This is a genomic window from Streptomyces endophytica, from assembly GCF_026153355.1.
Lineage (GTDB): Bacteria > Actinomycetota > Actinomycetes > Streptomycetales > Streptomycetaceae > Streptomyces > Streptomyces endophytica.
This window is the reverse complement of sequence record NZ_CP110636.1, coordinates 4,140,850-4,253,173: the sequence shown is the minus strand read 5'-3', so window position 1 is coordinate 4,253,173 and position 112,324 is coordinate 4,140,850. Positions and strand designations below refer to the sequence as shown.

Below are 112,324 nucleotides of genomic sequence, written 5' to 3'. Positions count from 1 at the left end.
CACAACGGGCACTGCCCGCCCCCGAGGCCACCACGCGCACTGCCCGCCCCGGTGACCGGGACGGGCAGTGCGGAGTACGGCGTGCGTACGGCGTACGGAGGCGGGGGCCGTCAGGCACCCATCATGTGGACGCCGCCGTCGACGTGCACGATCTCGCCGGTCGTGCGGGGGAAGAAGTCGGACAGCAGGCCGACCACGCCGCGGCCGGCCGGCTCCGGGTCGGCCAGGTCCCAGCCGATCGGGGCGCGGTGGTTCCACACGTCCGCCAGCTCCTCGAAGCCGGGGATGGACTTGGCGGCCATCGACTTGATCGGGCCGGCCGAGACCAGGTTGCAGCGGATGCCCTTCGGGCCGAGGTCGCGCGCCAGGTAGCGGTTGGTGCTCTCCAGCGCCGCCTTGGCCACGCCCATCCAGTCGTACTTCGGCCAGGCGATCTGCGCGTCGAAGGTGAGGCCGACGACCGCGCCGCCGTGCTCCATGAGCGGCAGGCACGCCATGGTCAGCGACTTGTAGGAGTACGCCGAGACCTGGACCGCGGTGCTGACGTCCTCCCAGCCGGCCTCCAGGAAGTTGAAGGCGCCCTGGGGGCCGAAGGCGATGGAGTGCACGATGCCGTCGAGGCGGGCGCCGTCGCCCTGGTGCTCGCGGATCTTGTCGGCCAGGCCGTCCAGGTGCTCCTGGTTGGTGACGTCCAGCTCGATGACCGGGGCCTCCTTGGGGAGGCGCTTGGCGATCCGCTCCACCAGGGAGAGCCGGCCGAAGCCGGTGAGGATGACCTCGGCGCCCTCGTTCTGGGCGACCTTGGCCGCCTGGAACGCGATCGACGACTCGGTCAGAACGCCCGTCACGAGGATGCGCTTGCCTGCGAGGATTCCACTCATGCTGATCAGTGACCCATGCCCAATCCGCCGTCGACGGGAATGACGGCTCCGGTGATGTAAGCGGCCTCGTCGGAGGCCAGGAAGCGGACCGAGGAGGCGACCTCCTCGGGCTGCGCGTAGCGCGCGAGCGGTACCTGCTTGACGATGTTCTCCCGCTGCTCGTCGGTGAGCACCCGGGTCATGTCGGTGTCGACGAAGCCCGGCGCGACGACGTTGACGGTGATGTTGCGGCTGCCCAGCTCGCGCGCGAGCGAGCGGGCGAAACCGACCAGACCGGCCTTGGAGGCGGCGTAGTTCGCCTGGCCCGCGCCGCCCATCAGACCCACCACGGACGAGATCAGCACGATCCGTCCCTTGCGGGCCCGCAGCATCGCGCGGTTGGCGCGCTTGACCACCCGGAACGTGCCGGTGAGGTTGGTCTCCAGGACCGAGGTGAAGTCCTCCTCGGACATCCGCATCAGCAGCTGGTCACGGGTGACGCCGGCGTTCGCCACCAGCACCTCGACCGGACCGTGCTTCTCCTCGATCTCCTTGTATGCCTGCTCGACCTGCTCGCTGTCCGTGATGTCGCACTTCACGGCCAAAAATCCCGCGGGCGGCTCGCCCGAGCGGTAGGTGATGGCGACCTTGTCGCCTGCCTCGGCGAAGGACCGGGCAATGGCGAGACCGATGCCGCGGTTACCTCCGGTGACCAGAACCGAGCGGCTCAAGAGATCACCCTTTCCGTTTCCTGTCCGTCCTGCGTTCGATACGAAACTATCGGTCACGGGGCCCTTCCGGGGAATCGAGCACGGACAGGCGCGCGCGCCGCGCTCTGTCGGGTCCCCACAGAACCACCACCGAACCACCACCCACGGTGGCCGACGCGCCGTGCCACACCCCCGGGTCCTCTGGGCCGCGCGCCCGCCACAAGGCATGATGCAGGCGCCGACTACGGGAGGACGCCTTGGCCGCTGCACCCCATGCCCTCGACGCATCGTTCCTGGCGCTGCCGCTGCGCGCGCTGGCCGACGCCGCGCTGGCCCGGGCCCGCGCCCTGGGCGCCACACACGCGGACTTCCGCCTGGAACGGATCCGCGAGGCGTCCTGGCGACTCCGGGACGCCCGGACGGCCGGGACCTCCGACACCACCGACCTGGGGTACGCGGTCCGGGTGGTGCACGACGGGGCCTGGGGGTTCGCCTCCGGGGTGGACCTGACCATGGACGCCGCGGCGCGGGTGGCCGCGCAGGCGGTGGCGATGGCGAAGCTCTCGGCGAAGGTCATCAAGGCGGCGGGACCGGAAGGGGCAGCGCGAGGCGCTTCCGGCGACGGGCAGTGGTGGGAGACGGGCGGCCGTGTGGAGCTGGCGGAGGAGCCCGCGTATCCGGACCGTACGTGGGTGTCCTCGTACGAGATCAACCCGTTCGACGTGCCGGACGCCGACAAGACGGAGCTGCTGGCGGAGTGGAGCTCCCGGCTGCTGGCCGCCGACGGCGTGGCCCACGCGGACGCCTCGCTGATGACCGTCCAGGAGAACAAGTTCTACGCGGACACCGCGGGCACCAGCACCACCCAGCAGCGGGTCCGGCTGCACCCGCAGCTGACCGCGGTCGCGGTGGACCCCGACAGCGGTGACTTCGACTCGATGCGCACCCTGGCCCCGCCGGTGGGCCGCGGCTGGGAGTACCTGACCGGCGGCCACTGGGACTGGGACGAGGAGCTCGCCCGGATGCCGGAGCACCTCGCCCAGAAGATGTGCGCGCCCAGCGTCGAGCCCGGCCGCTACGACCTGGTGGTGGATCCGTCCAACCTGTGGCTGACGATCCACGAGTCGGTCGGGCACGCGACCGAGCTGGACCGGGCGCTGGGCTACGAGGCGGCGTACGCCGGCACCTCGTTCGCCACCTTCGACCAGCTCGGGAAGCTGGCGTACGGCTCGCCGCTGATGAACGTGACCGGTGACCGCACCGCCGAGCACGGCCTCGCCACGATCGGCTACGACGACGAGGGGGTGGCCGCGCAGTCCTGGGACCTGGTCCGGGACGGCACCCTGGTCGGCTACCAACTCGACCGCAGGATCGCCAAGTTGACCGGTTTCGCGCGTTCCAACGGGTGCGCCTACGCGGACTCGCCGGGCCACGTCCCGGTGCAGCGGATGGCGAACGTGTCCCTGCAGCCGGCACCCGGCGGACCGTCCACCGAGGAGCTGATCGCCGGCGTGGAGCGTGGCATCTACGTGGTGGGCGACCGCTCGTGGTCGATCGACATGCAGCGGTACAACTTCCAATTCACCCAGCAGAGGGCATACGCGATCCGGGACGGGCGCCTTTGCGGGCAGCTCCGGGACGTCGCCTACCAGGGAATCACCCCGGAGTTCTGGGGGTCCATGGCGGCGATCGGAGGGCCTCAGACGTACGTCCTGGGAGGGGCCTTCAATTGCGGAAAGGCCCAGCCGGGACAGGTCGCGGCGGTGTCGCACGGGTGCCCGTCCGCGCTGTTCCGGAACGTGAACATCCTGAACACGTCGAGCGAGGCGGGCCGCGCCTGACGGGTGCCGTCAGTCAGGTGAATTCGTGCCCGGCGCCAGGGCGTCCGCGCCACCGGTGGTAGATGAGCCACGTGAACTCCCCACCACCGACCGGCCCGCCCGCGGGACCTCCGAGCGGCCCGCTGCCCGGGCACACCCCGGCGCCCGGCACCCCGCCCCCTCGACGCCCCTGGTGGCGCACTCCGCCCGTGCTCATCGGCACCGCCATCGCCGTCGTCGCGATCGGGGTCGCGATCGCCTTCGCTTCCACCGCCGGCAACGGGGGTGGAAATCCTTCGGGCAGTACTCCCGCTCCCGGCGCGAATTCCGGAGAACCCTCCAGCATTCCGAGCGTCGATTCACCCGCTGCCGCCGGCGCCGTCGTCAAACGCGTGACGCTGAAGCCCGCGGACTGGGGCAGCGGGTATGTGGCGGATTCCCCCTATGAGAACAGCGATCTGACCCAAAATGTCGTCGACCAGAACTGCAACTGGTCGATCCAGCCGATCAAGGACGCGTTCGCCACCCTGACGCGCTGGTCCAAAACGTCGGGCAAGACGGTCAGCGCCGTCTCGTGGACCACCGTCTACAAGGCCCCGGAGCCGGCCCAGTACAGCGCTTCCGAGCAGCGCGAGGCCCTGCAGCGATGCCCCACGCAAAGCTCGGGGAAATCACGGATCGAGGGTATCCACGAGATCAAGATTCCAGGCCTGAACGGCTTTGATGAAGTGGTGGCCGAGGAAGGCCACCAGGTCTCGGATGAAAATGGGAACAAGATCGACGATTATTACACGTACCTCACCGGCCGTAAGGGCAAATTCGTCCTGCACACCGAGGTGGACCGAGGGGAATCGGGGACACAGGAGCAGAACCGCACCGACGCGAGCAGCGCCCTTTCGCTCATGCTGAGCCGTCTTGAGAGTGGCGCGTCGTACTGAGCGGGGTGCCTCCCCCACGCTGAAGTCCGTGACGCGACTCCCCCGGTCACTGCCCCCTGGCAGCGCGCGGACCGGTCGATAAGCTCGGGTGTGCGTCGGCCCTCTTCGAGGGCGTCAGCGTCGTGACCACCATTCAGGAGGCCGGTCGATGAGCCGTCGTACCACTGCGCCGCACGAGATCGTCGAGCAGGCCCTGGAGTTGTCCCGCGCCGACGGGTGCGTGGTCATCGCCGACGAGCACTCGGACGCCAATCTGCGCTGGGCGCGCAACGCGCTCACCACCAACGGCGTCGCCCGGGGGCGGACCCTGACGGTGGTGGCCACCGTGAACGGCGCGGAGGGCACCGCCTCCGGGGTCGTCTCGCGCTCGGCGGTGACCGCGGACGAGCTGGAGCCGCTGGTGCGGGCGGCGGAGGCGGCGGCGCGGGACGCCGGTCCGGCCGAGGACGCCCAGCCGCTGGTCGGCGGCGAGAAGGCGTCGGCGGACTTCACCGACGCGCCGGCCGAGACCTCCTCGGAGGTGTTCGCGGCGTTCGCCCCGGCGCTGGGTGAGGCCTTCCAGCAGGCCCGGGCGGCCGGGCGCGAACTGTACGGCTTCGCGCAGCACGGCGTGGTCTCGTCGTACCTGGGCACCTCGGCCGGGCTGCGGCTGCGGCACGACCAGCCGACCGGGACGCTGGAGCTGAACGCCAAGGCGGCGGACCCCGGTGCGGCGGCCTCCCCCCGTTCGGCCTGGGCCGGGCGGGCGACCCGCGACTTCACCGACGTCGACCCGCGGGAGCTGGACGCCGAGCTGGGCCGGCGGCTGGCCTGGGCGGAGCGGCGGGTGGAGCTGCCCGCCGGGCGGTACGAGACGCTGCTGCCGCCGACCGCCGTGGCCGACCTGCTGATCTACCAGATGTGGTCCGCCGGGGCCCGGGACGCCGCGGAGGGCCGTACGGTCTTCTCCCGGCCGGCCGAGGGCGAGGGCGGGCCGGCGGACCGGCCGGCGGACCGCACCCGGATCGGTGAGCGGCTGAGCGAGCTGCCGCTGACCCTGCGCAGCGACCCGCGGGCGCCCGGCCTGGAGTGCGCGCCGTTCGTGCTGGCGCACTCCTCGGGGGACGACGCGTCGGTCTTCGACAACGGGCTGCCGCTCGCGGCGACCGAGTGGGTGCGGGAGGGCGTGCTGAACCGGCTGGTCAGCACCCGGCACAGCGCCGGGCTGACCGGCCTTCCGGTGGCGCCCGGTGTCGACAACCTCCTTCTGGAGGGCGGTGGTTCGCGCTCGCTGGAGGAGATGGTGGCGTCCGCCGGGCACGACGGGCCGGCGCTGCTGCTGACCTGCCTGTGGTACATCCGCGAGGTGGACCCGGCGACGCTGCTGCTGACCGGGCTGACCCGGGACGGCGTCTATCTGGTCGAGAACGGCGAGGTGACCGGGGAGGTCAACAACTTCCGGTTCAACGAGTCGCCGGTGGACCTGCTGTCCCGGGCGGTGGAGGCGGGCCGTACGGAGCGGACCCTGCCGCGGGAGTGGAGCGACTACTTCACCCGGGCGGCGATGCCGGCGCTGCGCGTCCCCGACTTCAACATGAGCTCGGTGAGCCGGGGGGTGTGAGGCGGGCCGGAAGGTCTGCCGCGAGCGGGGGTGTGGGCGGGCGACCGGGCGGGCGCGCGGGCGCAGCAGCGGGAGTGTCACAGGGGGCGAATAGACTGTGCCCCTGTCCTCCCGTTTCGGGAACCACGATCGATCAGGGACGCCATGACACGCCTCGGCGAATCCGTCGCCCGCGCCAGCACGCTGCTCTCCACCGACCTCTCCTCGGACGCCACGGTCCGGGAGCTGCTCCAGGAGACGGGCGCGCGGCGCTATCTCGACCTGACGGACCTGCCCGCCAAGGAGCAGGCCGAGCTGATTGCGGCCCGTACGGTCGAGGTGCTGCCGGGTGTGGAGCAGCTGGCCGAGCGGATCGAGGAGCGCCGGGCGGCCGGCGAGGGGCTGCACATCAAGCTGGGCATCGACCCGACGGCGACCGATGTGCACCTGGGGCATGCGGTGCCGCTGATCGTGCTGAGCCGGTTCCAGCGGCTGGGCCATGACGTCACGCTGATCATCGGTGACTTCACCGCCAAGATCGGTGACCCGTCGGGCCGTACGGCCGAGCGGCCGCCGCTGACCGACGAGGACATCGCGCACAACCTCGCGACGTACCGCGAACAGGTCCGCCCGTTCTTCGACTTCGAGAAGGTCAGCTTCCGGCAGAACAGCGAGTGGCTGGCGCCGTACACCTTCCCCGAGCTGCTGTCGCTGCTCGCGCAGGTGCCGGCCTCGCAGCTGCTGCAGCGCGAGGACTTCCGCAACCGGCTCGCGGCCGGCTCGGGTCTGACCATGACCGAGCTGCTGTACCCGATCGCGCAGGGCCTGGACTCGGTGGCGCTGGAGTGCGACGTGGAGCTGGGCGGTTCGGACCAGCTGCTCAATCTGCAGATGGGCCGGAAGCTGATGGAGCTGCGCGGGCAGCGGCCGCAGCTGGTGGTGACCATGCCGCTGATCGAGGGCACGGACGGCACGGGCGCCAAGATGTCCAAGTCCAAGGGCAATTACGTCGGGCTGAGCGCGCCCGCCGACGACGTCTTCGGCAAGATCATGTCGGTGCCGGACCGGCTGATGGAGCCGTACCTGAAGGCCTGGACGGAGTGGACGGACGAGGAGATCGCGCTCGCCCTGGGCCGGGTCTCGGACCGCTCGCTGCACCCGATGGACCTGAAGAAGATCCTCGCGGGTGAGGTCGTGACGGCGCTGTACGGCCTGGACGCGGCGATGGCGGCGCGGGCCGGGTTCGTCGCGCAGTTCTCCAAGAAGTCGTTCTCCGACGTGGAGTCGCTGCCGGTCGTCGAGGTCGGCGAGCACGGCGCGGAGACGGTGGCGACGGTGCTGAGCAAGGTGCTGGAGTTCACGCCGAGCGCCTCGGCGGCCCGGCGGCTGGCCAAGCAGAACGCGCTGCGGCTGGTCGTGGAGGGCGAGGACGGTCAGCAGACGGTGGTGCTGGCGGAGGCCGACGCGATCCGTCCGCTGGGCGAGGTGCTGGCCGAGAAGCTCGCGGACGCGACCGGGGACGCGTACCTCAAGGCGGGGCGGAAGCTGGCCCACCTCCAGGGCCGCTGAGGAAGCCGTACGACGGGGCGGCCGGTGCGCATGGTGCGCGCCGGCCGCCCCGGTGTTTCCGTCGTTCCTCTCGGGTTCTTCTCAGGTCGCGTGTCTGCGATGGCCGCGCAGGGAGACCCACAGCCGGTCACCGATGGCGACGATGATGACCGCGCCCGCCAGTTGCAGCAGGTGGCGGACCCAGTCGATGCCCTTGGTCTCGTTGACCCCGAGACCGGTGGCCGCCCAGTTCCCGAGGACGCTGCCCAGCATGCCGAAGATGATGGTCAGCCACAGCGGGATCTGCTGCTTGCCCGGGATGATGGCCTTGGCGATGAGGCCCAGGACCAAGCCCACGATGATGGCCCACAACCACGTCATGTCGCCTCCTCTGACGGCGCGGTGCACATGGGGTCGCACGTGCGGGTCGCCCCGCCAGTGTCGCTCCGCCCCGGCCGCCGCGCACGCCGGAGCCGGGCCGCGCGGGCGGGACCCGGTCTCGAATGCGGCGCAGCCTGGGCGTACCGTGGAATCCGACCGGAAACCGGGGTGAATTCCGGCGGAACCGAGCAGGTGGTGGAAACGTGGTGCGGAAGCAGAGCAGCGGCCAGACCTTCCGGATCACCGGGGCCCGGCAGGGGCTGACCGAGGACGTGCGCGGCCGGCAGCGCCGGTACGTGATCTCGATGGGCGTGCGGACCGTGGCGGTGCTGCTGACCGTCGTGCTGTGGAACGTCGAGCGGCCGGTCGCCATCGCGACGCTGGTGCTGGGCATGGCGCTGCCGTACATCGCGGTGGTGATCGCCAACGCGGGCCGGGAGAACGTCCCTTCGCTGCCGAAGACGTTCGTGGCGGGGCCGAGCCGGCCGATGCTGACGCCGGGGCCGACCGACGGTACGTCGGATTCCGTTCCGGAACGGCCCGCGGCGGGCACGTCGGCATCCGACTCCGACCTCGGCTGATCACTTACCGGTCTGCAAAGCTCAAGAAAAGCTCAGATCAATCATGGAGTTCCGGTGCACTGCGCACCATTCCCCGTGACATACTGCGTACGCGCTCCGCATCCCCCGTCGGAGCGACGGACCGACGCCGGGCGGCTCCCCCCGTGGCTGCCCGGCGTCGTCATGTCCGCGGCCGGGTCCGGGGCCGCCGCGGGCGGACGTAGGGTTGAGGCGTGAACTCCCCGAACTCCGCCGAGAATGTCACCATCTGTTCGGCCAAGGGCTGCCGGGCCGACGCCGTGTGGGTGCTGGCGTGGAACAACCCGAAGCTGCACACTCCGGACCGTCGCAAGACCTGGCTGGCGTGCGAGGAGCACCGGGAGCATCTGTCGCAGTTCCTCGGCGTGCGCGGGTTCCTCAAAGACGTGGTGGCGCTGGAGGAGTGGGAGGCCTCGGCGGGCGGGCGCTGACGGCCCGGGCGCCGCTTCCGGATCAGCCGCCGCGGATCAGCCGCCGATCGCGGACATCGGGCGGTCGGGCTGGAGGAAGGACGGGTCGTCCAGGCCGGAGCCCGCCTTCTTGCCCCACATCGCGAGCTTCCATATCCGGGCTATCTCGTCGTCCGGCGCCCCGGAGCGCAGCGCGCCGCGCAGGTCGGTCTCCTCGGTGGCGAACAGGCAGGTCCGGATCTGGCCGTCGGCGGTGAGCCGGGTGCGGTCGCAGGCGCGGCAGAACGGGCGGGTGACGGAGGCGATGACGCCGACGCGGTGCGGTCCGCCGTCGACGAGCCAGCGCTCGGCGGGTGCGGCGCCGCGGGCCTCCTGGCCCTCGGCGGTGAGCTCGAAGCGGGTGCGCAGCGAGGCGAGGATGTCACCGGCGGTGATCATTCCGTCACGCTTCCAGCCGTGCTGGGCGTCGAGCGGCATCTGCTCGATGAAGCGGAGTTCGTAGTCCTGGGCGATGGCCCAGGCGAGCAGGTCGGGGGCCTCGTCGTCGTTGAGCCCGGGCATCAGGACGGTGTTGACCTTCACCGGGGTGAGCCCGGCTTCGCGGGCCGCGGCCAGGCCGTCCAGCACGTCGTCGTGCCGCTTGCGGCGGGTGAGGGCCTGGAAGACGTCCGGGCGGAGGGTGTCCAGGGAGACGTTGACGCGGTCCAGGCCGGCGTCGCGCAGGGCCCGGGCGGTGCGCTGCAGGCCGATGCCGTTGGTGGTCAGCGACATCTGGGGGCGCGGGGTGAGGGCGGCGACCCGCTCGACGATGCCGACCAGGCCGGGGCGGAGCAGGGGTTCGCCGCCGGTGAAGCGGACCTCTTCGATGCCCAGGTCGCGGACCGCGATCGTGATCAGCCGGACGATTTCGTCGTCGGTGAGCAGGTCCGGCTTGGCGAGCCACTGCAGCCCCTCTTCCGGCATGCAGTACGTACATCGCAGATTGCACCGGTCGGTGAGCGAAACCCGCAGATCGGTGGCCACACGGCCGTAAGTGTCGATGAGCACAGGGCCCCCTCCCCGAGAGCGACGGACCGGTACGTCGTCCGCTGGTGGATCAGTACGTCTTCGAGCCTACGCGATGGGTCCGACAGTGAGCAGAGATGAGAAGCACGAGGTGGGCGGGGCGGCATCGTAGATCCCTACGACGCCGCCCCGCCCGGGTCCTGTACGGATGGCTCAGGGGCGCTCAGTGCGCTCCGGTGCCGGTCAGGGAGCGGACCTCCAGTTCGGCGTACTTCTCGGCGTCCGGTTCCTCCTTGGAGAGCAGGGAGCCGAGCCAGCCGAGCAGGAAGCCCAGCGGGATGGAGATCAAGCCGGGGTTCTCCAGCGGGAAGACGGCGAAGTGGGCGCCGGGGAACATCGAGGTCTCCTTGCCGGAGACGACGGGCGAGAAGAGCACCAGCAGAACGGAGGAGGCCAGGCCGCCGTAGATGGACCACAGCGCGCCCTGGGTGGTGAAGCGCTTCCAGAACAGGCTGTAGAGGAGCGTGGGGAGGTTGGCGGAGGCGGCGACCGCGAAGGCCAGCGCGACCAGGCCGGCGACGTTCAGTCCGCGGGCGAAGACGCCCAGCACGATGGCGACCGCGCCGATCCCGACGGTCGCCCAGCGGGCCGCGCCGACCTCCTCCTTCTCGGTGGCCTCGCCCTTGCGCAGGACGTTGACGTAGATGTCGTGGGCGAAGGACGAGGAGGAGGCGAGGGTGAGGCCGGCGACGACGGCGAGGATGGTGGCGAAGGCGACCGCGGAGATGAGGGCGAGCAGGACGGCGCCGCCGGTGGAGCCGGCGCCGCCGCCGATGACCTCGGCGAGCTGCGGGGCGGCGGTGTTGCCCGGCTTCTCGATGTCCGCGGGCTTGATCAGGGCCGCGGCGCCGAAGCCGAGCGCGATGGTCATCAGGTAGAAGACGCCGATGATGCCGATCGCCCAGTTCACGGATTTCCGGGCGGCCTTGGCGGTGGGGACCGTGTAGAAGCGGATGAGGATGTGCGGCAGTCCGGCGGTGCCCAGGACGAGCGCCAGGCCCAGCGAGATGAAGTCGATCTTCGAGGTGGCGGTGGCGCCGTATTTGAGGCCGGGTTCCAGGAAGGCGGCGCCCTTGCCGCTGTTCTCCGCCGCGGCGCCGAGCAGCGACGAGATGTTGAAGTGGAACTTCAGCGCCACCAGGAACGTGATCAGCAGGGTGCCGGCGATCAGCAGCACCGCCTTGATCATCTGGACCCAGGTGGTGCCCTTCATCCCGCCGATGGTGACGTAGAGGATCATCACGATGCCGACGAGGACGACGACCAGGACCTTGCCGGCCTCGCTGGTGATCCCCAGCAGCAGGGTGACCAGCGCCCCGGCGCCCGCCATCTGGGCGAGCAGGTAGAAGATCGAGACGACGATGGTCGAGGTGCCCGCGGCGGTGCGGACCGGGCGCTGGCGCATCCGGTAGGCGAGGACGTCGCCCATGGTGAACCGGCCGGAGTTGCGCAGCGGTTCGGCCACCAGGAGCAGCGCGACGAGCCAGGCGACGAGGAAGCCGATGGAGTACAGGAAGCCGTCGTAGCCGAAGAGGGCGATGGCGCCGGCGATGCCGAGGAAGGACGCGGCGGACATGTAGTCGCCGGAGATGGCCAGGCCGTTCTGGAAGCCGCTGAACTGGCGGCCGCCGGCGTAGAAGTCCTCCGTGCCCTTGGTCTGCCGGCCGGCCCAGACGGTGAGGCCGAGGGTGGCGGCGACGAAGACGGCGAAGAGGGTGATGATCAGGGGGCGGTGCTCGCCCGCGCCGCCGGCCGCGAGCGGGACGGCGGACAGCTGCTGATGGAGGATCATGCGCCGGCCTCCAGGCGGGACTTGATGGCCTCGGCCCTGGGGTCGAGCTTGCGGGCGGCGTGCCGGGAGTACCACCAGGCGATGAGGAAGGTGGTGACGAACTGGGCCAGGCCGAGGACGAAGGCGACGTTGAGGTGGCCGGCGACCCTGGTGGCCATGAAGCCGCCGGCGTAGCTCGACAGCACGACGTACACCAGGTACCAGAGGACGAAGGCGACGGTGAGCGGGAAGGCGAACGAGCGGTGGGCGCGCCGGAGTTCGTCGAATTCCGCGCTCGACTGCACCTGTTGGTAGTCGGGCGGCTCGTGCGTCCCCGGGTCGATGGTCGGTGCGGCGCTCACGGAATCTCCTGACGCGAGGGGGCGGGTGTTCCGGGCCGGTCCGGTGGCTGTGCGGGGGCCAGCCCAGGCCGACGATAAAGCTCACGTAAGTGACGTGGATCACGCATGGTAGAGCCGTGGCACCCGATCCGACAGAGGGCCGTTGGTTGAAACCCCGAGGAAAAATCCGGCGGATGGCCGCACCGGCCGCCACCGCGCGCGGGGCGCTTCGTTGAGCCCGGTGTGAACCCGCCGCCCCAGCAGGCCCCGCAGCCCTCCGCTCCCCGTCGGCGCCCTTACGGCAGCGTCCGGCTGCCGGCGCCGCTCGTCGCCGTCCCGTCGGAGCCGCGGCCGGGTGCGGCCCCCGCCGTGCGCCGCTGGTACGGCCGGCGGATCCCGCTGCCCCTGCTGAGCATCGCCACCCTGCGCCGCACCGACTGACCGCCCGGCGCGGGTGACGGTACGTCAAACCCCCGTCCACGCAAGGACGTACCGCTTTTGCCGTCGTACGGTTTTCGCCCGGTTTTTTCGCCGGATTCCATTGCTGCACCCGAGTGATCGCCGATAGCTTCACGTCTCACTGCACCCGCCCGTGCGCAAACCCGCGCGCGGGCGGTCTCACGGATGATGTGGAGTACCCATGGCTCATCCCCGATCCAGACGCATGCGGGCGCTGGCCGTACCGCTCGGGCTGGCTCTGACGGCGTCCCTCGGCTTCCTCTCCCCCGCGGCCACCGCCGCGCCGCAGGACGCCACGGCCGCCGCGGCTTCGGCCGACGGCCCGCTGCTGTCGTACGTCGTCAACACCACGCCCGACCATGCGACGGTCGGCAAGGTCGAGAAGGCGATAGCCCGGGCCGGCGGGAAGGTGATCGTCGCCCACGAGAACATCGGCGTGATCGTCGTCCACTCGGCCAATCCGCAGTTCGCCGCCTCCCTGCGCGCCGTGCCGGGCGTGGCGTCGGCGGGTGCGACCCGTACCGCGCCGCTGAAGGCGTCGGGCACCACCGACGTCGGCAAGCCGCAGAAGGTGCACCTCTCCGCGTCGCAGCTCGCGGCGGCCGGCCGGACCGCGAAGGCGAAGGGCGAAGAGCCGCTCGAACCGCTGCAGTGGGACCTCCCCGCCATCAAGGCCGACCGGGCCGCGAAGGTGAACCCGGGCAGCCGGAAGGTCACCGTCGCCGTCATCGACACCGGTGTGGACGACACCCACCCGGACCTGAAGCCCAACTTCTCCGCCAAGCAGTCCGCCAACTGCGTGGGCGGCGTGGCCGATACGTCCAAGGGCGCCTGGCGGCCCTGGGACCCGGCCAGCGACTACCACGGCACGCACGTCGCGGGCACGATCGCCGCGGCCCGCAACGGCGTCGGGGTGGCCGGCGTCGCCCCGGGCGTGAAGGTCTCCGCCATCAAGGTCAGCGAGCCGGAGACCAGCCTGTTCTACGCCGAGAGCGTGGTGTGCGCCTTCGTCTTCGCGGCCGACCACGGCGTCCAGGTCACCAACAACAGCTACTACGTCGACCCGTGGATGTTCAACTGCAAGGATGACGCCGACCAGGCCGCCATCGTTGACGCGGTCGGCCGGGCGGCGAGCTACGCGCAGCGCAAGGGCGTGCTCAACGTCGCCGCGGCAGGCAACTCCGACCTCGACCTGGCGGCGCCGAAGCTGCCCGACGCGTCCAGCCCGAACGACTCCACCCCCGTCGAGCGCACCATCAACCCGAAGACGTGCTGGGACGTGCCCACCCAGCTGCCGGGCACGGTGACGGTCGCGGCGACCGGAGTGCAGAAGCTCAAGTCGGGCTACTCCAACTACGGCCTGGGCCAGATCGACGTGGCCGCGCCGGGCGGCGACTCCCGGCAGGTGCCCGACCTGCCGGCCAAGAACGGCAACATCCTCTCCACGATGCCGGGCGGCGACTGGGCCTATCTGGCGGGTACGTCCATGGCCACCCCGCACGTGGCGGGCGTCGCGGCGCTCCTGAAGAGCGCCCACCCCAAGTCCAGCCCGCAGGAGATCCAGTGGCTCCTCAAGGAGCAGGCGGACAACCCCGGCTGCCCCACGGGTGACACCACCTGCACCGGCACGCAGCACATCAACAGCCACTTCGGTTACGGGATCGTCGACGCGCTCGACGCGGTGAAGAAGTAACCGGGACGGCGTCGCCGAAGCGCCCCCGGAGGACATGGCCGGGAGGCGGCTTCAGGCGGTGACCGGCTGTGGGGGCCGGGTGCTTCGGCGCCCGGCCCCTCGCCGTTCCGCGGCCGCCCGGAACACGCCCTCGGCCAGGGCGAACTGCGCCACCGTATAAGTGAGCATGATCCAGAACTGCGGGGCCGGCAGCTGCGGCCAGTGGGCGATGCCGGAGGCGATCAGGGTGTCGGAGAGCAGGAAGAGCAGCCCGCCGGCCGCCGCCCACGGGCCCGCCCGCAGCGCCCCGAAGGCCATCGCGCTGAGCAGCAGGCTGTATCCGGCCACCGGGATCCGCAGGTCGGCCGGGAGGTCGGTCCACAGCAGGGCGACGGTGGCGATCAGTGCGAGGGCGTAGCCGCCGGCGAACGCGCCCGTACGGGCCCGGCCGCCCGGCGGGGAGCCGTGGCGCCCGCACAGCAGCAGGTAGCAGACGTGCCCGGCGGCGAACGAGCCCATCCCCACCAGGAAGACCACTCCCCCGCCGTGCCCGCCGAGCTGGAGGAAGGTGTCGCCGCCGCAGCCGAACAGCAGCGCCCCGGCGAGCAGTACGGGACCGCCGCGGGCGAGGACGTACGCGGCGAGCACCGGCATCAGGGCGGGCTTGGTGAGGTGGTCGACGAGGCTCGCGCCCGCGAGCAGCGCGCCGAGGTGGACGACCGCGAGCACGGCGAACACGGCCAGCAGGGGCCGGACCGCCCCCGGCCACCGGGGCGTCACGCGACGGTCTCCTCGACGGAGGGGGCGGCGGAGGTCGCGGTGGGGGCCGGGGAGGGGGACGGGGCGGGGGCGGCGTCCGTCCCGGACCGCCCGGCGGCCGGCGACCAGCCCGGGCCGCGGAAGATCCGCCCGGCACGCTCGGCCCAGCTGTCCGCGGCCCGCACGTCGCGTGCGATGGCGGCGTACTCATGGGTGGCCACCCGCAGCGGGTTGTAGGTCCCGATGTTCTTGGTCAGGCCGTAGACGGGCCGCTCGGTCTCGGGGACGAACGAGCCGAACATCCGGTCCCAGATAATCAGGATCCCGCCGAAGTTGCGGTCCAGGTAGCCGCCTTGGGAGGCGTGGTGGACCCGGTGGTGGGAGGGGGTGTTGAGGACGAACTCGAAGGGGCGGGGCAGTTTGCCGACGCGTTCGGTGTGCACCCAGAACTGGTAGACGAGGTTGGCGCCGGAGGTGAAGGCGACCACGGCCGGATGCACGCCGAGCGCGACCATCGGGACGTAGAACGGCCAGACGGTCCAGGTCGTCCAGGGCTGGCGCAGGGCGGTGGTGAGGTTGAACTTCTCGCTGGAGTGGTGCACCACGTGGCAGGCCCACAGGACCCGGATGACGTGGTGGCCGCGGTGCGACCAGTAGTAGAAGAAGTCCTGGACGAGCAGCATCAGCGGCAGCGTCCACCACAGCACGGGGATGCGCAGCGGGGTGAGTTCGTAGATCGCGGCGTAGATCGCCACGATGGGTATCTTCCACAGCGCGTCGAAGACCAGGCTCCCCAGCCCCATGCCGACGCTGGTGGCCGCGTCCTTGGCCTCATAGCCCGCCGCGTCCTCGTCGGGATGCAGGCGGTAGCTCACCATCTCCACGACGGTGAGCAGGACGAAGGCCGGTACGGACCACAACACGACATCGGGCAGGTGCGGCATGTCCCGCACCATAAAGGCGTGGACGGGGGTGCCGCTAGGGGTTGTTACTCAGAAGTATGTGAGACGTGATGTCAGCTGACCACGATCGCTGTGAGGCCCCATGACGACCGCACCCACCCTCGCCGTCCTCGGCGGCGGTTTCTCCGACGACCCCGACACCCTGCTCGACGACTTCGTCCTGGCCGCCACCGGGCGGCCGCGGCCGAAGGTCTGCTTCCTGCCCACCGCCAGCGGTGACGCCCCCGGCTACGTCGAGAAGTTCCACACGGCGTTCGCCGCCCGGGACTGCGAGACCAGCCACCTGGAGCTGTTCCGCCGCACCGTGGCCGATCTGCGGGCGTTCGTCCTCGCGCAGGACGTCGTCTACGTCGGCGGCGGCAACACCGCCAACATGCTCGCCGTCTGGCGGCTGCACGGCCTGGACGCGGTGCTGCGCGAGGCGTACGCGGCCGGCGTCCTGCTGTGCGGCATCAGCGCGGGCGCCTGCTGCTGGTTCGAGAGCGCCTTCTCCGACTCGTTCGGCCCGCCGGCCCCGCTCACCGACGGCCTGGGCCTGCTGCCGGGCAGCCTGTGCCCGCACTACGACACCGAGCGGCAACGCCGTCCCGGCTACCTGGCGGCCGTCAAGGACCGCTCCCTGCCCGCGGGTTGGGCCGTCGACGACGGCGCGGCGGGCCTCTTCTCCGCCGGCCGCCTGGTGGACGTCGTGACCCGCACCCCGGGCGCCACCCTGCACCGGGTGACCCCCGGCCCGGACGGCACGGCACACGAGACGGCGGAGGAGGCGCGGCTGCTGGGCGGGTGACGGCGGGGCGACGGCCGGATACCGAACGGCGGGACCTCAGGGCCCGATCATGTGTGTCGGCTGGCCGCTCACCGCGGCGATGACCTCGAAGTCCCGGTCGCAGTGCACCAGGGTCAGCCCGAGGAGCTCCGCGGTGGCGGCGACCACGAGGTCCACCGGGCCGGCACTGCGATGCTGTCCGCTGCGGGTGAGCTCGTGCTGGACCTCACGGGCCCTGCGATGTGCGCCGTCCGGGACGGCACACCAGGCGTAGTAGCCGGACAGCGCCCCCAGCAGGGCCTCGCGATCCGCGCTCGACCTGGCACTGAAGCCGATCTCCAGCTCCGTCAGATCGCACAGCCCGACAACGCCGGACTGGAGCAGCTCGGTCCACCCGTAGCGGTCCGCTCCCCTGGTCAGAAAACGGGCGACGGCCGAGGTATCGGCGAGGTACTTGGCTGCGATCACTGCCCCGGCCTGGGACGGTAGTGACGCTTGTCCATGAGCAGATCGAGATCGATCGCACCGTCCTGCGCGAGCCGGCGCGACTCGGCGAGGGCCTGGGCGCGCCGTATGCGAGCGACTCCCTCGGTCAGCGCGGTATTGACGGTGTCCTTCTTCGTGTGGGTACCGAAGGCCTCCTGGGCGGCAGCCAGGGCCTCCTCGTCGATGTCGATGAGCATCTTGGTCATGACTGCCTCCTCAGGTTGTATATACGAAAGGCTAGCAGGTATATACGTCGGGCGGAGGCTGATCCTTTCCCAGAGCCACCGCCCCGCCCCTCACCACACCCGTACCGACCCGCCCGGGGCGAAGGCCGGGCTGGTGGCGGTCGGGGGGATCTTGTCCAGGGGGTGGGAGAGTTCGGAGATCGTGGGGCCCACGCGGGCGGCTATGGGGGCCAGGTGGGCGAGGTCGAAGCCGTAGACGTGGGCGGCGTTGGTGGCGAGCAGGGCGGCGGTCTCGTCGGGGGGCAGGTCCGCGTAGGCGAGGCGGAGGGCCTCGCGGGTGTAGGGGTGGGTGCCCTCGTCGTGCGGGTAGTCGCTGCCCCACATGATCTTGTCGAGGCCGATGCGGTGGCGCAGCGGGACCTCGTGCGGGCGCATGAAGCTGGCGCCGACGTAGCAGTGGTCGCGCCAGACGGCGGCCGGGGTGTCGTCCATGGTGGCGGCGAGGCCCGCGCCGAACCGGGACTCCGCCGTGGTGCCGGTCCGGGACGCCGCGGCGACCAGGCGGCCGTGGTAGTAGTCCAGCATGTCCAGGACGCCGGGGATCCAGCCGGAGCCCTGTTCCGTCAGGACGAGCCGGAGGCCGGGGTGGCGGCGGAAGGCGCCGCCGAAGATCAGGTGCCACAGGGCGCGGTGCGAGAACCAGGTCGTCTCGACCATGAAGACCGCGCGGGCGGCCGGTTCGTCGCCGAGCGGCGGGGAGGCCGAGCCGCCGTGGTGGTTGACCGGGACCTGGAGCTCGTCGCAGACCGCCCAGAGGGGGTCGTACGCCGCGGAGTGGAGTTCGGGGAGGCCGGAGCCGGGCGGGGTGCCGGGGAGCATGATGCCGCCGGTGAGCCCCGCCTCCTTGGTGCGGCGGACCTCCCGTACGGCCAGCTCGACGTCGTTGAGGAGGATCTGGGCGACGCCGGCCCGGCGGCCCGGGGCCTCGGCGCAGAAGTCGGCCAGCCAGCGGTTGTGGGCCCGCAGGCCGGCCCAGCGCAGCTCGAACTCGGTCCCGGTGGGCGGCGGCGCCATCAGGGAGGCGCTGGGGAAGAACGGCGGGATGGTGTTGGGGAAGACGACCTCGGCGACGATGCCGTCGGCCTCCAGTTCGGCGAGCCGGCGGGCGGAGTTCCAGTTGCGGTCGGCGGTGTCGGCGAGCAGGTCCTCGTGCGGATTGACGTAGGTCGCCGCCCAGGCGTCGAAGGCGTCGTGGTGGCGGGACTCCAGGTACGGCTTGTAGTCGAGCAGGTCGGCGCCGGCGTGGCAGTCGGCGGAGATGACGGTGTAGCGCTCCTCGGTCGTCGCCTCGGTCGTCGCCTCGGCCCGCGTGCCGGTGGTCGTCGTGGTGGGCGTGGTGTTCGTCGTCATGGTTGTCACTCCGTTCCCAGGAGCGGGAAGTCGTGGCCGGTGAGCCAGTGGCGGCCCACGTCGCGGGAGCGGGCCCAGGCCGCCTCGACCGCCGACTGGTCGTCGGACTGGCCGAGTTCGGCGGGCGTCGGGCCGATGCGGCGGGCCAGCGGGGCGAGCGCGTCCGGGTCGAAGCCGAAGACCTCGGCCGCGGCCAGGCCGAGCATCCGGCGGGTCTCCGCGACCGGGATGTCGTGGAAGGTGTCGCGCAGCCAGCGCCGGGTGTCCGGCCAGGTGCCCTCGGGGTGCGGGAAGTCGCTGCCCCAGAGGATGTTGTCGACGCCGATCTCGTAGCGCTGGGCGAGTTCGCGGCGCTTGGTGTTGGTGGCGCAGACGAACACCTGGCGGTCGAGGTATTCGTGGGGCGCCCGCCGCAACTCGGCAAAGGGGGACAGTTTTTTGCCGCCGTGTGCGCCCAGGTAGAGGCGGTCCATGAACCACAGCAGGTTCGGCAGCCACCAGCAGCCGGACTCGGCGACGCCGAACTTCAGGCCGGGATGGCGTTCGAAGACGCCGGACCAGAGGAGGAACCACAGCGGCCGGGCCGGCCACCAGGTCACCTCGGAGACGTAGATGCCCAGGTGGTCGCCGTATTCGTGGCGGGGCGCGGACCCGGAGTGGGTCACCACCGGCATCGCGCACTCGGCGGCGGCCGCCCACACGGGGTCGTAACGCCGGTCGTGGTAGGGCGCCTTGTCCGCCCACATGGCGGGGATCATCAGCGCGCCGAGCCCGGCCTCCTTGGCGCGGTGGACCTCCGCGACGACCTCGCCGGGGTCCGCCGTCACCGGCAACAGGGCGACGCCGCAGTGCCGTTCGGGGTGCGCGGAGACGAACTCGGCGAGCCAGCGGTTGTGGGCCCGGGCCCCCGCCATGCCCAGTTCGGGGTCCTGGTCGCCGGAGAGCCCGAGTCCCACGCCGAAGGGCGCGGCGGTCCGGCTGTCCACCGCGTCCGCGTCCGGGAAGACGACCTCCGCCGCGACGCCGTCGCCGTCGAGCTCCTTGAGGCGCTGTGCGGGGTCCCAGCCGCCGCGCAGGCCCTCCTCGTTGTCGGCGAACCACCGGTCGGCGAACGCCTCGTTGCGGATGCCGAGGCGGGTGGCCTCCGCCCGGCGTGCGCCGCGCTCCCCGAGGAACTCCTCGAAGGCCCGGTGGAACCGGCGCTCCAGATAGGGCCGGTACTCCTCGGTGGGCAGCCCGGCGTGGCAGTCGGAGGAGATGATCAGGTACGGGTCCTGGTCGGTCATCACACACCCCTCAGTCCAGGATGAAGCGTTCGAGGTACGACGGGGCGGACCGGTCCAGCATCGACCGCGCCCGGGCCCTGATCTGCCGGTCGGTGTGCTCGGCGGGCGGCAGCATCCAGAACCGGTCCGCCCGGATCCCGTCCACCACGGCGTCGGCGACCTCCTCGACCGGGGTGAACGCGATCTCCTGCCCGGCCTCCTGCATCGCGGCCTCCCACTGGCCGAGACTGCGGTAGGGCGTCCGGCGGGGCTTCTCCTTGGCGTACCGCGCGGGCCGGTTGCGGTGCGACTCCCACAGGCCGGTGCGCAGCATGTGCGGGCCGGGGAAGAGCACCGACGCCCCGACGGGCGCGCCCTCCGCCGTCAGATGGGCGTGCAGCGATTCCGTCATGGTCACCACGGCGGCCTTGGTGACGGCGTAGACGGACGCGGTGGGCAGCGGGGCGATGCCGCCGTCGGTGGAGGAGGTGTTGACGACGCGGCCCGGTGCGCCGCCCGCGAGCATGCGGGGCACGAACGCCTGGATGCCGTGGAAGACGCCCCACACGTTGACCGCGAAGGCCCACTTCCAGTCGTTGACCTCGTGTTCCCACATGCGGCCCTCGGCGCCGGAGCCGACGCCCGCGTTGTTGCAGAGCACGTGGACCGCGCCGAAGGCGTCGTACGCCGCGTCGGCGAGGCCCCGCACCTCGTCGCGCACGCCCACGTCGACGGTGCGCGCGAGGACCTCCGCGCCGCCGGCCGTCAGCGCGTCCGCGGCGGCCCGCAGCGGCGCCTCCTCGACGTCCGCGAGGACGACCTTGAGCCCCTCGGCGGCGAAGCGCCGCGCCAGGGCGAGGCCGATGCCGCTCGCGGCGCCGGTGACGACCGCGACCTGTCCCGCCCGCAGGTCCATCAGACGCTCCCCTCGGGCGGCCCGTCGAGGATCTGCTGCGGGTCGTCGTAGCGCTGGTGGACGTAGGGCAGCAGGGCCTCGGGGTCCACCCGCGCGACGACCCGGCCGCGCTGGTCGCTGGTCTTCTCGCCGAGGGTGATCCCGACGAGGGTGCGGACGGGGAGGTCGGCGACCGGGTCGTACATCGACTCCCGGAGGACGACGTCGCCGGTGACCCGCTCCAGGGTGCGGTGTTTCTCCCGCCGCACGCAGTGCACCAGCACCGGGTCCCCGTCGAAGCCCGAACCGTCCACCGCGGGAAGGAACTTGAAGTAGAAGTCCGTCTTCTCGGCCGGTTCCGGGACCGGCAGGCCGCCGCTCACCGCGCCGCGCACCTCCACGAAGGCGATGCCGTGCCGGGCCAGCGCGGCGCGTACGGTCAGGCCGTCGCGCTCGACGGTCACCTCGCCGAGCTTCTTCGGCTCCCCGAAGACCTCCCGCCCGCCGGTCAGGGCCCGCTCGTGGGTCATCGGCATGACGAGCGGATACCAGCCCGGTACGCCGTCGTGCTCGGCGGCGACCGCGACCGAGCCGGCGCCGAGCGGATAGCCGGGCAGCGAGACGGTGCTGACGGTGGCCCGGACCAGCGGGCGTCCGGAGGGTTTCAGCGGCGGTGGGAGCACGGCCGCGACCGCGTCCGGATCGCTCTCCCAGAGCGCCACCACACCGGTGGACCAGATGTCGGGGAGCCGGGAGCCGGTGGCGCGCGCCGCGGCGATCTCCGCCTCGGTGCGGGCTCCGTAGCGTGTGCGTGCCATGTCGTACCGCCCTTCGCAGGTCGTGACCTTCCGGGGGTTCCATCGGCGCCTGTAACACTGTTACACCGAGCGGGACGAAGGGTAAAGAGCCTTGCGTGCACGGGAGTTGACGGGATAGGTGGGAGCCATGACACGTACCGCGCTGACCGGCGAAGAGGTGCTGGCGGCCGCCGCCCGCCTGGTGCGGGAGCACGGCCCGGCCGCCCTGACCATGCGCCGGCTCGCCACGGAACTGGGCACCGCCGTCACCTCCATCTACTGGCACGTCGGCAACCGCGAGTCCCTGCTGGACGCGCTGGTCGAGCGCACCGTCCGGGAGATGGGCGAGATCCGGCCCGCCGGGCGCACCCCGCACGCCCGGGTCGTCTCGGTCGCCCGGGCGCTGTACGCGGCGCTGCGCGAACGGCCGCAGCTGATCGCGATGGTGCACGAACGCGGCCTGACGGAGCGGATGTTCCTGCCCGCCCAGCAGGCGCTGGTCCACGAGCTGCACGCCGCCGGGCTGCGCGGCCGGCCGGCCGCCGAGGCGGTGCGCGCGGTGCAGTTCCAGGTCGTCGGCTTCGTGCTGGTCGAGCGGGCCCGCGAGCGGTCGCCGGCGCAGCACCCGAGCGAGGGCGAGCTGTGGGACTCCCCCACCGCGGAGCACGATCCGGCGCTGGCCCGCGCCCTGGCCGCGCCGGCCGACCCCGAGCGGCTGTTCACGGTCGCGCTGGAGGCGCTGGTGGCGTCCCTGCTGCCGGCCTGAGGGGGGATCGGGCGGCGGGGGCGTCAAACCCACGGCGGTGGGCCGGATTTGCCGGTTTGCGGACCGTCCGGGCGGGTTGCGGCGGCGGTCCGGGTTCGGCCGGTGTCGGTGGGGGCCCGTATCCTCAGGGACCATGCTCGAAGACCGCATGGCAGCAGCCGACCCGATCGCGCCGAAGATCGGGCAGCAGCCGGGACCGTCCACGCCGCCGACGCCGCCGGCCCCCTGGCCGTCCGGGTACCCCGAGGGGTATGCGGTGGTCGACGTGGAGACGACGGGCCTGGCGCGGGACGACCGGATCATCTCCGCGGCCGTGTACCAACTCGACGCCCGCGGCGAGGTCCAGGACCACTGGTACACCCTGGTCAACCCGCAGCGGGACCCGGGCCCGGTGTGGATCCACGGCCTCACCAGCGCGGTGCTGGCCGATGCCCCGCTCTTCCCGGACGTCGTCCCGGAGCTGTCCCGGCGGCTCGACGGCCGGGTGCTGGTGGCGCACAACGCCATGTTCGACTGGTCGATGATCGCCCGTGAGTACGCCCGCGCCGCGGCGGTCGCCCCGGTGAGCCAGCGGCTGTGCACGATCGCGCTGTCGAAGGAGCTCGGGCTGCCGCTGCCCAACCACAAACTGGAGTCGCTGGCCGCCCATTACGGCGTCGTCCAGGAGCGCGCCCACCACGCGCTGGACGACGCCCGCGTGTTGGCCGAGGCATTTCGTCCCAGTTTGCGGCGGGCCGCCCGGGAGAACCTTCGGCTGCCGCTGCTGAGCTGCCAGCCGCTCACGGAGTGGTCGGACAGCCCCGCGCCCCGCCGGACCGACGCCGCACCGTCCTACCGCCCGTCCACCTGGCGGCCGTCCCGCAAGCGGCCGGCCTGCCCGTACCCCAATCCGGGGCGCTACGAGGAGGGCGGCCGGCTCGTCCAGGGGATGCGGGTCGCCTTCTCCGGTGACACCTCGGTGGACCGCGAGCTGCTGGAGGACCGGGCGACCGAGGCCGGACTGCACGTCGCCACGAGCCTTTCCCGGGTGACCAGCCTGCTGGTCACCAACGACCCGGACGCCCGCACCTCCAAGACCGTCAAGGCCGCCGCGTACGGCACGGTCGTGATCGACGAGGCGGCCTTCATGCAGCTGCTCCAGGACGTCGCGCCGGCCGGGTCCGCGCCTGCGTCCGGGTGAAGCCCGGCCAACACGCCCTCCGGCGCCTCGCCCCGCACCGGCCCCGCCCGCACGCTGTGGCGCATGGCACGTTGTGAGGTCTGCGGAAACGACTACGGGATGACGTTCGAGGTGCACGCGCAGGGCGCGGTGCACGTCTTCGACTGCTTCTCCTGCGCCATCCACCGCATGGCGCCGATCTGTGAGCACTGCCGGGTCCAGATCATCGGCCAGGGCGTCGAGGCCGACGGCAAGTGGTACTGCGGGGCGCACTGCGCCCGGTCGGACGGGCGGGTGGGCATCGTCGACCGGGTGTGAGGGCGGGGCGGCGGCCGGCGCTCCCGGACCCGGCGCCGGGCGGCCGGACCGCCCCAGGTACCGTCGAAGCCGTGTACCGCTTCCTGTTGTCCCGGCAGTGGGTGATCCTCACCCTCGTGGGTCTCGTGCTGATCCCCGTCATGATCAAGCTGGGCTTCTGGCAGCTGCACCGCCATGAGCACAAGGTGGCGCAGAACCAGCTCATCGCGTCCAGCCTCGCCGCGAAGCCGGTCCCGGTCACCGACCTGGCCGCCCCCGGACGGGACCTGCCGCACCGCGACATGTGGCGCCCGGTGACCGCCACCGGCCGCTACGACACCGCCCACGAGGTCGTGGTCCGGCAGCGCACCGCCGCCGACGAACAGTCCATCGGCTACTACGTCCTCACCCCGCTGATCCTCGGCGACGGCGACGACGTGCTGGTCAACCGCGGCTGGATCTCGGCGGGCGACGACCTCACCAAGTTCCCGGACGTCCCGCCCGCCCCCAAGGGCACGGTCACCGTCACCGGCCGGATGATGGCCGACGAGACCACCGCGGTCAGCGGCATCAAGGACACCAAGGGCCTGCCGCCCCGCCAGGTCATGCTGATCAACAGCACGGAGCAGGCGAAGCGGACCGGCCGGCCGATGCTCGGCGGCTACATCGAGCAGAGCGCGCCCGAGCCGCCGGGCGGCACGCCGGAGCTGGTCCCCGAGCCGGACCACGACTCCATCGGCCCGCACATGGCGTACGCCATCCAGTGGTGGCTGTTCGCCGCGGCGGTACCGTTCGGCTGGGTGGTGCTGGTGCGCCGGGAGCGCCGCGACCGGGCGAAGGCGGCCGAGGAGGCCGCGGCGGGCGCGGACGGTACGGCCGACGCGGACGGAGCGGACGACGCGGCCGGAGGCGCCGAAGTGGCCGGAACGGGGCGGGAGAACGGCGGCTCCGCCGAGGTAGCCCGGTCGGCGGTCAGCACCGAGTAGGGCGCCCGCACCGCGGGAAGGCGAGCTGCGTGCACCCACATATCGAGGACTACGCGCTCATCGGGGACCTGCAGAGCGCCGCGCTCGTCAGCCGCAACGGCTCGATCGACTGGCTGTGCCTGCCCCGCTTCGACTCGCCCGCCTGCTTCGCGGCCCTCCTCGGCAGCCAGGACAACGGCCACTGGCGACTGGCGCCGCAGTCACCGAAGGCCCGCGCCCACCGCTCGTACCGCGGCGAGTCACTGATCCTCGACACCGTCTGGGAGACCCCGACCGGCCGCGTGAAGGTCACCGACTTCATGCCGCAGCGCGACGTCCAGCCCGATGTCGTACGGGTCGTGGAGGGCCTTGAGGGCCGGGTCGAGATGCACGGGGTGCTGCGGCTGCGGTTCGACTACGGACGGGTGGTGCCCTGGGTGCGGGCCGCCGAGGGCTCCCGGGTCGCGATCGCCGGCCCGGACTCCGTATGGCTGCGGACCCCGGATCAGGGCCGCACCTACGGCAAGGACCTCAGCACCCGCTCGGACTTCACCGTCGCCGAGGGCGAGCGCACCGCGTTCGTCCTGACCTGGCACCCCTCGCACGAGCCGCGGCCGGACCAGATCGAGCCGTTCCAGGCGCTGGAGGACACGCTGGAGGACTGGCAGGCCTGGTCGGCGCGGTGCCGCTACGACGGGCCGTACCGCGAGGCGGTGGTCCGCTCGCTGATCACCCTCAAGGCCCTCACCTACGCGCCCACCGGCGGCATCGTCGCCGCGCCCACCACCTCGCTGCCCGAGGAGCTCGGCGGGGTGCGCAACTGGGACTACCGCTACTGCTGGCTGCGCGACGCCAGCCTCACCCTGAACTCCCTGCTGTCCGCCGGGTATCTGGACGAGGCCGGCGCCTGGCGGGACTGGCTGCTGCGGGCGGTGGCCGGCGCCCCGGACGACCTGCAGATCATGTACGGGCTGGCCGGCGAGCGGCGACTGCCGGAGTACGAGGTGCCGTGGCTGACCGGCTACTGCGACTCCGCGCCGGTGCGGATCGGCAACGGCGCCGTCGACCAGCGCCAGCTGGACGTCTACGGCGAGGTACTGGACTCCTTCCACCTCGCCCGCACCGCGGGCCTGCCGGCCGAACCGCACGCCTGGAGCATCCAGCGGTCGCTGATGGAGTACCTGGAGTCCAACTGGCGCGACCCCGACGAGGGGCTGTGGGAGATCCGCGGGCCGCGCCGGCACTTCGTGCACTCCAAGGTCATGGCGTGGGTGGCGGCCGACCGGGCGGTGCGGGCCCTGGAGGCGAACCCGAAGCTGGGCGGCGGCATCGACCGCTGGCGGGCGATGCGGGACGAGGTCCACCGCGAGGTGTGCGAGCGGGGGTATGACGACGAGCGCGGCACCTTCACCCAGTCCTACGAGACCCGGGACCTGGACGCGGCGACCCTGCTGATCCCCCGGGTGGGCTTCCTGCCCGGTGACGACCCGCGGGTGCGCGGCACCATCGAGGCGGTGCGCCGGGATCTGACCCACGAGGGCCTGGTGCGCCGGTACACCACCGAGGGGGGCTCGGTCGACGGGCTTCCGGGCGGTGAGGGCACCTTCCTGGTCTGCTCGTTCTGGCTCGCCGACGCGCTGCGGATGAGCGGCCGGCGGGACGAGGCGGCGCAGCTCTTCGAGCGGCTGCTGTCGCTGCGCAACGACGTGGGGCTGCTCGCGGAGGAGTACGACCCGGCGGCCGGCCGCCAGCTGGGGAACTGTCCGCAGGCGTTCAGCCACATCGGGCTGGTGGGGACCGCCTTCGGGCTGCTGGACGGGTCGGAGGCAGACTAGGGCCATGGATCTTGGACTCACCGACCGGACGTACCTCGTCACCGGGGCGACCCGTGGCCTGGGTTTCGCCACCGCCCGTGCACTCGTCGCCGACGGCGCGAACGTCGTGATCACCGGCCGCACCGAGGAGAGCGCCGCCCGGGCCGCCGCCTCGCTGGGCGAACGCGCCCTGGGCGTGGCGGCCGACAACGCCGCCGCGGACACCCCGGCCCGCCTGGTGGCGGCCGCCCGCGAGCGCTTCGGCCGGCTGGACGGCGTGCTGATCAGCGTGGGCGGCCCGCCGCCGGGGACGGCGGCCGACAACACCGACGAGCAGTGGCAGGCGGCCTTCGAGTCGGTCTTCCTCGGCGCGGTACGGCTGGCCCGGACGGCCGCCGCCGAGCTGGACGAGGGCGGCGTGATCGGGTTCGTGCTGTCCGGTTCGGTGTACGAGCCGATCGCCGGCCTGACCGTCTCCAACGGGCTGCGGCCCGGTCTGGCCGGTTTCGCGAAGTCGCTCGCCAATGAGGTGGGGCCGCGCGGCATCCGGGTCCTGGGGGTGCTGCCGGGCCGGATCGGCACCGACCGGATGACCCAGCTCGACGCGCTCTCCGGCGACCCGGAGGGCAGCCGGGCCCGTAACTCCGCGGCGATCCCGCTGGGCCGGTACGGCACGCCCGCGGAGTTCGGCCGGGTCGCGGCGTTCCTGCTGTCGCCGGCCGCGTCGTACGTGACCGGGGTGATGGTGCCGGTCGACGGCGGCGCCCGGCACGGCTTCTGAGGGGGCCGCGGGGCGGGCGGCGGCCCGCCCCGTCCGTCAAGTGACGCGTTCGGGGCGGTGCTTGACCTCGCGGAGCCGGATCTCGGCCGGCAGCCGGTCGAGCCCCGCCGAGCGCCGGGCGTGCGTCATCGACTCGCCGGACAGCCGGCCGAGGACGTTGCCGGGGTCGGCGTGCGGGGCCAGCGCGAGGACCGCCCGGACGCGGGGTTCGGTGCGGCGGCCGGTGAGCCGTACGGCAGCCCGGTCGACGCCGTCCAGCGCCTCCGTCTCGGCGGTGAGCACCGCCTCCAGCGCCCGCCCGCGCAGTTCCGCGCCCTCGCCGTCGCCGCTGTCGACGAGGATCTCGCCGAGCCGGTGGCGCCGGAACTGCGCCAGCAGCCACCAGAGCAGGAGCAGCACGAGGACGGCCAGGGCGGCGATGACCACCGGCCACCACCAGCCCTGGCCGGTCCAGCGGGTGCGCTGGTACGCGGAGAGCAGGACGTCGCCGGGGCGGGACCAGGGCCAGCCGGCCGGCAGCCCGAGGTGCCAGGCCGCGGGCAGGTCCAGCCCGCCCAGCAGCACCAGTCCGCCGGTGCCGAACAGCACCACGCCGATCAGGCCGAGCAGCACCCGGTTGGCCGTTCTGCGGGTCCGGCGCATCGCATTCACCCCTTCTTCGGACGCCGGACGTGCACGGTCAGCCGCAGCCGGCGGGCCAGGCCCAGCTGGTCGAGGCCGGCGCCGAGCGCGGCGTCGAGGTCGGCTCGCACCTCGTCGAGCTCGCGGAAGTGGGAGACCGCCCGCGCCTTGGCCCGGTGCCGGCCGACGGTCATCCGTACGGACTGCACACCGGCGACCTCCATGGCACGGTCGCGCAGGATCAGCGCGGCGGCCGGGCGGTCGAGGCCCGCCCGGACGTCCGGGGCGACCGGCCGCATCGGCAGCACCCGGCGCAGGCCGGGGGTGACGGCGAGCACGATCAGCCAGAGGCCCACCGCCGCGGCCAGCGCCGCGCCGGCCAGCACCCAGGTGTCGTCGAGGTGACGGGTGGCCAGTTCGCCGGCCAGCCACCGGCGCCAGGCCATCGCGGGGCGGTGCGCGCGCACCGCGGCCACGTCGTAGAGCAGCAGTCCCGCGGCGGCCAGCAGCACCAGCGCGACCAGGCCGGCCGGGACCCGGCGGGACGACCAGAAGCGGCCGCGGCCGTGGTCCGCGGCGCCGCTGGCGGTGGCACCGGTGGCGGAACGGGGCGATCCGCCGGGCGGTTTCTCCAGGGTGGGCAGCCGCCGGGTCTCTTCCGGCTCCGCGTCGTCGTCGCTCATCGCACCCTCTCCCGGCCCCTGCCCTCCAGCAGCGGGGAGTGCAGCCGCTCGACCTCCACCGTGACCTCGGGAACCGTCATGTTCGCCAACTCCCCCACGCGCTCGGTCACTCGCCGCCGCACCGCTCCGCACTGCGCGCCGATGTCCGAGGGGTAGCCCAGTTCCACCGCGATCCGTACCCGCGCCTCGCCGAAGTGGGCCAGGTCCTCACGCCGGTGGACGCTCACCGTGGCGTGCGCGTCCGTGCGGTCCTGCGGGGACTGCGCGCGCAGTGACTCGCGGGCGGCCCGGGCGGCGATCTTCGCGACCACCCGGTCCGCGACCCGGGTCGCGCCCCGCTCGCCCGCCGGCACGTCAGCGGCAGCGGTGGGCGGGGACGCCGTCGCCACCCCGGCTCACCGCCGCCGTTCGTCGCGGTCCCCGGTGCGGGCGCGGAAGAACTCGCGGGCCTCCACGTCCCCGTCGAGGATCCGGCCCGCGACGAACCCGACCGCGCCCAGCGCCGCCACCAGTACGAACGCGCCGAATCCGCCGAAGTATCCGGCGAAGCCCAGCGCCATTCCGGCCAGAAGACCGGCCATGGCCATGCTCATCGTGCGCTCCTTCGCTGCCACTCCGGACGGGCCCCGCTCACTGGAGCCGCGGCTCCGCTTCCTCTTCTTCGTCCGCTTCGTCGGGGAGCTTGACGTCGCTGACCGCGATGTTGACCTCGACGACCTCCAGGCCCGTCATCCGCTCCACCGCCGCGATGACGTTCTCCCGCACGCTGCGCGCGACGTCGGCGATGGCGACGCCGTAGTCGACCACGATCTCCAGGTCCAGCGCGGTCTGCACCTCGCCGACCTCGGCCTTCACCCCGCGGCTCGCGGTCGCCGCCCGGCCGCCGCCGGGCACCCGCTCGCGTACCGCGCCGAGCGTGCGGGCCAGGCCACTGCCCATGGCGTGCACGCCGACGACGTCCCGGGCCGCGAGACCGGCGATCTTCTCCACGACGCCGTCGGCGATGGTGGTCCGCCCACGGGTCGCGGGGTCACCGCCGCCGCGCTTGACCGGCGTCCTGGGCCCGTCCTCTTGCTGGCTCTCGGTCATCACCGTACGTCCCTTTCCGGGAAGAAGGGGATTTCTTCAGCTCTGTCGCTCTCATCCCGTTTCGTGGTGTTTTCGCTCCCACAGTAGGTGGGGTCGTCCCCGCGCGCTTACGGGATGCGGCAGCAGAGTGCTCCCGCTGGCGCCGTTCGCCTCACCGCCCTGCCGTACGGGCCGGTCTGCGGCAGGCTGGGGGCGGGGGTCCGAAAGGGGTGACGCGGTGGCCGCTGAACAGGTGGCGCAGACGGTACGGCAGCAGCTCGGCATCGGTCGGGTGCTGCCGCTGGGCGGGCCCGCGAACGGGTCCTGGATCACCGAGCAGGCCGCCGCCGGGGCGCTGTCGGCGGCGCTCGGCGCGCGGGCCGGGGTGCGGCTCGGCACCCTGCGGCTGTCCGTCGTCGACCCGGCGCACGCCCCTCACCCGGCGGTGCCGGCGCCGCCGAGCGCCCTGCCGCCGGGCCCGCTGCGGATCACCGCGGAGTTCGCCGCGGTCGGCGACCGGCCGCTGCCCGCCGTCGCCGACGAGGTGCGGGCGGCGCTGCTGGAGGCGTCGGTGCAGGGGCTGGGGCTGGTGGTGGCCGCGGTGGACCTGCGGGTGACGGACCTGCTGGAGGAGCCCGGGGCGGGCCGCGCCGGGCCGGCGCTCACCACCGTCCGCCCGGAGAAGCCGCCCGTGACGGCCGAGCCGGCCGGTGCGGCCTCGGAGGGCCCGGAGGGGATCGCCGCCGCGGCGCTGGCGGTGTCCGGGGTGGCCCGGCTGGCGCCGGTGCTCGGGGGGCGGACCCGGGCGGTGCGGCGCACCGACGGGCATGCGCTGGTCCAGCTGGCCGTGGCGGCCGGCTACCGCCCGCTGGACGTCGCCGTCGCGGTACGGCAGGCGGTGGCGGCCCGGCCGGACGCGCCGGAGACGGTCGCGGTGCTGGTCACGGCGGTGGAGCGGGACTGACACGGGACGGAAGCGGAGACGGACGTGGTCTGGCCGGGTGCCGTACGGCCCCCGGCCAGACCACGTCAGGAAGAGCGCGTCGGCTTCGGCGCGGCTAGTCGCCGACGCCGGCGAGGTCGCGCAGCCGGCGGGCCTGGGCGGCACGCTCGGCGCGGCGCTGCTCCTCGTAGGTGCGGCCCGCGGCGCCGGCCAGCAGGGCCTTGGTCTCGATGACGGCGTCGCGCGGCGGGGCGACCAGCGCGGCCGCCAGGTCGGACACGGCGGCGTCGAGTTCGTCGCCGGGCACGACGAGGTTGGCCAGGCCGATCCGGGCGGCCTCGTCGGCGTGCACGAACCGACCGGTGGCGCAGATCTCCAACGCCCGGGCATAGCCGACCAGTCCGACCAGGGGGTGGGTGCCGGTCAGGTCCGGGACCAGCCCGAGGCTGGTCTCCCGCATGGCGAACTGGGCGTCCTGGGCGACGACTCGCAGATCGCAGGCGAGCGCCAGCTGGAAGCCGGCGCCGATGGCGTGCCCCTGGACGGCGGCGATGGACACCAGGTCGTTCCGGCGCCACCAGGTGAACGCTTCCTGGTACTCGGCGATCGTGCCGTCCAGGGCGTCGTCCGAACCGCGCGCCAGATCGATGAACGACGGCTCGCCGTCGAAGCCTTCGGGCGTGAACGCCTGCCGGTCGAGGCCCGCGGAGAAGGACTTGCCCGCACCGCGCAGCACCGCGATCCGGACGTTCCCCGGCAGCAGCGAGCCCGCCTCGGCCAGCGCCCGCCACATGGCCGGCGACTGCGCATTGCGCTTGGCCGCGTTGGCGAGGGTCACCGTGGCGATGTCGCCGTCCACGGTGAGCTGCACACCGTCCTTGTCGAGCAGAGTCATGAGCGCCTCCGAGTCAGCCAGCCGCACGTACGTGCGTAAGTGACTGAACGGTAACCTCCCGGCCGACTGATCGGCCGACCGGGGGGAGACCGCTGCTCCGGAGACGCGGCCGTCAGACCGTGGCGGCCTTCTTGCCCCTTGTGGCTCCGCCGCGACCGCGCAGCACCACGCCGGATTCGGTGAGCATCCGGTGCACGAATCCGTAGGAGCGACCGGTTTCCTCGGCCAGCGCCCGGATGCTCGCACCGGAGTCGTACTTCTTCTTCAGGTCTGCCGCGAGCTTCTCGCGCGCGGCGCCGGTCACCCGGCTGCCCTTCTTCAGAGTCTCGGCCACCCGTGCCTCCTCGTGGGAAGTGCGCTCTGGACTCTCATGATCACCCCTCCCCGGCTTCCTGGCCACCCATTCCGCAAGGTCTCTCCGACATCCTTTGCCGCCACGGGCCCGTTCCGAGCGGTCGGAATGCGTCATTCCGCTCGTCCCGTGGGCCGAGCGGCCGCCGATCGGGACGAGAAGTGGCAGGTCAGGTGGCGTACGGCCGAAAAGGTGCGCTCCGGGCCGGAGCGGACGGGACGCCGCGCGCAGGCACGCCGGTGTACGAGCCGTTCTCACTCAGATGATGGATCACACGTCGGCCGAATGATCCATACGGCATGATCCCCGCGCCCGTGAGGGCACCGCGGGACGCCGCCGCGCACCGGCCCGGGGCCCCGGGCCGGGCGCCCGGCTCAGGCCAGCGCGACCAGATCCGCGTAGTCCTGGCCCCACAGGTCCTCGACGCCGTCGGGCAGCAGGATGATCCGCTCCGGCTGGAGCGCGTCCACCGCGCCCTCGTCGTGCGTCACCAGGACCACCGCGCCCGCGTAGGTGTGCAGCGCGCCGAGGATCTCCTCGCGGCTGGCCGGGTCGAGGTTGTTGGTGGGCTCGTCGAGCAGCAGCACGTTGGCGGACGAGACCACCAGCGTGGCCAGCGCCAGCCGGGTCTTCTCACCGCCGGAGAGCACCCCGGCGGGCTTGTCGACGTCGTCGCCGGAGAAGAGGAAGGAGCCCAGCGTCTTGCGGATGGCGACCAGGTCCATGTCCGGGGCGGCCGAGCGCATGTTCTCCAGGACCGTGCGGTCCGGGTCCAGGGTCTCGTGCTCCTGGGCGTAGTAGCCGAGCTTGAGGCCGTGGCCCGGGCGGACCTCGCCGGTGTCCGGCCGCTCGACGCCCGCCAGCAGCCGCAGCAGGGTGGTCTTGCCCGCGCCGTTGAGGCCCAGGATGACGACCCGGGAACCCTTGTCGATGGCGAGGTCGACGTCGGTGAAGATCTCCAGGGAGCCGTAGGACTTCGACAGGCCCTCGGCGGTGAGCGGGGTCTTGCCGCACGGCGCCGGGTCCGGGAAGCGCAGCTTGGCGACCTTGTCGGAGACCCGCACCTCGTCCAGGCCCGAGAGCAGCTTCTCGGCGCGCCGGGCCATGTTCTGCGCGGCGACCGTCTTGGTGGCCTTGGCCCGCATCTTGTCGGCCTGGGAGTTGAGCGCGGCGGCCTTCTTCTCGGCGTTCGCCCGCTCGCGCTTGCGGCGCTTCTCGTCGGCCTCGCGCTGCTGCTGGTAGAGCTTCCAGCCCATGTTGTAGATGTCGATCTCGGACCGGTTGGCGTCCAGGTAGAACACCTTGTTCACCACGGTCTCGACCAGGTCGACGTCGTGCGAGATGACGATGAAGCCGCCGCGGTAGGTCTTGAGGTAGTCGCGCAGCCAGACGATCGAGTCGGCGTCGAGGTGGTTGGTCGGCTCGTCGAGGAGCAGGGTGTCGGAGTCGGAGAAGAGGATCCGGGCCAGCTCGACGCGGCGCCGCTGGCCGCCGGAGAGAGTGTGCAGCGGCTGGGCGAGGATGCGGTCGGGCAGGCCCAGGCTGGCCGCGATGGTCGCGGCCTCCGCCTCGGCGGCGTACCCGCCCTTGGTCAGGAACTCGGTCTCCAGGCGCTCGTACTTCTTCATCGCCTTGTCGCGGGTGGCGCCCTTGCCGTTGGCCATCCGGTCCTCGTTCTCGCGCATCTTGCGCAGCACGGTGTCCAGATCGCGGGCGGACAGGATGCGGTCGCGGGCGAGGACGTCCAGGTCGCCGGTGCGCGGGTCCTGCGGCAGATAGCCCACCTGTCCCGAGCGGGTGACCGTGCCGGCGGCGGGGATGCCCTCCCCCGCCAGCACCTTGGTGAGGGTGGTCTTGCCGGCGCCGTTGCGGCCGACCAGGCCGATCCGGTCGCCCTTGGCGACGCGGAAGGAGGCGGAATCGATGAGGACGCGGGCGCCGGCGCGCAGCTCGATGCCGGAAGCGGTGATCACGGGAAAACTCCAGGGCAGGAAGACGGCGGATTGGACGGACGGTCCGAGAGCGGGCTGCGCCGTCTAATGAACCCAGAGGAGAACTGCCATGGGAGGCAGTCTAACGGGCCGGTGCAAGTAGTTTTTCCGGTCGCCGGGCGGGGGCGTACGGGCCGTCCGCCGGTCCGGGGCGCGGGCGACGCCGTGTGCTGCGACACCGCGCGCGGAGCGCGAGCGGGCGTTGTCGGCCCCCGGTGCAAGACTGTGATCCGGGACACATGAAGCCGCCACGGAAAGGACCGTGATCACGATGCCAGGGACGCCGACGATGTACCCGACGGTGCTCTATCAGGACGCCCAGGCCGCCATCGCCCAGCTGACGGAGGCGTTCGGCTTCACCGTCGGCGCGAAGTACGAGACCGAGGACGGCCTGGTGCTGCACGCCGAACTCTCCTACGGCAACGGCACGGTGATGCTGGGTTCGAAGGGGCGCGGCGGGGTCTTCGCCGAGGCGATGGAGGAGGCCGGGCCGGTCGGCGTCTACGTCCGCGTGGAGGACACCGACGCCCACCACCGGCGGGCCGAGCGGGCGGGCGTGGAGATCCTGCTGCCGCCCACCGACATGGAGTACGGCTCGCGGGAGTACCTCGCGCGGGACGCCGAGGGAAACGTCTGGAGCTTCGGCACCTACACCCCGGCCGTGGCCGCCGGCGGTGCCGGGCCCTGACCACCTGGTCCGGGCCCGGCACCGGCCGAAGGCGGTCAGGCCCCGCCGGTGTGCACCTGGAACGCCGCCCGGCGCACGGCCTTGGCGAGGGCCGGGTCGGGGTGGGCCGCGGCCAGCGCGACGAGCACCTGGACGGTGCGGGGGTGGCCGACGGCGCGTACCTCCTCGAGGAGGCGGGGCACCGAGCCCTGGACCGCCGAGTCGAGATGGCGCACCAGCAGCTGGGTCTCCCCGTGGTCGGCGACCGCCGCCGCGGTGTCCACCCACAGCCAGGTCGACTCCTCGCGGGTGAGCACGTCCGGCGCGGTCTCCGGGTCGCCGCCCTCGTGCTCGACGAGCCACAGCAGGGCGTACGGACGCAGCACGGGCTCCTCTGCGGCGGTGCGTACGGCCTGCTCCGCGGGGGCGCCGACGGCCCGCAGCGCCTCGAAGGCCAGGCCGCGCAGCAGCGCGTCCTCACCGCGGGCCACGGTCAGCAGTTCCTCGACGGCCGCGCCGACGGAGCGGGCGGCGAGCCAGGCGCGGTACTCGGCGCGGGCCGGCCCCGGGGTCAGCCGGGCGCAGCCGCGCAGCATCGCCTCCGCGGACTGCTCGATGTTGCCGGCCGGGCTCTGCGCGGCCACGCAGATCTGCTCCAGCTTGACCCACACCGACCAGTTGCCCAACGGGGTGAGTTGTGCCTCGGCCGCGTCGTCCGCACTGTGGCAGGCCCCGTCCCGGGCGCCGTGCGGAGGGACCAGCGCGCCGACGGTCAGCAGGGCCTCCAGCGCCCAGCCCAGGAGTTCGGCCAGCGACGCCCCCGCGGAGTCGTCGGCCGGGTCGGGCGCCGGGTGCGGGGCGCCGGGCGCGGGCGCGGCGTCCGGGGTGTCCGGGGCGTCCTGTCCGTAGGGGACCTCGCAGCGTTCCGTGCGGAGTTCGGTGACCCGCTGTTCGAGCATGTCCAGCAGGACCGGCAGGCGTACCGGCCCGGCGGACAGGTGCAGCAGGGAGAGCAGCTGCGGCAGCGCCTCGACGACCTCGGCGACGATCGCGGGGCGGCGCCGGCCGGGGCGGGGCGGGCCAGCGACCAGGCGTCGAAGAGGGCGACCCAGCCGCGCAGCACGGCGGTGTCGTCGCGGTCCCAGGCGCGCAGCCGCCAGCCGGGGCGGACCAGGCCGTCGTGCAGCTCGATGAGTCCGGCGAGCCGGGCCAGGTCCCAGTCGGTGCGCACCTGCCGCGGCGTCAGGGCCAGCGCGTCCGCGGCGCGTTCCACCGCCGCGGCCGGCAGCGCGCCGTCCGGGCCGGCCCGCAGACCGCCGCCGGTGCCCCCGGCCGCGCCGGAGCCGTCGGCCCAGCGGGCGAGCCGGGCCGCGCCGGCCAGCACGGCGCGGGCCTGGCGGGCCAGTTCCGCGGGCGGCGGGGTGCCCTCGGGCGGGCGGGGCGCCGGCCGCTTGGCCCGGGTTGTCACCGCCCGGCGGGCGGCCGCAACCGGTTGACGGGGGACGAGTCGGAGCCGGGAGTCGCGCGGAGTACGGGACGTCACAGGAGCAGTCTTGCCGCTGACGGCCCGAAAGCCCAATCGGAACCCGGCTTGCGATCTGGTGGGGCGCCGTCATCGCGCCGACCCATCCCGGATGGGGGGAGTTGTCCTTGGGTATGCCGGGACGTCACCGCGCCGGCCGGGCCGGGGCCGGGGGCCGGGGCGCGCCCGGCGGCACACGACCCGATACCCGGGCCGCCGCGCGGGGCGTCACATGAGGGGGGTGAGGAAGCGGCGCAGCGCCTCCTCGTAGCCGGCCGGGTCGGCGTTCCACATCGCGGCGTGCGGGGCGTGCGGGACGGCGTGCAGGGTGACCATGTCGGGGCGGCGGGCGGCGAAGGCGCGGGAGGCCGCCCAGGGGGCGATCCGGTCGTCGGGGCCGTGGAAGATCAGCGTGGGCGCGTTGAGGGCGGCCGGGTCCGCGGCGTCGGCGGGGCGGTGGACGGGCATCCCGGTGACGCCCTCGGCGGCCCGGACGACGAGCGGCAGCAGGGCGCGCGGGACCCCCGGGCGGCGGCCAGCGCGCGGACTGTGGTGTGCCGGTCCAGGACCGGCGAGTCCAGGATCAGTCCGCTGATCCGGTCGCGCAGCGCGGAGTGGGTGGCGGCGCGCAGCGCCATGGTGGCGCCGACGCCCCAGCCGTGGAGGACGACGTCGCGGGCGCCGTAGCGGACGGCGTAGCGGATCGCCGCGTCCAGGTCGCGCCATTCGCTGTCGCCGAGGTGGTTGATGCCGTCGGTGGTGCGCGGGGCGCCCGGGTCGTTGCGGTAGGCCAGGTCGAGGACGGGCAGCCGGTGGCGGTGCAGGAACGGCATGACCACCATGGGGTGTTCGCGGGTGGTGCCCAGGCCGTGCGCGGTGATCACCCAGGTGTCGCGTACGCCGGGGACGAACCAGGCCGGCAGCGGCCCGAGTTCGCCGGGGACGTCGACGTCGGCGCAGTCGAGGCCGAGGGCGTCACGGGGGTTGCCGCTGTGCACCTGGGGGGTGAGCCGCATCCGCATGCCGGGCCGCAGGGTGCCATGGGTGACCCGCTCCAGGCGGCGGACGACGGCGTCGGCGGGGTGCGGGGCGCCGTGCACGACGGAGCCGACCTCCGCGTGGCAGCCGGCGCCGGTCAGGCCGTAGGTGCCGGGCCGCAGGGACGCCAGGCTGCGGGTGAGGGCGATCCGCTGCCCGCCGGCGGAGTGCACGGTGAGCCGGGAGTCCCCCGGAAGAGGGTGGTCGGGCGATGGTTTCAGGGCAATGTCGCCGGCGTACCGGCCGACCGCCACGGCAGCCGCCCCGGCACCGGCCACGGTGAGGACGGCCACAGCCGCCGCGGTAACCGGACGCACCCCCTCAGTGTGGGCGGCGGCGCCGGGTGCGGCCACTTGGCGCAGTCGTCGGGGTGACCGCGGGCCGGCGGCCGCCCGGCTGGGCGGGCCGCCGTCCCGGGTGCGTCCGGGCTCCGGCCGCGGTCAGCCGCGGGCGCCGTTGGGCTGGCCGTAGCCGCCCAGGCGGGTGCCGGCCGCGTCGAGCTGGGCGGGGGACAGCACGGCCGGCGTGCGGCCGGGCACGGAGTGGGCGAGCAGCCAGACCCGGGACATCCACTCCAGCTGGGCGGTGCGGTCCAGGGCCTGGTCGAGGCTGTCGCCGTAGGTGAGGGTGCCGTGGTTCTGCAGCAGGCAGCCGGTGCGGTCGCGGAGCGCCTCCAGCATGTGGCCGGCGAGCTCGTCGCTGCCGTAGAGCGCGTAGGGGGCGACGCGGACGGGGCCGCCGAGTGCCGCGGCCATGTAGTGGACCGGGGGGAGTTCGGTGACGAGGGTGGAGACGGCGGTGGCGTGCGGGGCGTGGGTGTGGACGACCGCGCCGGCGGGGGTGCTGCGGTAGACCGCCAGGTGCATCGGGAGCTCGCTGGTCGGCCGGAGGTGGCCGATGATCTGGCGCCCTTCGAGGTCGACGGCGGTGGTGTCGTGGGGGCCGAGCCGGTCGTAGGGGACGCCGCTGGGGGTGACCAGGATCAGGTCCTTCAGGCGGCACGAGACGTTCCCCGAGGTGCCGACGACCAGGCCGTCGGCGACGGTTCTGCGGGCGGTTTCGACCAGGTCGCTCCAGGCGGCGGCGAGCTGGTCGGGACGGTCCTTCATGGGGTCCTCCGGCGCGGTGCGGCGAGTGCGGATGCAGTGCGCGCCACCGTACGAGCAGGCCGGGGAAGGGTACGCCGGGGGCCCGCCGGACCGGTATCCGCCATATGGGGACAAATGCGGGGCTGGGGCGGATTGGCCGGGAATCGACCACCTTGGGCGACTGGCCCGTTACCTTCACATTGTCATGCACGTCACGACCGGCTACGGACCGGCGTAGCCCAGCGAGTTCACCGACGGGTGAGACGAAAGTGACAGCGGAGGCGCCTCCGCGTGAACACTGCGGGGGCGTCATCATCGCGCCCGGCCCAGTTCACCTTCCGTTCACCCGCCCTCCGTACGTTCCGAGCGACACTGACCTTCGAACTGATTGCCTGGGTGAATGGAACACATCACGCTTCTCATCGGGATCGTGATCGTCACGGCCTTGGTGTTCGACTTTACGAACGGCTTCCACGACACGGCCAACGCAATGGCCACCACCATCTCCACCGGGGCATTGCGACCCAAGACCGCGGTGGCGATGTCGGCAGTCCTCAATCTTGTCGGCGCGTTCCTCTCCGTCGAGGTGGCCAAGACCATCTCCGGCGGCATCATCGACGAAGCCTCCGGCATCAGACCGGAGGTGATCTTCGCCGGCCTGGTCGGCGCGATCGTCTGGAACCTGGTCACCTGGCTCGCGGGCCTGCCCTCCAGTTCCTCCCACGCACTCTTCGGCGGCCTGATCGGCGCCACCCTGGTGTCCGTCGGCACCCACGGCGTGCACGGCGAGGCCGTGGTGATGAAGGTCCTGATCCCGGCGGTGGCCGCCCCGTTCGTCGCGGGCCTGGCCTCGATGGCGGCGACCCGGCTCACCTACCGCCTGACCCGCGGCCGCGACGAGGCCGACACCGCCAAGGGCTACCGCGCCGGGCAGATCGCCTCGGCCGCCCTGGTCTCCCTCGCCCACGGCACGAACGACGCCCAGAAGACGATGGGCGTGATCACCCTCGCGCTGATCACCGGCGGGGTCGTCGCCCCGCACGCCGACCCGCCGCTGTGGGTCATCGCCTCGGCCGGCCTGGCCATCGCGCTCGGCACGTACCTGGGCGGCTGGCGGATCATCCGCACGATGGGCAAGGGCATCACCGACATCCAGCCGCCGCAGGGCTTCGCCGCCCAGACCGGCGCCGCGGCCACCATCCTGGCCTCCTCCCACCTCGGCTTCGCGCTCTCCACCACCCAGGTCTGCTCCGGCTCCGTGATGGGCTCGGGCCTCGGCCGCAAGGGCGGCGTGGTGCGCTGGTCCACGGCCGGCCGGATGGTCGGCGCCTGGGCCCTGACGCTGCCGGCCGCCGGTGCGGTCGCCGCGGGCGCCGCGTTCCTGGCCGGTCAGGGCACCTGGGGCGTGGCCGCGGTGGCGGTCCTCGCGCTGGGCGTCTGCGGTGCGATCTGGGCCGCTTCCCGGCGCAAGCCGATCGACCACACCAACGTCAACGAGGGTCCGGCCGCCGAACCGGTGGGCGTGGTGACCGCCGCGCTACGCGCCGTCTCCCCTCCCCCGGCCGGCCACCCGGCCCCGGCCGTCGACACCCCGGCCGACGCCACGGTGCCGGCCCAGGCCGCCGCCACCGACACCCCGACCACCACCGCCCCGCGCGCCCAGGCCGCGACGGTCACCCGCTAGCGGCTCTCACCTAAGGAACCCCATGACCATCGACTGGGCGGCCCTCGGCCAGGTCTTCGGCGTCACCCTCGTGGTGACGGTCGGGCTGGTGGGCCTCTTCACCGTCGGCATCGTCGGCACCTCCCGCAAGCCGGTCCGGGAGGGCGAGGCGGCTGCCGCGACCGCGCCCGGGGCGGGCGCGCGGGCCGGTGCGCTGGCCGCCTTCGCCCTGTGCGCGGCGGCCGTGGCCTACGGCATCTACCTGATCGTCGCCGCCTGACCCCGCCGACGGCGGACAGCGGCACCCGACGACGGGACCGACGGCGCGAGGCGCCCGGCGGAACACGGCATCAGCCGTCCTCCGCCGGGCGCCTCGCCCGTTGTGCGCCCCGGCCGCTGAGCGCCTCGTCGGCCTCGCGGGCCAGCTCGTCGGCGATGGCCGTACCGCCGCGGCTGCCCAGGTACTCCGAGACCAGGATCTGCACGACCTTGCTGAACGTCTGGTAGTGGGCGCTGCGCGGGCGCGGTTCGGCCGCCAGCAGCGCCGCGTACAACGTCCTGGTGTACGGCGGCTCCTGGCCGGGCCAGGGCTGCCCGGTGGCGCCGTGCTCGCTCCGCTCGGGCGGCAGCGGGCAGACCGGCGCCTTGCCCGCCGCCCGGTACGCCGAGTCGCGGGTGGCCGCGAACCCCCGTTCCAGCAGACAGCGTTCACTGGCAGGGCTGGTGAGCGCCTCGATCAGTGCGCGGGCCCCCGCCGGCCGCTTGCTGCCGGCGGAGACCGCCAGGTTCTGCCCGCCCAGGACGGAGATCCGCTTGCCGTCGGCGGCCCGGGCCGGCAGCTCGGCGACGTCGAACTGCGTGCCGGGGGTGAGCTTCTCGGCGACCGAGGCGTACTCCACCGGCCAGTTCCGCATGAACAGCGCCCGGCCGTCGGCGAACCAGCGGCGGCTCTCCGTCTCGTCCATCGTCATGGCCGCGTGCGGCATGATCGTGTCCAGCCGGTCCTTGAGGTCCGCGACGCCCATCTGGAGGGCGCCGACCTGCTCGCCCTTGGTGAAGCTGGTGGCGTCCGGGTCGCCGCCGGTGGCCCAGGCGGATTCCAGGGTGTTGACGGTCAGGCCCTCGTAGGGCCGCAGCTGGGCGACCATGCCGTACATCCGCCGGTTTTCGGGGACCTTGCCGTCCTCGGCCTTGCGGGCGAGTGCGCGGTTGTACGCGCCGGTGACCGTGAGGGCCAGGTCCTTCAGCTTCCCCCAGTTGTCGGGCGGTGGGGAGCCGTGGCCGTATTTGGCGAGGATGTCCTTGCGGTAGTAGAGCAGGCCGGCGTCGGTGTTGAAGGGGACGGCCCAGATCTTGTCGTCGTAGTCGACGGTCTTGACCACGCTGTCGAGGAAGTCGCCGTCCAGGCTCGTGCCCCAGGGGCGGATGACGCCCGCCTCGGCGAACTCCGCGGTCCAGGCCACGTCGAGGTTGAGCACGTCGTAGGCGCCGCTGCCGGACTGGCCGGCGGCGAGCAGCTGGCTGCGCTGGCCGTCGGCGGTGTCCGGCAGCTCGACGATCCGCACCGAACGGCCGGTGCGCTTCTCGAAGGCCCGGATGAGGGCCTGGCGGACGCCGGTGCTGCTGAGGTCGCTGCCGGTGGCCAGGACGATCGAGCCCTTCTCGGGGCCGGGCCCGGGGCCGGAGGTGCAGCCGGAGACCGCCGCGGTCAGCGTCAGGGCCAGCGCGGCGGCCTGCCAGGTGGCGCGGGGGTTCCTCACCGGTCCTCCTTGCCCGCGGTGCCGATGGACGCGATCAGGCCGGCCAGCAGATCGGGCGCCTGGGGGCCGCCGGGTACGCACTGCCCCCGGGACGCGCCGGCCAGCCCCTGGAGGGCGAAGGTGTCACAGCCGGCCTTGTCCAGCACCAGCGTCAGCACCGGCACCGCGGGCTTCTCCTTCAGCAGCGCGGTCAGCCGCTGCTCGACGCCCGCCGCGCGCCGCAGCCTGCCGTCGTCCTCGTCCATGATCAGCACGATGGCCTGGTTGCTGCCGGAGGACTTCTTCATCTCCCGTACGGCGGCGGTCAGCGCCTCCTCCATCGCGGCGCCGTGGTCGACGAGGTCGCCCTTGGCGATCCCGTCCAGGGCGGCCTTGCCGCGCGCCGGGTCGACCGTGCCCAGGGGGACGGCCCGGCGCACCGCGTCCGGATCGCCGGGGTGGGCGCGGTCGGGGAAGGTCCACAGGCCGTAGGTGTGGCGGTTGCCGACCATCTCCAGGGCGCGGGACGCGGCGCCGAGGGCGACCGGGAGCTTGCCGCCGTCGGCCATCGAGGTGGAGGTGTCCATGAGGAGCAGCAGCCGGCTGGGCTTCTGCGCCTTGTCGTAGCCGTCGAGCACCCGGGCGACCTGGTCGGTGCCGGCCGTGAACGGGATGACCGGGGCGTCGAGGTCGGCGTTGGCGCGGCTGCTGCGCAGCGGGGAGCCGGGCGCGGGCGCGGGGTCCGTGCCGTCCTTGCCGGGGACCGGGCGGTAGCCCTGCGCGGTGAGCACCGGCCGGCCGCCGTCCGGGGCCCGCAGCCAGTCGGCGAAGTGGTCGACCGCGGCCTGCCGTGCGGTGGCGTCCGTGGTGCCGCGCCAGTCGACGCGGATCAGCGGGTGGTCGAGCGCCGGGACGTTCCTGGGGTAGTACGCGACGTAGCGGTCGCGCGGGGCGAGCGGGCCGTTCAGGGCGGGGCAACTGCCGATCGCCCGGCCGAGGTTGAAGTCGGCCAGGGACTTCTCGGAGACCAGTGGCGCCGAGCGGTCGCCCCGGGCGGCGCCGGCGGGGGCCCGGCCGGTGGCGGCGGCGTCGGTGTCGGCGCCGGTGGCCGGGCGCAGTGAGCACAGCAGCTCGGTGCTGTCCGCGTACTGGCTGCCCGGGGCGGAGAGCCGCTGCTCGGCGCCCTCGGCGAGGGCCGGGTCCGGGGCGCCGGAGGAGCCGATGTGCGAGCCGTCGTTGGCGAGGTAGAGGCCGATGGTGTGCAGCAGGCCGGTGCCGGACAGCACCGGGCTGGGGCGCAGCAGTTTGAGGTCCTGGTGGCCGCTGTCGGTGCCGGTGAGCAGGTCCTGCCAGGAGGCGCCCACCGTCTCGACGTCGTCCAGCCGCTTGCCGGCGGGGATGCCGACGACCAGCGGGCTGTAGGCGACCGGTCCGGTGTCGTGCAGGGTGGCCGGGGAGCCCGTGGCGGGCATGCCGCGGCGGGCCTCCTCGTAGTCGGCGGTGGACTCGGGGATCCACAGGTCGGGTTGCGGGCCGGGCCGGTAGAGCGGATCGGTGCCCTTGCCGTCCTGCTGCCCCTGGCCGGTGCCCCGGGCCTCGCCCTGCCAGCGGGCGGCGGCGGCGAAGCCCTGGTCGATCTGGTCCTTGGCGGCCGAGTACACGGTGATCTGGGCGCGCCGGCAGCCCGCCGGGAGGTCGCCCTCGCCCTGCAGCGGGCGGGTGTTGGCCTCGGACATCTCGTAGTCGAACGCGGCCTGGCGCAGGGTCGGTTCGGCCTCCGGCGCGGTGAGCAGCCGCAGTTCGAGGGCGGGCGGGCAGTCCGGCAGCGGCTGCATCAACTGCCGTACGACGAGCCCGGCGGCGATCAGCACCAGGGCGGTGACGAGCGCGAGCAACAGCTTCAGGCGGGGCCGGACGTGCTGGTTGAACCAGCGGCGTAAGCGGACCCGCGGCGGGGTCGGCAGCCGCGCCTCGGGGGTGGCGAAGGACAGCACGACGTCGTCGACGGTGTTCTGCTTCGCCGACCGGGGCTCCCACACGTCGTCCATCGGCGTCCGCTCCCCGGCGAGCCGGACCCGCAGTTCCCGTACGAGGTCCTCGAAGGTGACGAACCGTCGGCCGGGGATGCCGCTTCGGAGGATCTGCACCAGGGCGCGGGTGAAGACGGTGCCGCCGGCCGGTTCCTCGCCGCTGAAGATCCGGCGGTTGGGCTGGGCGGCCATCAGCAGCGACATGGGCTTGCGGTGGGAGTGGAAGGCGCCGCCGGCGTTGCCCGCGTAGCAGCACTCCAGGACGATCACGATGCGTTCGGCGCGGGCGCTGTCGAGGCAGGAGAGCACCACGTCGTGCCAGGAGACGGTGGTGTGGCTCTGCCGGGGCACCGAGGCGCCGACCATCAGCTGCAGGTCGCCGCCGTCGCTGCCGACCCAGCCGTGCCCGGAGAAGTACACCAGCAGCAGTCCGCGGGCCTCGTCGGCGGCGGTCTTGAGCGCCTGGCTCAGCTCCCACGGCTCGGCCGGCCGGCAGAGGGTGACCTCGTCGGCGGTGAACAGGTCGGTGGCGGTCAGGGCGCGGGACAGCTCGGCGGGGTTGTCCTCCACCGCGGGCAGGCCGCTCAGCGTGGCGTAGTCGTGGACACCGATCAGCAGCGCCCGGTTGATCTTCCCCCGCGCGTCGTATTCGGACATCCGGCTCAGTCCTCGCCGGTGCTGCCGCTCTCGTGCGCCGGGTTGCCGGGATCCGGGCGTCCGGGGCCGCCGTCGCCGATGACCTCGACGGCGGGTCGCTCGCCGGCGGCGCGCTCCTCCTTGCGGCGGCGCAGCCATTCCCGCACGGCGATGCTCATCCCCTTGGTGACCTCGGTGACGATCGCGCCGACGATGACCAGGATCAGGTCGTCCACGCCCACGGCCATGTCGGCGGGGCCCGGTTCGTCCCCGTCGTCCGCGTTGGCCGCGTTGTCCGCGGTGGGGGTGGGCTGTGGCCGGAGTTCCCAGGTGTGGTCCCGGCGGCTCAGCCAGGGTTCGCGCTCCAGCCAGGCCCGGAGGTCGTCGAGGTCCTGCTGCGGATTGTCCGTCCCGGTGACCCTGAGGCGGATCTCCTGACGGTCCTCATGATGGTCGGCGTGCTCCGGCATCCCCCAGCCCCCTTCCGGCGGCCCCTTCGCCGCCGTGCACCAGATAGTGACGTGGGATCAGGGACCAGGGCAACCGTCCGTGACGCCACCAGCACCCTGTGGCGTGCGCCACAGGGCCTGCCACGGGGCAGCGTCGCAGGTCAAGGGCGAGTTGACGGGCCTTCGCGGACCGTGGTGGACTGCCGGGGCCAATCGGCGACAGATGAGGAAGTCCGGTGAGAATCCGGCGCGGTCCCGCCACTGTCACCGGGGAGCGTTCCTCCGACGAGGGCCACGGTCCGTACGGACGTACGGGCGGGAAGGCCGGGGGTCACGCCGATCCGGGAGCCAGGAGACTCTGGTCGCCGTCACGTCGAGCCAGGGCGAGGACCCTGAGTGAGGACATACCGCCATGCCCGGCCGCCCGCCCCGATCCCCACTGCCCGCTGCCGCAGGGCCCCTTCGAGGACTGACGGCGGCCTGATCCGATGCGCGGCGAACACGCGGGATATGCGTGCGGCGCGGCCCTCGGCTTCCTCGGCGACCTGATCGCGGCGGACCCGCGGCGTGGTCATCCGGTGGCCGCGTTCGGCCGGGCCGCCACCGCCGTCGAGCGCCGGCTGTGGCGCGACCACCGGGGTCACGGCGCGGCCCACGCCCTGCTGTGCGCGGGCGGTGCGGCGGCCGGCGCGGCGCTGCTGGAGCGGGCCGTACGGCACCGCCGCGGCGCCCGGGTGGCGCTGACCGCGGCCGCCGTCTGGGCGGTGCTGGGGGGCACTTCGCTGGGCCGGGAGGCGCGGGCCGTCGGCGGCGCGCTGGAGGCGGGCGATCTGGACGTGGCGCGGGAGCGGCTGCCGCATCTGTGCGGCCGCGATCCCCAGGCGCTGGACGGGCCGCAGATGGCCCGCGCGGTGGTGGAGTCGGTGGCCGAGAACACCTCGGACGCGGTGGTGGGCGCACTGGTGTGGGGCGCGTTCGGCGGGGTGCCCGGTCTGGTGGCGTTCCGGGCGGTGAACACCCTGGACGCGATGGTGGGTCACAAGTCCCCGCGCTACCGGCGGTTCGGCTGGGCCGCGGCCCGGCTCGACGACGTCGCCGGCTGGCCCGGCTCCCGGCTGACCGCCGCGCTGACCGTGCTCGCGGGCCCCGACCGGCGCGGTGCGCTCGCGGCCTGGCGGGCGGACGGCGGGGCGCACCCGAGCCCCAACGCGGTCCGGTGGAGGCGTCGTTCGCGGGCGCGCTGGGCGTGCGGCTGGGCGGCACGCTGGCGTACGGCGGGCGGGTGGAGCACCGTCCGGTGCTGAACGGCACGGGGCGGCCGCCCGCGGTGGCGGACATCGAGCGGGCGGTGCGGCTGTCGCGGCGGGTGAGCGCGCTGGCGCTGGTCGCGACGGTGGCGGGACGGCTGGCGGTGGGCGCGGTGCGGCACGGGGTCGCGGGCGGCAGGGGCACGAGCGGGAGGAAACGCCGGTGAACGGGCAATACGGGGCGGCCGGGGGGCTCGGCGGCGGGCTGCTGGTGGCCGGTACGACGTCCGACGCGGGCAAGAGCGTGGTGACGGCGGGGATCTGCCGCTGGCTGGTCCGGCAGGGCGTGAAGGTGGCGCCCTTCAAGGCGCAGAACATGTCGCTCAATTCGTTCGTCACCCGCGAGGGCGCGGAGATCGGCCGGGCGCAGGCGATGCAGGCCGCCGCCGCCCGGGTCGAACCGACCGCGCTGATGAACCCCGTCCTGCTCAAGCCGGGCGGCGACCGCACCAGCCAGGTGGTGCTGCTGGGCAAGCCGGTGGGTGAGCTGAGCGCGCGCGGCTACCACGCGGGCAGGCAGGAGCAGTTGCTGGGGACGGTCACCGACTGCCTCACGGAGCTGCGGCGCACGCACGACGCCGTCATCTGTGAGGGCGCGGGCAGCCCCGCCGAGATCAATCTGCGCCGCACCGACATCGTGAACATGGGCATCGCCCGGGCCGCCCGGATACCGGTCGTGGTGGTCGGCGACATCGACCGCGGCGGCGTCTTCGCGTCGTTCTTCGGCACCACGGCGCTGCTGTCGAAGGAGGACCAGGCGCTGGTCGCCGGGTACCTCGTCAACAAGTTCCGGGGCGATGTGACGCTGCTGGAGCCCGGCCTGGACATGCTGGAGCGGCTGACCGGGCGGCCGACGCTGGGCGTGCTGCCGTACGCGCACGGCCTCGGCATCGACGAGGAGGACGGCCTCCGGGTGTCGATGCGCGGCGCGGTGCGGGAGAGCGTGGTGGCCCCGCCGCACGGCGCGGACGTGCTGCGGGTGGCGGTCTGCGCCGTCCCGCTGATGTCGAACTTCACCGACGTGGACGCGCTGGCGGCCGAACCGGGCGTGGTGGTGCGGTTCGTGGACCGGCCGGAGGAACTGGCCGACGCGGACCTGGTCGTGCTGCCGGGCACCCGCGGCACGGTCCGCGCCCTCGGGTGGCTGCGCGAGCGCGGGCTGGCGGACGCGGTCGCCCGGCGGGCCGCCGAGGGCCGTCCGGTGCTGGGCATCTGCGGCGGCTTCCAGATGCTCGGCGAGCACATCGACGACGAGGTCGAGTCGAGGGCGGGCGCGGTCGAGGGCCTCGGACTGCTGCCCGTACGGGTCCGCTTCGCGGCGGAGAAGACGCTCGCCCGGCCGGTGGGCCGGGCGCTCGGCGAGCCGGTGGAGGGCTACGAGATCCACCACGGTGTGGCCGAAGTGACGGGGGGGAGGAAGAGTTCCTGGACGGGTGCCGGGTGGGTTCCGTATGGGGCACGCACTGGCACGGCTCGCTGGAGAGCGACGCCTTCCGCCGGGCCTTCCTGCGGCGGGTGGCCGCGGACGCCGGGCGGGCGTTCGTCCCGGCCCCGGACACCCGCTTCGGCGCGCTGCGCGAGGAGCAGCTGGACCGGCTGGGCGATCTGATCGAGGAGCACGCGGACACCCGGGCGCTGCTGCGGCTGATCGAGAAGGGGGTGCCGGAGGGGCTGCCGTTCGTGCCTCCGGGGGCGCCATGACGGGTACGCAAGGGACGGGATCCGGGCCGGCCGGCGACGTGGAGGACGACACCGCATGACGAACGCGCACAACACCACCCCGCAGTACCCCTTCACCGCGGTCGTCGGGATGGACGACCTGCGGCTGGCGCTGCTGCTGAACGCGGTGAGCCCGGCGGTCGGCGGGGTGCTGGTCCGCGGCGAGAAGGGCACCGCGAAGTCCACCGCGGTACGCGCCCTGTCGGCGCTGATGCCGTCCGTCGACGTGGTGGCCGGCTGCCGCTTCGGCTGCGACCCCGCCGCGCCCGACCCGGGCTGCCCGGACGGGCCGCACGGGTCCGGTGCCGCCGAGAGCCGTCCGACGCGGATGGTGGAGCTCCCGGTCGGCGCCTCCGAGGACCGCCTGGTGGGCGCCCTGGACATCGAACGGGCCCTGTCGGAGGGCGTGAAGGCCTTCGAGCCGGGTCTGCTGGCGGACGCGCACCGCGGCATCCTGTACGTGGACGAGGTGAACCTGCTCCACGACCACCTGGTCGACCTCCTGCTGGACGCCGCCGCGATGGGCGCCTCCTACGTGGAGCGTGAGGGCGTCTCCGTCCGGCACGCCTCCCGTTTCCTGCTCGTCGGGACCATGAACCCCGAAGAGGGCGAGCTGCGGCCGCAGTTGCTGGACCGGTTCGGGCTGACGGTCCAGGTCGCGGCCTCCCGGGAGCCGGAGCAGCGGGTGGCGGTGGTCCGGCGGCGGCTCGCGTACGACGCCGATCCGGCCGGGTTCGCGGCGCGCTGGGCGGCCGAGGAGGCGGCGCTGCGGGAACGGATCGCCGCGGCACGGGAGTTGCTGCCGGAGGTGGTGCTGGGCGACGCGGCGCTGCGGCAGATCGCGGCGACCTGTGCCGCGTTCGAGGTGGACGGGATGCGCGCGGACATCGTGATGGCGCGGACCGCCACCGCGCTGGCCGCGTGGGCGGGGCGGACGGAGGTCCGGGAGGAGGACGTGCGGCAGGCGGCGCTGCTGGCCCTGCCGCACCGCCGGCGCCGCAACCCGTTCGACGCCCCGGGCCTCGACGAGGACAAGCTCGACCGGACGCTGGAGGAGTTCGCCGGACAGGACGACCCGGCGGACGGCGGGGACGATCCGGAGCCGGACGGTCCGGACGGGGGTCCCGACGGGGGCGGCCCGGGCGGCGGGCTGCCGCCGCAGGCGGACGGCCCGCAGGAGGGCGGTTCCCAGCAGGACGGTTCCCAGGAGTCGCCGGGGTCCGAACTGCCGCACCAGCGTGAGCAGGAGACCCCGCAGGCGCCCGAGCCCGCGCCGTCCGGGGACGAGGCCGGGGCCCGGCCGCAGGCGCCGGGCGGTGCGGCCGCGGAGAAGCCGGCGGTGGCGGCCGACGAGCCGTTCAAGGCCCGGCGGCTGGACGTGCCGGGGCTGGGCGAGGGCGCCGACGGGCGCCGCTCCCGGGCCCGTACCGCACACGGCCGGACGACCGGTGCCCGCCGCCCCCAGGGCACTCTGGGCAAGCTGCATCTGGCGGCCACCGTGCAGGCCGCGGCGCCCCATCAGAAGGCGCGCGGGCGGCACGGCACCGGTCTGCTGCTGCGCCGGGACGATCTGCGCGAGGCGGTGCGCGAGGGGCGGGAGGGCAATCTGGTCCTGTTCGTCGTGGACGCCTCCGGCTCGATGGCGGCGCGCAAGCGGATGAGCGCGGTCAAGGGCGCGGTGCTCTCGCTGCTGCTCGACGCCTACCAGCGGCGCGACAAGATCGGCATGATCACGTTCCGGGGCGCCGGCGCGGAGGTCGCGCTGCCCCCGACGTCGTCGGTCGAGGCCGGTGCGGCGCGGCTCGCGTCGCTGCCCACCGGCGGCCGCACCCCGCTGTCCGAGGGGCTGCTCGCGGCGCACGGCGTGCTGCGGGTGGAGCGGATGCGGGACCCCGCGCGCCGCCCGCTGCTGGTCGTCGTCACCGACGGGCGGGCCACCGGCGGCCCCGAGCCGCGGGTGCGGGCCTCCCGGGCGGCGCGGCTGCTGGCCGCCGACGGCACCGCCTCGGTCGTCGTGGACTGCGAGGCCGGGCCGGTACGGCTGGGCCTGGCCGGCGAGCTGGCCCGGGACCTCGGGGGCCCCGCCGTCACCCTCGACGCACTGCGCGCGGACAGCGTCTCCGCGCTGGTACGGACCGTTCAGGGCACAAGGACCGTTCACGGCAACAGGAAGGCCGCGTAATGCCGCAGGGACAACCGTCCGTCGTACCGAACGACGGGCTCACCACCCGCCAGCGCCGCAACCGACCGCTGGTGCTGGTCCACACGGGTCTGGGCAAGGGCAAGTCGACCGCCGCCTTCGGGCTGGCGATGCGGGCCTGGAACCAGGGCTGGCCGGTCGGGGTGTTCCAGTTCGTGAAGTCGGCGAAGTGGAAGGTCGGCGAGGAGCGGGCGCTGCGGGTGCTCGGTGACTCCGGTGAGGGCGGCACGGTCGCCTGGCACAAGATGGGCGAGGGCTGGTCGTGGGTGCAGCGCGACTCGCAGTTCAGCAACGAGGAGGCGGCCCGCGAGGGCTGGGAGCAGGTCAAGCGGGACCTCGCCGCGGAGACCTACCGGCTGTACGTCCTCGACGAGTTCGCCTACCCGCTGCACTGGGGCTGGGTGGACACCGACGAGGTGGTCTCGGTGCTGCGCGACCGGCCCGGCACCCAGCACGTGGTGATCACCGGCCGGAACGCCCCGCAGGCGCTGTGCGACGTGGCCGACCTGGTCACCGACATGACGAAGGTGAAGCACCCGATGGACGCGGGCCAGAAGGGCCAGCGGGGCATCGAGTGGTGAGCGGGGTGGGCGCAGCATGAGCGGCGGGGGCAGGATTCCCCGGCTGGTGATCGCCGCACCGTCGTCCGGCGCGGGGAAGACCACCGTGGCCACGGGCCTGATGGCGGCGTTCGCCGAGGCGGGGCTCGCGGTCTCGCCGCACAAGGTGGGTCCGGACTACATCGATCCGGGCTACCACTGTCTGGCGACCGGCCGCCCGGGCCGCAACCTGGACGCGTACCTGTGCGGTCCGGACCGGATCGCGCCGCTGTTCCTGCACGGTGCGGCGGGCGCGGACCTGGCGGTCGTCGAGGGCGTGATGGGGCTGTTCGACGGGGCGTCCGGCATGGGCGAGCTGTCGTCGACGGCTCAGGTGGCGAAGCTGCTGCGGGCGCCGGTGGTGCTGGTGGTGGACGCCTCCTCGCAGTCCCGGTCGGTGGCCGCGCTGGTGCACGGCTTCGCGTCGTGGGACCCGGAGGTGCGGCTGGCCGGGGTGATCCTCAACAAGGTCGGTTCGGACCGGCACGAGGCGCTGCTGCGGGAGGCGATGGAGTCCTCCGGCGTGCCGGTGCTGGGCGCGCTGCGGCGGGACCGCCGGGCCGGTACGCCGTCCCGGCACCTGGGGCTGGTGCCGGTCGCCGAACGCCGGGCCGAGGCCCTGGAATCGGTGCGGGAGCTGGCCGCGCGGGTCCGCGAGGGCTGCGACCTGACGGCGCTGCTGGCGCTGGCGCGGACGGTCCCGGAGCTGCCGGACGCGCCCTGGGACCCGTCGGCGGAGGTGCGGGCGGACGCGTCCGGGGACCGGCCGGTGATCGCCGTCGCGGGCGGCGCCGCGTTCACGTTCGCGTACGCCGAGCACGCCGAGCTGCTGACCGCGGCGGGCGCCGAGGTGGTGCCGTTCGATCCGCTGCGGGACGAGCAACTGCCGGCCGGTACGCGGGGTTTGGTGATCGGCGGCGGCTTCCCGGAGGTGTACGCGCCGGACCTGTCGGCGAACGCGCCGCTGCGCGCCGCGGTGGCCCGCCTGGCCGCCTCCGGGGCGCCGGTGTCGGCCGAGTGCGCCGGGCTGCTGTACCTGTCCCGGGCGATCGACGGGAAGCCGATGTGCGGGGTGCTGCCCGCCGAGGCCCGGATGACCGAACGGCTCACGCTGGGCTACCGGGAGGCGGTGGCGCTGGCGGACAACGCGCTCGCCGCGGCCGGGACCCGGGTGCGCGGCCACGAGTTCCACCGCACGGTCCTGGAGCCGGGCGCGGGCGACCGGCCGGCCTGGGGGCTGACGCATCCGGAGCGGCGGGTGGAAGGCTTCGTGACCGGCGGGGTGCACGCCTCGTACCTGCATGTGCACTGGGCGGCCGAACCGTCGCTGGCGGCGCGGCTGGTGGCGGGTGCGGCGCGGCAGGTGCCGGCGGCCGCACCATGACCGCCGGGTCCGGCGCGGACGGGCCGCCGGCAGTCCTCGACCACCTCGTCTTCGCCACCCCCGATCTGTCGGCGACCGTCGCCGAGGTGGCCGCGCTGACCGGCGTACGGCCGGTGCCGGGCGGCAGCCATCCGGGCCGCGGGACCCGCAACCACCTGCTGGGGCTGGGCGGCGGGGCGTACCTGGAGATCATCGGGCCCGATCCGGAGCAGCCCGCGCCGGACCGGCCGCGGTGGTTCGGCATCGACGCGCTGACCGGGCCGCGGCTGGTCACCTGGGCGGTCCGGGTCACCGGGATCGCGGACCGGGTGGCCGCGGCGCGGGCGCGCGGCCACGACCCGGGCGCGGCGGTGGCGATGTCCCGGCGGACGCCGGACGGCGGCCGGCTCGCCTGGCAGCTGACCCCGCCCGGGACGGGCGACGGGTCGGCGCCGTTCCTGCTGGACTGGGGCGCCACCCCGCATCCGTCCGCCGGGCTGCCGGTGCTGCCGCTGGTGGCGCTGCGGGCGGTGCATCCCGACCCGGCGGCGGCCCGGGCCGCGTGGGCGGCGCTCGGCGTCCGGTGGCCGGGGGAACTCACCACCGGTCCGGACGTGCGGCTGACCGCGGTCGTGGAAGGGCGGTACGGCCGGGTGGCGTTCGGGCGGGGAGCCGTCCCGGTATGAGGCGCCGGACGGCCGGTGTACGGGGCGGGCCGGCGGCCCTGGTGGTGGGCGTGGGGGCGCGCCGCGGGGTACCGGCGTCCGAGGTCCTGGAGCTGATCGCGGCGGCGCGCACGGCGGCGGGCTGTGCCGGGCGCCCGGTGCTGGCGCTGGCGACGGTGGCGGCGAAGGCGGACGAGCCCGGACTGGCGGAGGCGGCGCGGCGGCTGGGGGTGCCGTTGTGGTCGTTCCCGGCGGCGGCGCTGGCGGCCGTGCCGGTGCCGGATCCCTCCGCGGTGGTGGCGGCGGCCGCCGGGACGCCGGGCGTCGCCGAGGCGGCCGCGCTGCTGGCCGCCGGGCCGGGTGCCGAACTGGTCGCCGGCAAGCGGAAGTCGCCGGCGGGCCGGGCGACCTGTGCGCTCGCCCTGGCGGCAGTAACACCCCACGGTGCGCTTACCGCTGGTAGGGAGGGAGCGGCCGCCGCCCCCGCGCCCGGTGCCGATATCGTCATGACCTCCCCCGACCCACCCCACCGTGGCACCGAGCGGCGGCGGCCGGTCATCGACGACAAGGCGCCCGACGGCGAAGACACCGGTAGCAAGGAGACCCCGTGACCACCCCTCCCGCACTGCTCATCGCCGGTCACGGCGCCCGTGACGACGACGCGGCCGAGGCCCTGCGCGCGCTGGTGCGCGCGGTCGGCGAGCGGCACCCCGAGGTCCCGGTCGCCGGCGGGTTCTTCGGCGCCCCGGGTTCGCCGATGCCGCTGGCCGGCGCCGTGGACGGGCTGGCCGGGCAGGGGGTGACCGAACTCGTCGCGGTGCCGCTGCTGTTGGCGCCGACCGGTGCGGGCACCGAGACCCTGCCCGCGGCGCTGGCGCGCGCGGCCGCCGGGCACCCGGACCTGCGCCAGGTCTGCGCCGCCGCACCCGGCCCGGACCCGCGGCTGCTGGACGTGCTGGAGCGGCGGCTGGAGGAGGCGCTGGGCGCCGGCTCCCGTACGCCGCAGGACCGGGCCCGGACCACCGTGCTGCTGGTGGGCCGCGGGGCGAGCGATCCGCACGCCAATGCCGAGGTGGCACGGGCCGCGCGGCTGCTGTGGGAGGGGCGCGGATTCGCGGGCGTGGAGACCGCGTTCGTCGGGCAGACCGCGCCGGACGTGCCGGCCGGGCTGGACCGCTGCCGGGCGCTGGCCGGGCCGGTCCCGGGCGCGGCCGGCCCGGCCAGGGTCGTGGTCCTGCCCTACGCCTTCTTCGCCGACGGGCAGGTGGAGCGGCTGTGGATGCAGACCGAGGGCTGGGCCGCGGCGCATCCGGACATCGAGGTGTTCGGCGCCCAGGTGCTCGGCACCGGGCCCGAGGTGGCCGAGGTGGTCGTGGACCGGTACCGCGCGGCGGTGGCCGGCGACCGGGCGGCGGACGACGGGGACCCGTACGGCCCGGCGCGGGTGGCGGCGGGCGCCGGGGAGCGGTGAACGTGCCGGCGCCCACCGATGCGGTCCGGCTGCGCGGCTCCGGCCCGCCGCGCCCGCCGCCGTCCCGGCCGGTCCCTCCCCCGCCCCGGCGGACGAGCCCGATCTGCGGCACCACGGCGATGCCGAAGTGCGGGGCGACGGCGACGGGTTGACGGATCTGGCGGTCAACGTACGGGCCGGCACTCCCCCGGCCTGGCTCAAGGCGCACCTCGCCGCCTCACTGGACTCGCTGGCCGCCTATCCGGACGGGCGGGCGGCGCGCCGGGCGGTGGCCGTGCGGCACGGACTGCCCGTGGAGCGGGTGTTGCTGACGTCCGGGGCCGCGGAGGCGTTCGTGCTGCTGGCGCGGACCGTGCGGGCCCGCCGCCCGGTGGTGGTGCACCCGCAGTTCACCGAACCGGAGGCGGCGCTGCGGGACGCCGGGCACGACGTGGAGCGGGTGATCCTCGCCGAACGGGACGGGTTCCGGCTGGATCCGGACGCGGTGCCCGAGGACGCCGATCTGGTCGTGGTCGGCAACCCCACCAATCCCACGTCGGTGCTGCACCCGGCGACCGCGCTGGCCCAACTGGCGCGGCCGGGCGGACGCTGGTGGTGGACGAGGCGTTCATGGACGCGGTGCCCGGTGAGCGGGAGTCGCTGGCGGGGCGCACGGATCTGCCGGGGCTGGTGGTGCTGCGCTCGCTGACCAAGACCTGGGGGCTGGCGGGGCTGCGGGTCGGCTACGTCCTGGCCGGTCCCGGGACCGTGGCGGACCTGGAGCGGGCCCAGCCGCTGTGGCCGGTGTCGAGTCCGGCGCTGGCCGCCGCGGAGGCGTGCAGTGCGCCGGCGGCGCTGGCGGAGGCGGCCGCGGCGGCCGAGGAGATCGCCCGGGACCGGGCCCATCTGCTGGCCCGGCTGGGCGAGTTCGGGGAGATCCGGGTGGCCGGGCCGGCGGCGGGCCCGTTCGTCCTGCTGCGGCTGCCGGGGGCGGCCGGGGTGCGGGAGGGCCTGCGGGCGCGCGGTTTCGCGGTGCGCCGCGGGGACACCTTCCCGGGCCTGGGGCCGGACTGGCTGCGGCTGGCAGTACGGGACCGGGCCACCACCGACCGGTTCGTGACGGCGCTGGCCGGGGTCCTGCGCTGACCGGATGGTGCGGGCCCGCCGGGTCCCGTCGGACCACGCTTCCGTTCCGACGGGCCCCGGCGGGGGTGGGGGTGTGCCGTACGGGCCGCCTCCGGTCCGTACGGCACACCCCGCGGGCCGTACCCCGCGGCCGACGCCCCCACAGCACCGGCACGGGGTACGGGGCCGTCAGCCGCCCTGCGGGGCGGCGGCGCGACGCCGGCGGGTGAGGACCAGGGCCCCGGCGCCGGCCGCGACCAGCAGTGCGGCACCGCCGGCGAGGTACGGGGTGGCCGAACTGCCGCCGGTCTCGGCGAGGTCGGGGCCGGTCTTCGCGGCACCGGCCTGACTGACCTGGGTGCCACCGCCGGCCGGCTGGTGGCCTCCGCCACCGCTGGTGCTGCCGCCGCCCGTGCTGCCGCCGTTGGTGCCGCCGTTGGTGCCGCCGCCGCTCGTGCCGCCGGAACCGCCGTGTCCGGGCGGGGTGGTGGCGTCCGGGGCGGTGCAGCCGGCGCGGACGAGGGTGACCCGGCCGTGCACCTCGGCGACGTTGAGCTTCAGCGGGTTGACCGAGACGTTCAGCTGGAGCGCGGTGCCCGCGGCGGTCTTCCCGGTGACGCTCTTCCGCGAGAGGTCCAGCCGTACGTCGCCCACGCCCGGCACCTTGACGTCCGTCGTGCCGCCCGCGGTGAGCGTGACCTGCTTGCCCAGGACGCGGAGGGGACCGAGGACGTTGGCCTCGGCCCGGGGCCGGTGGCCCGCCTCGCACACCGCCTTGGCGGTGACCTGCTGGACCTCGATCAGGGACAGCAGCGGCAGACCGGGCAGATGCACCTTGGCGTGCAGCAGGTTGGCGTAGCCCTCGGCCTTCCGGCGGTCGGTGGTGGCGCGGGCGGTGGCGGCGTCGGCGCGCAGCACGGTGAACGGGCGGCCCCGGTCGATGCCGTCGAGCCGCACGGTGAGCGCGGTCTTGCCGGCCGAGGCGGGCGCGTGCACCTCGTTCAGCACGGCGTTCAGCGGGACGTCGACCGTCTTGTTGAGCAGGCCGACGTTCAGGCCGGTGCGCAGGACGACCGCGTCGGCCTTGCCCCGGGCCGGGCCGTGCCCTCCGGTGGCGTGCGCCGGCGCGGCGCCGAGCAGCACGGCGGGACCGGCCGTGAGCGCGGTGGCGACGACGGCCGCGGCCAGGCGCCGGGGCATACCGGAGGAGTGGGCGGGACTGGTGGACACGTGTGTGGAACCCCCACGAGAGAAATGGAGCCGCCGGCCGCGCCAATGGGGGACATCACGCGGGCCGGCGACATCGACCCGCACATCGTGTCCGCACCGAGGGTGAACGGGCAGCCACGTGAGGTCAGTTCATCCCAAAGGGTGGTTTCCGCCCATGGGTTCGATTCCCGCGGCACCCGCGCCTCCCCGCCCCAGTCACCCCACCTCGCGGGTGATCCCGGTTGACCGGCCCGCGCCCGCGCGTGCCCGGATCGTGGCCGCGTCCAGGATCCGGAACTCGTTGTCCTGTACACGAAGAGCCCGGATAGGGTGCCGCCGTGTCGATCGAGCAGAACAGCCAGCACCCGGACGCACAGCGGGAGCAGCGGGCCGCGGCCCCTCCGGGCGAGCTGCCCGCCTCCGACCGGGCCGCCCGCCGGGCGGTCACCGTCTTCCCGCTGCTGGTGGTCGCCGCGGGGGCGGTCGGACTGCTGTGGCCGGCGCACTTCACCGGCTGGGCGCCCGCGGTGCCGTGGCTGCTCGGCGTGGTGATGTTCACGATGGGGCTGACGCTGACCCCGCCGGACTTCACGGCGGTGGCCCGGCGGCCCTGGGCGGTGGGGCTGGGCCTGGTCGCCCACTACGTGATCATGCCGGGGCTCGGCTGGCTGATCGCGACCGTGCTGGACCTGCCGCCGCAGCTCGCGGCCGGGGTGATCCTCGTCGGCTGCGCGCCCAGCGGGACCGCGTCCAACGTCGTGACGTTCCTGGCCCGCGGCGACGTCGCGCTGTCCGTGTCGGTGGCGACGGTCTCGACGGTGCTCGCGCCGCTGATCACGCCGGCGCTGACGCTGCTGCTCGCCGGGCAGTTCCTGGCCGTGGACGCCGGGGGCATGGTGACCGACATCCTGAAGACGGTCCTGCTGCCCGTCGTGGCCGGCCTGCTGGTCCGGCTGCTCGCGGGCCGGTTCGTGGACCGTGCGCTGCGGGCACTGCCCTGGCTGTCCGCGGCGACCATCGCGGTGATCGTCCTGGTCGTGGTCTCCGGCAGCGCGCCGGCGATCAAGGAGGCGGCGGTGCCGGTGCTGCTGGCCGTGGTGCTGCACAACGGCCTCGGGCTGGCGCTGGGGCACGCCGCGGGCCGCCTGGCCCGGCTCGGCGGGCCGGCGAGCCGGGCGATGGCCTTCGAGGTCGGCATGCAGAACTCAGGGCTGGCCGCCTCGCTGGCCACCGCCCACTTCAGCCCGGCCGCGGCACTGCCCGCGGCGGTCTTCTCGGTGTGGCACAACGTCTCGGGCGCGGTGGTGGCGGCCTGGATGGCCCGCCGGAGGTAGCTCCGGGCCCGAGGAGGTGTCTCAGCCCACGATCTGCCCGCGCAGCACCACCCGGCGCGGCGCGGCCAGCACCCGGACGTCCTCGCGCGGATCGCTCTCGTAGACGACCAGGTCCGCCGGGGCGCCCTCGGTGAGGCCCGGGCGGCCGAGCCAGTCGCGGGCGCCCCAGGTGGTGGCCGAGAGCGCGGCGCGGGCCGGCAGCCCGGCCCGGGTCAGTTCGAGGACCTCGTCCGCGACCAGGCCGTGCGCCAGCGAGCCGCCCGCGTCGGTGCCGGCGAAGACGGGCACCCCGGCGTCGTAGGCGGCCCGGACGGTGTCGTAGCGGCGGTCGTGCAGCCGGCGCATGTGGTCCGCCCAGCGCGGGAACTTCCCGGCGCCGGCGTCCGCCAGGCGCGGGAAGGTGGCGATGTTGACGAGGGTGGGGACGATGGCGACCCCGCGCTGGGCGAACAGCGGGATGGTCTCTTCGGTGAGCCCGGTGGCGTGCTCGATGCAGTCGATACCGGCCTCGACGAGCGGGGCGAGGGTCTCCTCGGCGAAGCAGTGCGCGGTGACCCGGGCGCCCAGGCGGTGCGCCTCCGCGATGGCCGCCTCGACCGCGCCCTTGGGCCAGCAGGCCCCCAGGTCGCCGGTGGAGCGGTCGATCCAGTCGCCGACGAGCTTGACCCAGCCGTCGCCGCGGCGGGCCTCCTGGGCGACGTAGGCGACCAGGTCCTCGGGCTCGATCTCATGGGCGTAGTTGCGGATGTACCGCTTGGTGCGGGCGATGTGCCGGCCGGCCCGGATGATCTTCGGCAGGTCCGCGCGGTCGTCGACCCAGCGGGTGTCGGAGGGTGACCCGGCGTCCCGGATCAGCAGGGTGCCGGCGTCACGGTCGGTGAGCGCCTGCTTCTCGCTGGTGGGGGCGTCCACCGGGCCGTGCGCGTCCAGCCCCACGTGGCAGTGCGCGTCGACCAGGCCGGGCAGCGCCCAGCCCTGCACGCTGATGGCATCGCGTGCCAGGGCCGGCCGGTCGTAGGTCACCCGCCCGCCGACCACCCACAGCTCGTCGCGCACGTCGTCCGGTCCGACGAGGACCCTCCCCTTGAGGTGCAGCACCGCACCTTCACTCATGGACGTCATACCGGCACTCTAGGCGGCGCCGGCGCCTCCGCCGGAGCCGGCGGTCACCGCGCCGGCCGGGCGGCCGGGGACGCGGCCGACGGGCGGGAGCGGCGGTGCGGACGGCCCGCCCGGGACGGTCGCCCGCACGTCCCCGACGCCGGGTAGGCGCCTATTGCCGCAGTGTTTCCCAAAAAGCCCCGCGCCCGTTTCTTGGCGCATGTTCTTGCGATGCTTCTCATGGATGTGCCGCACAGCTTTTCCGGGGCCTTGCGCCAGGGTCTCCGGTGGCGAATTCCCAATTTCTTCGGGTGTAGCTTCCCGTCTTCTTCTGCCCGCTTTTCCGCAGCTCAAACGCCAAGATTCCGCTAGCGCCCAAGCCCGTAATTCGGACCGATCTCGCGGGCGTTACGGACCTGTGACCGACTCCACAGCACGTCCGTTTCGCCCCGTACTTCCCGGTCAAATGGGGGCAACCCGCCTCGACGTCGCGCGCCCGGGCGCCCCCGCGCGATAACACATCAGGCGGCCCGACGTAACCCCTGCCCGCGATGCAATTTCCTTTTTCCCTGGGTAAATTTAATTTCCATGACCGCCGCACAAGCAGACCATGCAGGTGCCCGTAGCGATATCGGAGAATTTCCGGAGGGCTTCAAGCTCGACACCCCCCGCGTGGAGGACGGAGCCGCGATCTGGCGCATCGCCCGCGACTCCAAGGCGCTGGACCTGAACTCCTCGTACAGCTACCTCCTGTGGTGTCGGGACTTCGCCGCCACCTCCGTCGTCGCGCGCGACGCGGAGGGCGAGCCGGCCGCCTTCCTGACCGGCTACATCCGTCCCGAACGCCCCGAGACCCTCGTCGTCTGGCAGGTCGCCGTCGACGCGGCGCACCGGGCCGGGGGCTGGCGGCCGCCCTCCTGGACGGGGTGACCAACCGTGCCCGGGAAGAGCTGGGCATCCGTTTCGTCGAAACCACCATCACCCCCGACAACGCCGCCTCCAACCGGCTGTTCGCGTCCTTCGGCGAGCGGCACTCCGTGCCGGTCGAGCGCGAGGTGCTCTTCGACGCCGGGCTGTTCCCCGAGCAGGGCCACGAGCCGGAGGTGCTGCACCTCATCGGCCCGTTCGAGCCCCCGGCCCGGCCCGTGCCCTAGTCCCCAGGGCCGCGCGGCAGCGCCGCCGCGACGGCCGTGCGGCATCGGTACCCCCTCGAACCGCCGGCGCCGCCCAGCCCCCAACAGACTTCTTCCGCCTCTCGCACTCATCTCCCAGGAGCATGCTGTGACCATCACCCAGCCCGATCTGAGCGTCTTCGAGACCGTGGAGTCGGAGGTGCGCAGCTACTGCCGTGGCTGGCCCACCGTCTTCGACCGCGCGCAGGGCAGCCGCATCACCGACGAGGACGGCCACACCTACCTCGACTTCTTCGCCGGCGCCGGGTCGCTCAACTACGGGCACAACAACCCGGTCCTCAAACGCGCCCTGATCGACTACATCGAGCGGGACGGCATCACCCACGGCCTGGACATGTCCACCACGGCCAAGCGGGCGTTCCTGGAGTCGTTCCAGAACATCATCCTGCGGCCGCGCGACCTGCCCTACAAGGTCATGTTCCCGGGCCCGACGGGCGCCAACTCGGTCGAGGCCGCGCTGAAACTGGCCCGTAAGGTCAAGGGCCGCGAGTCGATCGTGTCCTTCACCAACGCCTTCCACGGCATGTCGCTGGGCGCCCTCGCGGTCACCGGCAACTCCATGAAGCGGGCCGGCGCCGGCATCCCGCTGGTGCACGGCACCCCGATGCCGTTCGACAACTACCTCGACGGCCAGACCCCGGACTTCCTGTGGTTCGAGCGGCTGCTGGAGGACCAGGGCTCCGGTCTGAACAAGCCCGCCGCGGTGATCGTGGAGACCGTGCAGGGCGAGGGCGGCATCAACGTCGCCCGCGCCGAGTGGCTGCGCGCCCTGGCCGCCCTGTGCGAGCGCCAGGACATGCTGCTGATCGTCGACGACATCCAGATGGGCTGCGGCCGTACGGGTGCCTTCTTCTCCTTCGAGGAGGCGGGCATCGTGCCGGACATCGTCACCGTCTCGAAGTCCATCAGCGGCTACGGCCTGCCGCTCGCGCTCACCCTGTTCAAGCCGGAGCTGGACATCTGGGAGCCGGGCGAGCACAACGGCACCTTCCGCGGCAACAACCCGGCGTTCGTCACGGCCGCCGCGGCGCTCGACACCTACTGGGCCGACGGTCAGATGGAGAAGCAGACCCTGGCCCGCGGTGAGATCGTCGAAGCGCACCTGAAGGCGATCGTCGAGGAGAACCCCGGCGCCTTCGCCGAGTACCGGGGCCGCGGTCTGGTGTGGGGCCTGGAGTGCAACGACAAGGACCTCGCGGGGAAGATCGCCGCGCGCGCCTTCGAACTGGGCCTGCTGATCGAGACCTCCGGTCCGCAGAGCGAGGTCGTCAAGCTGCTGCCGGCCCTGACCACCACCCCCGAGGAACTGGACGAGGGTCTGCGCATCCTCGGCCGCGCGGTCCGCGACTGCGCCTGACCGGCGTTCCGCACCGCACCACAGTCACGACAGAAAGGCAGCCCGCACCGTGATCGTCCGCTCCTTCAAGGACATCGAAGGCACCGACCGCCACGTCAAGTCCAAGTCCGGCACCTGGGAGAGCAAGCGCATCGTGCTCGCCAAGGAGCGGGTCGGCTTCTCGCTGCACGAGACCGTCCTGTACGCCGGCACCGAGACGTCGATGTGGTACGCCAACCACATCGAGGCCGTCGTCTGCGTCGAGGGCGAGGCCGAGCTGACCAACGACGAGACCGGCGAGAAGCACCTCATCACGCCCGGCGTGATGTACCTGCTCGACGGGCATGAGAAGCACACCATGCGGATCAAGCAGGACTTCCGCTGCCTGTGCGTCTTCAACCCGCCGGTCACCGGCCGCGAGGACCACGACGAGAACGGGGTCTACCCGCTTCTCACCGAACCGGACCCCGAGCCCGAGACGGTCTGAGGCGACCTGACGCCTGCCCCGTCCGGCAGAGCCAGGAAGGTACGCAACGCGCGCCCGTATGCCAGATTCCGTACGAGAGGAGAGGAAGGCAACACCATGACCACCGCACCCGAGCGCACCGCCGACCTGTACCCGACCCGCGGCACCTCTGAGGTGATCACTCCGCGGAAGGACCCGGTGGTGTGGTCGCAGCCCGGAGCGGCCGGCCCGTTCGCGCCGTCCGAGCTGAGCGACTTCGAACGCGACGGCTTCTTCGCCATCGGGGAACTGCTCACCGCGGAGGAAGTCGCGGTGTACCGCGCCGAACTGGACCGGCTGGTGCTCGACCCGACGATGCGCGCCGACCCGCGTTCCATCGTCGAGCCGAAGTCGCAGAGCGTCCGGTCGGTGTTCGAGGTGCACAAGATCAGCGAGGTGTTCGCCAAGCTGGTCGCCGACCCGCGTGTGGTCGGCCGTGCCCGCCAGATCCTCGGCTCGGACGTCTACGTCCACCAGTCGCGGATCAACGTGAAGCCCGGCTTCGGTGCCTCCGGCTTCTACTGGCACTCGGATTTCGAGACCTGGCACGCCGAGGACGGGCTGCCGAACATGCGCACCGTGTCGGTCTCGATCGCGCTGACGGAGAACTACGACACCAACGGCGGCCTGATGATCATGCCCGGTTCGCACCAGCACTTCGTGGGGTGCGAGGGCGAGACGCCGAAGGACAACTACAAGCGGTCGCTGCAGATGCAGGACGCGGGCATCCCGTCGGACGAGGTGCTGACGAAGATGGCGGACAAGCACGGCATCCGCCTCTTCACCGGCAAGGCCGGCTCGGCGACGTGGTTCGACTGCAACGCCATGCACGGCTCCGGCGACAACATCACGCCGTACCCGCGCAGCAACGTCTTCGTCGTCTTCAACAGCGTGGACAACATGGCCGTGGAGCCCTTCGCGGCCCCGGTCAGGCGCCCGGACTACATCGGCGCGCGGGACTTCACCCCGGTGAGGTAGCCGTACGAGGTGGACCGGCGGACGTACCGGTGGCGCGGCCGCCGCACAGCAGGGTCTGTGCGGCGGCCGCGCTGTGTCCGGTCCGCCCTCAGTCCTCCAGCGCCGGGTAGTCGAGGTAGCCGGTGTCGTCGCCGCCGTAGAAGCTCGCCCGGTCGGGGGTGTTGAACGGGCCGCCGAGGGCGAGCCGGCGGGGCAGGTCGGGGTTGGCGAGGAACAGCGCGCCGTAGGCGAGCAGATCGGCCTCGCCCTCCTCGATGAGCCCGAGCTCCTCGGGGCCGGTGGGCCGGCCGTCGGTGGCGGGGTTGAGCAGGAACGTGCCGCCGAAGCGCTTGCGCAGCCGGGCCAGCAGGTCAAGGTCGCGGACGTCGCAGGTGTGCAGGTAGGCCAGGCCCAGCGGGGCGATCGCCTCGATCAGCGTGGTGTAGGTGGTCTCGGGGGCGGGCTCGGCGATGTCGTTGAAGGGGTTGCCGGGCGAGAGCCGCAGGCCGGTCCGGTGCGCGCCCACGGCGCCTGCGACGGCCCGGACGACCTCGATGGCGAAGCGGGCCCGGGCCTCGTCGGAGCCGCCCCACTCGTCGGTGCGGAGGTTGGCGTTGGGCGCCAGGAACTGGTGGATCAGATAGCCGTTGGCACCGTGGATCTCCACGCCGTCGAACCCGGCCTCGACGGCGTTGCGGGCCGCCGCGGCGAATCCGGCGATCGTCGCGGCTATCTCCTCGCCGGTCAGCTCGCGCGGGGTGACGAAGTCCGTCGGGCCGTCCTGGGTGAAGCCCTGGCCGGCCGCGGCGACCGCGGAGGGCCCGACCGGCACCAGGCCGTCCGGCAGCAGCACCGGGTGGCCGATGCGGCCGCCGTGCCACAGCTGGGCGAAGATCCTGCCGCCCGCGGCGTGCACGGAGTCGGTCACCGCGCGCCAGCCGGCGAGCTGCTCGGGGGTGTGCAGGCCGGGGTCAACGGGTAGCCGCGGCCGACCGGTTCGGTCTGCGCGGCCTCGGTGATGATGAGGCCGGCCGAGGCCCGCTGGGTGTAGTAGCGGACCATCGACGGGGTGGGGACGCCCTCCTCGGTGGCGCGGTTCCTCGTCATGGGCGCCATCACGATGCGGTTGGCGAGCGGAATGCCGGCGAGCTCGAAGGGCTCGAATGCGGTGGTCACTGAGGGCCTCTCAACTGTGGTGCGAAAGCAGGGGCATTGCCCATGACGGTTCGTCACCTTCCAACGCCCCGCGCCCGCCCGGCATTCCCGTCACCGGCCGGCTATTTCAGCAGCTCCAGCAGCCGTTCCACGTCGGCCGTCCCGTTGTAGAGGTGGAAGGCCGCGCGCAGCAGGCCGCCGCGCACCGAGATCCGCACGCCGGCCTCGGCCAGCCGCTCCTGGGCGTCGGCCGGTCCGGGGGCGGAGACGATCGCCGAGCCGGGCGCGCCGCGCGGGGTCAGGCCGCGTTCGGCCAGGCCGGCGCGGTACTGGTCGGCGAGCGCGGTGTTGTGCGCGTGGACGGCGGCCACGCCCAGCTCCTCGATGAGGCCGAGGGACGCCGCGGCGCCGACGTACGCGAAGTGGGCGTGCGGTTCGTCGTAGCGGCGGGCGGTGCCGGCCGGCCGGATCAGGCCGTAGTTGGACTCGCCGATGTCCTCGCCGGCCACCCAGCCGGCGTGCGGTGCGACCGGCCAGGCGGGGCCGGTGCCGTCCGGGCCGCGGTCGCCGCCGAAGGCCATGAAGGTCGTGCCGCGCGGGCAGAGCAGCCATTTGAACGCGCCGCAGACCAGGAAGTCGTAGTCGGTGGCGGCGAGCGGCAGCCAGCCGGCGGCCTGGGTGGCGTCGAGGTAGGTGAGCGCCCCGTGGGCCGCCGCGGCCTCGCGCACCGCCGCGAGGTCGGCGATCCGGCCGTCGAGCGACTGCACGGCACTGAAGGCGACCAGGGCCGTGCCGGGGCGCACCTCGTCGGCCAGTGCCTCCAGCGGCACGGTGCGCAGGGTGAGGTCGGGGTGGGTGCCGAGCGGGTTGACCAGGGAGCTGAAGTCGCCCTCGGGGGCGAGGACTTCGCTGCCGGGCGGGAGCGAGGCGGCGACGGCCGCGGACTGCACCGCGACCGAGCTGCCGATGGCGACGCGCTCGGCGGGGATGTCCAGCAGCCGGGCGAAGGCGGCCCGGGCGGCGGCCGGCGCGGCGAAGTAGTCGCGGCCCATCGTGCCGTAGGAGGTCGCTTCCTCGACGGCCGCGCGCAGGGCGTCGGCGCTGCGCCGGGGAAGCAGTCCGCTGGAGGCGGAGTTCAGATACGTCGTCTCGGGCGCGAATTCGGCCCCGCCGAGTGGCTCATGTCGCAACATGCCCCCCACTGTGCTCGGCGGGGCACGCTCCGTCCACGGTGTTCCGGTCCGTGGTCGCGCCCGGTCGGCCGCCGGCCGGCGGTCAGTGTCCGGGCACCGCGCAGCCGTCCGGCCCGCAGACCTCCGCGTCACCGGCCGGCACGATCTCCACCACGCCGTCGGCGTGCGCCCGCTCCAGGGCCTGCCGGAAGACCTCGGCGGGCTGGCCGCCCGATATGCCGTAGCGGCGGTCGATGACGAAGAACGGGACGCCGGTGGCGCCGAGCTCGGCCGCCGCCCGCTCGTCGGCGCGCACCTCCTGGGCGTACGCGTCGGGGTCGGCGAGCACGCGGGCGACCTCGTCGGCGGGCAGTCCGGCGCCGGTGGCGAGCTCGGCGAGGACGGCGGGGTCGCCGAGCGGCCGGGCCTCGGCGAAGTTGGCGCGGTAGAAGGCGTCGAGCAACGCCTCCTGGCGGCCGTGCGCCGCACCGAGGTGCAGCAGGCGGTGCAGGTCGAAGGTGTTGCCGTGGATCCGGTCGGAGCGGTAGTCCAGACCCTCCTGGGCGGCCGCGGCGGCGACCCGGGCCTCCATCTGCTCGGCCTGGGCGCGGCTGACGCCGTACTTGGCGGCGAGCATGTCGAGCACCGGGACGTCCGAGGCGGGCGGCGCCTTCGGGTCCAGCTCGAAGGAGCGGTGCACCACCTCGACCTCGTCGCGGTGCGCGAACGCGGCGAGCCCGGCCTCGAAGCGGGCCTTGCCGATGTAGCACCAGGGGCAGGCGATGTCGGACCAGATTTCGACGCGCATGTGCTGACTTTCCTCGTCGGGACGTGTGCTGCCTGCAACCGCGCGGGGCGCCGGGCTATTCCGCGGGTACCGTCCGGACATGACCTCGCCACAGGGATTCCTCGGGTTCTGGGAGACGACCGGCTCCGCGAAGACCTTCACCCACCCGCTCGATCCGGCCCTGCTGGACGCCTACGTGCCGCGTCGGGCGCGGGTGCTGGACTACGGCTGCGGTTACGGACGGCTGACCGCCGAGCTGGCGGGGCTGGGGTACCGGGGGGTGTGCGGGGTGGACGTCTCGGCGGCGCTGATCGCGCGGGGGCGGCGGGAGCACCCGGAGCTGGACCTGCGGCGGCACGCCGGGCTGCCGCTGCCGTTCGAGGCCGGGTCCTTCGACGCGGCGCTGCTGTTCGCGGTGCTCACCTGCGTGCCCGGCGACGCGGACCAGGAGGCGATCGCCGGGGAGCTGGGGCGGCTGGTGCGGCCGGGCGGGGTGCTGTACGTGAGCGACGTGCCGCTGCAGGAGGACGCGTTCAACCAGGAGCGGTACCGGCGGTTCGCGGCCCGGTACGGCACGTTCGGGGTGTTCGAGACGCCCGACGGCGGGGTCTTCCGGCACCACACCCCACAGCGGCTGCGGGGGCTGGTGCGGGCGGCGGGCTTCTCGGTGGTGGCGGAGCGGTCCGGGTCGGTGGGGACGCTGGACGGGCGGCGGGCCGAGCGGCTGCAGCTCATCGCCCGCAGGACGGCGGACCCGGCGGACCCGGCGGCGGACCGTCCGGAGCCGGACCGGTCAGGTCCAGCGCCAGAGTGAGGTGGGTGGCGTCGGGCGCGGGGCGGCGGTCCGGGTCGGGGCGCCAGCCGAGCCGGTCGTAGAAGGCGCGGGCGCGGTGGTTGTGCCAGAGGACGTCGAGGACGGCGCGGGAGAATCCGGCCGTGCGCCAGGCGCGTAAACAGGCGGTGTGCAGGGCGCGGCCGACGCCGGTGCCCCAGTGGGCGGGGGCGACGTGCAGCTGGTGGAGCGTGACGGTGGGGCGGGCGGTGCCGGTGCGTGGGGCGTCTCCCCGTACCGTGGCGGCGTCGGGGAGGTAGGAGGCGGCGCCGACGACCGTGCCGTGCTGTTCGGCGCAGAGCGCGGGGGTGTCGGCGCGGTCCAGGACCCCGGCCCAGGCGTCGTGCCAGCGGGCCTGTTCGGCCGGGGTGTCGAAGGGCGTGCCGGGGTGGCGGGCGTGGTGGTACGCGGCGCGGGCGCCGGCGTGCAGGGTGGCGATCGCCGTCAGGTCCGCGTGGGTCGCGCCGCGGACCCGGAGGGCGGTCGTCTCGGGGGCCGGGCACACGCCGGGCCTCACCCGCCCTCGGGGCGGCCGTCGACCCGGCGCGGCAGCCCGAGCGGGTTGCCGTCGCGGAGTTCGGGCGGCAGCAGGGCGGGCGGGGTGTCCTGGTGGACGACCGGCCGCAGCCAGCGTTCCACGGCGGTGCCGCCGACGGAGGTGGCGGTCGAGGTGGTGGCCGGGTAGGGACCGCCGTGGTGCTGGGCGGGGGCGACCGCGACGCCGGTCGGCCAGCCGTTGACGACGATCCGGCCGGCGAGCGGGGTGACCCGGGCGAGCAGCCGGGCGCCGAGGCCGCCGTCGGTGCCGTCCCCGTCGGTGCCGGCGACCTCCGCGTCGCCGAGGTGGAGGGTGGCGGAGAGGTTCCCGGGCAGGCGGGCGAGGACGGCGCCGATCTCGGCCTCGTCGGTGTAGCGGGCGACGACGGTGACCGGGCCGAAGCACTCCTCCAGCAGCAGGTCGTGCGGGCCGTCGGCGGTGAGGCGGGCGGCCGGCACGGTGAGGAAGCCGGCGCTGACGGTGTGTTCCCCGCCGGCGCCCGGGGTCACCGGGGCCTCGACGTCGGGCAGTTCGGCGCGGCCGCGGACGCCACCGAGGAACGCCTCGCGCATCCGCTGGTCGAGCAGCACCCCGGCCTCGGTGTCGCTGACCGCGTCGGTCAGCGCGGTCAGCAGCCGGTCCCCGGCCGGCCCGGCGGGCGCCAGCACCAGGCCGGGCTTGACGCAGAACTGGCCGGTGCCCAGGGTCATCGAGCCGGCCAGCCCGGCGCCGATCTGCTCGGCGCGTTCGGCGGCGGCGGCCTCGGTGACCACGACCGGGTTGAGGCTGCCCAGCTCGCCGTGGAAGGGGATCGGGTGCGGGCGGGCCGCGGCCGCGTCGTACAGGGCGCGGCCGCCGCGCACCGAGCCGGTGAAGCCGGCCGCGGCCACCAGCGGGTGGCGGACCAGGTCGAGCCCGGCCTGGAAGCCGTGGACGAGCTGCAGCACACCGGCCGGCAGCCCGGTCTCGTCGGCGGCGCGGCGCAGCAGCGCGGCGCACAGTTCGGAGGTGGCCGGGTGGTCCGGGTGGGCCTTGACGACGACCGGGCAGCCGGCCGCGAGGGCGCTGGCGGTGTCGCCGCCGGGGACGGAGAAGGCCAGCGGGAAGTTGCTGGCGGAGTAGACCGCGACCACGCCGAGCGGGATCTTGTGGCGGCGCAGGTCGGGCCGGGGCGGGGTGAGGGCGGGGTCGGCGTGGTCGATCCGTACGTCGAGGAACGCGCCCTCCTCGACGAGGTCCGCGAAGGACCGCAACTGGTAGGTGGTGCGGGCGAGTTCGCCGGTGAGCCGGCCGGGGCCGAGCGCGGTCTCGGCGTCGGCGGCCTCGATGACCGCCTCGCCCGCCTCGTCGAGCAGGCCGGCGGCGCGGCGCAGCAGCGCGGCGCGCACCCCGCGGTCGGCCAGCGCGTCCCGGGCGGCGTGCGCGGCGCGGACCGCGCTGTCCACCTCGGCCGCTGTGGCCTCCACCGCAACCTGCTCCCGCCGCTTCCCGGTTCGGGGGTCGACACTCCAGACTGGTGCTGCCGCTGCCGCTGCCACCGTGCATTCCTCCCGGGTGATGCCGTGCCGAGCTCGTACTGCGTCGTGCCGCGTGGTCCTGCGTCGTGCGGGCCCGTCGCCGCGAGGGGTCCGGAACGTCCGTTCCCGGGCGGGGTGCCCGGTTTCCGGAGGCGCCCGGACCTTGCAGCGGACCGGACACCGTTCGATATGCTGAACGCCGTCCCAGATCTTGAACAATCGGGACTCTATGGCTGTCCGAACAGAGGGGTCAAGGGCGATGTCAGCTGCCGATTCCGGAGGATCGCAGGTCAAGTCCGCCGTGCGGACGGTGGAGCTGCTGGAGTACTTCGCGGGCAGCCCCGGTATGCACTCCCTCGCCTCCGTCCAGGAAGCCGTCGGCTACCCCAAGTCCAGCCTCTACATGCTGCTGCGCACCCTCGTCGACCTCGGCTGGGTGGAGACCGACGCGACCGGCACCCGCTACGGCATCGGCGTCCGCGCGCTGCTGGTCGGCACGTCGTACATCGACGGCGACGAGGTGGTGGCGGTGGCCCGGCCGACGCTGGACCGGCTCTCCGACGACACCACCGAGACCATCCACCTCGCCCGCCTCGACGGCACCAACGTGGTCTACCTCGCCACCCGGCAGTCGCAGCACTACCTGCGCCCGTTCACCCGGGTCGGCCGGCGGCTGCCCGCGCACTCCACCTCGCTGGGCAAGGCGCTGCTCGCCACGTACACCGACGACCAGGTGCGGGCGATGCTGCCGCCGGCCCTCGCGCAGCTGACCGAGCACACGATCACCGACCGCGAGCAGCTCATCGAGGAGCTGCACGCGGTGCGCGAGCAGGGGTACGCGGTCGACCGCGAGGAGAACACCCTGGGCCTGCGCTGCTTCGGCACGGCAATCCCCTACCGCACCCCGGCCCGGGACGCGATCAGCTGCTCGGTGCCGGTGGCCCGGCTGACCCCGGCCCATGAGCAGATGATCAAGGACACCCTGTTCGACGCCCGCGACCGGCTGACCCTGGCGACCCGGCGACTGTGAGACGCCCTTCCCACCCTGACCGCCACGGTCACCGCCCCGGACGGGCCGGGCTCCGCCTGAGGGGCCGCCGCTGGGTGCACCTGATACTGGGCGGCGCGCTCCTGATGCCGTTCTACCTGGTGGCCTCGGTCGTCCTCCCACTGTTCTGGCCCGACGCCGACCCGCTGCGCCAAGTGCCCGTGCAGTTCACCGTGTTCGGCTGCGCGCTGCCGCTCGCCGCGGTGGCCGGGCTGCTCTTCCCGCTGCTGCGCCCGCTGGAGGTGGCCGCCGTACGGTCCCTGTGCGGGGTGCCCGGGGAGCGGCTGGCGGACGGACCGGCGCTGACCTGGGCGGCCCGGCGGCGCAGCGCGCTGTGGTTCGTGGCGCATCTGACGGCCGGCGGCATCGTCAGCGGCATGACCCTGACCGCCCCGCCCGCCGCGGTGGTGCTGCTGGTACTGCCGTTCTCCGCGCCCCTCCGGGACTCCGTACCGGCCTGGACGCGGGACCTGCCCGGCGTCCTCGGCCCGCTCGCCGGGCTGGGACTGCTGGGCCTCGTCCTCGGCACCGCCTGGGCGGCCGGCGCCCTGCTGGCCCGCTGCGCGCCGCCGTTGCTGGGGCCCACCCCCGCCGACCGGCTGGCCGCGGCCGAACGCCGCGCCGCCGACCTGGCGGCCCGCAACCGGCTGGCCCGCGAACTGCACGACGCCGTGGGCCACGCGCTCAGCGCCGTCACCCTCCAGGCGAGCGCGGCCCGCCGGGTCCTGGACGCGGACCCCGAGTTCGCCCGCCGGGCACTGGCCGCCATCGAGGACACCACCCGCGCCGCGGTCGCCGAACTGGACACCGTGCTGGGCCTGTTGCGCGAGGAGGACGGCTCCGACCCGACGCTGCCCGCGCCCACCCTGGACGCCCTGGAGGCGCTGCTGGACCGGACCCGGGCGGCGGGCGTGCCGGTCGAGGCGACCGTGCGCGGCCGCTGCGCCGGGCTGCCGCCGGTGGTCTCCCGGGAGGCGTACCGCATCGTGCAGGAGGGCCTCGGCAACGTCCTGCGGCACGCCGGGCCGGTGCCGGTCCGGCTGCAACTCGACGCGGACGACGGAGCGTTGGCGCTTCGGCTGGAGAACCCGCTGGCCGCGGCGGCACCGGAGGCGGCGCCCCGGGTGGGCGGCGGACGCGGCCTGCGGGGCATCGCGGAGCGCGCCCGGCTGCTCGGCGGGGAGGCGACCGCCGGGCCGCGGGACGGATCCTGGCTGCTGGCCGCCCGGCTGCCACTGGCGGAGTCGACGCAGGACGCGACGGACGACACGACGCACGACATGACGGACGACACGGGGAACGGGGCGCCGGGCCGGAGGCGGGCCGGGCCGGAGGGGGACGCACCATGACACAGGAACCGGCCACGGAGCCGTCGGCGAAGCGGGACGGGTTGCCCATCCCAGAGCGGGACGGGTTGCCGCACACCCCGCCGCCGCTGCGCATCGTCCTCGCCGACGACGAGCGGATGGTGCGCACCGCGCTGCGCGCGATCCTGGGCGCCGAGCCCGACCTGGAGGTCGTCGGCGAGGCGTCCACCGGAGCCGAGGCGGTGCCGCTGATCCGGTCGCTGCGCCCGGACGTGGTGCTGATGGACGTGCGGATGCCGGAGATCGACGGGATCCGGGCGACCGAGCAGGTGCTCGCCGGGATGCCCGAGCCCCCGCGGATCATCGTGGTGACGACCTTCGAGAACGACGCCTACGTCTACGACGCGCTGCGCGCCGGTGCCAGTGGTTTCCTGCTCAAACGGTCCGGCGCGGACGAACTGGTACAGGCGGTACGGCTGGTGGCGCGCAGCGACTCGCTGCTGTTCCCGGCCGCGGTGCGCCGGCTGGCCGCCCACCACGCCGGGCAGCGGGCCGCGGAGGACACCGCCCGGCGGCTCCGGTCCCGGCTGTCGGACCGGGAGGGGGCGGTGCTGCGGCTGATGACCGCGGGCCTGACCAACGCCGAGATCGCCGACCGCCTGGGCGTGGGCCCCGCCACGGTGAAGACCCATGTCGCGGGGGTGCTGGCCAAACTCGGCGTGCGGGACCGCACCCAGGCCGTCATCACGGCGTACGAGTGCGGGTTCGTCCGCCCTACGGCCCCTCCCCCGGCCGGTCCCTGAGCGCGGCCAGCGCCTCCCGTACGGCGGTCAGGTCGTCGTTGCCGGCCAGGCCCGCGTGGTACAGGCGCAGCTCGTCGGCGCCCAGACGGGCGGCGTGGGCGGCGTCGGCGGCGAGGGTGCGGGGGCTGCCGCCCATGCCGGAGACGATGGTGAGGTTGGCGGCGACCGTCGCGGCGGCGGGGCGCGGGCCGGCGAACGGGCCGAGTACCGCGGCCCGGACCGCGGCGCCGCCGGTGCAGGGCAGGACCACACCGTCCGCGTCGGCCAGGGCCTGCGCCGGGTCCACCCCGGGGTGCGCGCCGCAGCGGTGGGCGGCGGGATCGGCGTGCAGCAGCACCCGGAAGCCGTCCGGCGCGGCCGCCCGTACGGCGCCCACCACCGCGCGCCGCAACCTCCGGGCGGCGCGGTCCCGCCAGGTGCGCAGCACACCCGCCGGCTCCGCGCCGAGCAGGGCCTCGACGGCGGCCCACTCCCCCTCCCGGTCGGTCGGCGCGGCCGCCGGGGAGGCCGCGCCCGCCGACCAGAGCGGCTCCAGGGCGCGCACCACCGCCGCCCGCAACTCCTCGGCGGACCCGCCCAGTCGGCGGTACCCCTCGGCGCAGACCGGGCAGAAGCAGACCGACATCAGGTACTGGGCGGCGCCGGAGAGCGGCACTCCGGCGATCTTGTCGTGGGCGTGCAGATGGGCCAGCCCGTACCAGCCGCAGGACTCCAGTTCCGTACCGCGGGCGCCCGGGCGGACCGCGGCCTCGGCGGCGAGGTCGACGAGGTAGCCGCGCACCTCGGGCCGGGCGATGCACGGCGCCCACGGGTAGGCGTCGCCGTAGGCGTTGCGGACCACGACGGACGGATGCTCGGCGCCCAGACGGGAGTTGTGCGCCAGGACGACCCAGCTGTGCACCTCCAGGCCCGCGTCGGCCAGCGCCCGGGCGGCCGCGCCGAAGGGGTCCGGGCCGGCCACCCAGTCCGGGGTGTAGGGGCGGAGCTCCCGGCCGGCCCAGCGGGCGGGGTCCGGCGGGTAGAGGACGGCGGAGTGCCGGGCGGTGACGATGCGGTGGCGCGGGTGGCGCGGGGTGAGGGCGCGGGTGGAGTGGTAGGCGGCGGCCAGGGCGACCTGGTCGATGCCGAGACCGGCGAGGCGTGCGGGGGCGTCCGGGTCGCCGATGACGTCCCAGGGGTAGAGGAAGGCGGCGGCGCGCATCAGGCGCCGGTCCCGGGTGCCGCCGCGGCCAGCGCCAGGCCGCGGTCGAGCAGTTCGGCCAGCTGCTCCAGGTGTGCGGGGGCCGGTGCGCACAGCGGGGGCCGGACCTCGCCGACGTCCGGGCCGCGCAGCCGGACGCCCGCCTTGACCAGCGAGACGGCGTAGCCGCGGCCCTGGTTGCGGAGTTCGACCAGCGGCCGGTAGAAGCCGTCCAGCAGCCGCCGCACGGTCTCCTGGTCGCCGGTGGTGAGCGCCCGGTGGAAGGCGAGGGCGATCTCGGGGGCGAAGGCGAAGACGGCGGAGGAGTAGCGGCGCACCCCCAGGCCCAGGTAGGCGGGGCCGGTGAGTTCGGCGGTGGGCAGGCCGTTGAAGTAGAGGAAGTCCTCGCCGGGGGCCTCGGTGCGGACCGCGCTGATGATGCGCTGCAGCAGATCGAGGTCGCCCAGGCCGTCCTTGAGGCCGATGATGCCCGGGGTGCGGGCCAGGGCGACGACGGTGGACGGGGCGAAGACGGCGTTGTCGCGCTGGTAGACGATGACCGGCAGCGGGGTGGTGGCGGCGAGTGCGGTGTAGTGCCGCAACAGGCCGTCCTGCCCGGCGACGACGAGGTAGGGCGGCATGGCGAGCAGTCCGTCGGCACCCGCCCGGTGGGCGAGGCGGGCGAAGTGGGCGGCGAGCGCGGTGCCGTAGCCGGTGCCGGCGATCACCGGGACCCGGCCGGCGGCCTCCTCGACCGCGGCCGCGACGCAGTCGGCGAACTCCTCGGGGCCAAGCGCGTGGAACTCGCCGGTGCCGCAGCAGGCGAAGACCGCGCCCGCGCCCGCGTCGATGCCGCTCCGCACGTGGGCGCGGAAGGCCGTCAGCTCCAGGGCGCCGTCGGGGCCGTACGCGGTCACCGGGAAGAACAGCGGTCCGTCGAGGCGGTCGGCGAGCCGGGGGCCGGCCGCGGTGGGAGGAGGGTGTGCGGTCACGGGGCTCTCCCTGCCATGCCTGCACGCTTCCGTACGTGCACGTTTCTGATCGACGTCCATATTCCTGAACGACGACGTCACGCTAGAGCAGCCGCCCCACACCGGTCAAGGATGCCCAACTTCCCTGACCTCAAAGGGATTACAAGCGGATTTACCCGATCCGTCACATGTCTTGACCGGCCATGATGGCCTCCCTAGCGTGTGGCGTCCACGGACATGAACGCGGTTCCCGTCCGTGCCGTACCGGCGCCGTCCGGCCCACCCCACCGCCCGAGGAGCCCACCGCCCATGACCGCACCCCGCACCGTCCTGCTCACCGGCGCCGCCGGCGGCCTCGGCACCCTGATGCGCGAACTGCTGCCGCCCTACGGGTACCGGCTGCGCCTGTTCGACCAGCGCCCCATCGAGAGCGCGGCGGGCGAAGCGGAGGCCATCACGGCCGAGTTGGCCGAGAAGGAGGCACTGCGCGAGGCGGTGCGCGGGGTCGACGCGATCGTCCACCTCGCCGGGATCTCGCTGGAGGCCCCGTTCGAGAAGATCCTGCGCGCCAACATCGAGGGCACCTACCACCTCTACGAGGCGGCCCGCGAGGCGGGCGTCCGCCGGATCGTCTTCGCCTCCTCCAACCACGCGGTCGGCTTCACCCCGCGCCCGGCCGACGGCTCCGGCGCCATCCCGGTGGACACCCCGCGCCGCCCGGACACCTACTACGGGCTCTCCAAGGGGTTCGGCGAGGACCTCGCCTCGCTCTACTGGGACCTGCACGGCATCGAGACCGTGTCCGTCCGGATCGGCTCCTGCTACCCGGAACCGACCACGGTGCGGATGCTGTCGATCTGGCTGAGCCCGGCCGACGCGGCCCGGCTGCTGCACGCCGCGCTCACCGCGCCGGACGTCGGCCACACCGTCGTCTACGGCTCCTCCGCCAACACCCGCCTGTGGTGGGACCTGTCGTCCGCGCGGGCCCTCGGGTACGAGCCGCAGGACGACTCCGAGCCGTACGCCGCGGAACTCCTCGCCGCCCAGGGCGCACTGGCCCCCGGCAATCCGGAACACGCCCACCTCGGCGGCGCGTTCTGCACCGATCCGCCCCGATGGCCGTACTGACCGCCGGCCGCCGTTCCGGGTGGTGCGCGCGGGGTACGGACCCGCCACGGAACCCGCGCCGTCCACGTGGCGTCCTGGTCTGTGTACCGGCACACCGCTGGGCACGCACACACGCGCAGGAACGAGGAACGCATCATGGGCATCGTCAGCTGGCTCGTACTGGGGCTGATCGCGGGCATCATCGCCAAGGTCCTGCTGCCGGGGCGGGACCCGGGCGGGATCGTCGGCACGACCCTGATCGGCATCGTGGGGTCCTTCATCGGCGGCTGGCTGTCCCTCAAGTTCCTGCACCGCCCGATACCGAAGGACTTCGGCGAACCGTCCATGTGGATCGCCTCGGTCGCCGGTGCGCTGGTCCTGCTGATCGCCTACCGGCTGCTGTTCGGCAACTCCCGCGACCGACGGTGAGGCAGGGGACGGTGCGGCGGACGGCGGTCAGGCGGCCTGGCGGCCGTCCGGCCGCGGGTAATGGAACCGCAAAGGCGAACCGATCGTTGGTCCCGGCATGACCGCTATGACTCCTGGCTCGAACCTCCCGCTCACCGCCGTGCGGGTCGCGGTGGACGTCACCGCCCCCGTACGGCTGGACGTGTCTGGCCTGCTGCTCGGCGCCGACGGCAAGGTGCGCTCCGACGACGACTTCGTGTTCTACAACCAGCCCACGGGCCCCGGCGTGACGTACTCCGCGGCGGCCGGCGGCGACACCATCACGGTGGACACCGCCGCGGTGCCCGACGCCATCGAGAAGATCGTGGTCACCGCGAGCCCGGACGCCTCCGGCGCCACCTTCGCGGGCACCGAGCCGACCGGCACGGTCCGCAACGCCGACGACGGCAGCCTGATCGCCACCTTCACCCCGCCGCGGCTGGGCACGGAGACCGCGCTGGTGGTCGTCGAGATCTACCGCCGGGCCGGGGCCTGGAAGGTCCGCGCGGTCGGCCAGGGCTACGCCGACGGCCTGGCGGGGATCGCCACCGACTTCGGCGTGAGCGTGGAGGAACCGGCCGCTCCGGCCGCCGCCCCCGCCGCACCATCGGCCCCGCCCGCGCCTCCCGCCCCGCCGGCACCGGCCGCGCCCGCCGCGCCGGCACCCGGCTCCGGGAAGGTCAACCTCGACAAGGGCCGGGTCAGCCTGCAGAAGAACCAGACCGTCTCGCTGGTCAAGGGCGGCCGCCCGCTGCTCGGCTCGGTCCGGATGGGCCTCGGCTGGGAGCCCGCCTTCCGCGGCAAGAACATCGACCTGGACGCCTCCGTCATCGCCTACGGCCCGGACCGCAAGAAGATCGACAACTGCTTCTTCGGCAAGCTGATGATCCTCGGCGGCGCGGTCCAGCACTCCGGCGACAACCTCACCGGCGAGGGCGCCGGCGACGACGAGGCGATCACCGTCCACCTCGGCGGGGTGCCCCCGGAGGTGACCGGCCTGGTCTTCGTCGTGAACTCCTTCTCCGGCCAGAAGTTCTCCGACGTCGCCAAGGCCTACTGCCGCCTGCTGGACGCCCAGACCGGCGAGGAACTGGTCCGCTTCGACCTCACCCACGGCGAACCGCGCACGGGCGTGATGATGGCGAAGCTGATCCGCCAGTTCTCCGGCGAGTGGGAGATGACCGCCATGGGCGAGTTCGTCGACGCCCGCACGGTCCGGGGGATGGTCAAACCCGCGGGTCAGGCACTGTGAGCCCGGCGACCCGCGCCAGCCGCTCGTACGACTCGGTCAGCGCCGCGCGGTCGTAGGTGCTGGTGGTGACCAGCACCTCGTCCGCGCCGCTGCGGTCGATCAGCGTGCCGAGGGCGTCGGCGACCTGCTCCTCCGTGCCGTGGACGTGCCCGCGCAGGGCGTCCTCGTAGAACCCGCGCTCACGGTCGGACATGCCGGCCGTGGCCGCCGGGCCGTCCTCGGCGGGCCGCAGCGGCGGGAAGACGCCGTGCGTGCGGGAGTGCGCCAGCGAGCGGGCCTCCGGCAGCAGCAGCCGGCGCGCCGCCGCCTCGCTGTCCGCCACCGCCACCGTCCCGGAGACGACCACGTACGGCCGCTCCCACAGCGGCGAGGGCCGGAAGTCCTCGCGGTAGCCGTCGACGGCGTCCAGCATCCGCTGCCGGCCGCGGACGTCGCCGATGACCAGCGCCAGCCCGGCCGCCGCGGCGATCCGCGCGCCGGCCCCGGTCGCCAGGACGAACGCCGGGATCCTCAGCCCCTCCGCGGGCCGCGCGTGGACCTGCGGATGGGCGGTCTGCTCACCGGTGAAGTAGCCGATCAGCTCGGCCAGTTGAGCACCGAAGTCCTCGGTGGCGTCCTTGTCCGTGCCCAGGGCGCGGCGGATCCCGCCGGTGAAGCCGACCGACCGGCCGAGCCCCATGTCGATCCGGCCGGGGAAGAGCGACTCCAGCACCCCGAACTGCTCGGCGACCACCAGCGGCCGGTGGTTGGGCAGCATCACCCCGCCGGTGCCGACCCGGATCCGGGACGTCGCGGCGGCCACCGCGGCGGCGAGCACGGTCGGCGCGGAGCCGGCCACGCCCGGCACGCTGTGGTGCTCGGAGACCCAGAAGCGGTGGTAGCCGAGCTCCTCGACGCGGCGGGCCAGCGCCACCGTGTCCCGCAGGGCGGCCGCCTCCGGGTGCCCTTCCCTGGTGCGGGAGCGGTCCAGGACCGAAAATTGTGTCGTCCGTGTCGTCGAGTTCACCACCCCTGCTTCAACGTCCCGCCGCCCCCAGGATTCCCCGTCCCGCCCGCCGGCCGCGGAAGGAGCCTTCGCGATGGCGCAGCAGCAGCCGCAGACCGGCCCGGCCGGAGGCGCCGGCCACCCGGACGGCCCAGCGCCCGCGCCGGACCTGCCGCCCCGGGTCGCGAAGGTCTACGGCGAGTGGGACCTGGCCACCGTGCCCGCCTTCGCCGGCGGGTTCATCAACTTCGGCTACTGGGCGGAGCTGGGGACCTGACGGGCCGGCGGCTGACCGAGGCGGACCGGGTGCGCAGCGAGCAGGACCTCTACCGCCTGGTGCTCGGCACGTTCGGCGAGGCGCGGGGCCGCGGCGCCCTGGAGGCCGGCTGCGGGCGCGGGCTGGGCTGTGCGCTGGCGCTGCGGGAGTTCGGGCTGACCCCGGTCATCGGTCTGGACGCGCACCCCGACCAGATCGCCCGGGCCCGGGCGGCGCACACCGAGCTGCTCGCCGGGGACACCGGCGGCACCGGGCGGCTGACGTTCGTGCTGGGGTCCGCCCAGCGGATGCCGCTGCCCGCGGACACCGTCGACTGCCTGTACTCCGTCGAGGCGGTCCAGCACTTCCGCTCCCCGGCCGCCTTCGCCCGGGAGGCGGTGCGGGTGCTGCGGCCGGGCGGCCGGCTGGCGCTGACCACGTTCTTCGCCCGCACCGCGGCGGCCGCCCAAGAGCTGCCCGGGCTGCTGCCGCCGTACGCCGACGGGCTGGACGTGCCGCATGTGATCGACGAGTTCGCCGGGACGCTGGCCGCGGCCGGGCTGCGGGACCTCACGGTCCGGCCGATCGGCGACGCGGTGTGGGAGCCGTACGACCGGTACATGGCCCAGCAGCCCGAGCTCTCCGACGACGAGTGGCCGCGCCGCTATCTGACGGCGTACGAGACCGGGCTGCTGGACTACTACCTGCTCACGGCGGTTGCTCCCCGCCGCGCCGGACGCTAGCGCCGGCGGGGCTGCCGCTTCCAGGGGCCGGTGATGGCCAGCATGATGCCGGGCTCCTGGATGTTGGCGAAGAGGGTGCGGCCGTCCGGGGAGAAGACCGGGCCGGTGAACTCGCTGTACTCGGGCTTCCCGGCGGTGCCGATGTTGAGGTCGTTGCGGGCCAGGGGGTAGGTGCGGCCGTCCTCGGTGGCGCCGAAGAGGTGCTGGACGCCCTCGCCGTCCTCGGCGATGATCAGGCCGCCGTAGGGCGAGACGGTGATGTTGTCCGGGCCGTCGAACGCGCCGTCCTCGCCGGGGTCGGGGTTGATGCCGAGCAGCACCTTCAGGGTCAGGGTCCGCCGCCGCGGGTCGTAGAACCAGACCTGCCCGTCGTGCCGGACCGGGCTCTCCTCGCGGGCGTAGGAGGACACCACATAGGCGCCGCCGTCCGCCCACCACAGGCCCTCCAGCTTGCGGGCGCGGGTGATCTCGCCGTCCTTGAACTGCTTGCGGACGGAGGTGGTCCGGGCGTCGCGGTCGGGCACGTCGATCCAGTCGACGCCGTAGACGGTGCCGGGCCGGGTGGCGCGGGAGAGGTCGTCGACGAACCGGCCGCCGGAGTCGAAGCACTTGAACGCCTGGAGCACACCGGCGTCGTCGGCGAGGGTGCGGAGCCGGCCGCGGCCGTGGTGGAAGCCCTGCGGCGGGGTCCAGCGGTAGAAGAGGCCGTTGGGGCCGGCGGCGTCCTCGGTCAGGTAGAGGTGGCCGCGCCGGGGGTCGACGACGACGGCCTCGTGGGCGTAACGGCCCAGCGCCTTCACGGGCTCGGGGTCGCGGCCGGCCTTGCAGTCGTGGGGGTCGACCTCGAAGACGTAGCCGTGGTCCCTGGTCATGCCGTGCTCGCCGGCCTTGTCCTCGGTCTCCTCGCAGGTGAGCCAGGTGCCCCAAGGGGTGGTGCCGCCCGCGCAGTTGGTGGACGTGCCGGCTATGCCGACCCATTCACCGACCGGGGTGCCGTCCTCGGCGACCTCGACGACGGTGCAGCCGCCGGCCGCGGCCGGGTCGTAGACCAGTCCCTCGGCGAGCGGCACCGGGTGCGGCCAGTTGGCGCGCGGGCCCTTCAGCTCGTGGTTGTTGACGAGGAGGGTGGTGCCGCGGTGCCCGGGAAGGTGCCGGTGCCGTCGTGGTTGGAGGGGGTGGACTCACCGCTGTCCAGCCTGGTGACGCCGGAGTGGGTGACGATCTTGTACGAGAACCCGGCGGGCAGCGCGAGGATGCCGTCCGGGTCCGGCAGGAGCGGGCCGTAGCCGGCCGGGTGGCCGGGGCCGTCGGCCTCGCCGTCCGCGGCCCGTGCCGCGTCCGCGGCGAGCGCACCGGGCGCGGTGGCCAGTACGCCGGCGCTGCCGGCCAGCGCGACCCCCGCGCCGGCGAGGGCGGAACGCTTGGCGAAGTCTCTCCGGGTGAGCGGCATTGTCATCTCCTGGACGGCCGGTTCTACTCCCCTGTGCCTGCGCCGCACACGGTGTCGTGCGCGATCGAACTCCAGTTGAACGCGGCGCGACATCCAGGAAGCAGTTGGGGCCGGCCCGGGGCGGGGGTTCCCGCCCGCGGACCGGCCCCGCGGAGATCACTCAGTGCGACTGCCGGGAGCGCGCCTTGAACGCGGCCTTGCGGGCCTCCTTGGCGGCCTTCTTGTCCGGGTGCAGCCGGCCCATGGCCTCCAGGACGTCGGCGGTGGCCGGGTGGTCCACCCGCCAGACTGCGTCGAAGAAGCCGCTGTGCTGCTCGGTCAGGCCCTGGACCAGGTCCCGCAGCTCGGCCTCGGCGCCCTCGTCCGCGCCGGCCAGCTGGGCGGCGATGGTGTCGACCGTCAGCCAGAAGATCATGTCCTGGGACGGCTCGGGGATGCCGGGCAGCCCGCGCTCGGCCAGCCACACCCGGGCCAGGCCGCCCAGCTGCCGGTCGTCGAGCACCTCGCGCAGTGCGGCCTCGGCGTCCGGGGCGACCAGCGAGAGGGTCTGCTGGGCGGCGAGCCGGCGGCGCGGGGCGCCCTCGTCGTCGCCGCGGGCGGCGTCGAGCAGCTCGCGGGCGGCGTCCAGCGGGCCGCGGGCGGCGAGCCACTGCTCGGACTCGGCCTGGGCGTGCGCCTCGGGGTAGTCGGGCAGCGCGTCGAGGAGGACGTCGGCGCCCTTGCCGGTGAGGTCGCCGACCGCCGGGGCGTCGGCGCCCGCGTCCAGCAGCCGGGCGCGGACCGCGTAGACGCCGAGCGGGGTGAGGCGGACCAGGCCGTAGCGGGAGACGTCCTCGTCGGTGAGCGGTTCGGCGGCCCGGACCGTCTCGCCGTCCTCGTCCAGCTCCTCGATGAGCGCCTCGTCGACCGGCCGGTACGCGACCAGGCCGATCGGCTCCAGCACCCGGAACTGGTCGTCCAGGCGCATCATCGCCTCGGAGACCTCTTCGAGGACGTCGTCGGTGGGCTCGTCCATGTCGTCCGGGACGATCATGGAGGCGGCCAGCGCGGGCAGCGGGACGCTCCGGTCAGGACCCTCGGCCAGGGGGTGAGGAGGTAGAGGTTGCCGAGGATGCCGTCGAGCAGCTCGGCCTCCTCCTCCGGGTTCCAGTCCAGGGCGTCCAGGTCCAGCTCACCGCCCTCGGCGAGCTGGTCGGCGAGATCGGCGAGGTCGGGGGCGGCCGCGTCGGCGAGCACCGTCTCCATGCCGGACAGCCAGATGTCGAGGACGTCCTGCGGGCTGCCGGAGGTGAGCAGGGCGAGCTCCTCGCCGGGGGTGGCGGTGCCGACCGCGGCGTCGTCGGCCTCCCCGTCCCCGTCCCCGGCCGTCCCGTCGATCTCCTCGATCTCGACCAGGCCGGTGTCCACCGCGAGCTGCCACGCCTCGGCGGTGTCGGCGGGGCCGTCCTCGTCGGCACTCAGGCCGAGGTGCTCGGTGGCGGCGGCCAGCGCGTCGTCGAGGATCTCCCCGCCCGCCCCGACCGGGACGCCCCGCTCGGCCCAGCGGGCGAGCCGGACGGCCCGGGCCATCAGGGGGGCGCTGAGCGCGTCCCGGGCCAGTTCCGCTTCGGAGAGCAGCCGCACCGGCGGCAGGGTGGGGCGGTCTGCGGACATCGGGTGCTCAGCTCCTCGGAACGGACTACGGCTGGGGTACCTCCCAGCGCTGGCTGGGGAAGTGCGCCGCCCAGCGTAGACGGAATTCTCCGTATCTCGGGCGGTTCACCCCCGCGCCGACCACCGGACACCGGAAGAACCTTGACAACTCCCTTGCCCGCACAAGAGATTGACGCGCGTAGCGTGACGCCGATCCGGCTCCGCACACACTCTTCCACCCCCTCACCCTCGGAGGCATGCATGCCGTCCCGTCGTCCGCTCCGCAGACCAGCCGCCCTCGGCGCGGTGGCCGCGGCCGCCCTCGCCGGCGGACTGCTGACCGCCACCCAGTCCGCCTCGGCGGCCGGCACCCGGATCCACGACATCCAGGGCAGCACCCGAATATCCCCGCTGGCCGGGAAGCAGGTCAGCGACGTGCCCGGTACGGTCACCGCCGTCCGGGCGTTCGGCTCCTCGCGCGGCTTCTGGGTGCAGGACCCGCACCCGGACGACGACCCGGCCACCAGCGAGGCGGTCTTCGTCTACACCGGCAAGGAGACCCCCCAGGTCTCGGTCGGTGACGCGATCACGTTCTCCGGCACGGTCAGCGAGTACTACCCGGGCGGCAAGGACGCCGGCCTGCAGTCCGTCACCGAGATCACCAAGGCGACCTGGAAGACCGGGTCCTCGGGCAACCCGCTGCCGGCCGCCTTCACGCTCAACGCCGGCTCCGTGCCGAATCGTTACGCCCCCAACGCGGGCGGCCAGAGCATCGAGTCGCTGAAGCTGCGCCCCGGCAGTTACGCGCTGGACCGCTACGAGTCGCTGGAGGGCATGCGGGTCGCGGTCGGCGGCGCCCGGGTCGTCGGCCCGACGAACAAGTACCACGAGCTGTGGGTGACCGCCGAGCCGGGCCACAACCGCACCCCGCGCGGCGGCACCCTCTACCGCTCGTACGCGGACCCCAACGGCGGCCGGGTGAAGGTGGCGTCGCTGATCCCCTTCTCGCAGACGCCGTTCCCGGTGGCCGACGTCGGCGACACACTGGCGGGCACCACGGCCGGGCCGCTGGACTACGACAACTTCGGCGGCTACACCCTCCAGGCCACCGAGCTGGGCAAGCTCACCGGCCACGGCCCGCGCCGGAGACCACCCGCAAGCAGAAGTCCGGCGAGCTGGCGGTGGCCACGTACAACGTCGAGAACCTCGCGCCGGACAACCCGCAGGCGAAGTTCGACCGGCTGGCCAAGGCGCTGGTGCACAACCTGGCGTCCCCGGACGTCGTGGCCCTGGAGGAGGTCCAGGACGACAGCGGCGCCAAGGACGACGGCACGGTCACCGCCGGCAGCACCCTCAAGAAGCTCACCGACGCGATCAAGGCGGCCGGCGGCCCGGCGTACGCGTGGCGGCAGATCGACCCGGTCAACGACCAGGACGGCGGCCAGCCGGGCGGCAACATCCGGACGGCGTTCCTGTTCAACCCGGCGCGGGTGTCGTTCACGGACGTCAAGGGCGGCGACGCCACCACCCCGGTCACGGTGGTCGGTGACCACGGCCGGGCCGCGCTGTCCGCCTCCCCGGGCCGGATCGCGCCGGCCGACCCGGCGTGGAAGACCAGCCGCAAGCCGCTGGCCGGGCAGTTCTCGCTCAAGAGCCGTCCGGGCAGCCGGATCTTCGTGATCGCCAACCACTTCAACTCCAAGGGCGGCGACCAGGGCCTGGACAGCCGTTTCCAGCCGCCGGTCCGCTCCTCGGAGACCCAGCGCACCGCCCAGGCGAAGCTGGTCAACGCCTTCGTCAAGGACCTGCTGGCCAAGGACCCCGAGGCGGACGTGGTGGTGGCCGGTGACCTCAACGACTACCAGTTCTCGCCGGCCCTGAAGAACCTCACCGCCGGTGGCGTCCTGACGGACCTGGTGAGCGGGCTGCCCGCCGCGGAGCGCTACGGCTACGTCTACAGCGGCAACTCGCAGGTGCTCGACCACATGCTCACCAGCCGCCACCTGACCAGGCCGGACTACGACATCGTGCACATCAACGCCGAGTACGCCGACCAGGCCAGCGACCACGATCCGCAGGTGCTGCGGGTCAAGCCGTGAGGCCCGGACTCCCAGCCTCTCGTCACCCCGCGTGACCCGTCCGTCACTCCACTGGCCCACGTCCGGGAGCCGATCGCGGCCAGGGGTGCGGTACTGGCTACGTAAGAAACATTCGGCGAGACATAGGGAGTCATCATGCCGAAGGCGCAGAACCGTAAGTCGGGCAACAAGGACCGTGCCGCGGAGCGGCGCTCCGACCAGCGGAAGCCGAAGTCGTCGGAGGAGTCCGCGTCCGAGCGGACCCAGGACCTGAAGCGTTCGCGGAATGGCCTGACTGACGCGTGATGGGCCTCAGCAGCCCGGCGGCCGTCGCACCGAGAGGTGCGGCGGCCGCCCCGCGTTTCGCGGGTGCGGAGCCACCGGTGGACGCGGCGCGCGAGCCGTCGGGCGGCAATCCATCAAGCCATCAACTACATGGCATCACTTAAGAATCGCAAAAGAACAACTAAGTGGACGTGAAAGATGATGGGCCTTCACACTTCCGGCATGGAGCACCCCACCCCCTTCGGCCGCACCGCGGTCGCCATGATCACCCCGTTCACCGCTGACGGGGAACTGGATCCGGACGGCGCCCAGCGGCTCGCCACCCGGCTCGTCGACGAGGGCGGCTGTGACGCCCTGGTCCTCAGCGGCACCACCGGCGAGTCCCCCACCACCTCGGACGCCGAGAAGGAGACCCTGCTGCGGGCCGTCGCCGAGGCGGTCGGCGACCGGGCGTGGATCACCGCCGGGGTCGGCACCAGCGACACCCGGCACACCGTCGAACTGGCCCGCGCCGCCGAACGGGCGGGCGCGCACGGCCTGTTGGTGGTCACCCCGTACTACTCGCGGCCCACCCAGGAGGCCGTCGCGCACCATCTGCGCACGGTCGCGGACGCCACCGGACTGCCGGTGATGCTCTACGACATCCCCGGCCGCACCGGCACCGCGCTGGCCGCGGACACCCTGCTGCGGCTGGCCGGCCACCCGCGGATCGCGGCGGTCAAGGACTGCGGCAACGACCTGCTGAAGTCGGCGAAGGTACTGGCCGCGACGGACCTCGCGTACTACGCCGGCTCCGACGAGCAGATCCTGCCGCTGCGCGCGCTGGGCGGCGCCGGCTGCGTCAGCACGGCCGGCAATGTGGCGCCGCGCGCGGTGCGGGCGGTGCTCGACGCCTACGACGCGGGCGACACCGTGGGCGCGGCCCGCCGGCAGCTCGCCCTGATCCCGCTCATCGAGGCGGTGACCGGGTCCGGGACGCCCGGCACGGTCGCCGTGAAGGCGCTGCTGGCGCACCTCGGGCTGCCGGCCGGGCCGGTCCGCGGTCCCCTGCTGGACGCGGACGCCGCGCTCACCAGCCGGCTGGTGGACGCCCTGCGGACGGCCCTGGACCGGACTGCGGACGCGGAGGCTCGGGAAAGTGCGGTGCCGGCGGGGGTACCGGGCTAGCCGGGTACGGGCCGACGCCGGCCGGGGCCGCACCCTCGCCCCGGCCCGCGGCCTCGTCCGCGCCCCGGTCCGTGTTCCCGTCCCGGTCCCCCGGCCCGTTCTCGTCCGGCAGCAGGTCCCGCACCAGCAGGGTCGCGCCGGCCACCGCGCCCGGCATGAGCACGACCGCGAGGAACGGGATCAGGAAGAGCAGCACGAGCGGGGTGCCGAAGCCGACCGCGAGCGCCTTCCGCCCGCGCAAGTGCCGCAGTCGGGCGCGCACCGGGACGTCCCGGCGCTGCATCGCCACCGCGGTCAGCTCGACGGTGAGGAAGAACCCGGAGACGCAGAAGCCGATCGCGGGCACCACGGTCTGGCCGAGGAAGGGCACGAAGCCGAGCACGAACAGCAGGACCCCGAAGCCGGCCGCGCGCAGCAGCACATGGACGCTGTCGCGCAGGGCGAGCGCGATCTCCCGCCACAGCGGCCGGTCCGGGCCGGGCGGGCAGTACCCCTCGCTCTCCTCGACCTGCTCCGAGAGCGACTCGTAGAACGGGTCGCCGATCAGCAGGGTGACCGCCGTGAAGGTCAGCACCGACAGCGTCAGCCCGCCGGCCAGCAGCAGCGCCACGAACACCCCGCGCAGCAGCCCCTGCCAGGGCGAGCCCCAGTCGTCGGCGAACGGCGTCGCCCAGGCGGCGAGGTCGCCGGACCAGATGGCCAGCGCGGTGAGCACCCCGGCGTAGAGCACCAGCGCGATCAGCGCCGGGATCAGCCCGAACCCCCACCACCGGCCGTGCCGGGCAACCCAGCGCTGGCCCTCGCCCAGATACCGCATCCCCGCTACAAGATCACGCATGGCGCAAGCCTAGAGGGTGCCCGGCGGGGCGGGGACGGGGCGGGTACGAACGGGAGGGCGGCCCGGCGGAAAGGTGTCCGCCGGGCCGCCCTCCGCTCACCGAGGTGCGCCACCGCCCCGTGGGGTCCGGGCCGCCGGTCGGCGTCCGGCCGTCAGTTGTGGCTGTGCAGGATCTCGTTCAGGCCGCCCCAGGTCGCCTTGTTCGGGCGGGCCTCGACGGCGCCGGTGGTGGAGTTGCGGCGGAAGAGGATGTTGTCCGCGCCGGAGAGCTCCAGGGCCTTGACGATCTGGCCGTCGGGCAGGGTGACCCGGGTGCCCGCGGTGACGTACAGACCGGCCTCGACGACGCACTCGTCGCCCAGGGCGATGCCGATGCCGGACTCGGCGCCGAGCAGGCAGCGTTCGCCGATCGAGATGATCTGCTTGCCGCCGCCCGAGAGGGTGCCCATCGTGGAGGCGCCGCCGCCGACGTCGGAGCCGTCACCGATGACGACGCCGGCGCTGATCCGGCCCTCGATCATGGAGGTGCCGAGCGTCCCGGCGTTGAAGTTGACGAAGCCCTCGTGCATGACGGTGGTGCCGGCGGCGAGGTGGGCGCCGAGGCGGACCCGGTCGGCGTCCGCGATCCGCACCCCGGCGGGCGCGACGTAGTCGGTCATCCGCGGGAACTTGTCGACGCTGGTGACCGCGAGGTGGAGACCCTCGGCGCGGGCGTTCAGCCGCACCGTCTCCAGCCGGTCCACCTGCACCGGGCCCAGCGAGGTCCAGGCGACGTTCGCCAGCGCGCCGAAGATGCCTTCGAGGTTCTGCCCGTGCGGCTTGACCAGGCGGTGGCTGAGCAGGTGCAGACGCAGGTAGGCGTCGTGCGCGTCCAGCGGCTTGTCGTCGAGCGAGGCGATGACCGTGCGGACGGCCACGACCTCGACCTCGCGGACCGGGTCGGGACCGATCGCCTTGAGGACGGCCGGGCCCAGGAGGTCGGTGGCGCGCTCGTCGTCCAGGCGCTCGGTGCCGGCCGGGCCGGGGCCCTCGGCGGTCACGGCCACCAGCTCGGGGGCCGGGAACCAGGTGTCGAGAACGGTGCCGTCGGAGGTGACGGTGGCGAGCCCGGCGGCGACGGCGCCGGTCGTGCGGGAGGAGGTAGCAGCATCGGTCATGCTGGAAACCTAACCGGAGGTCGCCCGGCGAGGCGAACCGGTCTCATGTCTCGGGCCCGGCCCGTACGGTCGCACAACCCGCTTCGTAGGGCCGCACGAGTCCGCCGCCCGCCGCGGTGCCGCTTTCGTCAGTGCGCCCCGTCCAGATTCAGCACCACGACACCGGCGATCACCAGCAGCACCCCGAGGACCTTCAGCGCACTGGTGCTCTCCCCCAGGAACACCATGCCGATGGCCGCGATCAGCGCGGTCCCGACGCCGGCCCAGATGGCGTACGCGGTGCCCATGCTCATCGACTTGAGGGTCTGCGCGAGCAGCGCGAAGGCGATCACGTACCCGAGCGCGGTGCCCAGCGACGGCCACAGCCGGCTGAAGCCGTCGCTGTACTTCATCGAGGTGGTCGCGAGGATCTCGGACAGGATCGCGCCGGCGAGCATCACATAGGCCATGCGGACGACCGTACCGAGTGCCGGGTCCCAGGTCAGCGGGCCGTCCGCACGCAGCACGGCCGTGCCCGCCGGTGGTGACCGGCGGGCACGGCCGTGGTGTTCGCGCGGACCCGTGACGTGCGGGTCCGGTCACCGGACCCGCGATGTGCGGGTCCGGTCAGGTCCCGATCAGACGTTGAAGCCGAGCGCGCGGAGCTGCTCGCGGCCGTCGTCGGTGATCTTGTCCGGGCCCCACGGGGGCATCCAGACCCAGTTGATCTTCAGCTCGCTGACGATCCCGTCCGTGGCGGACTTCGCCTGGTCCTCGATGACGTCGGTCAGCGGGCAGGCCGCGGAGGTCAGCGTCATGTCGATGGTGGCGATGTTGGCGTCGTCGATGTGGATGCCGTAGATCAGGCCGAGGTTGACGACGTCGATGCCCAGCTCGGGGTCGACGACGTCGTACAGCGCCTCGCGGACCTCTTCCTCGGAAGCCGGCTTCGTGGTGGTCGGGGTGTCGGTCATGCGGTCTTCGCCTCCTCGGAGAGGGCCTTGGCCGTGGCGTCCTTCCAGGCCATCCAGCTCAGCAGGGCGCACTTCACGCGCGCCGGGTACTTGGAGACGCCGGCGAACGCCACCGCGTCCTCCAGCACCTCCTCCATGGCGTCATCGGGCTCCACCTGGCCCTTGGACTGCATCAGCTCCAGGAACATCTCCTGGATCTTCTGCGCCTCACCGAGCTCCTTGCCGACCAGGAGGTCATTGAGCACCGACGCACTGGCCTGGCTGATCGAGCAGCCCTGCCCCTCGTAGGACACATCCTCAATCGTCGCGCCGTCGAGCCGGACCCGCAGCGTGATCTCGTCGCCACAGGTCGGGTTGACGTGGTGCACCTCGGCGTCGCCGTCCCGAAGACCGCGCCCATGGGGTGCTTGTAGTGGTCCAGGATGACGTCCTGGTACATGGAATCCAGCTTCACGGCTCAGTCAGTCCTCGTCCTCATCCGCTGTGCGTGGTCATCCGAAAAAGTTCCGCACGTGCTCCAGGCCGTCGACCAGGGCGTCGACCTCGGCCGGGGTGGAGTACAGATAGAAAGACGCTCGCGTGGTCGCGGGAATTCCGTAGCGCAGGCACACCGGACGGGCGCAGTGGTGGCCCACCCGGACCGCGATCCCCTGCTCGTCCAGGACCTGCCCGACGTCGTGCGGATGGATGTCGCCGAGCGTGAAGGAGATCGTCGCACCGCGGTCCTCGGCCGAGCTCGGGCCGATGATCCGCAGGTCGGGGACCTCCAGCAGCCGCTTGACGGCGTACTCCGTGATCACGTGCTCATGGGCGGCGATCTTGTCCATGCCGATCGAGGAGAGGTAGTCCACGGCCGCGCCGAGGCCGACGGCCTGGGCGATCGGGGGCGTACCGGCCTCGAACTTGTGCGGCGCCGGCGCGTAGGTCGAGGAGTGCATGGACACCGTCTCGATCATCTCGCCGCCACCCAGGAACGGAGGCAGGTCCTCCAGCAGCTCCTGACGGCCCCACAGCACGCCGATGCCGGTCGGGCCGCACATCTTGTGGCCGGTGAAGGCCACGAAGTCGGCCTGCAGCGCCTGCACGTCCAGCACCATGTGCGGGGCGGCCTGCGAGGCGTCGATGCAGACCAGCGCGCCGACCTCCTGGGCCCGGCGGATGATCGTCTCGACCGGGTTGAAGGTGCCGAGGAGGTTGGAGACCAGCGTGAACGAAACGATCTTCGTCCGCTCGGTGATGACCTCTTCGATGTTCGTCAGGTCCAGGCGGCCGTCGTCGGTCAGGCCGAACCACTTCAGCTGCGCACCCGTGCGCTGCGAGAGCAGCTGCCACGGAACGATGTTGGAGTGGTGCTCCATCTCCGTGATGACGATCTCGGTCTCGCGGTCCACGCGGTAGGGCTCGTCGGCCCAACCGAGCATGTTCGCCACGAGGTTGAGCGACTCCGAGGCGTTCTTGGTGAAGATCACCTCGTCGCGGCTCGGCGCGTTGATGAAGGCCGCGACCTTGTCGCGGGCGCCTTCGTACAGCGCCGTGGCCTCCTCGGCGAGCACATGCACGCCGCGGTGGACGTTGGCGTTGTGACGTTCGTAGTAGGCGTTCAGGGCGTCGAGGACCTGACGCGGCTTCTGCGAGGTCGCCGCGTTGTCCAGGTACACGATCTTCCGGCCGTCGTGGACCTGGCGGTCCAGGAGGGGGAAGTCCTTACGGATCGCCTCTGTGTCGAGGAGGCCCGGCAGCTGTGTCACGCGGTCGTACCACCCTTCACGTATGCCTCGTAGCCCTCGGCCTCCAGCTTGTCCGCCAGCTCCGGGCCGCCGGACTCGGCGATCCGCCCGTTGGCGAAGACGTGGACGTGGTCGGGCTTGATGTAGCGCAGGATGCGCGTGTAGTGGGTGATCAGCAGGGTGCCGACCTGGCCGGTCTCGCGGATGCGGTTGACACCCTCGGAGACGATGCGCAGTGCGTCGACGTCCAGACCGGAGTCGGTCTCGTCGAGGATCGCGATGGCCGGCTTGAGCAGCTCCAGCTGGAGGATCTCGTGGCGCTTCTTCTCACCGCCGGAGAAGCCCTCGTTCACGTTCCGCTCGGCGAAGGAGGGGTCCATCTGGAGGCGCTCCATGGCCTCCTTGACCTCCTTGACCCACAGCCGCAGCTTGGGGGCCTCACCGCGGATCGCGGTGGCGGAGGTGCGCAGGAAGTTGGAGACGGAGACACCGGGGACCTCGACCGGGTACTGCATGGCGAGGAAGACGCCGGCCCGGGCGCGCTCGTCGACGGACATCTCAAGGACGTCCTCGCCGTCGAGGGTGACGGTGCCGCCGGTGATCGTGTACTTGGGGTGACCCGCGAGCGAGTAGGCGAGCGTCGACTTGCCGGAGCCGTTGGGGCCCATGATGGCGTGCGTCTCGCCCTGCTTCACGGTCAGGTCGACGCCCTTCAGGATCTCGCGCTGGCCGTTCTCGGCCTCGACGGAGACGTGCAGGTCGTGGATCTCAAGCGTTGCCATGGGTGACTCAGGACTCCTGGGTGACGGAGACGAGCACGTCGTCCCCTTCGATCTTTACGGGGTATACGGGGACGGGGCGCGTCGCGGGGAGGCCGGACGGCTTGCCGGTGCGCAGGTCGAAGCTCGAACCGTGCAGCCAGCACTCGATCGAGCAGTCCTCGACCTCGCCCTCGGAGAGGGAGACGTTCGCGTGCGAGCAGATGTCGTTGATCGCGAACACCTCGCCCTCGGTGCGGACCAGCGAGATGGGCGTGCCGTCGATCTCCACCCGCTTGGGGGTGTCCTCCTCCAGCTCGCTCAGCGCCGCTGCGCGTACGTAGCTCATACCGCGGACGCTTCCAGCTCGGCCTCGATCTTGCTCATCAGGCGCTCCTCGACGTCCGGCAGGCCGATCTGCTGGACCAGCTCGGCGAAGAAGCCGCGCACGACGAGGCGGCGGGCCTCCTCGGCGGGGATGCCGCGGGCCATCAGGTAGAAGAGCTGCTCGTCGTCGAAGCGGCCGGTCGCCGAGGCGTGGCCGGCGCCGACGATCTCACCGGTCTCGATCTCCAGGTTGGGCACCGAGTCGACCCGCGCGCCGTCGGTGAGGACGAGGTTGCGGTTGAGCTCGTAGGTGTCCGTGCCGGTGGCCGAGGCGCGGATGAGGACGTCGCCGATCCAGACGGCGTGCGCGTCCTCGCCCTGCAGCGCGCCCTTGTAGGTCACGTGCGAGCGGCAGTTGGACGCCTCGTGGTCGACGAACAGGCGGTGCTCGTGGTGCTGGCCCTGCTCGGTGAAGTACAGGCCGTAGAACTCGGCCTCGCCGCCGGGGCCGGCGTACGTGACGCGCGGGTGCAGGCGGACGAGGTCGCCGCCGAAGGTGACGACCACGGACTTGAAGGTGGCGTCCCGGCCGACCAGGGCGTTGTGCTGGCCGGTGTGGACGGCCGACTCCTCCCAGTCCTGGACGGACACGACGGTCAGCTTCGCGCCGTCGCCGAGGAGGTAGTCGACGTTGGCGGCGAGCACCGCGTCACCGGTGTGGTCGATGACCACGACCGCCTCGGCGAACGCACCGAGCTCGATGACCTGGTGACCGAAGGCCGTACCGCCCTCGCCGTGCACGGCGATCCGGATCGGCTCGCTGAGCACGGTCTCCTTGGGGACCGTGACCACCGAGGCCTTCTCGAACGAGCTGTACGCCTGGGCGGCGACCCGGTCGACGGGCTTGCCGGCCTTGCCGACCCGCGGGTCGGCGCGGTCGACCAGCTCGTGGGTGACGCCCTCGGGCGCGGTGATGTCGATCTTCAGGTCCGGACCGCCGGCCTCCGCGGAGCCGTCGTGCAGGCCCTTCAGGCGCGCGAGGGGGGTGAACCGCCACTCCTCCTCGCGGCCGTGCGGCACCGGGAAGTCCGCCACGTCGTAGGACGGCGGGGCGCTCATCCTCGTGGCGACGGTGGACTCCGCGGCCACCGCGATGGAGCCGGTGGTCGTGGAACCCGCCGGGATGTTCTGAGCCTCAGCCATGGCTGTCGTCTAGCTCGCTTTCTGCGTTCTTTGGGAGTCGGTCGCTGCGGGGGGCCGGGGTCAGCCGACCGCACCCTCCATCTGCAGCTCGATCAGCCGGTTGAGCTCCAGGGCGTACTCCATCGGCAGCTCACGGGCGATCGGCTCGACGAAGCCGCGCACGATCATCGCCATGGCCTCGTCCTCCGACAGACCGCGGGCCATCAGGTAGAACAGCTGGTCCTCGCTGACCTTGGAGACGGTCGCCTCGTGGCCCATGGAGACGTCGTCCTCGCGGACGTCGACGTAGGGGTAGGTGTCGGACCGGGAGATGGTGTCCACCAGCAGGGCGTCACACAGCACGTTGGACTTGGAGCCCGCGGCGCCCTCGCCGATCTCGACCAGACCACGGTAGGAGGTCCGGCCGCCACCGCGCGCCACCGACTTGGAGACGATGTTGGACGAGGTGTTCGGCGCCATGTGGACCATCTTGGAACCGGCGTCCTGGTGCTGGCCCTCGCCGGCGAAGGCGATGGACAGGGTCTCGCCCTTGGCGTGCTCGCCCATGAGGTAGACCGCCGGGTACTTCATCGTCACCTTGGAGCCGAGGTTGCCGTCGACCCACTCCATGGTCGCGCCCTCGTAGGCGACGGCGCGCTTGGTGACCAGGTTGTAGACGTTGTTCGACCAGTTCTGGATGGTCGTGTAGCGGCAGCGGCCGCCCTTCTTGACGATGATCTCGACCACCGCGGAGTGCAGCGAGTCCGACTTGTAGATCGGCGCGGTGCAGCCCTCGACGTAGTGGACGTAGGCGTCCTCGTCGACGATGATCAGCGTCCGCTCGAACTGGCCCATGTTCTCGGTGTTGATCCGGAAGTAGGCCTGCAGCGGGATGTCGACGTGGACACCCTTGGGGACGTAGATGAACGAGCCGCCGGACCACACCGCGGTGTTCAGCGACGCGAACTTGTTGTCACCGACCGGGATGACCGTGCCGAAGTACTCCTGGAAGAGCTCCGGGTGCTCCTTCAGCGCGGTGTCGGTGTCCAGGAAGATGACGCCCTGCGCCTCCAGGTCCTCGCGGATCTGGTGGTAGACGACCTCGGACTCGTACTGCGCGGCGACACCGGCGACCAGGCGCTGCTTCTCCGCCTCGGGGATGCCGAGCTTGTCGTAGGTGTTCTTGATGTCCTCGGGCAGGTCCTCCCAGGAGGCGGCCTGCTGCTCCGTGGAGCGGACGAAGTACTTGATGTTGTCGAAGTCGATGCCCGACAGGTCGGAGCCCCAGTTCGGCATGGGCTTCTTGTCGAACAGCCGCAGGCCCTTGAGGCGCAGCTTGAGCATCCACTCCGGCTCGTTCTTCTTCGCCGAGATGTCACGGACGACGTCCTCGGAGAGACCGCGCTTCGCCGAAGCGCCGGCCACGTCGGAGTCGGCCCAGCCGTATTCGTAGTTGCCCAGACCCTCGAGTTCGGGGTGAGCAGTCTCCGTGGGGAGCGTCATGCGGGGTTCCTCCCGGCCGTGCTTGCAGATGGTGTCGTGGTCTTGTGGGGGCGCTCACCGGCGCGGTGAGCTGCCTTGCCGGCTCCGGCCTTCGGGACGAAGGTCGTGCACACCCCGTCGCCGTGGGCGATGGTGGCAAGGCGCTGTACGTGGGTCCCGAGCAATCGGGAGAAGACCTCGGTCTCCGCCTCGCACAGCTGCGGGTACCGCTCGGCGACGTGGGCGACCGGGCAGTGGTGCTGGCAGAGCTGTTCACCGAGCTGGGGGTTGGGGGCGCTGCGCGCCGTAGCAGCGTACCCGTCCGCGGTCAACGCCTTCGCCAGGGCCTGGGTGCGGGCCTCCGGGTCGGCGCTCTCGACCGCCTCGCGGTAGCCCTCGGCCTGGGCGGCCAGCCGGGCGCGGGCGAACGCGGCGACCGCCGCCTCGCCCTTCTCGCCGCCGCCCGCGCTCTGCGCGATCCAGCGCAGCGCATCGGCGGCGAGCTGGTCGTAGGCCTGGTCGAAGGCGTCCCGCCCGCAGTCGGTGAGGGCGAAGGCCTTCGCCGGGCGGCCGCGGCCGCGGCTGCCGTAGACCCGCTGCTCGCGGGGCTCGACGACGCCCTCGGCGACCAGCGCGTCCAGGTGCCGGCGGACGGCGGCCTGGGTCAGCTCCAGCCGGAGGGCGAGCTCGGCGGCGGTGGACGGACCGTGGTCGAGGATGGAGCGGGCGACCCGGTTGCGGGTGCCCTGCTGTTCGTCGTGTGACGCGGGGGCGGCCTGCGGGGCCGGCGTCGCCGGGGCGTCCCGTTCGGGCGCGGAGGCGGCCGGCCCGGCGGTCTCGCCGACCCCGGGCTCTCGCTGATCCTCGCTCGCGTATTTCACAACGCCATTGTTGCGTAATTCGTCAAACCGATTCAAGCGTGGTCCGGATGGCGGGATGGTGGCCTCTATCACTTAGGTTCACCTCATTTCAACCCTGCCCGATGGCCCCCGATCAGGCCCGCGACCTGCCGGGAAGGGCCGCAATTCGGGGCGAGCCCCCACTGACGGCGGCGCGGTCGCTCTTCGTAGACTGCGCGGCATGCGCAGCACCTCCCCGGGGAGCACTCCCCGGACCCCCGGACGGGCGCCGGCCGTCGAGGTCACCGGCCTGGTCAAGCGGTACGGGACGAAGACCGCGGTGGACGGCCTCGACCTGACCGTCGCGCACGGCACCGTCACCGCCGTGCTCGGCCCCAACGGCGCCGGCAAGACCACCACCGTAGAAACCTGCGAGGGATACCGCCGTCCGGACGACGGCACGGTCCGCGTCCTGGGCCTGGACCCGGTGGCCGACGCCGCCGCGCTGCGCCCCCGGATCGGCGTGATGCTGCAGTCCGGCGGCGTCTACGCGGGCGCCCGCGCCGAGGAGATGCTGCGGCACACCGCCACCCTGCACGCCCACCCCCTCGACGTCGGCATGCTGATCGACCGGCTGGGCCTGGGCTCCTGCGGCCGGACGACCTACCGGCGGCTCTCCGGCGGCCAGCAGCAGCGGCTGGCGCTGGCCATGGCCGTGGTCGGCCGCCCGGAGCTGGTCTTCCTCGACGAGCCGACGGCCGGCCTCGACCCGCAGGCCCGCCACGCCACCTGGGACCTCGTACGGGAACTCCGCGCCGACGGCGTGAGCTGCGTGCTCACCACCCACTTCATGGACGAGGCCGAACAGCTCGCCGACGACGTCGCGATCATCGACGGCGGCCGGGTGATCGCCCAGGGCAGCCCCGACGAGCTGTGCCGCGGCGGCGCCGAGAACAGCCTGCGCTTCACCGGCCGGCCCGGCCTCGACCTCGCCTCCCTCCTCAAGGCGCTGCCCGCGGACAGCTCCGCCTCGGAGCCCGCCACCGGCGTCTACCGCGTCCACGGCAAGATCGACCCGCAGCTGCTGGCCACGGTCGCCTCGTGGTGCGCGCAGAACGGCGTGATGCCGGACGCGATAGCCGTCGAACGGCACACCCTGGAGGACGTATTTCTTGAGCTGACCGGTAGGGAGCTGCGCGCATGAGGGAGACCCACTCGTCTTTCGGCCGGGGGTCCGGGGTTGTCCCCCGGGAAGGCACAGCCTTGAGCTGACCGGTAGGGAGCTGCGCGCATGACCGCCACCGAGGCCGGTACCGCCACCACCACGGGCACGTTCGCCCCGCGGCCCGGCGCCGCGCCGCTGCCCCGGATGATCCGGGCCCAGGCGGCCCTGGAGACCCGGATGCTGCTGCGCAACGGCGAACAGCTGCTGCTCACGGTGATCATCCCGACGCTGCTGCTGGTGCTGTTCTCCGCCGTCGACATCGTCGACACCGGGGCGGGCAGGGCCGTGGACTTCCTGGCGCCGGGCATCCTCGCGCTGGCCGTGATGTCCACCGCCTTCACCGGCCAGGCCATCGCCACCGGCTTCGAGCGCCGCTACGGCGTCCTCAAGCGGCTCGCGGTCTCGCCGCTGCCGCGCTGGGGGCTGATGACCGCGAAGACCTGCGCGGTGCTGGTCACCGAGGTCCTGCAGATCGTGCTGCTGACGGCGGCGGCCCTCGCACTGGGCTGGTCCCCGCACGGCAACCCGCTCACCGTGCTGCTGCTCCTCCTGCTCGGCACGGCCGCGTTCTCGGGGCTGGGACTGCTGATGGCCGGGACGCTGAAGGCCGAGGCGACGCTGGCCGCGGCCAACCTGGTCTTCCTGCTGCTCCTGGTCGGCGGCGGGGTGATCGTCCCGCTCGCCAAGTTCCCGGAGGCCGCCCAGGCCGTGCTGCACCTGCTGCCGATCTCGGCCCTCTCGGACGGGCTGCGCGAGGTGCTCCGGCACGGCGCGGCGGTGCCGTGGTCCGACCTGGGCATCCTCGCCGGGTGGGCCGTCCTGGGGCTGGGCGCGGCGGCGAAGTTCTTCCGCTGGGAGTAGGTCACGGGGTGGACCGTTCAGGTCCCGCATCGCCTCGCACCCCCGCGCTGCCCACCCCCTCGTGAAAACTTGCACAAGCCGCCGCCTACCATGGCTCCGTGCCGAACTCGCTGAATCCCCTTGAGCTGATCGCCCGCCGCTGGCAGCCGTCCGCGGCCTTCGTGCGGCGGGCCGCGCTGGCGACCGTCGTGATGGCCGTGATCATCGTCGTGACCGGCGGCGCGGTCCGGCTCACGCAGTCCGGACTGGGCTGCTCGACCTGGCCGAAGTGCACGCCGGAGAGCCTCACGCCGACCCACGCCATGGGCATCAACGGCCTCATCGAGTTCGGCAACCGCATGCTGACGTACGTGCTGTGCGCGTTCGTCGGGCTGTTCATCATCGCCGCCCGCGCCCGGCACCCGCGGCGCCGCTCGCTCACCCGACTCGGCTGGGCGCAGTTCTGGATCGTGATGGGCAACGCGGTCTGGGGCGGCATCGTCGTCCTGACCGGCCTGAACCCGTACCTCGTCGCGGCGCACTTCCTGCTGTCCACGACGCTGCTCACGGTCGCCGTGCTGAGCTGGCAGCGGGCCGGCGAGGGCGACGACGCACCGCGTGACGTGGCCACCCGCCCGGTCGGGCAGCTGGCCTGGCTGCTGGTGGCGGCGACCGGCGCGCTGACCGTCATCGGCACGGTCGTCACCGGCACCGGCCCGCACGCCGGCGACGCCCACAAGGTCCACCGCATCCCGCTGAACTGGCAGGAGATCACCCAGCTCCACGTCGACTTCGTCTACATCGTCGTCGGCCTGACCGTCGCCCTGTGGTTCGCCCTGCGCGCCGTCAAGGCACCGGCCACCGCCCGCCGGAGGGTGCTGGAACTGCTCGCCTGCATCGCGCTGCAGGGCGTCATCGGCTACGTCCAGTACTTCCTGGGCCTGCCCGAGATCGTCATCGGGCTGCACATGCTGGGCTCGACGCTGGTGTGGATCGCCGTGCTGCGGGTGGCGCTCTCCCTGCGCGACCGCGGACCGCTCCCGGAGGACGGGCCCGCGGACGGCGACGCGCCGGCCGCCGCCGCGGACGGCGAGCCCGCGGAGCCTCAGGTGGCGTCCGCGTCGAGCCGGTAGACCCGGCGGGCCGTCCCGGACGCGATCATCTCGGTGATCCGCCGCCCGTCGTCCGGCCCGCACAGCCCCTCGGCGGTCCACTCCCGTACGAGGCGGTCCATGGCGCGCAGGAAGGACCGGGCGCCGGTCACGTAGAGCTCGGGCAGCCCGCGGGCGCCGGAGGAGAACAGCAGCTTGCCGAACGGCGCGTGCGGCAGGGTCTCCTCGGGGCAGGGCCCGGTGTCGGCGTACACATGGGCGTGCGCGGCGGCGAGCTGGGCGGCCCGGCGGTGGTGCGGGGCCGCGGGCAGCAGGACCAGGTCCGCGCCGATCCCGGTGGTGGCCCGCAGGAACCCGGCCAGCGGCCGCGGGTCGGGGCAGTGCAGCTGTACGGGCAGTCCGGTGGCGACCGCGCTCCACAGCAGGTGCCGTACGAGGGCCGGTTCGGCGAGCCGGTCGCCGGGCCGGCGGGCGCGCAGCCAGCGGTCCGCGGCGCGCCGCACCTCGCCGGCCTCGGGGGCGTGTCCGTCGCAGTAGGTGGCGCCGGAGGCGAAGGCGATGGCGTGCTGGGCCGCCGCGTAGAGCGCCTCGGCGGTGTAGCCGATGAAGGATTCGACGCTGCCGGAGGTGTCGGCGACCTGCTCGGCGAGCGGTTCGAGCCGTACGACCTCGTGGGCGCGGGCCTCGGCGGCGGTGGCGATCTCGGCGGCCGAGGTCAGTTCGCTGGGGGTGCCGGCCTCCAGCAGGAAGGTGCCGATGCCGGAGCCGCGGAGCAGCATCCGGCCCGCCGTATAGGCGCCCACCTCGCGTCTGCGGGCCAGATAGCGGGCCGGCGGGCAGTGCGGCTCCAGGCCGAGCAGCGGGGGGCACCAGCGGCGTATCGCGAGGCCGGTGAAGCTGTCGAAGTAGCTCGTGCCGGCGGGGGCCGGGCCGTGCGCGCCGACCGCGGCGGCCAGATGGGTCTCGAACGAGCCGAGGCCGAGTTCGCCGTGCACGGCGCCGTGGCTGTACTGATCGATGAGCGGTGGCTGATCCGTCGGGAAGGGAATGCCGTCCATCCGCTCCTCCTCGCCGAGAGCCCGCCGGGCGTGGCACGAGCGCCGCGCCCGGTGGGCCTAACGGACGAGGGGGTGGTGAGGTAGCGGGCTCCGCTTCCTCTCGCGCGCCCCGGCGCGCCGCCGCACCGCCTCAAGCGTTGGCCGGGCCGCCCAGCTGGATGCCCGCCATGCGGGACCACTCGTAGCGGCCGGTGCGGACCTTGGCGGCGAGGTCGCCGTCGAAGTCGTCATGGAGGGTGAGGCCGGCCCGGGCCGCGGCGTCCTTGGCCTCGTCGTACGTGCCGGCGACGAGGTTGCCCCACTCGCCGTTGGCCCCGACGAGGGCGATCCGGACGCTGCCGCGGGCGATGTGCGCGAGCTGGCCCTCGGCGCTGCCGCCGTGGGAGTCGGCGAAGGCGCGGATCTGCCGGGCGAGCCGCGCGGCGCGCTTGCCGGCCCGCTTCTCGTCCTTGGTGGCGGCCGCCGCGCCGACCGCCGTCTCGTCCGCCTGCTGGGTGTCTGCCATGGACAGCATGCTACCCACGAGTAATCACCGAAGGAAGGGATCCACGGCGACGGCGACGAACAGCAGGGACACATAGGTGATGGACCAGTGGAACAGCCGCATCTCCTTGAGCTTGGGCCCGGTGATGCCGGCCTTGGCGCGGGACTGCAGGGCGTGCGCCTCCTTCAGCCAGAAGGCGCCGCAGGCGACCGCGACCGCGGTGTAGAACCAGCCGGTGTAGCCCAGCGGCTGCAGCAGCAGCGAGACCAGGACCATCACCCAGCTGTAGGCGACGATCTGCCGGGCCACGGCCTTGTTGCCCGCGATCACCGGCAGCATCGGCACGCCGACCCGCTCGTAGTCGTCCTTGGCCTTCATCGACAGCGGCCAGTAGTGCGGCGGCGTCCAGAAGAAGATGACGAGGAAGAGGACCAGCGCGGCCCAGGAGACCGAATTCGTCACCGCGGACCAGCCGATGAAGACCGGCATGCAGCCCGCGATGCCGCCCCAGACGATGTTCTGCGAGGTGCGGCGCTTGAGGATCATCGTGTAGACGACCACGTAGAAAAGCAGCGCCCCGAGCGACAGCATCGCCGACAGCGGGTTGACGAAGACCCAGAACCAGGCGGTGGAACCCACCGCGAGGGCGGTCGCGAAGACCAGGCACTCGCGCGGCGAGACCATGCCGGTGACCAGGGGCCGCTGGGACGTGCGGTCCATCAGGGCGTCGATGTCCCGGTCGATGTACATGTTGTAGGCGGCCGCGCCGCCGGCGGAGAGGTAACCGCCGACGCAGGTCGCGAACACCAGCCACAGGTCGGGGACGCCGCCCGCCGCCAGGAACATCACGGGGATCGTCGTCATCAGCAGGAGCTCGATGACACGCGGCTTGGTCAGCGCCACGAAGGCCTTCACACGGGCCCCGAACGGACGGTGCCCCGGACCCCCCGGGCTCTCGGAGAGCACCCCCGCAGGACGGGATTCGACGGCCGTCACGCACACCCCTGGAAGTAACATCAGCGGCTCCCGCCGCGGATGGAAATAAGGCTCGCAAGCCTTACGACCCCGTGAACCGGGTAAAAGCTTGCGCGTACCACGCCACTTTAGACGTTGGCCATACGGCGATCTTCGCGGGGGTGGGGTCGTGTTGGGGCCCGCGCGGCCCGGTGGCGGTGGCAGCTTTCCCCGGGCGTTCGCCCGTTGTTCAGGAGGCGGGCGGGACCGTCGCCCGGCAGTCTGGTCGTATGGCCGTGGCCGCCGGGCCGGGAATGTCCGATCCGGCGATTCGGTTGCCCGAAGCGACGAACCTCCGCGACGGCCACGCAGCGACTGAGCACCGAAAACGCCGAATGAGCGTCGAAAAGACGCCCGCAGTTGCGGGGGTAGGCTCGACACCGCCTGGCGGACATACCCGTCCGTGGCATTCGACATGTGGAGAGGAGCCCTGACTCAGGGTGAGCACCAAGCCGACCACCACAGAATTCGAGTGGACCGAACAGGACCAGCGGGCGGTGGACACCGTCCGGGTCCTGGCCATGGACTCCGTGCAGAAGGTCGGTAACGGCCATCCGGGTACGGCCATGAGCCTGGCTCCCGCCGCCTATGTTCTGTTCCAGAAGCTCATGCGGCACGACCCCGCGGACGCCGACTGGACCGGCCGTGACCGGTTCGTCCTCTCCGCCGGCCACTCCAGCCTGACGCTCTACATCCAGCTCTTCCTGGCCGGCTACGGCCTGGAGCTGGACGACCTCAAGGCCTTCCGCACCTGGGGTTCCAAGACCCCCGGCCACCCGGAGTACGGCCACACCACCGGCGTGGAGACCACCACCGGCCCGCTGGGCCAGGGCGTCGCCAACGCGGTCGGCATGGCCATGGCGGCCCGCTACGAGCGCGGCCTGTTCGACCCGGACGCACCCCAGGGCTCCTCGCCGTTCGACCACTTCATCTACGCGATCGCCGGCGACGGCTGCCTCCAGGAAGGCATCTCCGCCGAGGCGTCCTCGATGGCCGGCCACCAGAAGCTCGGCAACCTCATCATGCTGTGGGACGACAACCACATCTCGATCGAGGGCGACACCGAGACCGCCATCTCCGAAGACACCGTGAAGCGGTACGAGGCCTACGGCTGGCACGTGCAGCGCGTGGAGCCCAAGGAGAACGGCGACCTCGACCCCGAGGGGCTGTTCCGCGCCATCGAGGCCGCGAAGGCGGTGACCGACAAGCCGTCGTTCATCGCGATGCGCTCGATCATCGCCTGGCCGGCCCCCACGCCCAGAACACCGAGGCCGCGCACGGCTCGGCGCTGGGCGAGGAGGAGGTCGCGGCCACCAAGCGCGTGCTGGGCTTCGACCCGGAGAAGCACTTCGAGGTCACCGACGAGGTGCTCGCGCACACCCGCGGCGCCCTCGACCGCGGCCGGGACGCCAAGAAGGAGTGGGAGAAGTCCTTCGCCGCCTGGCGCACCGCCAGCCCGGAGCGCGCCGCGGAGTTCGACCGGATCGCCGCCACGGAGCTGCCCGCGGGCTGGGAGGACCACCTCCCCGTCTTCGAGACCGGCAAGCCCGTCGCCACCCGCGCCGCGTCCGGCAAGGTGCTGCACGCGCTCGGCCCGGTCATCCCCGAGCTGTGGGGCGGCTCCGCGGACCTCGCGGGCTCCAACAACACCACGATCGACAAGACGTCGTCGTTCCTGCCCAAGGGCAACCCGCTGCCGGAGGCCGACCCCTACGGCCGCACGATCCACTTCGGCATCCGCGAGCACTCCATGGCCGCGGAGATGAACGGCATCGCCCTGCACGGCAACACCCGCATCTACGGCGGCACCTTCCTGGTGTTCTCCGACTACATGCGCAACGCCGTCCGGCTGTCGGCCCTGATGCACCTGCCGGTGACGTACGTGTGGACGCACGACTCCATCGGCCTGGGCGAGGACGGCCCGACCCACCAGCCGGTCGAGCACCTGGCCTCGCTGCGCGCCATCCCGGGCCTGAACGTCGTGCGCCCGGCCGACGCCAACGAGACCGCCCTCGCCTGGCGCGAGATCCTCAAGCGCTACACCAAGAAGTTCGGCGTGGGCGCCCCGCACGGCCTCGCGCTGACCCGCCAGGGCGTCCCGACGTACCCGTCCAACGAGGACACCGCCAAGGGCGGTTACGTGCTCTTCGAGGCAGCGGGCCCGCAGGGAGAGGCCGCCGAACCGCAGGTCGTGCTGATCGGCACGGGCTCCGAGGTGCAGCTCGCCGTCGAGGCGCGCGAGCAGCTGCAGGCCGCGGGCGTCCCGACCCGCGTGGTCTCGATGCCGTGCGTCGAGTGGTTCGAGGAGCAGGACCAGCAGTACCGCGACAGCGTGCTGCCGCCGTCGGTCAAGGCGCGGGTCGCCGTCGAGGCGGGCATCGGCCTGACCTGGCACCGCTTCGTGGGCGACGCCGGACGCATCGTGTCGCTGGAGCACTTCGGCGCCTCGGCCGACGGCAAGGTCCTCTTCCGCGAGTTCGGCTTCACCGCCGACGCGGTCGCCGCCGCCGCCCGGGAATCGCTCGAAGCCGCCGCGCGCTGACGCACGTATACGACGAGTAGGAGATGCAGAACCCATGACAGACGCACTCAAGCGCCTCTCCGATGAAGGCGTCGCGATCTGGCTGGACGACCTGTCGCGCAAGCGCATCACGTCCGGCAACCTCGCCGAGCTGATCGACCAGCAGCACGTCGTCGGCGTCACGACCAACCCGTCGATCTTCCAGAAGGCGATCTCCTCGGGCGACGGCTACCAGCAGCAGGTCGCCGACCTCGCCGCCCGTAAGGTCACCGTCGAGGAAGCCATCCGCATGATCACGACGGCGGACGTCCGGGACGCCGCCGACGTCCTGCGGCCGGTCTTCGACGCCACCGGCGGGCAGGACGGCCGGGTCTCCATCGAGGTCGACCCGCGCCTGGCCCACCACACCGCGGCGACCATCGCCGAGGCCAAGCAGCTGGCGTGGCTGGTGGACCGCCCGAACACCCTGATCAAGATCCCCGCCACCAAGGCGGGCCTGCCGGCGATCACCGAGGTCATCGGCCTGGGCATCAGCGTCAACGTCACGCTGATCTTCTCGCTGGAGCGCTACCGCGAGGTCATGGACGCCTACCTCGCGGGCCTGGAGAAGGCCAAGGCCGCGGGCCTGGACCTGTCCCTGATCCGTTCGGTCGCCTCGTTCTTCGTGTCCCGCGTGGACACCGAGATCGACAAGCGCCTGGACAAGAACGGCACCGACGAGGCCAAGGCCCTCAAGGGCAAGGCCGCGCTGGCCAACGCCCGGCTGGCCTACCAGGCGTACGAGGAGGTCTTCTCCTCCGACCGCTGGGCCGCCCTGGACAAGGCCGGCGCCAACAAGCAGCGTCCGCTGTGGGCCTCGACCGGCGTGAAGGACCCGGCCTACAAGGACACGCTGTACGTGGACGAGCTGGTCGCCCCGGGCACGGTCAACACCATGCCGGAGGCCACCCTGGAGGCCACCGCGGCGCGCGGCGAGATCACCGGCGACACCATCTCCGGCACCTACGCGGCGGCCCAGGCCGACCTCGACGCGATCGGCGCGCTCGGCATCTCGTACGACGATGTCGTGCAGCTCCTGGAGGACGAGGGCGTGGAGAAGTTCGAGGCCTCCTGGAACGACCTGCTCAAGTCGACCGAGGCGGAGCTCAAGCGCCTCGCTCCTTCGGAGGGCTGATCCCCTTGACCGCTGTTCATGGAGCGAACCCGCTTCGTGACGCCGCGGACCGACGGCTCCCGCGCATCGCGGGGCCGTCGGGCCTGGTCATTTTCGGCGTCACGGGCGATTTGTCCCGTAAAAAGCTGATGCCCGCCGTCTACGACCTGGCGAACCGCGGCCTGCTTCCGCCCGGTTTCTCCCTCGTCGGGTTCGCCCGCAGGGAGTGGGAGAACGAGGACTTCGCGCAGGAGGTGTACCAGGCGGTCAAGGAGCACGCCCGTACGCCGTTCCGCGAGGAGGTCTGGCAGCAGCTGGTCCAGGGCTGCCGCTTCGTCCAGGGCAACTTCGACGACGACGAGGCGTTCGAGACCCTCAAGGACACCATCAACGAGCTCGACAAGGCCCAGGGCACCGGCGGCAACTTCGCCTTCTACCTGTCCGTGCCGCCGAAGTTCTTCCCCAAGGTCGTCCAGCAGCTCAAGAAGCACGGACTGGCCGACCAGAAGGAGGACTCCTGGCGCCGCGCGGTCATCGAGAAGCCGTTCGGGCACAACCTCGAAAGCGCCCAGGAGCTCAACCGGATCGTCCACGAGGTCTTCCCGCCCAACGAGGTCTTCCGGATCGACCACTACCTGGGCAAGGAGACCGTCCAGAACATCCTGGCGCTGCGCTTCGCCAACACGATGTTCGAGCCGCTGTGGAACCGCAGCTACGTCGACCATGTCCAGATCACGATGGCCGAGGACATCGGCATCGGCGGCCGGGCCGGCTACTACGACGGCATCGGCGCGGCCCGTGACGTCATCCAGAACCACCTCCTCCAACTGCTCGCGCTGACCGCCATGGAGGAGCCCGCCTCCTTCGAGGCCGACGCCCTGGTCGCGGAGAAGACCAAGGTGCTCGGCGCGGTCCGGCTGCCCAAGGACCTGGGCAAGGAGACCGTGCGCGCGCAGTACGCGGCCGGCTGGCAGGGCGGCGAGAAGGCCGTCGGCTACCTCCAGGAAGACGGCATCGACCCCAAGTCGAAGACCGACACCTACGCCGCGATAAAGCTGTCGATCGACAACCGCCGCTGGGCGGGCGTCCCCTTCTACCTGCGCACCGGCAAGCGGCTGGGCCGCCGGGTCACCGAGATCGCGGTCGTCTTCCAGCGCGCCCCGCACTCCCCCTTCGACCACACCGCCACCGAGGAACTCGGCCAGAACGCCCTGGTCATCCGCGTCCAGCCGGACGAGGGCGTGACCGTGCGGTTCGGCTCCAAGGTGCCCGGCACGTCGATGGAGGTCCGGGACGTCTCGATGGACTTCGCCTACGGCGAGTCCTTCACCGAGTCCAGCCCCGAGGCGTACGAGCGCCTGATCCTCGACGTCCTCCTGGGCGACGCCAACCTCTTCCCGCGACTGGAGGAGGTCGAGCAGTCCTGGCGCATCCTCGACCCGATCGAGGAGTACTGGGACAAGCACGGCAAGCCCGCGCAGTACCCGGCGGGCACCTGGGGCCCGGCCGAGGCGGACGAAATGCTCGCACGAGACGGACGGAGCTGGCGTCGGCCATGAAGATCGACCTGACGGAAACCACGGCCAGCAAGATCAACAAGGCGCTGGTGGAGGGCCGTCGCGCCGTCGGCACCCCCGCCATCGGCATGGTGCTCACGCTCGTCATCGTCACCGACGAGGAGAACGCCTACGACGCCCTCAAGGCCGCCAACGAGGCGTCCCGCGAGCACCCGTCGCGCACCCTCGTCGTCATCAAGCGGGTCAGCCGGTCGCCGCGCGACCGCGCCAAGGCCCGCCTGGACGCCGAGGTGCGGGTCGGCACCGAGGCCGGCACCGGCGAGACGGTCGTGCTGCGGCTCTACGGCGAGGCGATCGACCACGCCCAGTCCGTGGTGCTCCCGCTGCTGCTGCCGGACGCCCCAGTGGTCGTCTGGTGGGCGGTCAACGCCCCGCTGGACCCGGCCAAGGACCCGCTGGGCGCGCTCGCCCAGCGCCGGGTGACCGACGCCTACGCCTGCGAGCGCCCGGTGCAGGAGCTCTCCGCGCGCGCGGAAACGTACACCCCGGGCGACACCGACCTGGCCTGGACCCGGATCACGCCCTGGCGCTCCATGCTGGCGGCGGCGCTCGACCAGGGCCCGTGCACGGTCACCTCGGCCGAGGTCGAGGGCGAGGAGTTCAACCCCAGCTGCGAGCTGCTCGCCATGTGGCTCGCCGACCGGCTGAACGTCCCGGTCTCCCGCAAGGTCTCGGGCGGCCCCGGCCTCACGGCCGTCCGCCTGCAGTCCAGCGGCGGCCCTATCGTGCTCGACCGCCCCGAAGCCTCGCTGGCCACGCTCTCCATGCCCGGCCAGCCGGACCGCTCGGTGGCGCTCAAGCGCCGGGAGACCGCGGAACTCCTCGCCGAGGAGCTCCGCCGGCTCGACCCGGACGACATCTACGCCGCCGCCCTGAAGTTCGGCGTGGACCGCCTCAGCGACGGTGACGGGGACGGTCCGGCCGGCGGCGGAAGCGGCGACCCGGCGGGCACGGCCAAGGGCGAACCGGCGGCGTCCGCCGACGGCACCCCGGCCAAGTCCGCGTCCTCGGGCAAGAAGGCACCCGCCAAGAAGGCGGCCGGCAAGTGAGTGCTCCCGAAGTCGTCGTCCACCGCGACAAGGAGCTGATGGCGAAGGCCGCGGCGGCCCGGCTGATCACGAAGATCGTGGACGCCCAGGCCGCCCGCGGCTCCGCCGCCATCGTGCTGACCGGCGGGCGCAACGGCAACGGGCTGCTCGCGGCCCTCGCCGAGGCGCCCGCCCGGGACGCCGTGGACTGGTCCCGGCTCGACCTGTGGTGGGGCGACGAGCGCTTCCTGCCCGAGGGCGACCCGGAGCGCAACGACACCCAGGCCCGCGCGGCGCTGCTCGACAGCGTTCCGCTCGACCCGGCCCGGGTGCACCCGATGCCCGCCGCGGACGGCCCGTACGGCAACGACCCGGACGCCGCCGCCGAGGCGTACGCCGCCGAACTCGCCGCCGCAGCAGGCCCGGAGGACCACGGCCCGGTCCCGTCCTTCGACGTCCTGCTGCTCGGCGTCGGCCCGGACACCCACGTCGCGTCGCTCTTCCCCGAGCTCCCCGCCGTACGGGAGACCGAGCGCACGGTGGTCGGGGTGCACGGCGCCCCCAAGCCGCCGCCCACCCGGATCTCCCTGACCCTGCCCGCGATCCGCGCGGCGCGGCAGGTCTGGCTGCTGGCGGCAGGCGAGGACAAGGCCAACGCGGCCGCCATCGCGCTCTCCGGCGCGGGCGAGGTCCAGGCCCCGGCGGCCGGCGCCCGCGGCCGCAGCCGCACGCTGTGGCTCCTCGACGAGCCGGCCGCGGCCCAACTGCCGCGCAGCCTCTACCCACCGGCGTCGGCCTGAGCCGACGGCCTTCGCGGCCGCGCTTGCCTTGCTTGCACCTTGCGGGCCCCGTCCTCTTCGAGGACGGGGCCCGTGGCTTGGGTGCGGCTTGGGTGCGGCTTGGTTGCGGGTGGGGTCAGCGGGCGCGGAGGGCGCGGTACTTGGCGACCAGGGCCGTGGTGGAGGGGTCGAGACCCGGTACGTCGGCGCCTTCGGTGAGGGCCGGTTCGACGCGCTTGGCGAGGACCTTGCCGAGTTCGACGCCCCACTGGTCGAAGGAGTCGATGTTCCAGATCGCGCCCTGGACGAAGACCTTGTGCTCGTACAGGGCGATCAACTGGCCGAGTACGGACGGGCTGAGTTCCTTGGCGAGGATCGTGGTGGTGGGGCGGTTGCCCTGGAAGGTCTTGTGCGGGACGAGTTCCTCGGCCACGCCCTCGGCGCGCACCTCGTCGGGCGTCTTGCCGAAGGCCAGTGCCTGGCCCTGGGCGAAGAGATTGGCCATCAGCAGGTCGTGCTGGGCGACCAGTCCGGGCTGCAGGTCGGCGACCGGTTCGGCGAAGCCGATGAGGTCGGCCGGGATCATCTTCGTGCCCTGGTGGAGCAGCTGGTAGTAGGCGTGCTGGCCGTTGGTGCCGGGCGTGCCCCAGACGACCGGGCCGGTCTGCCAGTTGACCCGGTGGCCCTCGCGGTCCACGGACTTGCCGTTGGACTCCATGTCCAGCTGCTGGAGGTAGGCGGTGAACTTGGAGAGGTAGTGGCTGTAGGGCAGTACGGCGTGCGACTGGGCGTCCCAGAAGTTGCCGTACCAGACGCCGAGGAGGCCCAGCAGGAACGCGGCGTTCTCCTGCGGCGGGGTGCAGTGGAAGTGCTCGTCGACGAGGTGGAAGCCGGCGAGCATCTCGCGGAAGTGTTCCTTGCCGATGGCGATCATCAGCGAGAGACCGATCGCGGAGTCGAAGGAGTAGCGGCCGCCGACCCAGTCCCAGAACTCGAACATGTTGTCCGGGTTGATGCCGAACTCGGTCACCTTCTCGGTGTTCGTGGAGAGGGCGACGAAGTGCTTGGCGACGGCTTCCTCGCCGGCCTGGAGGCCGGTCAGCAGCCAGTTGCGGGCCGAGGTGGCGTTGGTGATCGTCTCGATGGTGGTGAAGGTCTTCGAGGCGATGATGAAGAGCGTCTCGGCCGGGTCGAGATCGCGGACGGCTTCGTGCAGGTCCGCGCCGTCCACGTTGGAGACGAAGCGGAACTGCATGTCCCGGTGGGTGTAGGCGCGCAGCGCCTCGTACGCCATGGCGGGGCCGAGGTCCGAGCCGCCGATGCCGATGTTGACGACGGTCTTGATGCGCTTGCCGGTGTGGCCCTTCCAGTCGCCGGAGCGGACCCGGTCGGAGAAGGTGCCCATCTTCGTCAGGACGTGCTGGACGCCGGGGACGACGTCGGTGCCGTCGGTCTTGATGACCGCGGAGCCGGGCGCGCGCAGCGCGGTGTGGAGCACGGACCGCTGCTCGGTGACGTTGATCTTGTCGCCGCGGAACATCGCGTCGCGCAGCTCGGCCACGCCGGTCGCCGCGGCCAGGTCGCCGAGCAGCCGCAGGGTTTCGTCGGTGACCAGGTGCTTGGAGTAGTCCAGGTACAGGTCGCCGACCTGGAGGGTGTAGCGCTCGGCGCGCGCGGGATCGCGCTCGAACAGTTCGCGGAGGTGCACCTCCCCCAGCTGTTCGCGGTGCTTGCTCAGCGCGGTCCACTCAGGCATCTGGTCGAGCCTGCTGCGGCCTTGTGGGTTCATCTCGGACATCAGCCTTCTTCATCTCGTACCGGCCCCGCCATCTCCCAACCTAATTGATCAGGGCGCGGTATGAGGTATCTGTCCGCTGCCGGTCGGTGCGCTGTCGGGCTTCTGACGAACCGGTGGACGGGCGGGGAGCAGCGCCGGGGTCGCGAGGTGTTCGGGTAGCTGCCCATCCGCTGTTTCAGGTGCGGGGAAGGCCGAGGGTGCGGCGGTGCGCGCGAACGCGGCCGGCCCGGCCGGAAGGGGGTTCCCTCCGGCCGGGCCGGCCGTGTGTCGGTTCCGTCAGATCTCGCCGCGGAGCTTGGCGAGCGCCTCCGCGAGGATGGCCTCACCGTCGGCGTCGCTGCGGCGCTCGCGGACGTAGGCGAGGTGGGTCTTGTAGGGCTCGGTGCGCGGCGGGTCCGGCGGGCTGTCCCGGTCCTTGCCGGCCGGGAAACCACAGCGCGGGCAGTCCCAGGTGTCCGGAACCTGCGCATCGCCGGCGAAGCTGGGCTGCGTCTCGTGCCCGTTGGAGCACCAGAAGGAGATGCGGATGCGCGGCGCGGACTCGCCGCGCTCGGCCTCCCCATCGGCCCCGCCCCGACCCGACTTCCTCGGATCGCGTTGCCACTTGCCACGGTCGTTACTCCCTGCGTAATGGTGCTGCAAAGCCTTCACATCAGCTGCGCTGCGGAACGCCACAGTCTACGTAAGGCCCAACGCGCGTCCAGTGACCGGAGTTACCGTCCCGGGACGCCGCCCTCATGATAGGCCGCGCCCCCGACGGTATGTCAGCTGCCGAGCTTCATCAGGACGCCGAGGACGACAATGCAGGCGAACCAGAGCAGACCGATCACGATGGTGATGCGGTCCAGGTTGCGCTCGGCGACCGAGGAGCCACCGACCGAGGACTGCATGCCGCCGCCGAACATGTCGGACAGACCGCCGCCCTTCCCCTTGTGCATGAGCACCAGCATCATCAGCAGCAGGCTGAAGACGATGAGGGCGATCGAGAATCCGATGACCACGGCTGGACCAACTCTCTAGGACTGACGGACGGACGTATGGATCACGATACGTGGAACATATGGTGCGGGGCCGGGCCGGCGCTGCTGCACCGGTCCCGGCCCCGACAGGGTACGACGAGGGCTCGTCCTCGTCATAGCTGCTGGTGTTGCGCGGCTGCTACTGGTCGCGGAAGCGGACGATCTTGACGAATTCGTCGGCGTCCAGCGCCGCGCCGCCGACGAGGGCGCCGTCGACGTCCGGCTGGGCCATGATCGCCGCGACGTTGCCGGACTTGACCGAGCCGCCGTACTGGATGCGGACCTTGTCGGCCAGCTCCTGGCTGTAGAGCTCGGCCAGGCGGCCGCGGATGGCCGCGCAGACCTCCTGGGCGTCCTCGGGGGTGGCGACCTCGCCGGTGCCGATGGCCCACACCGGTTCGTAGGCGATCACGATGGTCTCGGCCTGTTCGGCCGGGATGTCCGCGAGGCCGCCGTCGACCTGGGCGAGGGTGTGCGCGACCTGGTTGCCGGCCTTGCGGACGTCCAGGCCCTCGCCGACGCAGAGGATCGGGGTCAGGCCGTGCCGGAAGGCGGCCTTGACCTTGGCGTTGCAGATCTCTTCGTTCTCGCCGTGGTACTGGCGGCGCTCGCTGTGGCCGACGGCGACGTAGGCGCACTTGAGCTTGGCGAGCATCGCGCCGGAGATCTCACCGGTGTACGCGCCGGAGTCGTGCGCGGAGAGGTCCTGCGCGCCGTACTTGATCTTGAGCTTGTCGCCGTCGACCAGGGTCTGCACCGAGCGGAGGTCGGTGAAGGGCGGCAGGACGGCGACCTCTACGGCGTCGAAGTCCTTGTCGGCGAGGGCGAAGGCGAGCTTCTGGACGTGGGCGATGGCCTCGAGGTGGTTGAGGTTCATCTTCCAGTTGCCCGCCATCAGCGGGGTGCGGTCACTCACGGTTGTTCAGTCCTCCAGAGCGGCGAGGCCGGGGAGCGTCTTGCCTTCGAGGTATTCGAGGCTGGCGCCGCCACCGGTCGAGATGTGGCCGAATGCGTTCTCGTCGAAGCCCAGCAGGCGGACCGCGGCGGCGCTGTCGCCACCGCCGACCACGGTGAAGGCATCGCTGTCGACGAGCGCCTGGGCGATGGCACGGGTGCCACCGGCGTAGTCCGGGTGCTCGAAGACACCGAGCGGACCGTTCCAGAAGACGGTCGCGGCGTCGGCCAGCTTGGAAGCGTACAGCTCGCGGGTCTTCGGGCCGATGTCCAGGCCCTCCTTGTCGGAGGGGATCTTGTCGGCGTCGAGGGTGTCGAAGTCCGCGGGGGCCTTGGTCTTCAGGTCCGGGAAGTCGGTGGAGGCGAGGACGTCGACCGGCAGGACCAGCTCGACGCCGTTCTTCTCGGCGCGCTCCATGTATTCCGTGACGGCCGGGATCTGGTCCTCCTGGAGGAGGGAGATGCCGACCTCGTAGCCCTTGGCCTTGAGGAAGGTGTAGGCCATGCCGCCGCCGATCAGGAGGCGGTCGGCCTTGCCGAGGAGTTCGTCGATGACGGCGAGCTTGTCGGAGACCTTGGCGCCGCCGAGCACGACGACGTAGGGGCGCTTGACGTCCTCGGTGAGCTTCTTCAGGACGCCGACCTCGGTGGCGATGAGGTCGCCGGCGGCGTGCGGCAGGCGCTTGGGGAGGTCGTAGACGGAGGCGTGCTTGCGGTGCACGGCACCGAAGCCGTCGCCGACGTAGAGGTCGGCGAGGGCGGCGAGCTGGTCGGCGAAGGCGCCGCGCTCGGCGTCGTCCTTGCTGGTCTCGCCGGGGTTGAAGCGGAGGTTCTCCAGCACGGCCACCTGGCCGTCGGCGAGGCCCGCGGTGACGGCGG

100 protein-coding genes, 12 pseudogenes and 1 riboswitch (1 of these 113 cut by a window edge) are annotated in these 112,324 nt (G+C 73.1%); of the genes and pseudogenes, 53 read left to right on the top strand and 59 right to left on the bottom strand.

The annotated features are described in order from the left end of the window. Positions 1-110 precede the first annotated feature (110 nt). Together fabI and fabG are read right to left on the bottom strand one after the other, a co-directional pair. Positions 111-881: an enoyl-ACP reductase FabI gene (gene fabI / locus OJ254_RS18960; RefSeq protein WP_261952228.1), complete on the bottom strand. Its 771-nt coding sequence runs from the start codon at positions 879-881 to the stop codon at positions 111-113. 5 nt (positions 882-886) lie between these two features. Beyond that, complete coding sequence (fabG, locus tag OJ254_RS18955) at positions 887-1,591, bottom strand: 3-oxoacyl-[acyl-carrier-protein] reductase (protein WP_030411678.1); 705 nt, start codon at positions 1,589-1,591, stop codon at positions 887-889. Between the two features lie 236 nt (positions 1,592-1,827). On the opposite strand from fabG, the gene OJ254_RS18950 reads away from it, so the two are divergent. The 4 genes from OJ254_RS18950 to tyrS all read left to right on the top strand — a co-directional run bounded on the left by OJ254_RS18950 (position 1,828) and on the right by tyrS (position 7,476). Continuing rightward, a complete protein-coding gene (locus tag OJ254_RS18950; RefSeq protein ID WP_265363276.1) occupies positions 1,828-3,411 on the top strand; it encodes a TldD/PmbA family protein in 1,584 nt (527 codons plus the stop codon). A gap of 188 nt (positions 3,412-3,599) precedes the next feature. Next, on the top strand, positions 3,600-4,328 hold the full coding sequence (locus OJ254_RS18945; RefSeq protein ID WP_265363275.1) for a hypothetical protein: 729 nt from the start codon (positions 3,600-3,602) through the stop codon (positions 4,326-4,328). 148 nt (positions 4,329-4,476) lie between these two features. Next, positions 4,477-5,928: a metallopeptidase TldD-related protein gene (locus OJ254_RS18940; protein WP_265363274.1), complete on the top strand. Its 1,452-nt coding sequence runs from the start codon at positions 4,477-4,479 to the stop codon at positions 5,926-5,928. 144 nt (positions 5,929-6,072) lie between these two features. Then, positions 6,073-7,476 carry a tyrosine--tRNA ligase gene (gene tyrS, locus OJ254_RS18935; protein ID WP_265363273.1) on the top strand — a complete coding sequence of 468 codons (1,404 nt, stop codon included), beginning with the start codon at positions 6,073-6,075 and terminating at the stop codon, positions 7,474-7,476. A gap of 81 nt (positions 7,477-7,557) precedes the next feature. On the opposite strand, the gene OJ254_RS18930 is transcribed toward tyrS, so the two are convergent. Further along, a complete protein-coding gene (locus OJ254_RS18930) occupies positions 7,558-7,836 on the bottom strand; it encodes a GlsB/YeaQ/YmgE family stress response membrane protein (protein WP_265363272.1) in 279 nt (92 codons plus the stop codon). A gap of 206 nt (positions 7,837-8,042) precedes the next feature. On the opposite strand from OJ254_RS18930, the gene OJ254_RS18925 reads away from it, so the two are divergent. Together OJ254_RS18925 and OJ254_RS18920 are read left to right on the top strand one after the other, a co-directional pair. Next, positions 8,043-8,417, top strand: coding sequence for a DUF3099 domain-containing protein (locus OJ254_RS18925; RefSeq protein WP_265365223.1), 375 nt, complete (start codon positions 8,043-8,045; stop codon positions 8,415-8,417). A gap of 212 nt (positions 8,418-8,629) precedes the next feature. Beyond that, a complete protein-coding gene (locus OJ254_RS18920; protein WP_265363271.1) occupies positions 8,630-8,866 on the top strand; it encodes a hypothetical protein in 237 nt (78 codons plus the stop codon). A gap of 36 nt (positions 8,867-8,902) precedes the next feature. Here the strand turns inward: OJ254_RS18920 and moaA are convergent, their stop codons facing one another. The 3 genes from moaA to OJ254_RS18905 form a co-directional block, all read right to left on the bottom strand. Then, entirely contained in the window at positions 8,903-9,892 is a 990-nt protein-coding gene (moaA, locus tag OJ254_RS18915) for a GTP 3',8-cyclase MoaA (protein WP_265363270.1), read from the bottom strand. Positions 9,893-10,073: 181 nt separating this feature from the next. Then, positions 10,074-11,702, bottom strand: a complete 1,629-nt coding sequence (locus OJ254_RS18910) for a solute symporter family protein (RefSeq protein ID WP_265363269.1) — start codon at positions 11,700-11,702, stop codon at positions 10,074-10,076. Continuing rightward, positions 11,699-12,043: a DUF485 domain-containing protein gene (locus OJ254_RS18905; RefSeq protein WP_261952219.1), complete on the bottom strand. Its 345-nt coding sequence runs from the start codon at positions 12,041-12,043 to the stop codon at positions 11,699-11,701. Before OJ254_RS18905 ends, OJ254_RS18910 begins: the two co-directional genes overlap by 4 nt. A 222-nt stretch (positions 12,044-12,265) precedes the next feature. Between OJ254_RS18905 and OJ254_RS18900 the strand changes: the two genes are divergently transcribed. After that, positions 12,266-12,463: a hypothetical protein gene (locus OJ254_RS18900; RefSeq protein ID WP_265363268.1), complete on the top strand. Its 198-nt coding sequence runs from the start codon at positions 12,266-12,268 to the stop codon at positions 12,461-12,463. Between the two features lie 199 nt (positions 12,464-12,662). Beyond that, the gene (locus OJ254_RS18895) at positions 12,663-14,174 is read left to right on the top strand and encodes a S8 family serine peptidase (RefSeq protein ID WP_265363267.1); all 1,512 of its coding nucleotides are present in this window, start codon (positions 12,663-12,665) and stop codon (positions 14,172-14,174) included. A 51-nt stretch (positions 14,175-14,225) separates the two neighbouring features. Here OJ254_RS18895 and OJ254_RS18890 read toward each other — a convergent pair whose 3' ends face one another. Then, complete coding sequence (locus OJ254_RS18890; RefSeq protein ID WP_265363266.1) at positions 14,226-14,933, bottom strand: lysoplasmalogenase; 708 nt, start codon at positions 14,931-14,933, stop codon at positions 14,226-14,228. Further along, entirely contained in the window at positions 14,930-15,856 is a 927-nt protein-coding gene (locus OJ254_RS18885; RefSeq protein ID WP_265363265.1) for a sterol desaturase family protein, read from the bottom strand. Before OJ254_RS18885 ends, OJ254_RS18890 begins: the two co-directional genes overlap by 4 nt. A gap of 100 nt (positions 15,857-15,956) precedes the next feature. Here OJ254_RS18885 and OJ254_RS18880 point away from each other — a divergent pair, with 100 nt between their 5' ends. Further along, positions 15,957-16,661 (top strand): Type 1 glutamine amidotransferase-like domain-containing protein, encoded by a 705-nt coding sequence (locus OJ254_RS18880; RefSeq protein WP_265363264.1) that lies wholly within the window; start codon positions 15,957-15,959, stop codon positions 16,659-16,661. Between the two features lie 36 nt (positions 16,662-16,697). Here the strand turns inward: OJ254_RS18880 and OJ254_RS18875 are convergent, their stop codons facing one another. From OJ254_RS18875 to OJ254_RS18850, 6 genes are all read right to left on the bottom strand, one after another. Next, positions 16,698-17,108, bottom strand: a complete 411-nt coding sequence (locus OJ254_RS18875; RefSeq protein WP_265363263.1) for a PIN domain nuclease — start codon at positions 17,106-17,108, stop codon at positions 16,698-16,700. Beyond that, the gene (locus OJ254_RS18870) at positions 17,105-17,332 is read right to left on the bottom strand and encodes a type II toxin-antitoxin system VapB family antitoxin (RefSeq protein ID WP_265363262.1); all 228 of its coding nucleotides are present in this window, start codon (positions 17,330-17,332) and stop codon (positions 17,105-17,107) included. The genes OJ254_RS18875 and OJ254_RS18870 overlap by 4 nt, the downstream gene beginning before the upstream one ends. Before the next feature lie 90 nt (positions 17,333-17,422). Further along, positions 17,423-18,721 carry an amidohydrolase family protein gene (locus tag OJ254_RS18865; protein WP_265363261.1) on the bottom strand — a complete coding sequence of 433 codons (1,299 nt, stop codon included), beginning with the start codon at positions 18,719-18,721 and terminating at the stop codon, positions 17,423-17,425. Positions 18,722-18,726: 5 nt separating this feature from the next. After that, positions 18,727-20,007 (bottom strand): amidohydrolase family protein, encoded by a 1,281-nt coding sequence (locus tag OJ254_RS18860; protein WP_265363260.1) that lies wholly within the window; start codon positions 20,005-20,007, stop codon positions 18,727-18,729. A 10-nt stretch (positions 20,008-20,017) separates the two neighbouring features. Beyond that, positions 20,018-20,902, bottom strand: a complete 885-nt coding sequence (locus OJ254_RS18855; protein ID WP_265363259.1) for an SDR family NAD(P)-dependent oxidoreductase — start codon at positions 20,900-20,902, stop codon at positions 20,018-20,020. After that, on the bottom strand, positions 20,902-21,699 hold the full coding sequence (locus tag OJ254_RS18850) for an acetoacetate decarboxylase family protein (protein ID WP_265363258.1): 798 nt from the start codon (positions 21,697-21,699) through the stop codon (positions 20,902-20,904). Before OJ254_RS18850 ends, OJ254_RS18855 begins: the two co-directional genes overlap by 1 nt. Before the next feature lie 127 nt (positions 21,700-21,826). Between OJ254_RS18850 and OJ254_RS18845 the strand changes: the two genes are divergently transcribed. From OJ254_RS18845 to OJ254_RS18820, 6 genes are all read left to right on the top strand, one after another. Further along, positions 21,827-22,444 carry a TetR/AcrR family transcriptional regulator gene (locus OJ254_RS18845; RefSeq protein ID WP_265363257.1) on the top strand — a complete coding sequence of 206 codons (618 nt, stop codon included), beginning with the start codon at positions 21,827-21,829 and terminating at the stop codon, positions 22,442-22,444. Between the two features lie 133 nt (positions 22,445-22,577). Beyond that, positions 22,578-23,624, top strand: a complete 1,047-nt coding sequence (locus OJ254_RS18840; protein WP_265363256.1) for a DEDDh family exonuclease — start codon at positions 22,578-22,580, stop codon at positions 23,622-23,624. A gap of 63 nt (positions 23,625-23,687) precedes the next feature. Continuing rightward, positions 23,688-23,921: a hypothetical protein gene (locus OJ254_RS18835; RefSeq protein WP_077192103.1), complete on the top strand. Its 234-nt coding sequence runs from the start codon at positions 23,688-23,690 to the stop codon at positions 23,919-23,921. A 71-nt stretch (positions 23,922-23,992) separates the two neighbouring features. Next, positions 23,993-24,886: an SURF1 family cytochrome oxidase biogenesis protein gene (locus OJ254_RS18830; protein ID WP_265363255.1), complete on the top strand. Its 894-nt coding sequence runs from the start codon at positions 23,993-23,995 to the stop codon at positions 24,884-24,886. 29 nt (positions 24,887-24,915) lie between these two features. Further along, positions 24,916-26,700, top strand: a complete 1,785-nt coding sequence (locus tag OJ254_RS18825; protein ID WP_265363254.1) for a glycoside hydrolase family 15 protein — start codon at positions 24,916-24,918, stop codon at positions 26,698-26,700. A 4-nt stretch (positions 26,701-26,704) separates the two neighbouring features. Beyond that, the gene (locus tag OJ254_RS18820) at positions 26,705-27,460 is read left to right on the top strand and encodes an SDR family oxidoreductase (protein ID WP_265363253.1); all 756 of its coding nucleotides are present in this window, start codon (positions 26,705-26,707) and stop codon (positions 27,458-27,460) included. 36 nt (positions 27,461-27,496) lie between these two features. Here the strand turns inward: OJ254_RS18820 and amaP are convergent, their stop codons facing one another. The 5 genes from amaP to OJ254_RS18795 are packed head-to-tail and all read right to left on the bottom strand — an operon-like array spanning position 27,497 to position 29,853. Continuing rightward, positions 27,497-28,102, bottom strand: a complete 606-nt coding sequence (gene amaP / locus OJ254_RS18815) for an alkaline shock response membrane anchor protein AmaP (RefSeq protein WP_265363252.1) — start codon at positions 28,100-28,102, stop codon at positions 27,497-27,499. 5 nt (positions 28,103-28,107) lie between these two features. After that, positions 28,108-28,764: a DUF6286 domain-containing protein gene (locus OJ254_RS18810; protein ID WP_265363251.1), complete on the bottom strand. Its 657-nt coding sequence runs from the start codon at positions 28,762-28,764 to the stop codon at positions 28,108-28,110. Next, the gene (locus OJ254_RS18805; RefSeq protein WP_265363250.1) at positions 28,761-29,153 is read right to left on the bottom strand and encodes an Asp23/Gls24 family envelope stress response protein; all 393 of its coding nucleotides are present in this window, start codon (positions 29,151-29,153) and stop codon (positions 28,761-28,763) included. Before OJ254_RS18805 ends, OJ254_RS18810 begins: the two co-directional genes overlap by 4 nt. Before the next feature lie 6 nt (positions 29,154-29,159). Beyond that, positions 29,160-29,357, bottom strand: coding sequence for a hypothetical protein (locus OJ254_RS18800; RefSeq protein ID WP_265363249.1), 198 nt, complete (start codon positions 29,355-29,357; stop codon positions 29,160-29,162). Between the two features lie 37 nt (positions 29,358-29,394). Continuing rightward, complete coding sequence (locus OJ254_RS18795; RefSeq protein ID WP_265363248.1) at positions 29,395-29,853, bottom strand: Asp23/Gls24 family envelope stress response protein; 459 nt, start codon at positions 29,851-29,853, stop codon at positions 29,395-29,397. A 217-nt stretch (positions 29,854-30,070) separates the two neighbouring features. On the opposite strand from OJ254_RS18795, the gene OJ254_RS18790 reads away from it, so the two are divergent. After that, positions 30,071-30,796: a hypothetical protein gene (locus tag OJ254_RS18790; RefSeq protein WP_265363247.1), complete on the top strand. Its 726-nt coding sequence runs from the start codon at positions 30,071-30,073 to the stop codon at positions 30,794-30,796. A 94-nt stretch (positions 30,797-30,890) separates the two neighbouring features. Here OJ254_RS18790 and OJ254_RS18785 read toward each other — a convergent pair whose 3' ends face one another. From OJ254_RS18785 to OJ254_RS18775, 3 genes are all read right to left on the bottom strand, one after another. Further along, on the bottom strand, positions 30,891-31,670 hold the full coding sequence (locus tag OJ254_RS18785; RefSeq protein WP_265363246.1) for an enoyl-CoA hydratase/isomerase family protein: 780 nt from the start codon (positions 31,668-31,670) through the stop codon (positions 30,891-30,893). 112 nt (positions 31,671-31,782) lie between these two features. Then, positions 31,783-32,004, bottom strand: coding sequence for a helix-turn-helix domain-containing protein (locus tag OJ254_RS18780; RefSeq protein WP_030411710.1), 222 nt, complete (start codon positions 32,002-32,004; stop codon positions 31,783-31,785). 392 nt (positions 32,005-32,396) lie between these two features. Next, on the bottom strand, positions 32,397-33,995 hold the full coding sequence (locus tag OJ254_RS18775) for an ABC-F family ATP-binding cassette domain-containing protein (RefSeq protein ID WP_265363245.1): 1,599 nt from the start codon (positions 33,993-33,995) through the stop codon (positions 32,397-32,399). Between the two features lie 289 nt (positions 33,996-34,284). Between OJ254_RS18775 and OJ254_RS18770 the strand changes: the two genes are divergently transcribed. Continuing rightward, complete coding sequence (locus OJ254_RS18770) at positions 34,285-34,701, top strand: VOC family protein (RefSeq protein WP_265365222.1); 417 nt, start codon at positions 34,285-34,287, stop codon at positions 34,699-34,701. A gap of 35 nt (positions 34,702-34,736) precedes the next feature. Here the strand turns inward: OJ254_RS18770 and OJ254_RS18765 are convergent. The 3 genes and pseudogenes from OJ254_RS18765 to OJ254_RS18755 form a co-directional block, all read right to left on the bottom strand. After that, positions 34,737-36,223: pseudogene (locus OJ254_RS18765) on the bottom strand (hypothetical protein). 207 nt (positions 36,224-36,430) lie between these two features. Then, a pseudogene (locus OJ254_RS18760) lies at positions 36,431-37,557 on the bottom strand (alpha/beta hydrolase). Between the two features lie 123 nt (positions 37,558-37,680). Next, positions 37,681-38,349, bottom strand: a complete 669-nt coding sequence (locus OJ254_RS18755) for a class II aldolase/adducin family protein (protein WP_265363244.1) — start codon at positions 38,347-38,349, stop codon at positions 37,681-37,683. 379 nt (positions 38,350-38,728) lie between these two features. Here OJ254_RS18755 and OJ254_RS18750 point away from each other — a divergent pair, with 379 nt between their 5' ends. Further along, entirely contained in the window at positions 38,729-40,012 is a 1,284-nt protein-coding gene (locus OJ254_RS18750) for an inorganic phosphate transporter (RefSeq protein WP_265363243.1), read from the top strand. 22 nt (positions 40,013-40,034) lie between these two features. Continuing rightward, complete coding sequence (locus OJ254_RS18745) at positions 40,035-40,271, top strand: hypothetical protein (protein ID WP_261952193.1); 237 nt, start codon at positions 40,035-40,037, stop codon at positions 40,269-40,271. Between the two features lie 70 nt (positions 40,272-40,341). Here the strand turns inward: OJ254_RS18745 and OJ254_RS18740 are convergent, their stop codons facing one another. From OJ254_RS18740 to OJ254_RS18730, 3 genes are read right to left on the bottom strand one after another with little or no spacing between them, the layout of a single operon-like run. Next, positions 40,342-41,751, bottom strand: a complete 1,410-nt coding sequence (locus OJ254_RS18740; protein WP_265363242.1) for an extracellular solute-binding protein — start codon at positions 41,749-41,751, stop codon at positions 40,342-40,344. Continuing rightward, positions 41,748-44,417, bottom strand: coding sequence for a caspase family protein (locus OJ254_RS18735; RefSeq protein WP_265363241.1), 2,670 nt, complete (start codon positions 44,415-44,417; stop codon positions 41,748-41,750). The genes OJ254_RS18740 and OJ254_RS18735 overlap by 4 nt, the downstream gene beginning before the upstream one ends. Before the next feature lie 5 nt (positions 44,418-44,422). Continuing rightward, positions 44,423-44,866: a hypothetical protein gene (locus tag OJ254_RS18730; RefSeq protein ID WP_265363240.1), complete on the bottom strand. Its 444-nt coding sequence runs from the start codon at positions 44,864-44,866 to the stop codon at positions 44,423-44,425. Positions 44,867-45,070: 204 nt separating this feature from the next. Continuing rightward, positions 45,071-45,204, top strand: a riboswitch (cobalamin riboswitch). Between the two features lie 129 nt (positions 45,205-45,333). Between OJ254_RS18730 and OJ254_RS18725 the strand changes: the two are divergent. The 9 genes and pseudogenes from OJ254_RS18725 (at position 45,334) to cobC (ending at position 55,294) form a co-directional block, all read left to right on the top strand. Further along, positions 45,334-46,319 (top strand): annotated as a pseudogene (locus tag OJ254_RS18725) (cobalamin biosynthesis protein). Then, a pseudogene (locus OJ254_RS18720) lies at positions 46,316-47,853 on the top strand (cobyric acid synthase). Before OJ254_RS18725 ends, OJ254_RS18720 begins: the two co-directional pseudogenes overlap by 4 nt. A gap of 55 nt (positions 47,854-47,908) precedes the next feature. Then, on the top strand, positions 47,909-50,053 hold the full coding sequence (locus OJ254_RS18715; RefSeq protein WP_265363239.1) for a putative cobaltochelatase: 2,145 nt from the start codon (positions 47,909-47,911) through the stop codon (positions 50,051-50,053). Further along, positions 50,053-50,652 (top strand): cob(I)yrinic acid a,c-diamide adenosyltransferase, encoded by a 600-nt coding sequence (cobO, locus tag OJ254_RS18710; protein ID WP_261952186.1) that lies wholly within the window; start codon positions 50,053-50,055, stop codon positions 50,650-50,652. Before OJ254_RS18715 ends, cobO begins: the two co-directional genes overlap by 1 nt. A gap of 16 nt (positions 50,653-50,668) precedes the next feature. Further along, positions 50,669-52,054, top strand: coding sequence for a cobyrinic acid a,c-diamide synthase CobB (locus OJ254_RS18705; RefSeq protein WP_265363238.1), 1,386 nt, complete (start codon positions 50,669-50,671; stop codon positions 52,052-52,054). Continuing rightward, positions 52,051-52,719, top strand: a complete 669-nt coding sequence (locus OJ254_RS18700) for a VOC family protein (protein WP_265363237.1) — start codon at positions 52,051-52,053, stop codon at positions 52,717-52,719. The genes OJ254_RS18705 and OJ254_RS18700 overlap by 4 nt, the downstream gene beginning before the upstream one ends. Then, positions 52,716-53,309, top strand: coding sequence for a cobalamin biosynthesis protein (locus OJ254_RS18695; RefSeq protein WP_265363236.1), 594 nt, complete (start codon positions 52,716-52,718; stop codon positions 53,307-53,309). Before OJ254_RS18700 ends, OJ254_RS18695 begins: the two co-directional genes overlap by 4 nt. Continuing rightward, positions 53,306-54,169, top strand: a complete 864-nt coding sequence (locus OJ254_RS18690) for a sirohydrochlorin chelatase (RefSeq protein WP_265363235.1) — start codon at positions 53,306-53,308, stop codon at positions 54,167-54,169. The genes OJ254_RS18695 and OJ254_RS18690 overlap by 4 nt, the downstream gene beginning before the upstream one ends. Positions 54,170-54,272: 103 nt before the next feature. Then, a pseudogene (gene cobC / locus OJ254_RS18685) lies at positions 54,273-55,294 on the top strand (Rv2231c family histidinol phosphate aminotransferase CobC). A 168-nt stretch (positions 55,295-55,462) separates the two neighbouring features. On the opposite strand, the gene OJ254_RS18680 reads toward cobC, so the two are convergent. Then, positions 55,463-56,473 (bottom strand): SCO1860 family LAETG-anchored protein, encoded by a 1,011-nt coding sequence (locus OJ254_RS18680; protein WP_423836025.1) that lies wholly within the window; start codon positions 56,471-56,473, stop codon positions 55,463-55,465. 419 nt (positions 56,474-56,892) lie between these two features. Here OJ254_RS18680 and OJ254_RS18675 point away from each other — a divergent pair, with 419 nt between their 5' ends. Beyond that, entirely contained in the window at positions 56,893-57,816 is a 924-nt protein-coding gene (locus OJ254_RS18675; protein ID WP_265365221.1) for a bile acid:sodium symporter family protein, read from the top strand. Between the two features lie 21 nt (positions 57,817-57,837). Here OJ254_RS18675 and OJ254_RS18670 read toward each other — a convergent pair whose 3' ends face one another. Continuing rightward, the gene (locus OJ254_RS18670; protein WP_265365220.1) at positions 57,838-58,929 is read right to left on the bottom strand and encodes an amidohydrolase family protein; all 1,092 of its coding nucleotides are present in this window, start codon (positions 58,927-58,929) and stop codon (positions 57,838-57,840) included. A gap of 576 nt (positions 58,930-59,505) precedes the next feature. Between OJ254_RS18670 and ectA the strand changes: the two are divergent. From ectA to thpD, 4 genes and pseudogenes are all read left to right on the top strand, one after another. Beyond that, positions 59,506-60,071: pseudogene (gene ectA / locus OJ254_RS18665) on the top strand (diaminobutyrate acetyltransferase). Positions 60,072-60,198: 127 nt separating this feature from the next. Beyond that, positions 60,199-61,467, top strand: a complete 1,269-nt coding sequence (gene ectB / locus OJ254_RS18660; RefSeq protein ID WP_265363233.1) for a diaminobutyrate--2-oxoglutarate transaminase — start codon at positions 60,199-60,201, stop codon at positions 61,465-61,467. A gap of 49 nt (positions 61,468-61,516) precedes the next feature. Further along, on the top strand, positions 61,517-61,933 hold the full coding sequence (locus OJ254_RS18655) for an ectoine synthase (protein ID WP_261952178.1): 417 nt from the start codon (positions 61,517-61,519) through the stop codon (positions 61,931-61,933). A gap of 96 nt (positions 61,934-62,029) precedes the next feature. Continuing rightward, complete coding sequence (gene thpD / locus OJ254_RS18650) at positions 62,030-62,929, top strand: ectoine hydroxylase (RefSeq protein ID WP_265363232.1); 900 nt, start codon at positions 62,030-62,032, stop codon at positions 62,927-62,929. An 88-nt stretch (positions 62,930-63,017) separates the two neighbouring features. Here thpD and OJ254_RS18645 read toward each other — a convergent pair. The 3 genes and pseudogenes from OJ254_RS18645 to OJ254_RS18635 form a co-directional block, all read right to left on the bottom strand. Further along, a pseudogene (locus OJ254_RS18645) lies at positions 63,018-64,084 on the bottom strand (alkene reductase). Positions 64,085-64,185: 101 nt separating this feature from the next. Further along, positions 64,186-65,256, bottom strand: coding sequence for an aminotransferase class V-fold PLP-dependent enzyme (locus tag OJ254_RS18640; protein WP_265363231.1), 1,071 nt, complete (start codon positions 65,254-65,256; stop codon positions 64,186-64,188). A gap of 82 nt (positions 65,257-65,338) precedes the next feature. Further along, positions 65,339-66,043 carry a DsbA family oxidoreductase gene (locus tag OJ254_RS18635; protein ID WP_265363230.1) on the bottom strand — a complete coding sequence of 235 codons (705 nt, stop codon included), beginning with the start codon at positions 66,041-66,043 and terminating at the stop codon, positions 65,339-65,341. Positions 66,044-66,122: 79 nt separating this feature from the next. Between OJ254_RS18635 and OJ254_RS18630 the strand changes: the two genes are divergently transcribed. Beyond that, positions 66,123-66,836, top strand: a complete 714-nt coding sequence (locus OJ254_RS18630; RefSeq protein ID WP_265363229.1) for a class I SAM-dependent methyltransferase — start codon at positions 66,123-66,125, stop codon at positions 66,834-66,836. Here OJ254_RS18630 and OJ254_RS18625 read toward each other — a convergent pair. Together OJ254_RS18625 and OJ254_RS18620 are read right to left on the bottom strand one after the other, a co-directional pair. Then, on the bottom strand, positions 66,754-67,359 hold the full coding sequence (locus OJ254_RS18625) for a GNAT family N-acetyltransferase (protein ID WP_265363228.1): 606 nt from the start codon (positions 67,357-67,359) through the stop codon (positions 66,754-66,756). The two genes, OJ254_RS18630 and OJ254_RS18625, sit on opposite strands and share 83 nt — an antisense overlap. Positions 67,360-67,367: 8 nt before the next feature. Then, positions 67,368-68,930: an aldehyde dehydrogenase (NADP(+)) gene (locus tag OJ254_RS18620; RefSeq protein WP_265363227.1), complete on the bottom strand. Its 1,563-nt coding sequence runs from the start codon at positions 68,928-68,930 to the stop codon at positions 67,368-67,370. 238 nt (positions 68,931-69,168) lie between these two features. Here OJ254_RS18620 and OJ254_RS18615 point away from each other — a divergent pair, with 238 nt between their 5' ends. From OJ254_RS18615 to OJ254_RS18605, 3 genes are all read left to right on the top strand, one after another. Further along, complete coding sequence (locus OJ254_RS18615; protein WP_265363226.1) at positions 69,169-69,939, top strand: IclR family transcriptional regulator; 771 nt, start codon at positions 69,169-69,171, stop codon at positions 69,937-69,939. A gap of 104 nt (positions 69,940-70,043) precedes the next feature. After that, complete coding sequence (locus OJ254_RS18610) at positions 70,044-71,306, top strand: sensor histidine kinase (RefSeq protein WP_265365219.1); 1,263 nt, start codon at positions 70,044-70,046, stop codon at positions 71,304-71,306. Beyond that, entirely contained in the window at positions 71,303-72,067 is a 765-nt protein-coding gene (locus OJ254_RS18605; RefSeq protein ID WP_265363225.1) for a response regulator transcription factor, read from the top strand. The genes OJ254_RS18610 and OJ254_RS18605 overlap by 4 nt, the downstream gene beginning before the upstream one ends. On the opposite strand, the gene OJ254_RS18600 is transcribed toward OJ254_RS18605, so the two are convergent. Further along, positions 72,039-73,268, bottom strand: a complete 1,230-nt coding sequence (locus tag OJ254_RS18600; protein WP_265363224.1) for a hypothetical protein — start codon at positions 73,266-73,268, stop codon at positions 72,039-72,041. The two genes, OJ254_RS18605 and OJ254_RS18600, sit on opposite strands and share 29 nt — an antisense overlap. Then, positions 73,268-74,164: a 5-dehydro-4-deoxyglucarate dehydratase gene (locus OJ254_RS18595; protein WP_423836024.1), complete on the bottom strand. Its 897-nt coding sequence runs from the start codon at positions 74,162-74,164 to the stop codon at positions 73,268-73,270. The genes OJ254_RS18600 and OJ254_RS18595 overlap by 1 nt, the downstream gene beginning before the upstream one ends. A 363-nt stretch (positions 74,165-74,527) precedes the next feature. Here OJ254_RS18595 and OJ254_RS18590 point away from each other — a divergent pair, with 363 nt between their 5' ends. The 3 genes from OJ254_RS18590 (at position 74,528) to OJ254_RS18580 (ending at position 77,024) form a co-directional block, all read left to right on the top strand. Then, positions 74,528-75,346 (top strand): NAD-dependent epimerase/dehydratase family protein, encoded by an 819-nt coding sequence (locus OJ254_RS18590; protein WP_265363222.1) that lies wholly within the window; start codon positions 74,528-74,530, stop codon positions 75,344-75,346. Positions 75,347-75,481: 135 nt separating this feature from the next. Beyond that, positions 75,482-75,754 (top strand): GlsB/YeaQ/YmgE family stress response membrane protein, encoded by a 273-nt coding sequence (locus tag OJ254_RS18585; protein ID WP_265363221.1) that lies wholly within the window; start codon positions 75,482-75,484, stop codon positions 75,752-75,754. Positions 75,755-75,860: 106 nt separating this feature from the next. Continuing rightward, positions 75,861-77,024: a TerD family protein gene (locus tag OJ254_RS18580; protein ID WP_265365218.1), complete on the top strand. Its 1,164-nt coding sequence runs from the start codon at positions 75,861-75,863 to the stop codon at positions 77,022-77,024. Here the strand turns inward: OJ254_RS18580 and OJ254_RS18575 are convergent. Continuing rightward, a complete protein-coding gene (locus OJ254_RS18575) occupies positions 76,999-78,030 on the bottom strand; it encodes an MsnO8 family LLM class oxidoreductase (RefSeq protein ID WP_265363220.1) in 1,032 nt (343 codons plus the stop codon). The two genes, OJ254_RS18580 and OJ254_RS18575, sit on opposite strands and share 26 nt — an antisense overlap. Before the next feature lie 73 nt (positions 78,031-78,103). Between OJ254_RS18575 and OJ254_RS18570 the strand changes: the two genes are divergently transcribed. Both OJ254_RS18570 and OJ254_RS18565 read left to right on the top strand, forming a co-directional pair. Continuing rightward, positions 78,104-78,286, top strand: coding sequence for a hypothetical protein (locus tag OJ254_RS18570; protein WP_265363219.1), 183 nt, complete (start codon positions 78,104-78,106; stop codon positions 78,284-78,286). 29 nt (positions 78,287-78,315) lie between these two features. After that, complete coding sequence (locus OJ254_RS18565; protein ID WP_265363218.1) at positions 78,316-79,008, top strand: class I SAM-dependent methyltransferase; 693 nt, start codon at positions 78,316-78,318, stop codon at positions 79,006-79,008. Here the strand turns inward: OJ254_RS18565 and OJ254_RS18560 are convergent. Both OJ254_RS18560 and OJ254_RS18555 read right to left on the bottom strand, forming a co-directional pair. Further along, positions 79,005-80,458: pseudogene (locus OJ254_RS18560) on the bottom strand (alkaline phosphatase PhoX). The gene OJ254_RS18565 and the pseudogene OJ254_RS18560 sit on opposite strands and share 4 nt — an antisense overlap. 160 nt (positions 80,459-80,618) lie before the next feature. Continuing rightward, positions 80,619-82,111, bottom strand: a pseudogene (locus tag OJ254_RS18555) (hypothetical protein). Between the two features lie 240 nt (positions 82,112-82,351). Between OJ254_RS18555 and OJ254_RS18550 the strand changes: the two are divergent. The 3 genes and pseudogenes from OJ254_RS18550 (at position 82,352) to dapA (ending at position 85,620) form a co-directional block, all read left to right on the top strand. Further along, positions 82,352-84,189, top strand: a pseudogene (locus OJ254_RS18550) (endonuclease/exonuclease/phosphatase family protein). A gap of 135 nt (positions 84,190-84,324) precedes the next feature. Beyond that, positions 84,325-84,474: a hypothetical protein gene (locus OJ254_RS18545; protein WP_261952160.1), complete on the top strand. Its 150-nt coding sequence runs from the start codon at positions 84,325-84,327 to the stop codon at positions 84,472-84,474. A gap of 201 nt (positions 84,475-84,675) precedes the next feature. Beyond that, positions 84,676-85,620: a 4-hydroxy-tetrahydrodipicolinate synthase gene (dapA, locus tag OJ254_RS18540; protein ID WP_265363217.1), complete on the top strand. Its 945-nt coding sequence runs from the start codon at positions 84,676-84,678 to the stop codon at positions 85,618-85,620. Here dapA and OJ254_RS18535 read toward each other — a convergent pair. The 11 genes and pseudogenes from OJ254_RS18535 to OJ254_RS18485 form a co-directional block, all read right to left on the bottom strand. Beyond that, entirely contained in the window at positions 85,523-86,458 is a 936-nt protein-coding gene (locus tag OJ254_RS18535) for an EI24 domain-containing protein (protein WP_265363216.1), read from the bottom strand. The genes dapA and OJ254_RS18535 overlap by 98 nt on opposite strands. A gap of 152 nt (positions 86,459-86,610) precedes the next feature. Next, complete coding sequence (dapD, locus tag OJ254_RS18530; RefSeq protein WP_265363215.1) at positions 86,611-87,615, bottom strand: 2,3,4,5-tetrahydropyridine-2,6-dicarboxylate N-succinyltransferase; 1,005 nt, start codon at positions 87,613-87,615, stop codon at positions 86,611-86,613. 128 nt (positions 87,616-87,743) lie between these two features. Continuing rightward, entirely contained in the window at positions 87,744-88,064 is a 321-nt protein-coding gene (locus OJ254_RS18525; protein WP_265365217.1) for a DMT family transporter, read from the bottom strand. 168 nt (positions 88,065-88,232) lie between these two features. Then, entirely contained in the window at positions 88,233-88,568 is a 336-nt protein-coding gene (locus OJ254_RS18520) for a metal-sulfur cluster assembly factor (RefSeq protein WP_006606317.1), read from the bottom strand. Beyond that, a pseudogene (sufU, locus tag OJ254_RS18515) lies at positions 88,565-89,022 on the bottom strand (Fe-S cluster assembly sulfur transfer protein SufU). Before sufU ends, OJ254_RS18520 begins: the two are co-directional and overlap by 4 nt. A gap of 37 nt (positions 89,023-89,059) precedes the next feature. Next, complete coding sequence (locus tag OJ254_RS18510; RefSeq protein ID WP_261952155.1) at positions 89,060-90,316, bottom strand: cysteine desulfurase; 1,257 nt, start codon at positions 90,314-90,316, stop codon at positions 89,060-89,062. After that, on the bottom strand, positions 90,313-91,077 hold the full coding sequence (gene sufC, locus OJ254_RS18505) for a Fe-S cluster assembly ATPase SufC (protein ID WP_265363214.1): 765 nt from the start codon (positions 91,075-91,077) through the stop codon (positions 90,313-90,315). Before sufC ends, OJ254_RS18510 begins: the two co-directional genes overlap by 4 nt. Positions 91,078-91,084: 7 nt before the next feature. After that, positions 91,085-91,402, bottom strand: coding sequence for a non-heme iron oxygenase ferredoxin subunit (locus OJ254_RS18500; protein WP_030411902.1), 318 nt, complete (start codon positions 91,400-91,402; stop codon positions 91,085-91,087). Further along, positions 91,399-92,583 carry a Fe-S cluster assembly protein SufD gene (gene sufD, locus OJ254_RS18495; RefSeq protein WP_261952153.1) on the bottom strand — a complete coding sequence of 395 codons (1,185 nt, stop codon included), beginning with the start codon at positions 92,581-92,583 and terminating at the stop codon, positions 91,399-91,401. Before sufD ends, OJ254_RS18500 begins: the two co-directional genes overlap by 4 nt. A gap of 60 nt (positions 92,584-92,643) precedes the next feature. Beyond that, complete coding sequence (sufB, locus tag OJ254_RS18490) at positions 92,644-94,065, bottom strand: Fe-S cluster assembly protein SufB (RefSeq protein WP_265363213.1); 1,422 nt, start codon at positions 94,063-94,065, stop codon at positions 92,644-92,646. Beyond that, positions 94,062-94,925 carry a helix-turn-helix transcriptional regulator gene (locus tag OJ254_RS18485; RefSeq protein ID WP_265363212.1) on the bottom strand — a complete coding sequence of 288 codons (864 nt, stop codon included), beginning with the start codon at positions 94,923-94,925 and terminating at the stop codon, positions 94,062-94,064. The genes sufB and OJ254_RS18485 overlap by 4 nt, the downstream gene beginning before the upstream one ends. A 199-nt stretch (positions 94,926-95,124) precedes the next feature. On the opposite strand from OJ254_RS18485, the gene OJ254_RS18480 reads away from it, so the two are divergent. The 3 genes from OJ254_RS18480 (at position 95,125) to OJ254_RS18470 (ending at position 98,081) form a co-directional block, all read left to right on the top strand. Next, positions 95,125-96,087, top strand: coding sequence for an ABC transporter ATP-binding protein (locus tag OJ254_RS18480; RefSeq protein WP_265363211.1), 963 nt, complete (start codon positions 95,125-95,127; stop codon positions 96,085-96,087). A gap of 87 nt (positions 96,088-96,174) precedes the next feature. After that, positions 96,175-96,969, top strand: a complete 795-nt coding sequence (locus OJ254_RS18475; RefSeq protein WP_265363210.1) for an ABC transporter permease — start codon at positions 96,175-96,177, stop codon at positions 96,967-96,969. Between the two features lie 98 nt (positions 96,970-97,067). Then, positions 97,068-98,081 (top strand): COX15/CtaA family protein, encoded by a 1,014-nt coding sequence (locus OJ254_RS18470; protein WP_265363209.1) that lies wholly within the window; start codon positions 97,068-97,070, stop codon positions 98,079-98,081. Here OJ254_RS18470 and OJ254_RS18465 read toward each other — a convergent pair. From OJ254_RS18465 to OJ254_RS18455, 3 genes are all read right to left on the bottom strand, one after another. Beyond that, positions 98,054-99,118, bottom strand: coding sequence for an amidohydrolase (locus tag OJ254_RS18465; RefSeq protein WP_265363208.1), 1,065 nt, complete (start codon positions 99,116-99,118; stop codon positions 98,054-98,056). The two genes, OJ254_RS18470 and OJ254_RS18465, sit on opposite strands and share 28 nt — an antisense overlap. 130 nt (positions 99,119-99,248) lie before the next feature. After that, positions 99,249-99,632 carry a hypothetical protein gene (locus OJ254_RS18460; protein WP_265363207.1) on the bottom strand — a complete coding sequence of 128 codons (384 nt, stop codon included), beginning with the start codon at positions 99,630-99,632 and terminating at the stop codon, positions 99,249-99,251. 15 nt (positions 99,633-99,647) lie between these two features. Then, positions 99,648-100,598, bottom strand: a complete 951-nt coding sequence (locus tag OJ254_RS18455) for a heme o synthase (RefSeq protein WP_261952145.1) — start codon at positions 100,596-100,598, stop codon at positions 99,648-99,650. A 458-nt stretch (positions 100,599-101,056) separates the two neighbouring features. Between OJ254_RS18455 and tkt the strand changes: the two are divergent. The 5 genes and pseudogenes from tkt (at position 101,057) to pgl (ending at position 107,695) form a co-directional block, all read left to right on the top strand. Further along, a pseudogene (gene tkt, locus OJ254_RS18450) lies at positions 101,057-103,158 on the top strand (transketolase). 34 nt (positions 103,159-103,192) lie between these two features. Beyond that, the gene (gene tal / locus OJ254_RS18445; RefSeq protein WP_265363206.1) at positions 103,193-104,311 is read left to right on the top strand and encodes a transaldolase; all 1,119 of its coding nucleotides are present in this window, start codon (positions 103,193-103,195) and stop codon (positions 104,309-104,311) included. Positions 104,312-104,316: 5 nt separating this feature from the next. Further along, positions 104,317-105,849, top strand: a complete 1,533-nt coding sequence (gene zwf, locus OJ254_RS18440) for a glucose-6-phosphate dehydrogenase (protein WP_261952142.1) — start codon at positions 104,317-104,319, stop codon at positions 105,847-105,849. Beyond that, on the top strand, positions 105,846-106,916 hold the full coding sequence (opcA, locus tag OJ254_RS18435; RefSeq protein ID WP_265363205.1) for a glucose-6-phosphate dehydrogenase assembly protein OpcA: 1,071 nt from the start codon (positions 105,846-105,848) through the stop codon (positions 106,914-106,916). The genes zwf and opcA overlap by 4 nt, the downstream gene beginning before the upstream one ends. Then, complete coding sequence (gene pgl, locus OJ254_RS18430) at positions 106,913-107,695, top strand: 6-phosphogluconolactonase (RefSeq protein ID WP_265363204.1); 783 nt, start codon at positions 106,913-106,915, stop codon at positions 107,693-107,695. Before opcA ends, pgl begins: the two co-directional genes overlap by 4 nt. A 115-nt stretch (positions 107,696-107,810) precedes the next feature. Here pgl and pgi read toward each other — a convergent pair whose 3' ends face one another. From pgi to OJ254_RS18405, 5 genes are all read right to left on the bottom strand, one after another. Beyond that, positions 107,811-109,463 (bottom strand): glucose-6-phosphate isomerase, encoded by a 1,653-nt coding sequence (pgi, locus tag OJ254_RS18425; RefSeq protein ID WP_265365216.1) that lies wholly within the window; start codon positions 109,461-109,463, stop codon positions 107,811-107,813. Between the two features lie 285 nt (positions 109,464-109,748). Continuing rightward, positions 109,749-110,000, bottom strand: coding sequence for an RNA polymerase-binding protein RbpA (locus tag OJ254_RS18420; protein WP_265365215.1), 252 nt, complete (start codon positions 109,998-110,000; stop codon positions 109,749-109,751). A 236-nt stretch (positions 110,001-110,236) separates the two neighbouring features. Further along, positions 110,237-110,473, bottom strand: a complete 237-nt coding sequence (gene secG, locus OJ254_RS18415) for a preprotein translocase subunit SecG (protein ID WP_030411885.1) — start codon at positions 110,471-110,473, stop codon at positions 110,237-110,239. 157 nt (positions 110,474-110,630) lie between these two features. Beyond that, a complete protein-coding gene (gene tpiA / locus OJ254_RS18410; RefSeq protein ID WP_265363203.1) occupies positions 110,631-111,407 on the bottom strand; it encodes a triose-phosphate isomerase in 777 nt (258 codons plus the stop codon). A 6-nt stretch (positions 111,408-111,413) separates the two neighbouring features. Beyond that, positions 111,414-112,324, bottom strand: the 3' portion of a protein-coding gene (locus tag OJ254_RS18405; RefSeq protein WP_265363202.1) for a phosphoglycerate kinase. It continues 292 nt past the right edge of the window; only the last 911 of its 1,203 coding nucleotides appear in the window; its start codon lies off the right edge, out of view — the gene reads right to left on this strand; its stop codon occupies positions 111,414-111,416.

Excerpts from the sequence above, each read along its gene's own strand:
- tyrS (WP_265363273.1), top strand. The coding sequence starts at position 6,073 with ATGACACGCCTCGGCGAATCCGTCGCCCGCGCCAGCACGCTGCTCTCC.
- OJ254_RS18590 (WP_265363222.1), top strand. The coding sequence starts at position 74,528 with ATGACCGCACCCCGCACCGTCCTGCTCACCGGCGCCGCCGGCGGCCTC.
- OJ254_RS18835 (WP_077192103.1), top strand. The coding sequence starts at position 23,688 with ATGGCACGTTGTGAGGTCTGCGGAAACGACTACGGGATGACGTTCGAG.
- OJ254_RS18910 (WP_265363269.1), bottom strand. The coding sequence starts at position 11,702 with ATGATCCTCCATCAGCAGCTGTCCGCCGTCCCGCTCGCGGCCGGCGGC.
- OJ254_RS18670 (WP_265365220.1), bottom strand. The coding sequence starts at position 58,929 with ATGAGTGAAGGTGCGGTGCTGCACCTCAAGGGGAGGGTCCTCGTCGGA.
- sufD (WP_261952153.1), bottom strand. The coding sequence starts at position 92,583 with ATGGCTGAGGCTCAGAACATCCCGGCGGGTTCCACGACCACCGGCTCC.
- OJ254_RS18845 (WP_265363257.1), top strand. The coding sequence starts at position 21,827 with ATGACACGTACCGCGCTGACCGGCGAAGAGGTGCTGGCGGCCGCCGCC.
- OJ254_RS18640 (WP_265363231.1), bottom strand. The coding sequence starts at position 65,256 with ATGTTGCGACATGAGCCACTCGGCGGGGCCGAATTCGCGCCCGAGACG.
- OJ254_RS18880 (WP_265363264.1), top strand. The coding sequence starts at position 15,957 with ATGACGACCGCACCCACCCTCGCCGTCCTCGGCGGCGGTTTCTCCGAC.
- OJ254_RS18610 (WP_265365219.1), top strand. The coding sequence starts at position 70,044 with ATGCCGTTCTACCTGGTGGCCTCGGTCGTCCTCCCACTGTTCTGGCCC.
- tal (WP_265363206.1), top strand. The coding sequence starts at position 103,193 with ATGACAGACGCACTCAAGCGCCTCTCCGATGAAGGCGTCGCGATCTGG.
- OJ254_RS18750 (WP_265363243.1), top strand. The coding sequence starts at position 38,729 with ATGGAACACATCACGCTTCTCATCGGGATCGTGATCGTCACGGCCTTG.
- OJ254_RS18680 (WP_423836025.1), bottom strand. The coding sequence starts at position 56,473 with ATGCCCCGGCGCCTGGCCGCGGCCGTCGTCGCCACCGCGCTCACGGCC.
- OJ254_RS18580 (WP_265365218.1), top strand. The coding sequence starts at position 75,861 with ATGACTCCTGGCTCGAACCTCCCGCTCACCGCCGTGCGGGTCGCGGTG.
- OJ254_RS18480 (WP_265363211.1), top strand. The coding sequence starts at position 95,125 with ATGCGCAGCACCTCCCCGGGGAGCACTCCCCGGACCCCCGGACGGGCG.
- OJ254_RS18800 (WP_265363249.1), bottom strand. The coding sequence starts at position 29,357 with ATGAGCATGGCCATGGCCGGTCTTCTGGCCGGAATGGCGCTGGGCTTC.
- OJ254_RS18850 (WP_265363258.1), bottom strand. The coding sequence starts at position 21,699 with ATGGCACGCACACGCTACGGAGCCCGCACCGAGGCGGAGATCGCCGCG.
- OJ254_RS18585 (WP_265363221.1), top strand. The coding sequence starts at position 75,482 with ATGGGCATCGTCAGCTGGCTCGTACTGGGGCTGATCGCGGGCATCATC.
- OJ254_RS18695 (WP_265363236.1), top strand. The coding sequence starts at position 52,716 with ATGAGGCGCCGGACGGCCGGTGTACGGGGCGGGCCGGCGGCCCTGGTG.
- cobO (WP_261952186.1), top strand. The coding sequence starts at position 50,053 with ATGCCGCAGGGACAACCGTCCGTCGTACCGAACGACGGGCTCACCACC.
- OJ254_RS18605 (WP_265363225.1), top strand. The coding sequence starts at position 71,303 with ATGACACAGGAACCGGCCACGGAGCCGTCGGCGAAGCGGGACGGGTTG.
- OJ254_RS18870 (WP_265363262.1), bottom strand. The coding sequence starts at position 17,332 with ATGACCAAGATGCTCATCGACATCGACGAGGAGGCCCTGGCTGCCGCC.
- OJ254_RS18520 (WP_006606317.1), bottom strand. The coding sequence starts at position 88,568 with ATGACCGACACCCCGACCACCACGAAGCCGGCTTCCGAGGAAGAGGTC.
- OJ254_RS18940 (WP_265363274.1), top strand. The coding sequence starts at position 4,477 with ATGAGCCGTCGTACCACTGCGCCGCACGAGATCGTCGAGCAGGCCCTG.
- OJ254_RS18715 (WP_265363239.1), top strand. The coding sequence starts at position 47,909 with ATGACGAACGCGCACAACACCACCCCGCAGTACCCCTTCACCGCGGTC.
- OJ254_RS18460 (WP_265363207.1), bottom strand. The coding sequence starts at position 99,632 with ATGCTGTCCATGGCAGACACCCAGCAGGCGGACGAGACGGCGGTCGGC.
- OJ254_RS18865 (WP_265363261.1), bottom strand. The coding sequence starts at position 18,721 with ATGACGACGAACACCACGCCCACCACGACGACCACCGGCACGCGGGCC.
- dapD (WP_265363215.1), bottom strand. The coding sequence starts at position 87,615 with ATGACCGATGCTGCTACCTCCTCCCGCACGACCGGCGCCGTCGCCGCC.
- OJ254_RS18535 (WP_265363216.1), bottom strand. The coding sequence starts at position 86,458 with ATGCGTGATCTTGTAGCGGGGATGCGGTATCTGGGCGAGGGCCAGCGC.
- OJ254_RS18525 (WP_265365217.1), bottom strand. The coding sequence starts at position 88,064 with ATGGCCTATGTGATGCTCGCCGGCGCGATCCTGTCCGAGATCCTCGCG.
- OJ254_RS18855 (WP_265363259.1), bottom strand. The coding sequence starts at position 20,902 with ATGGACCTGCGGGCGGGACAGGTCGCGGTCGTCACCGGCGCCGCGAGC.
- OJ254_RS18730 (WP_265363240.1), bottom strand. The coding sequence starts at position 44,866 with ATGCCGGAGCACGCCGACCATCATGAGGACCGTCAGGAGATCCGCCTC.
- OJ254_RS18895 (WP_265363267.1), top strand. The coding sequence starts at position 12,663 with ATGGCTCATCCCCGATCCAGACGCATGCGGGCGCTGGCCGTACCGCTC.
- OJ254_RS18840 (WP_265363256.1), top strand. The coding sequence starts at position 22,578 with ATGCTCGAAGACCGCATGGCAGCAGCCGACCCGATCGCGCCGAAGATC.
- sufB (WP_265363213.1), bottom strand. The coding sequence starts at position 94,065 with ATGACGCTCCCCACGGAGACTGCTCACCCCGAACTCGAGGGTCTGGGC.
- opcA (WP_265363205.1), top strand. The coding sequence starts at position 105,846 with ATGAAGATCGACCTGACGGAAACCACGGCCAGCAAGATCAACAAGGCG.
- OJ254_RS18500 (WP_030411902.1), bottom strand. The coding sequence starts at position 91,402 with ATGAGCTACGTACGCGCAGCGGCGCTGAGCGAGCTGGAGGAGGACACC.
- OJ254_RS18615 (WP_265363226.1), top strand. The coding sequence starts at position 69,169 with ATGTCAGCTGCCGATTCCGGAGGATCGCAGGTCAAGTCCGCCGTGCGG.
- OJ254_RS18475 (WP_265363210.1), top strand. The coding sequence starts at position 96,175 with ATGACCGCCACCGAGGCCGGTACCGCCACCACCACGGGCACGTTCGCC.
- amaP (WP_265363252.1), bottom strand. The coding sequence starts at position 28,102 with ATGCGCCGGACCCGCAGAACGGCCAACCGGGTGCTGCTCGGCCTGATC.
- sufC (WP_265363214.1), bottom strand. The coding sequence starts at position 91,077 with ATGGCAACGCTTGAGATCCACGACCTGCACGTCTCCGTCGAGGCCGAG.
- OJ254_RS18860 (WP_265363260.1), bottom strand. The coding sequence starts at position 20,007 with ATGACCGACCAGGACCCGTACCTGATCATCTCCTCCGACTGCCACGCC.
- OJ254_RS18885 (WP_265363265.1), bottom strand. The coding sequence starts at position 15,856 with ATGCCGCACCTGCCCGATGTCGTGTTGTGGTCCGTACCGGCCTTCGTC.
- OJ254_RS18745 (WP_261952193.1), top strand. The coding sequence starts at position 40,035 with ATGACCATCGACTGGGCGGCCCTCGGCCAGGTCTTCGGCGTCACCCTC.
- pgi (WP_265365216.1), bottom strand. The coding sequence starts at position 109,463 with ATGAACCCACAAGGCCGCAGCAGGCTCGACCAGATGCCTGAGTGGACC.
- OJ254_RS18600 (WP_265363224.1), bottom strand. The coding sequence starts at position 73,268 with ATGCGCGCCGCCGCCTTCCTCTACCCCTGGGACGTCATCGGCGACCCG.
- OJ254_RS18770 (WP_265365222.1), top strand. The coding sequence starts at position 34,285 with ATGCCAGGGACGCCGACGATGTACCCGACGGTGCTCTATCAGGACGCC.
- OJ254_RS18630 (WP_265363229.1), top strand. The coding sequence starts at position 66,123 with ATGACCTCGCCACAGGGATTCCTCGGGTTCTGGGAGACGACCGGCTCC.
- OJ254_RS18795 (WP_265363248.1), bottom strand. The coding sequence starts at position 29,853 with ATGACCGAGAGCCAGCAAGAGGACGGGCCCAGGACGCCGGTCAAGCGC.
- fabI (WP_261952228.1), bottom strand. The coding sequence starts at position 881 with ATGAGTGGAATCCTCGCAGGCAAGCGCATCCTCGTGACGGGCGTTCTG.
- OJ254_RS18755 (WP_265363244.1), bottom strand. The coding sequence starts at position 38,349 with ATGAAGGACCGTCCCGACCAGCTCGCCGCCGCCTGGAGCGACCTGGTC.
- OJ254_RS18635 (WP_265363230.1), bottom strand. The coding sequence starts at position 66,043 with ATGCGCGTCGAAATCTGGTCCGACATCGCCTGCCCCTGGTGCTACATC.
- OJ254_RS18570 (WP_265363219.1), top strand. The coding sequence starts at position 78,104 with ATGGCGCAGCAGCAGCCGCAGACCGGCCCGGCCGGAGGCGCCGGCCAC.
- OJ254_RS18810 (WP_265363251.1), bottom strand. The coding sequence starts at position 28,764 with ATGAGCGACGACGACGCGGAGCCGGAAGAGACCCGGCGGCTGCCCACC.
- dapA (WP_265363217.1), top strand. The coding sequence starts at position 84,676 with ATGGAGCACCCCACCCCCTTCGGCCGCACCGCGGTCGCCATGATCACC.
- OJ254_RS18820 (WP_265363253.1), top strand. The coding sequence starts at position 26,705 with ATGGATCTTGGACTCACCGACCGGACGTACCTCGTCACCGGGGCGACC.
- OJ254_RS18465 (WP_265363208.1), bottom strand. The coding sequence starts at position 99,118 with ATGGACGGCATTCCCTTCCCGACGGATCAGCCACCGCTCATCGATCAG.
- OJ254_RS18705 (WP_265363238.1), top strand. The coding sequence starts at position 50,669 with ATGAGCGGCGGGGGCAGGATTCCCCGGCTGGTGATCGCCGCACCGTCG.
- OJ254_RS18735 (WP_265363241.1), bottom strand. The coding sequence starts at position 44,417 with ATGTCCGAATACGACGCGCGGGGGAAGATCAACCGGGCGCTGCTGATC.
- OJ254_RS18700 (WP_265363237.1), top strand. The coding sequence starts at position 52,051 with ATGACCGCCGGGTCCGGCGCGGACGGGCCGCCGGCAGTCCTCGACCAC.
- thpD (WP_265363232.1), top strand. The coding sequence starts at position 62,030 with ATGACCACCGCACCCGAGCGCACCGCCGACCTGTACCCGACCCGCGGC.
- OJ254_RS18785 (WP_265363246.1), bottom strand. The coding sequence starts at position 31,670 with ATGACTCTGCTCGACAAGGACGGTGTGCAGCTCACCGTGGACGGCGAC.
- OJ254_RS18545 (WP_261952160.1), top strand. The coding sequence starts at position 84,325 with ATGCCGAAGGCGCAGAACCGTAAGTCGGGCAACAAGGACCGTGCCGCG.
- OJ254_RS18930 (WP_265363272.1), bottom strand. The coding sequence starts at position 7,836 with ATGACGTGGTTGTGGGCCATCATCGTGGGCTTGGTCCTGGGCCTCATC.